Origin of the sequence: Maricaulis maris, from assembly GCF_049116555.1 — a bacterium.
In the GTDB taxonomy this organism is placed as follows: Bacteria; Pseudomonadota; Alphaproteobacteria; order Caulobacterales; family Maricaulaceae; genus Maricaulis; species Maricaulis maris_C.
The window spans coordinates 166738-282080 of the sequence record NZ_JAGDYT010000004.1 but is presented as its reverse complement, the minus strand read 5'-3'; the positions used below and the strand labels follow the sequence as shown (position 1 = coordinate 282080).

Annotated in this window: 105 protein-coding genes and 3 tRNA genes (2 of these 108 only partly in view); 81 read left to right on the top strand and 27 right to left on the bottom strand. The window is 62.2% G+C overall.

Annotation, left to right across the window (positions count from 1 at the left end):
- Both glnA and JXQ94_RS07225 read right to left on the bottom strand, forming a co-directional pair.
- A protein-coding gene (gene glnA / locus JXQ94_RS07230; protein WP_421923096.1) for a type I glutamate--ammonia ligase crosses the window boundary here: on the bottom strand, positions 1-1109 show its 5' portion. 295 nt of this gene lie to the left of the window's left edge; 1109 of the gene's 1404 nt are visible here — the first part of the coding sequence; the start codon lies at positions 1107-1109; its stop codon lies off the left edge, out of view.
- 32 nt (positions 1110-1141) lie between these two features.
- On the bottom strand, positions 1142-1480 hold the full coding sequence (locus JXQ94_RS07225; RefSeq protein WP_295692425.1) for a P-II family nitrogen regulator: 339 nt from the start codon (positions 1478-1480) through the stop codon (positions 1142-1144).
- A gap of 130 nt (positions 1481-1610) precedes the next feature.
- Between JXQ94_RS07225 and JXQ94_RS07220 the strand changes: the two genes are divergently transcribed.
- From JXQ94_RS07220 to JXQ94_RS07210, 3 genes are all read left to right on the top strand, one after another.
- Positions 1611-3125 carry an NAD(P)H-hydrate dehydratase gene (locus tag JXQ94_RS07220; protein WP_421923095.1) on the top strand — a complete coding sequence of 505 codons (1515 nt, stop codon included), beginning with the start codon at positions 1611-1613 and terminating at the stop codon, positions 3123-3125.
- Positions 3126-3196: 71 nt separating this feature from the next.
- Positions 3197-5473, top strand: coding sequence for an NADP-dependent malic enzyme (locus JXQ94_RS07215; protein WP_421923094.1), 2277 nt, complete (start codon positions 3197-3199; stop codon positions 5471-5473).
- A gap of 121 nt (positions 5474-5594) precedes the next feature.
- Positions 5595-7028: an MATE family efflux transporter gene (locus JXQ94_RS07210; RefSeq protein ID WP_421923093.1), complete on the top strand. Its 1434-nt coding sequence runs from the start codon at positions 5595-5597 to the stop codon at positions 7026-7028.
- Here the strand turns inward: JXQ94_RS07210 and JXQ94_RS07205 are convergent.
- Both JXQ94_RS07205 and JXQ94_RS07200 read right to left on the bottom strand, forming a co-directional pair.
- On the bottom strand, positions 7025-7651 hold the full coding sequence (locus JXQ94_RS07205; protein ID WP_421923092.1) for a methyltransferase domain-containing protein: 627 nt from the start codon (positions 7649-7651) through the stop codon (positions 7025-7027). The two genes, JXQ94_RS07210 and JXQ94_RS07205, sit on opposite strands and share 4 nt — an antisense overlap.
- Positions 7652-7683: 32 nt before the next feature.
- Positions 7684-8922 (bottom strand): hypothetical protein, encoded by a 1239-nt coding sequence (locus tag JXQ94_RS07200; RefSeq protein WP_421923091.1) that lies wholly within the window; start codon positions 8920-8922, stop codon positions 7684-7686.
- A 152-nt stretch (positions 8923-9074) separates the two neighbouring features.
- Here JXQ94_RS07200 and JXQ94_RS07195 point away from each other — a divergent pair.
- The 6 genes from JXQ94_RS07195 to pheA all read left to right on the top strand — a co-directional run bounded on the left by JXQ94_RS07195 (position 9075) and on the right by pheA (position 17214).
- A tRNA-Leu gene (locus tag JXQ94_RS07195) sits at positions 9075-9159 on the top strand.
- A 229-nt stretch (positions 9160-9388) separates the two neighbouring features.
- A complete protein-coding gene (gene tig, locus JXQ94_RS07190) occupies positions 9389-10969 on the top strand; it encodes a trigger factor (protein WP_421923090.1) in 1581 nt (526 codons plus the stop codon).
- A gap of 188 nt (positions 10970-11157) precedes the next feature.
- Positions 11158-11793, top strand: coding sequence for an ATP-dependent Clp protease proteolytic subunit (locus JXQ94_RS07185; protein ID WP_421923089.1), 636 nt, complete (start codon positions 11158-11160; stop codon positions 11791-11793).
- A 162-nt stretch (positions 11794-11955) separates the two neighbouring features.
- Positions 11956-13227: an ATP-dependent Clp protease ATP-binding subunit ClpX gene (clpX, locus tag JXQ94_RS07180; protein ID WP_297737685.1), complete on the top strand. Its 1272-nt coding sequence runs from the start codon at positions 11956-11958 to the stop codon at positions 13225-13227.
- Positions 13228-13374: 147 nt separating this feature from the next.
- On the top strand, positions 13375-15780 hold the full coding sequence (gene lon / locus JXQ94_RS07175) for an endopeptidase La (RefSeq protein WP_421923088.1): 2406 nt from the start codon (positions 13375-13377) through the stop codon (positions 15778-15780).
- A gap of 279 nt (positions 15781-16059) precedes the next feature.
- Positions 16060-17214 carry a prephenate dehydratase gene (gene pheA / locus JXQ94_RS07170; protein WP_295696067.1) on the top strand — a complete coding sequence of 385 codons (1155 nt, stop codon included), beginning with the start codon at positions 16060-16062 and terminating at the stop codon, positions 17212-17214.
- Positions 17215-17265: 51 nt separating this feature from the next.
- Here pheA and JXQ94_RS07165 read toward each other — a convergent pair whose 3' ends face one another.
- Together JXQ94_RS07165 and JXQ94_RS07160 are read right to left on the bottom strand one after the other, a co-directional pair.
- The gene (locus JXQ94_RS07165; RefSeq protein ID WP_295696069.1) at positions 17266-17529 is read right to left on the bottom strand and encodes a YiaA/YiaB family inner membrane protein; all 264 of its coding nucleotides are present in this window, start codon (positions 17527-17529) and stop codon (positions 17266-17268) included.
- An 11-nt stretch (positions 17530-17540) separates the two neighbouring features.
- Positions 17541-18248 carry a PspA/IM30 family protein gene (locus JXQ94_RS07160; RefSeq protein ID WP_421923087.1) on the bottom strand — a complete coding sequence of 236 codons (708 nt, stop codon included), beginning with the start codon at positions 18246-18248 and terminating at the stop codon, positions 17541-17543.
- A gap of 114 nt (positions 18249-18362) precedes the next feature.
- Here JXQ94_RS07160 and JXQ94_RS07155 point away from each other — a divergent pair, with 114 nt between their 5' ends.
- The gene (locus JXQ94_RS07155; protein ID WP_421923086.1) at positions 18363-19004 is read left to right on the top strand and encodes a TetR/AcrR family transcriptional regulator; all 642 of its coding nucleotides are present in this window, start codon (positions 18363-18365) and stop codon (positions 19002-19004) included.
- Positions 19005-19074: 70 nt separating this feature from the next.
- Positions 19075-19150, top strand: a tRNA-Val gene (locus JXQ94_RS07150).
- 21 nt (positions 19151-19171) lie between these two features.
- Here JXQ94_RS07150 and bioD read toward each other — a convergent pair.
- Together bioD and bioF are read right to left on the bottom strand one after the other, a co-directional pair.
- Positions 19172-19837: a dethiobiotin synthase gene (bioD, locus tag JXQ94_RS07145; protein WP_421923085.1), complete on the bottom strand. Its 666-nt coding sequence runs from the start codon at positions 19835-19837 to the stop codon at positions 19172-19174.
- Positions 19837-21015, bottom strand: a complete 1179-nt coding sequence (gene bioF, locus JXQ94_RS07140; RefSeq protein ID WP_421923084.1) for an 8-amino-7-oxononanoate synthase — start codon at positions 21013-21015, stop codon at positions 19837-19839. Before bioF ends, bioD begins: the two co-directional genes overlap by 1 nt.
- A gap of 43 nt (positions 21016-21058) precedes the next feature.
- On the opposite strand from bioF, the gene JXQ94_RS07135 reads away from it, so the two are divergent.
- Positions 21059-22354: an adenosylmethionine--8-amino-7-oxononanoate transaminase gene (locus tag JXQ94_RS07135; protein WP_421923083.1), complete on the top strand. Its 1296-nt coding sequence runs from the start codon at positions 21059-21061 to the stop codon at positions 22352-22354.
- Positions 22355-22464: 110 nt separating this feature from the next.
- A tRNA-Asp gene (locus JXQ94_RS07130) sits at positions 22465-22541 on the top strand.
- Positions 22542-22620: 79 nt separating this feature from the next.
- Here the strand turns inward: JXQ94_RS07130 and JXQ94_RS07125 are convergent.
- Positions 22621-23472, bottom strand: a complete 852-nt coding sequence (locus tag JXQ94_RS07125; RefSeq protein ID WP_421923082.1) for a metal-dependent hydrolase — start codon at positions 23470-23472, stop codon at positions 22621-22623.
- A 341-nt stretch (positions 23473-23813) separates the two neighbouring features.
- On the opposite strand from JXQ94_RS07125, the gene JXQ94_RS07120 reads away from it, so the two are divergent.
- Positions 23814-25136, top strand: a complete 1323-nt coding sequence (locus JXQ94_RS07120) for a DEAD/DEAH box helicase (RefSeq protein WP_421923081.1) — start codon at positions 23814-23816, stop codon at positions 25134-25136.
- A 15-nt stretch (positions 25137-25151) separates the two neighbouring features.
- Here the strand turns inward: JXQ94_RS07120 and JXQ94_RS07115 are convergent, their stop codons facing one another.
- Positions 25152-26711, bottom strand: coding sequence for an AbgT family transporter (locus JXQ94_RS07115; protein WP_421923080.1), 1560 nt, complete (start codon positions 26709-26711; stop codon positions 25152-25154).
- A gap of 98 nt (positions 26712-26809) precedes the next feature.
- A complete protein-coding gene (locus JXQ94_RS07110; RefSeq protein WP_421923079.1) occupies positions 26810-27544 on the bottom strand; it encodes a DUF599 domain-containing protein in 735 nt (244 codons plus the stop codon).
- 209 nt (positions 27545-27753) lie between these two features.
- Between JXQ94_RS07110 and JXQ94_RS07105 the strand changes: the two genes are divergently transcribed.
- From JXQ94_RS07105 to lpxB, 40 genes are all read left to right on the top strand, one after another.
- Complete coding sequence (locus tag JXQ94_RS07105; protein ID WP_421923078.1) at positions 27754-28203, top strand: hypothetical protein; 450 nt, start codon at positions 27754-27756, stop codon at positions 28201-28203.
- A 260-nt stretch (positions 28204-28463) separates the two neighbouring features.
- Positions 28464-28832, top strand: coding sequence for an NADH-quinone oxidoreductase subunit A (locus tag JXQ94_RS07100; RefSeq protein WP_421923077.1), 369 nt, complete (start codon positions 28464-28466; stop codon positions 28830-28832).
- A gap of 6 nt (positions 28833-28838) precedes the next feature.
- Positions 28839-29405 carry a NuoB/complex I 20 kDa subunit family protein gene (locus tag JXQ94_RS07095; RefSeq protein ID WP_295696091.1) on the top strand — a complete coding sequence of 189 codons (567 nt, stop codon included), beginning with the start codon at positions 28839-28841 and terminating at the stop codon, positions 29403-29405.
- 13 nt (positions 29406-29418) lie between these two features.
- The gene (locus tag JXQ94_RS07090) at positions 29419-30021 is read left to right on the top strand and encodes an NADH-quinone oxidoreductase subunit C (protein WP_421923076.1); all 603 of its coding nucleotides are present in this window, start codon (positions 29419-29421) and stop codon (positions 30019-30021) included.
- A 2-nt stretch (positions 30022-30023) separates the two neighbouring features.
- Positions 30024-31232: an NADH-quinone oxidoreductase subunit D gene (locus tag JXQ94_RS07085; protein WP_421923074.1), complete on the top strand. Its 1209-nt coding sequence runs from the start codon at positions 30024-30026 to the stop codon at positions 31230-31232.
- A complete protein-coding gene (gene nuoE, locus JXQ94_RS07080) occupies positions 31229-31909 on the top strand; it encodes an NADH-quinone oxidoreductase subunit NuoE (protein ID WP_421923072.1) in 681 nt (226 codons plus the stop codon). Before JXQ94_RS07085 ends, nuoE begins: the two co-directional genes overlap by 4 nt.
- A 3-nt stretch (positions 31910-31912) precedes the next feature.
- Entirely contained in the window at positions 31913-33226 is a 1314-nt protein-coding gene (gene nuoF / locus JXQ94_RS07075) for an NADH-quinone oxidoreductase subunit NuoF (protein WP_421923071.1), read from the top strand.
- Positions 33227-33238: 12 nt separating this feature from the next.
- Entirely contained in the window at positions 33239-35326 is a 2088-nt protein-coding gene (gene nuoG / locus JXQ94_RS07070; RefSeq protein ID WP_421923070.1) for an NADH-quinone oxidoreductase subunit NuoG, read from the top strand.
- 3 nt (positions 35327-35329) lie between these two features.
- Positions 35330-36400 (top strand): NADH-quinone oxidoreductase subunit NuoH, encoded by a 1071-nt coding sequence (nuoH, locus tag JXQ94_RS07065; RefSeq protein ID WP_421923069.1) that lies wholly within the window; start codon positions 35330-35332, stop codon positions 36398-36400.
- Between the two features lie 3 nt (positions 36401-36403).
- The gene (gene nuoI, locus JXQ94_RS07060) at positions 36404-36892 is read left to right on the top strand and encodes an NADH-quinone oxidoreductase subunit NuoI (RefSeq protein ID WP_421923068.1); all 489 of its coding nucleotides are present in this window, start codon (positions 36404-36406) and stop codon (positions 36890-36892) included.
- 44 nt (positions 36893-36936) lie between these two features.
- On the top strand, positions 36937-37548 hold the full coding sequence (locus JXQ94_RS07055) for an NADH-quinone oxidoreductase subunit J (protein WP_295693310.1): 612 nt from the start codon (positions 36937-36939) through the stop codon (positions 37546-37548).
- The gene (nuoK, locus tag JXQ94_RS07050; protein WP_301063207.1) at positions 37548-37856 is read left to right on the top strand and encodes an NADH-quinone oxidoreductase subunit NuoK; all 309 of its coding nucleotides are present in this window, start codon (positions 37548-37550) and stop codon (positions 37854-37856) included. Before JXQ94_RS07055 ends, nuoK begins: the two co-directional genes overlap by 1 nt.
- A 6-nt stretch (positions 37857-37862) precedes the next feature.
- Complete coding sequence (gene nuoL, locus JXQ94_RS07045) at positions 37863-40004, top strand: NADH-quinone oxidoreductase subunit L (RefSeq protein ID WP_421923067.1); 2142 nt, start codon at positions 37863-37865, stop codon at positions 40002-40004.
- On the top strand, positions 40005-41519 hold the full coding sequence (locus JXQ94_RS07040) for an NADH-quinone oxidoreductase subunit M (RefSeq protein ID WP_301063060.1): 1515 nt from the start codon (positions 40005-40007) through the stop codon (positions 41517-41519). It abuts the gene before it with no gap.
- Between the two features lie 12 nt (positions 41520-41531).
- Positions 41532-42974, top strand: a complete 1443-nt coding sequence (gene nuoN, locus JXQ94_RS07035; protein WP_295693301.1) for an NADH-quinone oxidoreductase subunit NuoN — start codon at positions 41532-41534, stop codon at positions 42972-42974.
- A 10-nt stretch (positions 42975-42984) separates the two neighbouring features.
- Entirely contained in the window at positions 42985-43728 is a 744-nt protein-coding gene (locus JXQ94_RS07030) for a biotin--[acetyl-CoA-carboxylase] ligase (RefSeq protein WP_421923066.1), read from the top strand.
- A gap of 10 nt (positions 43729-43738) precedes the next feature.
- On the top strand, positions 43739-44518 hold the full coding sequence (locus JXQ94_RS07025) for a type III pantothenate kinase (RefSeq protein WP_421923065.1): 780 nt from the start codon (positions 43739-43741) through the stop codon (positions 44516-44518).
- A 47-nt stretch (positions 44519-44565) separates the two neighbouring features.
- Entirely contained in the window at positions 44566-46185 is a 1620-nt protein-coding gene (locus tag JXQ94_RS07020) for a ribonuclease J (RefSeq protein ID WP_421923174.1), read from the top strand.
- Between the two features lie 16 nt (positions 46186-46201).
- The gene (mce, locus tag JXQ94_RS07015) at positions 46202-46621 is read left to right on the top strand and encodes a methylmalonyl-CoA epimerase (RefSeq protein WP_421923064.1); all 420 of its coding nucleotides are present in this window, start codon (positions 46202-46204) and stop codon (positions 46619-46621) included.
- Entirely contained in the window at positions 46618-46956 is a 339-nt protein-coding gene (locus JXQ94_RS07010) for a DUF1467 family protein (protein WP_421923063.1), read from the top strand. Before mce ends, JXQ94_RS07010 begins: the two co-directional genes overlap by 4 nt.
- Positions 46957-47022: 66 nt before the next feature.
- Positions 47023-48618: an AbgT family transporter gene (locus JXQ94_RS07005; protein WP_421923062.1), complete on the top strand. Its 1596-nt coding sequence runs from the start codon at positions 47023-47025 to the stop codon at positions 48616-48618.
- 240 nt (positions 48619-48858) lie between these two features.
- Entirely contained in the window at positions 48859-50193 is a 1335-nt protein-coding gene (gene proS / locus JXQ94_RS07000; protein WP_421923061.1) for a proline--tRNA ligase, read from the top strand.
- On the top strand, positions 50186-51517 hold the full coding sequence (locus JXQ94_RS06995; protein WP_421923060.1) for a lipoprotein-releasing ABC transporter permease subunit: 1332 nt from the start codon (positions 50186-50188) through the stop codon (positions 51515-51517). Before proS ends, JXQ94_RS06995 begins: the two co-directional genes overlap by 8 nt.
- On the top strand, positions 51510-52199 hold the full coding sequence (locus JXQ94_RS06990) for an ABC transporter ATP-binding protein (protein ID WP_421923059.1): 690 nt from the start codon (positions 51510-51512) through the stop codon (positions 52197-52199). The genes JXQ94_RS06995 and JXQ94_RS06990 overlap by 8 nt, the downstream gene beginning before the upstream one ends.
- 298 nt (positions 52200-52497) lie before the next feature.
- Complete coding sequence (dnaE, locus tag JXQ94_RS06985) at positions 52498-55938, top strand: DNA polymerase III subunit alpha (RefSeq protein WP_421923058.1); 3441 nt, start codon at positions 52498-52500, stop codon at positions 55936-55938.
- Positions 55939-56129: 191 nt separating this feature from the next.
- A complete protein-coding gene (gene rpsB / locus JXQ94_RS06980) occupies positions 56130-57029 on the top strand; it encodes a 30S ribosomal protein S2 (RefSeq protein ID WP_421923057.1) in 900 nt (299 codons plus the stop codon).
- Positions 57030-57063: 34 nt separating this feature from the next.
- Entirely contained in the window at positions 57064-57999 is a 936-nt protein-coding gene (tsf, locus tag JXQ94_RS06975; protein WP_421923056.1) for a translation elongation factor Ts, read from the top strand.
- 48 nt (positions 58000-58047) lie between these two features.
- Positions 58048-58839 carry a UMP kinase gene (gene pyrH, locus JXQ94_RS06970; RefSeq protein WP_421923055.1) on the top strand — a complete coding sequence of 264 codons (792 nt, stop codon included), beginning with the start codon at positions 58048-58050 and terminating at the stop codon, positions 58837-58839.
- 23 nt (positions 58840-58862) lie between these two features.
- Positions 58863-59423 carry a ribosome recycling factor gene (frr, locus tag JXQ94_RS06965; protein WP_295692785.1) on the top strand — a complete coding sequence of 187 codons (561 nt, stop codon included), beginning with the start codon at positions 58863-58865 and terminating at the stop codon, positions 59421-59423.
- Between the two features lie 25 nt (positions 59424-59448).
- Entirely contained in the window at positions 59449-60186 is a 738-nt protein-coding gene (locus JXQ94_RS06960) for an isoprenyl transferase (RefSeq protein ID WP_421923054.1), read from the top strand.
- Positions 60170-60976 carry a phosphatidate cytidylyltransferase gene (locus tag JXQ94_RS06955; protein ID WP_421923053.1) on the top strand — a complete coding sequence of 269 codons (807 nt, stop codon included), beginning with the start codon at positions 60170-60172 and terminating at the stop codon, positions 60974-60976. The genes JXQ94_RS06960 and JXQ94_RS06955 overlap by 17 nt, the downstream gene beginning before the upstream one ends.
- A complete protein-coding gene (locus JXQ94_RS06950) occupies positions 60973-62160 on the top strand; it encodes a 1-deoxy-D-xylulose-5-phosphate reductoisomerase (protein WP_421923052.1) in 1188 nt (395 codons plus the stop codon). Before JXQ94_RS06955 ends, JXQ94_RS06950 begins: the two co-directional genes overlap by 4 nt.
- 16 nt (positions 62161-62176) lie before the next feature.
- Positions 62177-63619 carry an RIP metalloprotease RseP gene (gene rseP, locus JXQ94_RS06945; RefSeq protein WP_421923051.1) on the top strand — a complete coding sequence of 481 codons (1443 nt, stop codon included), beginning with the start codon at positions 62177-62179 and terminating at the stop codon, positions 63617-63619.
- Between the two features lie 48 nt (positions 63620-63667).
- The gene (bamA, locus tag JXQ94_RS06940) at positions 63668-66055 is read left to right on the top strand and encodes an outer membrane protein assembly factor BamA (protein WP_421923050.1); all 2388 of its coding nucleotides are present in this window, start codon (positions 63668-63670) and stop codon (positions 66053-66055) included.
- A 4-nt stretch (positions 66056-66059) separates the two neighbouring features.
- Positions 66060-66647 (top strand): OmpH family outer membrane protein, encoded by a 588-nt coding sequence (locus JXQ94_RS06935; protein WP_295692771.1) that lies wholly within the window; start codon positions 66060-66062, stop codon positions 66645-66647.
- Between the two features lie 24 nt (positions 66648-66671).
- The gene (gene lpxD / locus JXQ94_RS06930; RefSeq protein WP_421923049.1) at positions 66672-67688 is read left to right on the top strand and encodes a UDP-3-O-(3-hydroxymyristoyl)glucosamine N-acyltransferase; all 1017 of its coding nucleotides are present in this window, start codon (positions 66672-66674) and stop codon (positions 67686-67688) included.
- Positions 67689-67699: 11 nt separating this feature from the next.
- Complete coding sequence (gene fabZ, locus JXQ94_RS06925) at positions 67700-68146, top strand: 3-hydroxyacyl-ACP dehydratase FabZ (RefSeq protein ID WP_421923048.1); 447 nt, start codon at positions 67700-67702, stop codon at positions 68144-68146.
- A complete protein-coding gene (gene lpxA / locus JXQ94_RS06920) occupies positions 68143-68940 on the top strand; it encodes an acyl-ACP--UDP-N-acetylglucosamine O-acyltransferase (protein ID WP_421923047.1) in 798 nt (265 codons plus the stop codon). Before fabZ ends, lpxA begins: the two co-directional genes overlap by 4 nt.
- Complete coding sequence (locus JXQ94_RS06915) at positions 68933-69775, top strand: LpxI family protein (RefSeq protein ID WP_421923046.1); 843 nt, start codon at positions 68933-68935, stop codon at positions 69773-69775. The genes lpxA and JXQ94_RS06915 overlap by 8 nt, the downstream gene beginning before the upstream one ends.
- Positions 69772-70929: a lipid-A-disaccharide synthase gene (gene lpxB / locus JXQ94_RS06910; RefSeq protein WP_421923045.1), complete on the top strand. Its 1158-nt coding sequence runs from the start codon at positions 69772-69774 to the stop codon at positions 70927-70929. Before JXQ94_RS06915 ends, lpxB begins: the two co-directional genes overlap by 4 nt.
- A 99-nt stretch (positions 70930-71028) precedes the next feature.
- Here the strand turns inward: lpxB and gltA are convergent, their stop codons facing one another.
- Together gltA and gltX are read right to left on the bottom strand one after the other, a co-directional pair.
- Complete coding sequence (gene gltA, locus JXQ94_RS06905; protein ID WP_421923044.1) at positions 71029-72333, bottom strand: citrate synthase; 1305 nt, start codon at positions 72331-72333, stop codon at positions 71029-71031.
- Between the two features lie 23 nt (positions 72334-72356).
- Positions 72357-73796 carry a glutamate--tRNA ligase gene (gene gltX / locus JXQ94_RS06900; RefSeq protein WP_421923043.1) on the bottom strand — a complete coding sequence of 480 codons (1440 nt, stop codon included), beginning with the start codon at positions 73794-73796 and terminating at the stop codon, positions 72357-72359.
- 70 nt (positions 73797-73866) lie between these two features.
- On the opposite strand from gltX, the gene JXQ94_RS06895 reads away from it, so the two are divergent.
- Positions 73867-75978 carry a ComEC/Rec2 family competence protein gene (locus tag JXQ94_RS06895; protein WP_421923042.1) on the top strand — a complete coding sequence of 704 codons (2112 nt, stop codon included), beginning with the start codon at positions 73867-73869 and terminating at the stop codon, positions 75976-75978.
- A gap of 253 nt (positions 75979-76231) precedes the next feature.
- On the opposite strand, the gene lexA is transcribed toward JXQ94_RS06895, so the two are convergent.
- From lexA to JXQ94_RS06875, 4 genes are all read right to left on the bottom strand, one after another.
- On the bottom strand, positions 76232-76930 hold the full coding sequence (gene lexA / locus JXQ94_RS06890; protein ID WP_421923041.1) for a transcriptional repressor LexA: 699 nt from the start codon (positions 76928-76930) through the stop codon (positions 76232-76234).
- A gap of 96 nt (positions 76931-77026) precedes the next feature.
- Complete coding sequence (gene trpC / locus JXQ94_RS06885) at positions 77027-77824, bottom strand: indole-3-glycerol phosphate synthase TrpC (protein WP_421923173.1); 798 nt, start codon at positions 77822-77824, stop codon at positions 77027-77029.
- A 12-nt stretch (positions 77825-77836) separates the two neighbouring features.
- Positions 77837-78856, bottom strand: a complete 1020-nt coding sequence (trpD, locus tag JXQ94_RS06880) for an anthranilate phosphoribosyltransferase (RefSeq protein WP_421923040.1) — start codon at positions 78854-78856, stop codon at positions 77837-77839.
- 298 nt (positions 78857-79154) lie between these two features.
- Positions 79155-79745, bottom strand: coding sequence for an anthranilate synthase component II (locus JXQ94_RS06875; protein ID WP_421923039.1), 591 nt, complete (start codon positions 79743-79745; stop codon positions 79155-79157).
- Positions 79746-79843: 98 nt separating this feature from the next.
- Between JXQ94_RS06875 and JXQ94_RS06870 the strand changes: the two genes are divergently transcribed.
- Positions 79844-80875 (top strand): divergent polysaccharide deacetylase family protein, encoded by a 1032-nt coding sequence (locus tag JXQ94_RS06870; RefSeq protein ID WP_421923038.1) that lies wholly within the window; start codon positions 79844-79846, stop codon positions 80873-80875.
- On the opposite strand, the gene trpE is transcribed toward JXQ94_RS06870, so the two are convergent.
- Together trpE and JXQ94_RS06860 are read right to left on the bottom strand one after the other, a co-directional pair.
- Positions 80861-82357: an anthranilate synthase component I gene (trpE, locus tag JXQ94_RS06865; RefSeq protein WP_421923037.1), complete on the bottom strand. Its 1497-nt coding sequence runs from the start codon at positions 82355-82357 to the stop codon at positions 80861-80863. The two genes, JXQ94_RS06870 and trpE, sit on opposite strands and share 15 nt — an antisense overlap.
- Positions 82354-84291, bottom strand: a complete 1938-nt coding sequence (locus JXQ94_RS06860; RefSeq protein WP_421923036.1) for a SurA N-terminal domain-containing protein — start codon at positions 84289-84291, stop codon at positions 82354-82356. Before JXQ94_RS06860 ends, trpE begins: the two co-directional genes overlap by 4 nt.
- Positions 84292-84466: 175 nt before the next feature.
- Between JXQ94_RS06860 and tpiA the strand changes: the two genes are divergently transcribed.
- The 4 genes from tpiA to JXQ94_RS06840 all read left to right on the top strand — a co-directional run bounded on the left by tpiA (position 84467) and on the right by JXQ94_RS06840 (position 88465).
- Entirely contained in the window at positions 84467-85216 is a 750-nt protein-coding gene (gene tpiA, locus JXQ94_RS06855) for a triose-phosphate isomerase (protein WP_421923035.1), read from the top strand.
- Between the two features lie 77 nt (positions 85217-85293).
- Positions 85294-86343, top strand: a complete 1050-nt coding sequence (locus JXQ94_RS06850) for a response regulator receiver protein (protein WP_421923034.1) — start codon at positions 85294-85296, stop codon at positions 86341-86343.
- A gap of 90 nt (positions 86344-86433) precedes the next feature.
- Positions 86434-86760 carry a preprotein translocase subunit SecG gene (gene secG, locus JXQ94_RS06845; protein ID WP_421923033.1) on the top strand — a complete coding sequence of 109 codons (327 nt, stop codon included), beginning with the start codon at positions 86434-86436 and terminating at the stop codon, positions 86758-86760.
- 76 nt (positions 86761-86836) lie between these two features.
- Positions 86837-88465, top strand: a complete 1629-nt coding sequence (locus JXQ94_RS06840; protein ID WP_421923032.1) for a CTP synthase — start codon at positions 86837-86839, stop codon at positions 88463-88465.
- A gap of 79 nt (positions 88466-88544) precedes the next feature.
- Here JXQ94_RS06840 and JXQ94_RS06835 read toward each other — a convergent pair whose 3' ends face one another.
- A complete protein-coding gene (locus tag JXQ94_RS06835) occupies positions 88545-89936 on the bottom strand; it encodes a pyridoxal phosphate-dependent decarboxylase family protein (protein WP_421923172.1) in 1392 nt (463 codons plus the stop codon).
- Between the two features lie 126 nt (positions 89937-90062).
- On the opposite strand from JXQ94_RS06835, the gene JXQ94_RS06830 reads away from it, so the two are divergent.
- The 14 genes from JXQ94_RS06830 (at position 90063) to JXQ94_RS06765 (ending at position 103249) form a co-directional block, all read left to right on the top strand.
- Entirely contained in the window at positions 90063-90716 is a 654-nt protein-coding gene (locus JXQ94_RS06830; RefSeq protein ID WP_421923031.1) for a head GIN domain-containing protein, read from the top strand.
- Between the two features lie 133 nt (positions 90717-90849).
- A complete protein-coding gene (gene rpmF / locus JXQ94_RS06825) occupies positions 90850-91032 on the top strand; it encodes a 50S ribosomal protein L32 (protein WP_295694585.1) in 183 nt (60 codons plus the stop codon).
- Positions 91033-91217: 185 nt separating this feature from the next.
- Positions 91218-92888 carry a formate--tetrahydrofolate ligase gene (locus JXQ94_RS06820; RefSeq protein WP_421923030.1) on the top strand — a complete coding sequence of 557 codons (1671 nt, stop codon included), beginning with the start codon at positions 91218-91220 and terminating at the stop codon, positions 92886-92888.
- A gap of 135 nt (positions 92889-93023) precedes the next feature.
- Positions 93024-94298, top strand: coding sequence for a phosphopyruvate hydratase (gene eno, locus JXQ94_RS06815; protein ID WP_421923029.1), 1275 nt, complete (start codon positions 93024-93026; stop codon positions 94296-94298).
- A gap of 202 nt (positions 94299-94500) precedes the next feature.
- On the top strand, positions 94501-94806 hold the full coding sequence (locus tag JXQ94_RS06810; RefSeq protein ID WP_421923028.1) for an FtsB family cell division protein: 306 nt from the start codon (positions 94501-94503) through the stop codon (positions 94804-94806).
- A gap of 137 nt (positions 94807-94943) precedes the next feature.
- The gene (gene pdhA / locus JXQ94_RS06805; protein WP_421923027.1) at positions 94944-95960 is read left to right on the top strand and encodes a pyruvate dehydrogenase (acetyl-transferring) E1 component subunit alpha; all 1017 of its coding nucleotides are present in this window, start codon (positions 94944-94946) and stop codon (positions 95958-95960) included.
- A 2-nt stretch (positions 95961-95962) separates the two neighbouring features.
- Positions 95963-96352, top strand: coding sequence for a VOC family protein (locus JXQ94_RS06800; RefSeq protein WP_421923026.1), 390 nt, complete (start codon positions 95963-95965; stop codon positions 96350-96352).
- On the top strand, positions 96349-96759 hold the full coding sequence (locus tag JXQ94_RS06795; protein ID WP_421923025.1) for a nuclear transport factor 2 family protein: 411 nt from the start codon (positions 96349-96351) through the stop codon (positions 96757-96759). Before JXQ94_RS06800 ends, JXQ94_RS06795 begins: the two co-directional genes overlap by 4 nt.
- Positions 96760-96812: 53 nt before the next feature.
- Entirely contained in the window at positions 96813-98192 is a 1380-nt protein-coding gene (locus JXQ94_RS06790) for a pyruvate dehydrogenase complex E1 component subunit beta (protein WP_421923024.1), read from the top strand.
- A gap of 4 nt (positions 98193-98196) precedes the next feature.
- Entirely contained in the window at positions 98197-98616 is a 420-nt protein-coding gene (locus JXQ94_RS06785) for a GFA family protein (RefSeq protein ID WP_421923022.1), read from the top strand.
- Positions 98617-98632: 16 nt separating this feature from the next.
- Positions 98633-99925: a pyruvate dehydrogenase complex dihydrolipoamide acetyltransferase gene (locus JXQ94_RS06780; RefSeq protein WP_421923021.1), complete on the top strand. Its 1293-nt coding sequence runs from the start codon at positions 98633-98635 to the stop codon at positions 99923-99925.
- A 134-nt stretch (positions 99926-100059) separates the two neighbouring features.
- Complete coding sequence (locus tag JXQ94_RS06775) at positions 100060-101139, top strand: serine hydrolase domain-containing protein (protein WP_421923020.1); 1080 nt, start codon at positions 100060-100062, stop codon at positions 101137-101139.
- A 199-nt stretch (positions 101140-101338) separates the two neighbouring features.
- Complete coding sequence (locus JXQ94_RS06770) at positions 101339-102379, top strand: hypothetical protein (RefSeq protein ID WP_421923019.1); 1041 nt, start codon at positions 101339-101341, stop codon at positions 102377-102379.
- An 87-nt stretch (positions 102380-102466) separates the two neighbouring features.
- Complete coding sequence (locus JXQ94_RS06765; protein WP_421923018.1) at positions 102467-103249, top strand: acyl-CoA thioesterase; 783 nt, start codon at positions 102467-102469, stop codon at positions 103247-103249.
- Here the strand turns inward: JXQ94_RS06765 and JXQ94_RS06760 are convergent.
- Both JXQ94_RS06760 and JXQ94_RS06755 read right to left on the bottom strand, forming a co-directional pair.
- Positions 103246-103920: a 2OG-Fe(II) oxygenase gene (locus tag JXQ94_RS06760; protein WP_421923017.1), complete on the bottom strand. Its 675-nt coding sequence runs from the start codon at positions 103918-103920 to the stop codon at positions 103246-103248. The genes JXQ94_RS06765 and JXQ94_RS06760 overlap by 4 nt on opposite strands.
- A gap of 55 nt (positions 103921-103975) precedes the next feature.
- The gene (locus JXQ94_RS06755; protein ID WP_421923016.1) at positions 103976-104392 is read right to left on the bottom strand and encodes an ACT domain-containing protein; all 417 of its coding nucleotides are present in this window, start codon (positions 104390-104392) and stop codon (positions 103976-103978) included.
- A gap of 79 nt (positions 104393-104471) precedes the next feature.
- On the opposite strand from JXQ94_RS06755, the gene JXQ94_RS06750 reads away from it, so the two are divergent.
- Both JXQ94_RS06750 and JXQ94_RS06745 read left to right on the top strand, forming a co-directional pair.
- Positions 104472-104843, top strand: a complete 372-nt coding sequence (locus JXQ94_RS06750) for a cupin domain-containing protein (RefSeq protein WP_421923015.1) — start codon at positions 104472-104474, stop codon at positions 104841-104843.
- 60 nt (positions 104844-104903) lie between these two features.
- On the top strand, positions 104904-105512 hold the full coding sequence (locus tag JXQ94_RS06745) for an HD domain-containing protein (RefSeq protein ID WP_421923014.1): 609 nt from the start codon (positions 104904-104906) through the stop codon (positions 105510-105512).
- A 63-nt stretch (positions 105513-105575) separates the two neighbouring features.
- Here the strand turns inward: JXQ94_RS06745 and JXQ94_RS06740 are convergent, their stop codons facing one another.
- Genes JXQ94_RS06740 through JXQ94_RS06730 form a run of 3 tightly spaced genes read right to left on the bottom strand, consistent with a single transcriptional unit; the run spans position 105576 to position 107312 of the window.
- Entirely contained in the window at positions 105576-106169 is a 594-nt protein-coding gene (locus JXQ94_RS06740; RefSeq protein WP_421923013.1) for a phage tail protein, read from the bottom strand.
- Positions 106170-106180: 11 nt separating this feature from the next.
- Positions 106181-106774: a phage tail protein gene (locus tag JXQ94_RS06735; protein ID WP_421923012.1), complete on the bottom strand. Its 594-nt coding sequence runs from the start codon at positions 106772-106774 to the stop codon at positions 106181-106183.
- Between the two features lie 25 nt (positions 106775-106799).
- On the bottom strand, positions 106800-107312 hold the full coding sequence (locus JXQ94_RS06730) for a phage tail protein (protein WP_421923011.1): 513 nt from the start codon (positions 107310-107312) through the stop codon (positions 106800-106802).
- A gap of 295 nt (positions 107313-107607) precedes the next feature.
- Here JXQ94_RS06730 and lpdA point away from each other — a divergent pair, with 295 nt between their 5' ends.
- Positions 107608-109008, top strand: coding sequence for a dihydrolipoyl dehydrogenase (gene lpdA, locus JXQ94_RS06725; RefSeq protein WP_421923009.1), 1401 nt, complete (start codon positions 107608-107610; stop codon positions 109006-109008).
- A gap of 108 nt (positions 109009-109116) precedes the next feature.
- Positions 109117-109779 (top strand): hypothetical protein, encoded by a 663-nt coding sequence (locus JXQ94_RS06720; RefSeq protein ID WP_421923008.1) that lies wholly within the window; start codon positions 109117-109119, stop codon positions 109777-109779.
- 153 nt (positions 109780-109932) lie between these two features.
- Here JXQ94_RS06720 and JXQ94_RS06715 read toward each other — a convergent pair whose 3' ends face one another.
- Both JXQ94_RS06715 and JXQ94_RS06710 read right to left on the bottom strand, forming a co-directional pair.
- A complete protein-coding gene (locus JXQ94_RS06715) occupies positions 109933-111132 on the bottom strand; it encodes an AMP-binding protein (RefSeq protein WP_421923171.1) in 1200 nt (399 codons plus the stop codon).
- Positions 111133-111199: 67 nt separating this feature from the next.
- Positions 111200-111607, bottom strand: a 408-nt coding sequence (locus tag JXQ94_RS06710) for an AMP-binding protein (RefSeq protein ID WP_421923007.1), incomplete at its 3' end; no start/stop codon positions are given.
- A 253-nt stretch (positions 111608-111860) separates the two neighbouring features.
- Here JXQ94_RS06710 and JXQ94_RS06705 point away from each other — a divergent pair.
- The 3 genes from JXQ94_RS06705 to JXQ94_RS06695 all read left to right on the top strand — a co-directional run.
- Positions 111861-112634: a hypothetical protein gene (locus JXQ94_RS06705; RefSeq protein ID WP_421923006.1), complete on the top strand. Its 774-nt coding sequence runs from the start codon at positions 111861-111863 to the stop codon at positions 112632-112634.
- A gap of 60 nt (positions 112635-112694) precedes the next feature.
- Positions 112695-113990, top strand: coding sequence for a hypothetical protein (locus JXQ94_RS06700; protein ID WP_421923005.1), 1296 nt, complete (start codon positions 112695-112697; stop codon positions 113988-113990).
- A gap of 110 nt (positions 113991-114100) precedes the next feature.
- Positions 114101-115343: the 5' portion of a M1 family metallopeptidase gene (locus tag JXQ94_RS06695; RefSeq protein ID WP_421923004.1), read on the top strand. It continues 1193 nt past the right edge of the window; the window shows 1243 of its 2436 coding nt (coding positions 1-1243); its start codon is at positions 114101-114103; its stop codon lies off the right edge, out of view.

Below are 115343 nucleotides of genomic sequence, written 5' to 3'. Positions count from 1 at the left end.
AAGGTCAGATAGGGATTGCCGGCCGGATCCGGGAAGCGCGTTTCCAGGCGTTTGGCGTTCGGCGAGTTGACCCATGGGATGCGGATTGACGCGGACCGGTTGCGGGCCGAATAGGCCAGCAGGACCGGCGCCTCAAAGCCCGGCACAAGGCGCTTGTAGGAATTGGTCGAGGCGTTGGCGAAGGCGTTGATCGAGCGCGCGTGCTTGATGATGCCGCCGATATAGTGGAGGCAGGTTTCCGACAGGTCGGCATAACGATCGCCTGCGAACATCGGCTTGCCGTCTTTCCAGATCGACTGGTGGACGTGCATGCCGGTGCCATTGTCGTTCCAGACCGGTTTCGGCATGAAGGTTGCCGTCTTGCCATAGGCATGGGCGACCATATGCACCGTGTACTTATACAGCTGCATGCGGTCGGCCATCGTCGTCAGGGACGAGAATTTCATGCCGAGTTCGTGCTGGGCCGGCGCGACTTCATGGTGATGCTTTTCCGGATTGAGGCCGAGTTCATCGAGCACGGTCAGCATCTCGGTCCGCATGTCCTGGCCGCTATCGACCGGATTGACCGGAAAATAGCCGCCCTTGGGACCCGGGCGATGACCCATATTGCCGCCCTCGAACTTCGAGCCGGTATTGTGGGGCATCTCTTCGCTGTCGAGCTTGTAGCTCGTGTCCTGCTGGCTGGTCGAATAGCGGACATCGTCAAAAACGAAGAATTCTGCTTCCGGACCGAAATAGGCCGTGTCGCCGACACCGGAGGCCTTCAGGAAGGCCTCGGCCTTCTTTGCCGTGGTGCGCGGGTCGCGGTTATAGGCTTCGCCCGTCCCCGGCTCGAGAATGTCGGCCAGAATGACTGCGGTCGGCTGTTGGTAGAAGGGATCGACCTCGCAATACGAGGCGTCCGGCTTCAATACCATGTCGGACTCGTTGATCGCCTTCCAGCCGGCTATCGAGGAGCCGTCAAACATGATGCCGTCCTCGAAGAAGTCCTCATTGACTTCCGAACGGTCGAAGGTGACGTGCTGCAGCTTGCCGCGCGGGTCGGTGAAGCGCAGATCGACAAAATTGATGTCTTCGTCTTTGAGCTTTTTGAGAATTGCGTCTGACATGGGCCAGGCTCCGGATTACTGGTCAGGTTGGATTAGAGAGCATCGCGGCCGGTCTCGCCGGTCCGGATGCGGATCACACTTTCGATCGGGCTGACGAAAATCTTGCCATCGCCGATGCGGCCGGTCTGGGCAGCGGTCTGGATGGCTTCGACAGCGGCGTCCACGCGATCTGCGGGAAGCACCAGTTCGATCTTGATCTTGGGCAGGAAGTCGACGACGTATTCGGCGCCGCGGTAGAGTTCGGTATGCCCCTTTTGCCGACCAAACCCCTTGGCCTCGATGACCGTAAGGCCTTGCACACCGATCTCCTGCAGGGCCTCCTTCACGTCATCAAGCTTGAAGGGTTTTATGATGGCTTCGATTTTTTTCATCACGGACTCCATGATCTCTCGTTGAGGCTAGACGTGGCGTAGGCAGTGACAAGACCGAAACAGGTCTGCACGGCAGCGGGTTGATCATATGCCTCACAATCAGGCACAGCTGCCACAGAATGGAGCGAGCATGGCCACGGAAATTCTGACCACCGCCGACAGCGCGCGCTGTGACCGGTTCGCCGTCGAAAACGGCGTCAGCTCGCAGGCGCTTATGAAGCGGGCCGGGGAGGCGGTGAGCAAGGCGATTCGCGCCCGCTGGTCGATGCGCCCGGTGCTGGTTCTGGCAGGGCCCGGTAATAATGGCGGTGACGGATTCATCGCCGCCGCCGCGCTGCGTGATGCGGGGTGGCCGGTCCGGGTCACGCTGCTCGGTGATGAGGCCCGGCTGGACGGCGACGCGCTCTGGGCGCGGTCGGTCTGGAAGACGGGCTTGGTCACGGAATCACCCGATACGCGCCTGAATGGCGATCTGGTTGTTGACGCGCTGTTCGGGGCCGGGTTGTCCCGCCCGCTCGACGGTGAAGCCGCCGCGTGGTGCAAGGCGCTTGATGATGCATCCGTGCCGGTGGTTTCTGTGGACCTGCCCAGTGGCATGAATGGCGACGCCGTCCCGGTCGACGGGCCGTGCGTCGCGCCGGACCTGACCGTCACGTTTCATCGCAGAAAGCTGGCGCATCTTATTGACCCTTATGCGGAAAAATGCGGTGAAGTCTTGCTTTGCGACATCGGCATCCCCGATGGCTGGGCGGGCTCTGTGCCCCCGGTTGCGCGCCAGACCACTGCCCCGGCATGGCCGTCTGCCGGAGCGCAATCCGATCCGGTGGCTCACAAGCACAGGCGAGGGCGGGTCGCTGTCTTCAGTGGTGGCGCGAGTGCCAGCGGCGCGGCGCGCCTGGCGGCGAGGGCTGCGTTGCGCGCCGGAGCGGGCCTGGTGACGGTGTGTTCGCCGCCATCAGCCAGCCTCGTCAATGCGTCCCGTCTTGATGCCATCATGCTGACGCGTTGGTCCGGCGGCGAAGATACCGCCCGCGTCCTCACCGATTTGCGGGCCCAAGCCGCCGTCCTCGGCCCGGCCATGGGGATGGGAGGGGCGACTCGCGACAGTGTTCTCGCGGCGCTTGCCACGGGCCTGCCCCTGGTTCTGGACGCTGATGCGCTCACCAGTTTTGAAGGCGCGCCGGAGGCCTTGTTCCAAGCACTCCATGCGCACTGCGTGCTGACGCCCCATGCCGGCGAATTCGCGCGGCTCTTCGGGCGTGATGACCCGTCGCAGAACCGGCTGGACCAGGTTGGCGCCGCCGCGGACCGGGCCGGTTGCACGGTTTTGCTCAAGGGACCGGCGACGCTCATTGCAACACCCGGGCAATTGCCCTGGATCAACCGGCATGCGTCGCCCTGGCTGGCGACTGCTGGCAGCGGGGATGTTCTGGCCGGGATGGTTGCGGCGGGGCTTGCCGCCGGTCTTTCGCCTCATGATTCTGCAGCTGGTGCGGCGTGGCTGCACGGCGATGCCGGGCGACGACTTGGTCCGGGCCTGATTGCCGAAGACTTGCCCGAGATTTTGCCCCAGGTGCTGCAGGCCGTGATCGCGCGTCACAGGCGCGAGTCCGCCCTGACCCATCTGCTGGCGCATGGAAGCTAAGCGTTTGCGGGGCTTGGCACTTGTCGCGGAGCGGTGCAGGGTCGCTGGACGTCCTTCCCCCGGGGTGAAACATGGCTGAATCGACCTACCGCGCAGACAATCAACTCGACGCTGACGCGCTTATCTTCCACATGAAACCGACGCCCGGAAAGCTGTCCGTGGCGGCGACCAAGCCGATGGCAACACAGCGCGACCTAGCGCTCGCCTACAGCCCCGGCGTGGCAGCGCCAGTGCGCGCAATCGCGGAGAATCCCGAGACCGTCTACGACTATACGTCCAAGGGAAATATGGTGGCGGTTGTATCGAACGGGACGGCAATCCTGGGCCTCGGCAATCTGGGTCCTGCGGCGTCCAAGCCGGTGATGGAAGGCAAGGCGGTGCTGTTCAAGCGCTTTGCCGATATCGACGCGGTCGACATCGAGGTGGATTATACGGATCCGGACAAATTCATCGAATGCGTCCGCGGGTTCGGCGACACCTTTGGCGGCATCAATCTGGAAGACATCAAGTCACCGGAATGTTTCGAGATCGAAACGCGCTTGCGCGAAGACCTCAACATCCCGGTTTTCCATGATGATCAGCATGGCACGGCGATCATCGCAGCCGCCGGCCTGATCAATGCCTGTGACCTTACAGGCCGCAAGATGGAAGACTTGAAAGTCGTCCTGTGCGGGGCCGGCGCTGCCGGGCTCACCGTGCTCGAGCTGATCGAGTCGATGGGAGTGAAGTCTGAGAATACCATCGTCGTGGACATTGATGGCGTTGTCTATGAGGGCCGCCCCGGCGGACATGACCGGCTGAACCGGCATGCCATCAAGACGGACAAGCGAACCCTTGCCGATGCGGCACAGGGTGCGGATGTCCTGCTCGGCCTGTCGGCAGCAGGGGTCTTTACCAAGGACATTGTCGCTTCCCTGGCGCCCAATCCGATCATTTTCGCCATGGCCAACCCGACCCCGGAGATCACACCGGAGGAGGTCAAATCGGTTCGTGATGACGTGATCATGGCGACCGGTCGGTCGGATTATCCCAACCAGGTCAATAATGTTCTCGGCTTTCCTTATATCTTCCGGGGCGCGCTGGATGTGCGGGCGCGAACCATCAATGAAGAGATGAAGATCGCCGCGGCGCGGGCGCTCGCCGCTTTGGCGCGCGAGGATGTGCCGGACGAGGTGGCCCAGGCCTACAAGGTCGATCGCCTGCAATATGGTCCCGACTACATTATCCCGACGCCGTTTGATCCGCGCCTGATTTCCTGGGTGCCTCCCTTCGTGGCCCAGGCTGCGATCGATAGCGGCGTGGCACGCCGCCCGCTCGAAGACAATGACACCTACAAACAGGTTCTGGCCCGCCGTCTGGACCCGACCGCCGCCGTCCAGCAGCGCATTTCCGCGTCCATTCGGGCCGAGCAGAAAACCATCGTGTTTGCCGAAGGCGAAGAGCCCGCAGTGATCCGCGCCGCCCATGCTTTCCAGGTCCAGGGGCTGGGCAAGGCGGTGCTGGTCGCGCGTGAGGAGGTGGTGGCTGCCAATATGAAGGAATTGGGAATTCCGGCCGGTTCGCTCGAGGTCTGCAATGCCCGGCTTTCGGAGTATAATGCGGACTATTCCGACTATCTCTATGAGCGCTTGCAGCGGCAGGGATATCTGCGCCGGGACGTCCAGCGGCGTGTGAATAATGACCGTAATGTCTTCTCCGCCTGCATGCTGAAAATGGGTCATGCCGACGGGATGGTGACCGGGGTGACGCGACACTCCAACGTGGTCATGAATGAGGTCGAGCTGGTCCTGGACCCGATTGAGGGCAGCCGGCCGGTCGGCGTGACGATCGCGGTGACGCGTGGGCGCAGCCTGGTCATTGGCGATACGTCGGTCACGGAATTCCCGGACGCCCGGGCGCTGGCCGAGATCGCGGTCGTGACCGCGAATGCCGCGCGCCGGTTCGGAATTACGCCGCATCTCGCCTTCCTGTCCTATTCCAGCTTCGGCAATCCGCCGGGTGAGCGGACAGCCAAGGTCCAGCAGGCGGTCGAAATCCTCGATGCCGAGGGGGCAGACTTCGAATATGAGGGCGAGCTGGCGGCCGACGTCGCGCTCGACCCGGATCATCACAAGCTCTACCCGTTCTCCCGCCTGACCCAGCCGGCCAATGTCCTGATCATGCCGGCCATTCACTCCGCCTCCATCGCGGTGCGGCTGCTCAAGGCAGCGGGCGGCGCGACCGTGATCGGCCCGATGCTGGTTGGCCTGGAAAAACCGGTTCAGATCGCGCGCCTTGGCGCGAATGTGACGGATATCGTCAATCTGGCGGGCATCGCGGCCTATGACCTGAACAAAGTCCCGGGCTGACCATCACGGGGGCTCTCCGGCCGAACCGGTCACCGGCAATCACAGCGAATTGACAGTCACGTGCTGCAGACACGACGTGTCATACCTATCTATGTTCGTCTGCGAGTGAAGAGGGGACAGCATGGCCGGACGGGCAGCACGCGACATGACGGAAGGCCCGGTCTTCGGGCACATTCTGCGCATGATCATGCCGATGAGTTTCGGCATTCTGGCCATGATGCTGGTCGGTATTGTCGACACCTATTGGGTCGGCACGCTCGGTACGGCGCAGCAGGCGGCCGTGCAGATGAGCTTCCCCGTCACCATGCTGGTCATGAGTGTCTCCATCGGCCTCGGTGCGGGGGCGGTTTCGGCTGTCTCGCGGGCCGCCGGTCGCAATGACGGGACCTCGACCCTAGCCCGCATTTCCACCGATGCGATGGCTTTGGCCCTGATATCCGTCGGCACTGTCTCCTTGCTCGGTGTTGTTTTCGTGGAGCCGATCTTTACGGCTCTGGGGGCGAGCGAGACGATGCTCCCACACGTCGTCGATTACATGACGGTCTGGTTTTCCGGCATTGTGCTGATTGTTGGCCCGATGGTCGCCAGCAATATCCTGCGCGCCCTCGGAAATGCAGTCGTGCCGAGCCTGATGATGATCGCGGCCGCCTTCGTGAATCTCATCCTCGATCCGATTTTTATCCTCGACGATGTCTTTGGACTGTTTCCCGGCCTGGGTTGGGGCGTGTCCGGCGCAGCGCTGGCAACTGTTGCCGCCAATGCGGTGACGTTCGTGATGGTCGCCTGGTATCTCGGCGTGAAGGAAAAATTGATTGATTTCAAGCCGGAAGACCTCGGCGAGGTTTGGCATCATTGGGTGGATATCGCGCGCGTCGGAGCGCCGGCCTGCCTGTCCAATGTTTTCAATCCGCTGGCGATGACGGTGGCCATGTCTGGTCTTGCCATGGCGCGCTTTGGCGATTCCGCGGTCGGCGGGCTCGGTGTTGCTGGCCGGATCGAGGCCTTTGCCATCGTTCCGCTGTTCGCGCTCTCGGCCTGTATCGGCGCTGTGACGGGTCAGAATGGCGGCGCTGACCGTCTCGACCGGGTCCGTGAAGCCTTCCGCTCGAGCTTCCTTTTCTGCATGGGCTGGAGCCTGACCATTGCCGCCATCTTGTGGGTGACGGCGCCCTGGCTGGCGACGGCGTTTCTGCCAAGTGAAGCGGGCCAGTCGACGGCCATCGCTTACTGGCGGATCGTGCCGCTGACCATTGTCGGTTATGGCATTACCATTGCCGCTTCGGCCGGCTTTAACGGGCTTGGCCGACCGGCGCACGGCATGGTGATAACCGCGTCCCGGGCGCTGGGCTTGATGATCCCCGCCGTCATCATCGGCGCTCACCTCATGGGCGCGCCGAATGGTGTTATCTGGGGTGTGGCCTTTGCCAATATTCTCGCGGGGGGCGCCACCGCGCTCTTCGTCCTGACGCGGGCGCCGATGACGGCGAAACATGGCAAGCAACGCAAGCGCCGGGCGCCGCTTGCCGACCCGGTCGCGGCCGAGGACGCACCCTAGCGGCGCGTCAGCACGGCGGCGAGTTCCGGCTTCCCATTCAAACTGGGATGCGGCCAGGCCTGGATGTCATCCGGGTCCGGCCAGATCCACGCTGTCTCGCTGAACAGTTCGCGCATGGCATCAAGTGGGCAGCCGAAGGGCGGGCCGCCGGGCTCGTCCTTCTGCATGAAAAGGGCGAGGAATTGCCCGCCCGGTTTCAGCCAGAGATTCGCCAGGGCGAAAGCGTAATCCTCGCGAAGGCGCGGATGGATAGCGCACAGGAAAGTCTGGTCATAGACAAGATCGACTGGCTCATCGGGGCGCCAGAGCTGGTCACCCGGGCGGAGGATGTCGGCGGCGATGCAATGGCCCGTCAGCTTCGCCGCGCGCAATGCAGTTTTTTGCCAGGCAATCGCGGTATCAGACAAATCGGCTGCGGTGACCGACAGGCCGGCCCGCGCAAAGGCGGTGACTTCCGGACAGCGACCGCAACCCGGCACGATGACCGAGCGACCGGGCGCCAGGACGCCGGTTTGCAGCCAGACTTCAGCGGCCGGGTGCAGGCCCGGGCGTTCCCAGGGCGTGTCATCATTCCTGAAGCGGGCTTCCCAATCGATCCCGGTACGGTCTTCGGTCTGGCTCATCACGCCACTATCGGCAGACCCGGCCTGTGCGTCTAGGCAGCCTTGTGCATCCGGTAGAGGTCGACCATGGAGAGCGCCTGACCGGGAGCGGGTGAGGTTCTGTCCGGAACCACGCTCTGACCGGAGAAGAAGCGGACGCCGCTGGCCATGGCGGCCTTGAGAACCAGCAGATCGCGGACATCATGCAGATAGGTCGCGGCCTTGTGGGCTGCTGCCGCCTTGACCATCTGGTTCAGCGCTCTCGCATCATGGTCCATCATGCCTTCGGAATTGGCATTGGTCGGTGCGGGCGAGGCGCAGGAAAAGAGGCTGATCGGGCAGGCCGCGAAGGCCTCGAGTTCGGTTTCGCCGAACGGGATTTCCGCCATCAGCCCGACCCCCAGCTCTCCCAGTCCGGCCAGCGCCTCGGCCTGGCTTTGTGGTTGATCGGAGAGCCCGTCGATTCGGACGAGCAGCGACTTCCGGGCCGGCGCCGGCAATGTCTCGATGCGCGCGCTCAGCCTGGCTCTGTGATCGCGGTCCGACCAGCAGCTCGCATGAAGGGCAATGCGCAAGCGGATACGCTTTTGCTTGCGGGCGAAGGCTGTGATCATGCCGATCGCAGCATCCAGGGCGCACATGTCCAGATCTATCTGGCTGATCTTGGACATGCCGGTTGAGATGGCGCGGCGCCCTTCGAGCGCCCGACCACCCACCACGACCTTGGCAAGCGCGGCATTGATGGCAATGGACTGTTTCTGGGCGTCCCAGAGCGGCCGATAGTGCGCGAGCACGTCCTCGTCTTCGCATTCCGACACCGGTCGACTGCGTGGAAAGGGCGGCGTTTGGGCGGGGGTCGGTTTTGCTGGGGCTGCCGGCGCGGCTTTCGGTGCCTGCGGCGGGGAGGCGGTTATCGTTGCCAGTTGGGTGATCTCGTCCGCTGCAACGCGGCTGGCCTCGCTCTCAATTCCGAGTTCCGAGGTTTCCGGAGAGCCGAGGAAGAAAGCCATCAAGGCGTCCCCCAGCTCGGCCAGAAAGGCAGCCGGGTCCTCAGGCGCTTCGGCGAAAAGGACCAGGAAGCCTTCTTCGCAGGGAATCACGGCGTCATCATCGGACAGGCGCCGGGCGAGAAACTGGGTGCCGGCAGTGAAAACTTTCTTCTTTGCAGTCGGCCAGTTCTCGCCAGCCTTTTCCCGAACTGCAGTCAGATTGACGAGACGGAATTGCCCGACATCAATGCGCTCGCCACGCGACATGGCCCGCTTGATGAATGTTTTTAGGTCAGCCGTCATCGATGTCCGTGCCCGGAATGCTTGCAGGCAGTATGCCCCTGAATGCTTAAGACCGGATTGACTGTAACGTGTTTGGAACGGGCCGGAATGCAGCGCGTTGAATGCCGGTCTTGCCTGTCCTGCCAAGCCGCGCCATAACGCGCGCCCGGCCTGCGGATGTGGCGGAACTGGTAGACGCGCCAGATTTAGGTTCTGGTGCCGAGAGGCGTGGGGGTTCGAGTCCCTCCATCCGCACCACCCTTTGCCCGTCGGGCTCCGGGTGGCGAGCTGTCGGCGGTCGCGCCGTCTCGTGCACGGGGTGTGGCTCAAGCCCCGTTGACCCCCGGCTTTGACCACTGACTCTGCTGCGCTGTGCGGCCGAACCGCTCCGCAGCGTTGCCTACGCCGAATCCGCGTGACATAACGCGCGCTCGATTTTGCACGCGGTTTTTTGCCGCCCGTCTGTTTGAACATCTAAGGCTAACCCATGAACGTCATCGAGAAAGCCTCCGAAGGCTTGAGCCGCACCTATGAGATCGTCATCCCGGCTGATGATCTGCAAGCTCGCCTGTCTGCGAAGATCGAAGAGATCCGCCCGGAAGTCCGCCTGAAGGGTTTCCGCCCGGGCAAGGTGCCGACCAGCCACATCCGCAAGATGTTCGGCGAAAGCATCATGGGCGACCTGCTCAACGAGCTGGTTCCAGAGACCACCCAGAAGACGCTTGACGAGAAAAAACTCCGCCCGGCATCGCAGCCGGATATTTCGGTGACCAGCGAAGCCAAGGACGTGCTCGGCGGCAAAGCTGATTTCGTGTTCGAGATCGCCCTTGAAATCATGCCTGATTTCGAGCCGGCTGATCCGGCCAAACTGTCAGTCACCCGCCCGGTCGCGGTTGTCGAGGACGCTGAAGTCAACGAGGCGCTCGAGCGTCTGGCCAATGAAAGTCGTGAATTTGCGGCCAAGAAGGGCGGCAAGAATGCCAAGGCGGAAGACGGCGATGTCGTCGTCGTCGACTTCGTCGGCAAGCTGGACGGTGAAGTGTTCGAAGGCGGGTCCGCCGAGGACGCGCGCGTCGCAATCGGCGATGGCGCCTTCATCCCGGGCTTCGAAGAGCAACTCCTCGGCGCCAAGGTCGGCGAAGAGCGCGAGCTCAATGTCACCTTCCCGGAGACCTACCAGGCTGAACAGCTGGCCGGTAAGGCGGCTGTGTTCGAGGTTACCGTGAAGGGTCTCGAATCCCCGCAGGACGCCAAGGTTGATGACGAGCTGGCCAAGCGCCTGGGTCTCGAAAACCTCGACAGTCTGAAAGAGGCGCTGAGCAAGCGTTTCGAGGGCGAGCATGCCCAGCAGTCGCGCATGAAGGTCAAGCGTGACCTGCTCGACAAGCTGGATGCCGAACACAAATTCGACCTGCCGCCGAAAATGGTTGAGGCCGAGTTCGAGAATATCTGGCGCGAAGTGGCGAGTGCCATCGAGCAGGATCAACTCGAGGACGAAGACAAGTCCAAGTCGGAAGACGAGCTCAAGAGTGAGTATCGCGATATTGCCGAGCGTCGTGTGCGCCTGGGCCTCGTGCTGGCCGAGATCGGTCGCCGCAACAATATCGACGTGACCCAGGAAGAACTGTCCCGCGCCATCAATCAGGAAGCGGTGAAGTATCCGGGCCAGGAGCGTCAGGTCGTCGAGTTCTATCAGAAGAACCCGAATGCCGTCGCCCAGATGCGTGCGCCGATCTACGAAGAAAAAGTCGTGGACTACATCCTTGAACTGGCCGATGTGAGCGAGACCAAGGTTTCCAAGGACGCGCTCTACGCGGACGAGGACGAAGCGTCCGCCAAGCCGGCCAAGAAGGCTGCAGCGAAGAAGAAGGCACCGGCCAAGAAAGCCGCCGCCAAGACGGACGAGGCTGCTGCCGAGAAGAAGCCGGCCGCCAAGAAGAAGGCGCCGGCGAAGAAAGCTGCTGCCAAGAAAGACGATGCCGCTGCCGAGAAGAAGCCGGCTGCGAAAAAGAAGGCGCCTGCCAAGAAGGCTCCGGCCAAGAAGGCGGCTGCCAAGAAAGACGCGTAGTTCGACACGCGTTCCGCAATGATACAGCGCCGGCGCTTTTTTGCGCCGGCGCTTTTCGTTTCGGGACGAATTGACAGATGCGGCTGCAGCGCGCGCCTTGCCTACAACTTCGACGCCCGCAATAGTTCAGTTATCCCGTCTGATGAGAATCGGCCCGATCCCGGCGCCGTCACCCCAAGGAGCGCGATATGCATGATCCCCAGGATGTAATGATGAATCTGGTCCCGATCGTCGTCGAGCAGACAAGCCGCGGCGAGCGCTCTTTCGACATCTATTCGCGCTTGCTCAAGGAGCGCATCATTTTCATCACCGGTCCGATCGAGGACCATATGGCGAGCCTGATAATCGCCCAGCTTCTCTTCCTCGAGTCCGAGAACCCGAAGAAAGAGATCTCGATGTATATCAACTCGCCGGGCGGCGTGGTTTCGGCTGGTCTGGGTATCTACGACACGATGCAGTATATCCGCTCACCTGTGTCGACCATGTGTCTCGGCATGGCTGCGTCGATGGGCTCGCTGCTGTTGACGGCCGGCGAGAAGGACATGCGGTTTGCCGCGCCGAATGCCCGCATCATGGTACACCAGCCGTCCGGCGGTTTCCGTGGCCAGGCGTCCGACATTGAACGCCATGCGGCGGACATCCAGAAGATCAAGCGTCGCCTCAACGAGATCTATGTGCACCACACCGGTCGCAAGTATGACGAGATTGAATCCGCGCTTGACCGGGACAACTTCATGTCCGCGGAAGAGGGCCTGGAATTCGGCCTGATCGACAAGGTTATCGAGCGTCGTAAGGACGACGAGAAGGAAGGTTCTGACAGCTAGCGGCTCATCGGGATGCAGGCTTGATGCTTGATCGGGACTGCATCCATGTGATCGAATGCGCAGCAGTAGAAACCTTTCGCTAAAGTTCGGCCTTGATTTTGCACAAGGTCGTAAGCGAAAGCCGGTATTGTATCGATACCAGCGGGTTGAAATGGAGCGGTCATGAGTAAGACGACGGGCGGAGACAGCGAGTCGAAGAACACCCTCTACTGCTCTTTTTGCGGAAAGAGCCAGCACGAGGTTCGCAAACTGATCGCCGGCCCGACGGTGTTCATCTGTGATGAATGCGTCGAGCTCTGCATGGACATTATTCGGGAGGAGAACAAATCCTCGCTGGTGAAGTCCAAGGAAGGTGTGCCTTCACCGCAGGAAATTTTCAACGTTCTCAACGACTACGTCATTGGGCAGTCGCACGCCAAACGCGTGCTCGCCGTGGCTGTGCACAATCATTACAAACGCCTCAACCACGCCTCCCAGAATGCGGATGTGGAGCTGGCCAAGTCCAATATCCTGCTGATCGGGCCGACCGGTTGCGGCAAGACTCTGCTTGCGCAGACGCTCGCGCGTATTCTCGATGTGCCCTTCACGATGGCGGATGCGACCACGCTGACCGAGGCCGGCTATGTCGGTGAGGATGTCGAGAATATCGTTCTCAAACTGCTGCAATCGGCCGACTACAATGTCGAGCGGGCCCAGCGCGGCATCGTCTATATCGACGAGATCGACAAGATTTCCCGCAAATCCGACAATCCGTCGATCACGCGTGACGTGTCGGGCGAGGGTGTGCAACAGGCGCTTTTGAAGATCATGGAGGGGACGGTCGCCTCTGTCCCGCCACAGGGTGGGCGCAAGCATCCCCAGCAGGAATTCCTGCAAGTTGACACCACCAATATCCTCTTCGTCGTCGGCGGCGCTTTTGCCGGCCTGGACAAGGTGATCTCCCAGCGCGGCCAGGGCTCGGCCATCGGCTTTGGTGCCGATGTGCGCGAACCCGATGCTCGCCGGACCGGTGAAATCCTGCGTGAAGTCGAGCCGGACGATCTCCTGCGCTTCGGCCTCATCCCTGAATTTGTCGGTCGTCTGCCGGTAATCGCGACCCTTGAAGATCTGGATGTTGGCGCCCTGGTGCAGATCCTGACCGAGCCGAAGAATGCGCTCGTCAAGCAGTATCAGCGTCTGTTCGAGATGGAAGGCGTTGGCCTGACCTTCACCGAGGATGCCCTCAAAGGTATCGCCAACCGGGCGATTGCCCGCAAGACCGGTGCTCGCGGCCTGCGGTCGATCATGGAAGGCATCCTGCTGGAAACCATGTTCGATCTGCCGAGCCTGGAAGGCGTCGAGGAAATCGTCGTCAATGGCGAAGTGGTCGAGGGCAATGCCAAACCGCTGTCCATCTATGCCGAGCGCAAGGATGACAAGCGGGAGGGTGCTTGACCTTTCGGGGTTGCGTCGCCACCTCTTGAGGTAAGCGGGATGACCGGGCTGCATGTTATTCATGCGGGCCCGGAGTCATCCGATTAGAGTCACGATCTGTATCAAGGTCTGCACGCGCCCCCACCGGTGAGCGCGAATGGAGCAAGCATGTCCACCACGAAGACACTCCCCCTTCTGCCTCTGCGCGACATCGTCGTGTTTCCGCACATGATCGTCCCGCTCTTCGTCGGGCGCGAGAAATCGGTCAAGGCGCTGGAAGAGGTGATGAAAGCCGACAAGCAGATCCTGTTGGCAACCCAGCGGACCGCGTCGGACGATGAGCCGACCGCCGATGCGATCCACACAACGGGTGTGATCGCCTCGGTCCTGCAATTGCTGAAACTGCCGGACGGGACAGTCAAGGTTCTGGTCGAAGGCGGTGTTCGCGTCGACATCAGTGGCTATTCCGACCGCGAAGATTATTACGAAGCTGTCTGTACGGTGATCGATGAGGATCCGGGCGAGGCGGCTGAGCTGGAAGCGCTGATGCGGACCGTGTCGGCAAAGTTCGACGATTACGTCAAGCTCAACAAGAAGGTCCCACCGGAAGCCCTCGCTTCGCTGTCGCAAATCCGCGAGCCGGGCAAGCTGGCCGATTCCATCTCTGCGCATCTCGCCGTTAAAATTGAAGAGAAGCAGTCGCTTCTCGAGGAGCCTGACGTCAATCGGCGCCTGGAGCGCATTCTCGGCCTGATGGAAGGTGAGATTGGCGTGCTGCAGGTCGAGAAGAAAATCCGCTCGCGCGTGAAGCGCCAGATGGAGAAGACCCAGCGCGAATACTATCTCAACGAGCAGATGAAGGCGATCCAGCGCGAGCTGGGTGAGGGCGATGACAGCCGCGAGGAACTCGCCGAGCTGGAAGAGAAGCTGGCCGAAGCCAAGCTCTCCAAGGAAGCCCGCACCAAGGCCGATGGCGAGTTCAAGAAACTCCGCAATATGAGCCCGATGTCCGCTGAGGCCACCGTCGTGCGCAATTATCTCGACTGGATTCTCTCGGTCCCCTGGGGCAAGCGCAAGCGTCTCAAGAATGATCTCGATCGTGCGGAAAACGTGCTCGAATCCGATCATTACGGACTGGAGAAGGTCAAGGAGCGCATCCTCGAGCATCTCGCTGTCCAAGCGCGGACCCGCAAGCTCAAGGGCCCGATCCTGTGCCTGGTTGGACCGCCCGGTGTCGGCAAGACCTCCCTGGGACGCTCGATCGCCAAGGCGACCGGCCGCGACTTTGTGCGCATGTCGCTGGGCGGGGTGCGCGATGAGGCGGAAATCCGCGGTCACCGCCGGACCTATATCGGGTCAATGCCGGGGCGCATTATTCAGTCGATGAAGAAGGTCAATTCGTCCAATCCGCTTTTCCTGCTGGACGAGATCGACAAGCTGGGTGCGGATTATCGCGGCGACCCGGCCTCGGCCCTTCTGGAAGTCCTGGATCCGGAACAGAACGCCAATTTCAACGACCATTATCTCGAGGTTGATTACGACCTGTCCGACATCATGTTCGTGACCACGGCCAACACACTCAACCTGCCGCAGCCGCTTCTCGACCGGATGGAAATCATCCGGATCGCCGGTTACACCGAGGATGAGAAGGTCGAGATCGCCAAGCGTCACCTTCTGCCCAAGCAGATGAAGAACCACGCCCTCTCGGAGACCGAATGGTCACTGACCGAAGAGGGCTTGCGTGACTTGATCCGCTACTACACACGCGAAGCCGGTGTTCGCAGTCTTGAACGCGAAATCGCCAATCTGGCGCGCAAGTCCGTGGTTCGCCTCGAGACCGGCAAGGCCAGTTCGGTGACGATCACGCAGGAAAACCTGGGTGAGTTTGCGGGTGTGCGGAAGCATCGGTTCGGCGAGACCGAGGATCATGATCAGGTTGGTATCGTGACTGGTCTGGCCTGGACCGAAGTTGGCGGCGATCTCCTGACCATCGAAGCGGTTCGCATGCCGGGCCGAGGCAAGATGATGGTGACGGGTAATCTGCGCGACGTGATGAAGGAGTCGATTTCAGCGGCCAATTCCTTCGTTCAATCGCGTGCTCCGTCGCTTGGCATCAAGCCGACGATTTTCCGGGCGGCCGATATTCATGTCCACATGCCGGAAGGCGCGACGCCGAAGGATGGCCCGTCGGCCGGTGTCGGCATGATGACCGCGATCGTTTCTGTTTTGACCGGAATTCCGGTCCGCAAGGATATCGCCATGACCGGTGAGATCACCCTGCGTGGCCGTGTCCTGCCGATTGGCGGGTTGAAGGAAAAGCTGCTCGCGGCCCTGCGCGGCGGTGTGAAGACCGTGCTGATCCCCAAGGACAATGAAAAGGACCTCGCGGAGATTCCGGACAACGTCAAAGACGGAATGGAAATCATCCCGGTTGAGACCGCAGATGAAGTCCTCACCCGGGCCCTGGTCGAGCCGGTCGAGCCGGTCGAGTGGACTGAGGCTGATGAGGCTGCGTTGGCCGCCGTCGCCGCGCAGCAGGGCCCCGATGCCAGTGGGCAGCCGATTGCGCACTAGGCGCTGACTTTCGTTTCGCTTGAAACAATCTTGGCCGGAGGCGACGTCTCCGGCCATTTTTGTGCAGAATTACTGCGCGGCGCCGCACAAAGAGCATTGACCGTGCGCCAGCCTGCGGCCACTCTCGCCGTCATGAAAAGCGCGACGTATTTCTTTGCGGCCTATTTTACCAACGCAACCTCTGTGGGGGCGGTGGCCGGCTAGCATGTGTGAAAGCGCAGCGGAACCAGGGCCTCCCCCACGGGGAGGCCTTTTTTATTGTGTGAAGGGATGATGGCCATGACGACGGAAATGACGCGGGAGGATATCCGCAACGCGATCAGCGAGATTGATCTGAAATTGATCGATGCCATCGCGCAGCGTTCCGATCTGGTGGAAGAGATTCTCAAGGCCAAGGCCCGTTCAGGCAGTCCGGTCCGTGATCGTGAGCGTGAGCGCGAGGTATTGCGAGCCGCGGTTGAACGTGGGGCTGAAAAAGGCGTCTCGGTCGACCTGGTGGAAACCCTTTTCCACGCGCTGTTCGAAGCCTCTATCCGTCGCCAGCGCGAGAATTTCGATTCCATGCGCAATGACGAGCTCAACGAGGCCAGCGTCGCCTATCTTGGCGGGCCGGGCAGTTACTCCCACATCGCTGCCCAGAAAGTCTTCCAGCGCCGAAATGCGACCGTCATCCCGTCGCCCAAGCGTGACTTTGTCTCAATCTTCCGCGCGGTCGAGAATGCCGAAGTCGATTACGGCGTTATTCCGATCGAGAACACCACGACAGGCTCGATCAATGAGGTCTACGACATCCTGATCAACTCCCACACCCAGATCATCGGGGAATTCCTGTTGCGGGTCGACCATTGCCTGGTCGGGCGGGCCAGCGGGCAGGGCCGCGTACGCCGTGTCTTCGGTCACCCCCAGGCGCTGGCCCAGTGCCGCCGCTATATCGGGTCGCACCCGGAGCTGGAAACCCATATGGCGGCGTCGACCACGCGGGCACTGGAACGCTTGCTGGAGGATGATGACACCGCGGTCGCTGTTGCGGGCGAGGATGCGGCACGCCTCTTCGGCATGGATATTCTGGAACGCAATGTCGGTGACCACGAGCAGAACATCACGCGCTTCATCGTCATTGGCCGCAAGTCGAAACTCCCGACCCGCGAGGTTGAGTGCAAGACCTCGATGATGTTCACCACGCGCGATACGCCTGGCTCGCTGGTCGATGCCCTGCTGGGCTTCCGGGATAATGAGATCAATCTGGTGAAGCTGGAATCTCGCCCCATCGCCGGCAATCCCTGGGAGGAAATGTTCATCATGGATGTCGAGGGGCATCTTGAGGATCGCAAGATCAAGGACTCCATGTCCGTCCTGGAAGCGCATACCCGCGAGATCAAGCTGCTGGGCTGTTACGCCATGGACGCGATCGACAAGGTCTCTGTCGCCGAATAGGCGTTGCCGGATTGAGGGAGGGCACCGGTCGATTGACCGGCGCCCTCCATGTCAGGCCTTGGCGACATAGTCCTCCAGCAGTTTCTCGTGCTTGGCGCGTTCGAGCTTGGACGAGAACTGGTCATTGATGCGCTGTTCCTGCAGCGTCTTGACGAGGGTGATGAGTGAACCGGTGAGGAAGAGTATGCCCATCCCCACATAGCCCTTGGTCGACAGGTCGACCGGCATCAGCATCAAGGACAGGCCGAGCATGGCATAGGCGACGCCGACACAGACATAATTGAAGCTGATCCAGAGCTTGGATTGTCCCAGCATGTGTAATCTCCCTAAGCCGGTTGAGGGGTGGCGTCACCACCGGACAGATTGTCCCGGAGGCGATCGAGAATTTGACTCCCGCGGGAGCGAACCGCCGCGCCGAAGCCTTCTTCAGCCATGCGGTCGGCAAGGTCATCGCCGGACAATTCCGCGTTGATCCCGTCCAGGACATCGGCGAATCCATGGGAGTCTGGACTGTCGAGCGCCCGTTTGAGCACGGCTTCGCCCTCCATGATCGCGCCCAGGCCGCCCAGACTGCCTTCCAGTGCGTCACCGCCACGCCGTTCATCCTCGATCGAACGCGCCGTGATCAAGCCCTGGCGCAGGTCGGTGAGGCGACGCTCGGTCTTCTCCAGGAGGAGCCTCAGGCGCCTTGCGCTGGTGCGCGTGCGCTGAAGCGCGTCCTGGCGGGCGGCGTGTTCGTTTTCAAGATCGGCGAGGGCGTTGGCGCCTTCACTGGCGAGAGCCTCCATGCCGGCCTGGAGCGCGTCGCGGGTTCTCGCCTCCATGTCGGCCATGCGACCGGTCAGGCCCTGCAGGGCTTTGCCTTCATGGCGTTCACGCAGGATCAGTGCGGCGAGGGCGCGCTTGGCGTTTTCATGTCCCTTTTCCGCTTCACGAACCTTCTGTTCGATGAGCAGGGCGGCATGGGTTGTCTCCAGGCTTTCCCGGGTGCGTTCGGAGCGGGCCCGGAACAGGGTAACGAGTGTCGAGAACATGATGAGCTCCTTTAAATGAACAATGTTCACTTAATTAGGCTAGGCGAGAATATCGTTCACGCAAGCCGGAAAATGAACATTGTTCGGACGCGCGGCTGGGGGTATCAGGAAGGCATGACAGACACTCAGGACTCGACACGGCCACGTGGTCGCCCGGCGCTGGCGCCTGAAGCCCGCGCCCAGGCGCTTGCTGCCGCCGGTGAATTACTCGCCGAGGCCGGCCTCAACGGCATGAAGGCCCGCGCCATAGCAGAGCGGGCCGGTGTCAGCGTGGGATCAATCTACAAGCTGTTCGGCGATATCGACGATCTGGTTCGTGAGCTGAACATGCTCACGTATCGAGACTTCGCGGCCCATCATCGCGAGGCGCTGGCCAATTCCGGCCTCGATGAGAGCGATGTTCATGGTCGACTGATGGTGCTGGCCAGGGCCTATGTCGACTTTGTCACCCGCGAGGATGCCCGCTGGCGGGCGCTTTTGACCTTCAACCGACGCCAGTCCGGCACCGCGCCAAGCTATTACACCCAGTTCGAGGATGACCTGTTCAACCTCGTCATTGATGTGCTCGCACCCGCGCCCGGCCTTGACGACCTGGCGCAGCGTGAGGCGGCGGCCCGGGCTCTGTGGGCGGCGGTGCACGGGATTGTGGTGATCGTTTTGCCCAATACGACCTATGACTCGCCTGTGGACGCGGCAATGAGCCAGATCGAAATGATTGTCGGCGCCTTTATCCGGGATGCTGCAGCGCGGCGGTGAGTCAGGCTTGCGCTGGCGGCCCTGGAGGCATTACAAGCGCCTCCTCGCCCGGTAACGGGCACCATGGTCCGGGCGGTTAGCTCAGCTGGGAGAGCATCTCGTTTACACCGAGAGGGTCGGGGGTTCGAGCCCCTCACCGCCCACCATTCCCTGATCACGCGTCGGCGCTAGTCGAGCAGCGTGTTGGTCGCGCTTTCAAACAGATCCAGCAATGCGTCCGGCTTGTCCGGATCAAACACGCGGACATCGGCTCTTGGGGCAAAGCGGCTGATCGTGCGCGCCGTCTCGGCAATCGGTGTTTCGCTCTGCGGATGATCATTCAGAATCACCGTGCAGCGTCCATCGAGAACACGAAGGGCGGTTAGCGTGTGCGAGATCGTGCCGAGATAACTGCCTGCGACGAGGACGGGGCGCGCGTCCAGCTCGCGGATCAGGTCGAGATTGAGCCCGTCTGAGGCGATCGGCGACATGACGCCCCCGGCCCCTTCGATGACTGTCGGGATTTCCCGGTCGATGTGATCGAGGCACCAGCTGACAATCCGCTCGAGGGCCAGCTCCCGTCGCTCCTTGCGGGCGGCAAGGTCCGGAGAGAGCGGAGCTTTGAAACGCCAGGGCGAGACTGCTTGGACGCCTTCTCCGGTGAGAGCATCCCCATTGGCGCGCATGAGTCGGATCGTGTCGGTCTCGTTAAGAGCCGACTGGTCAAAGCCTGAAATGACCGGCTTGAGTACACGCATGCGCCTGCCGCCGGATCGCCAGGCGCGGATCAGTTCGCACAGCACGTGCGTTTTGCCGATATCGGTTCCGGTTCCAGTGATGAAGAGCGGACGCATTACTCGGCAGCCTCGGCGGTTTGCAGGATTGTTTTCAACGCTTCGGCGAGACGGTCGATATCAGCCTCTTCCTGCGCGGCATTGAAGGTGATGCGCAGTCGGGAAGTGCCGCGCGGCACGGTGGGCGGCCGGATTGCGGTCACCAGAAAGCCGGCCATTTCGAGTTCGGCCGACGCGTCCAGGGCTGCCGTTTCCGACCCGATCAGGATGGGCACGATCGGGGATTTCGGCTCTGCGAGATTCAGCGACCGGCAAAAGCGCCGCGCCAGCTGCATCGGACGCTCACGCAGAACGGGATCGGTCTCGATCAGGTCCAGCGCGGCGAGGGCCGCTGCAATCGATGCCGGCGGGAGGGCCGTCGTGAAAACCAGCGGCCGGGCGCGGGTTCGCAATAATTCGCAGACCGACCGCGATGCGCACAGATAGCCGCCATAACTCCCCAGAGCCTTGGACAGAGTGCCCATTTGCAGGGCAGGAAGGGCAGGCGGCGAGAAGGCGTGTGCGGTGCCACGACCTTCGCCGATCACGCCCACCCCGTGTGCGTCATCGACCAGCGCCCAGGCATCATGCCGGTCGGCAAGCGTCAGAAGATCGGGAAGGGGCGCCAGATCGCCATCCATCGAGAACACCCCGTCGGTCAGGATGAGTGTGCGGCGATGGGCATGGCGTAGCGCGTCCAGCTTGCCGCCCAGATCGGCCAAGTCGTTATGGTTGAAGGTTTCGAACCGGGCGCCTGACAGGCGGGCGCCGGCATGAAGACAGGCATGGGCGAGCGTGTCGACGAGGACCAGATCGCCCTTGCCGGCGAGTGCGGGCGTGATGGCAAGATTGGCCAGATAGCCCGAGCCGAAGATCACGCAGTCCTCGGTCCCCTTGAAGGCGGCGAGGCGCTGTTCGAGCTCGAACAGGAGTGGATGGCCTCCGGTGACGAGGCGTGAAGCGCCGGAGCCGGCACCATAGGCACGGCTGGCCGCACAGGCGGCCTCGATCACGTCGGGATGCTGTGTCAGGCCGAGATAATCATTTGAGCAGGCATTGACGAGGCGTCGCCCCTTGCGCTCGACAACCGCGCCGCCAAGCGGCCGGGTTTCCTGCAAATGGCGTCGCAGATTGCGCCGGTCGAGCCCGGCGAGCTTGCCGGCCGCGAAACGATCAAGGGAAGCATGCGCGGATGTCATACAAAGCCTGTCGCACAGATTTGTTGCCTGCTAAAGCCTCCACATGAACCGGGATGCAGACAAGTTGGGCTTCGAGCCCTCCGCTCACGCGCTATGGCGACCCTATGCGCAGATGAAAACCACACCGCCGGGCTTGCCGGTGGCCAGTGCCGAGGGTGTCCGGATTCGGCTGGAAGACGGACAGGAGCTGATCGATGGCGTCTCGTCCTGGTGGACGGTCTGTCATGGCTATCGACATCCGCACATCATCAATGCGGTGAAGGCCCAGCTGGATGCGGTGCCACATGTCATGTTGGGTGGCCTGACACATCAGCCAGCCGAAAAGCTGGCCCGGCGCCTGGCCGACCTCGCGCCAGGCGACCTCAATCATGTCTTCTTCTGCGAATCCGGCTCTGTTTCGGTCGAGATTGCGATGAAGATCGCGGTCCAGTCCTTCATCAATCGCGGTGAACGCGGGCGGACCCGCTTCCTGGCATTTCGCGGCGGCTATCATGGTGACACGCTGGCCACCATGTCTGTCTGTGATCCGGAAGAGGGGATGCACACCCTGTTTGCCGGCGCGATCGCCCGACAGGTAATCGCGGATCTTCCAGTTGATGCGCCGAGTCAGGACAGTCTCGCCGCGTTGATGGTCGAGCAGGCACCGACACTGGCCGGTGTGATCGTCGAGCCGCTGGTGCAGGGCGCCGGCGGGATGCGCTTCCATGATGCCGAGACCCTGCGGGCCTTGCGAGCCCTGTGCGATCAGCACGGCCTGCCCCTGATCTTCGATGAGATCATGACCGGTTTCGGTCGGCTGGGAACGATGTTTGCCGCCGAGAAGGCCGGCGTTACGCCGGACATCATGACGGTCTCCAAGGCGCTGACAGGCGGTACGCTGCCGCTGGCCGCGGCAATAGCCTCGACCCGATTGTTTGCGTCCTTCTGGGATGAAGACGCCGGCAAGGCGCTGATGCATGGCCCGACATATATGGGCAATCCTGCCGCCTGTGCCGCCGCCAATGCCTCGCTTGACCTGTTCGAGCGAGAGCCGCGCCTGGCCCAGGTTCATGCGATCGAATCGATGTTTGCCGCGCTCTTGCCCGCGGCGCGGGACATCCCCGGCGTCGTCGATGTGCGCTGGCAGGGCGCGATCGGCGTCATCGAAATGGAGAGCCTGCCCGAATTGAATATCCTGAAGGCCGAATTCGTGGATGCCGGCGTCTGGGTCCGGCCATTCGGCAACATCATCTATCTGATGCCGCCCTATGTGATCAGTGCCGAGGATTTGCAGACGCTGATCGCAACCACGCTTCGCGTGACAGAGGGCTGGGCGCGGCGCCATTTTTCGGCCGGGTAGGGACGGACTGCATTCGATCTGCATTCAGCCTGCAAAGCGTGTTGAAACCCGCTTGACCGCACCGCGCTCTGCTCATAAACAACGCACCTCGCTTCGGCGAGACGCCTTACGCGGGTGTAGCTCAGTTGGTTAGAGCGCCGGCCTGTCACGCCGGAGGTCGCGGGTTCGAGTCCCGTCACTCGCGCCATTTCCTTCCAGGAAATTGCGCAAGACAAAATGGCCGCCCCAAGGGGCGGCCATTTGCGTTTCAGCTCCGGGAAATGTGATTATTCGGCAGCAACCGGCTCGGCGAGGTCGAGCCGGGCCTCGGTCTCGGCAATCAGGTGACGATCATCGATTTGCCAGGGGTGGAAGCCAGGTTGGAAATAGGCGAGCCAGGCAGGCAGGACGCGGCGCAGCACGCCGGGGCGGCCCCACAGATACCAGGCCAGACGCGCCCGGGCCGATACACCCGCAATCCCGTCCTGGGCGAGAAGGGCGAGGCTTTCGCGCCAGCGCTTGAAGACGAAATCACGCGAAACGCGCGCAAACACCGCACAGCGAATACCCCAGCGTTTAAGCGGTTTCACATCGCGCATGATGTGGGCATAGGTGTCGAAGGCGACGCTCTTGTGCTCGACCTCCTCGATTGCGTGCCACAGCCACATGCGCTGCGATTCGCGGTCGGTATCGGCGTAGAGCGCGACATCCTTGAGCGCGAGATGGGCGAAGATCGCGGTGAAATGCTCCAGCGAGACCGTGATGCTCAGCTGGGCGACGGGATGCCCTTCACGCGCCTGTGCCAGACTCGCCTCGACTGTTGCGAGGGCTTCGCTGACTTCATAGCCATCATCCATGACCCGTTGGTTGAACGCGTTGTGCTCACGCGTGTGGAAGGCTTCCTGCCGTGCGAAGTCCTTGATCTGAGATGCGAGTTCTGGCGGGACGCTTTTCTGAAAGCGGCGAACGCTCTCGATGAAAAAGGTCTCGCCGGCCGGAAAGGTGATGGACAGCGCATTGTGCCAGGCTGTGGCAATGGCATCGCCACCCATCCACCAGCGGGACCGGCCTGGCGTGTTCTTGAAGCGGCGATTGCGCGGCGTGATGACGAGGTCGGTCGGGGTTGCAGTGCGGGCCATGTCAGGTCTCTATCGGCGAGGTGAACGCTGTTCACTCTTGCGCGGGGGCCTGGGCCTGTCAATCAGGCCTCTTGCTGCGATTGCGAAATGATTTGCCATGCATGGCGAAACATGGGACACCGCGCTCACGACCTGCCGCGTGTAGGCAGCCATGTGGCTGCAACGGCAGGCGTTGGCGAGACAGTCCGTCGGTGATCCGACGCGTATTGATCATTGCCACCGCGGCGCCAGGTCCGGCGCCAGTCAATTGGCAGCTGATCTACGCAAGCTTCCGCAACGCAAAACCCCAAGAATCTGGCCGGCGCGAGTGCGCCACCTGATTCCCAAGAAAGATATTGTTTTTGACCCAGTTTACTGATCTCGGCCTGGCCGAGCCCATTCTTCGCGCCTTGACCGATGAAGGTTATGAAACGCCGACCCCGATCCAGCGCGAAGTTATCCCGGCGATGATTGAAGGCCGTGACATTGTTGGCATTGCGCAAACAGGCACCGGCAAGACAGCATCCTTCGTGCTGCCCATCCTCAATCGTCTGATTGAAGAAAACCAACGCACCCACCCGAAAACTTGCCGGGCGCTGATTCTGTCGCCGACCCGCGAGCTGTCCGCCCAGATCCTCGAGAATGTTCGCGGTTATAGCCGTCATATGCGCGTCTCCTCGACGCTGGTGGTGGGCGGCGTGAAGCCCGGGCCTCAAATCCGTGCCCTGGCGAAGGGCGTCGACGTGCTGGTCGCCACACCGGGGCGTCTGCTTGATCTGATGCAATCGGGCGCCATCAAGCTCAGCGAGACGAAGGTCCTGATCCTGGACGAAGCCGATCAGATGCTGGACCTCGGCTTCTTTCCGGCCATCCGCAAGATTGTCAGCTTCCTGCCGAACAAGCGCCAGACTGCCCTGCTGTCGGCGACCATGCCCAAGCCGATCCGCGCCCTGGCGCAGGAAATGCTGGAAGATCCCAAGGAAGTGTCGGTCGCGCCGGCCTCCCGTCCGATCGAGCGCATCGAGCAGTCAGTTGTTCTCTTGCCCAAGGAGTCCAAGAAGGACCTCCTGCTGGAATTGATGTCAGACCAGTCCGTTGAGCGCGCGATCGTGTTTTCCCGCACCAAGCATGGTGCCGACAAGATCAATCGCCATCTGGTCGATTACGGCCTCAAGTCCGCCGCGATCCACGGCAACAAGTCCCAGGCGCAGCGAATCAAGGCGCTGGCCGGCTTCAAGACCGGTGCGGTGAAAATCCTGGTCGCAACCGACATCGCCGCGCGCGGCATCGACGTCGATGACGTCTCACATGTGGTCAATCACGACCTGCCGAATTTGCCGGAATCCTACGTCCACCGGATCGGTCGGACAGCACGGGCCGGCAAGTCCGGGGTCGCGGTTTCGATGTGTGAGCCGGGTGAGTACGAGTATCTGCGCGACATCGAACGCCTGACGGGCCTCGACATTGACCGGGTCTTCATCGGCGACGAGGACAAGTTTCTCGCCGAAGCGAAGAAGGCGACACCGGCCGCGTCGCAGAAGAAACAGCAGCGGCCGTCGCGCAAGAAGCCTTTCACCGCCGGCCGTGCTCGTCCGCAAGGGCAGGGCAATGGCGGTGGCCAGGGCGGCGGGTCCAAGCGTCCCCGCCGCCGTAACAACCGGTCTGGTGCCCGTACGTCGGTCTGAGCAATGGCCTGAGTGCTATCGTCGCCCCTCCGCCCCGGCTTCGGCCGGGGCGCTCGCGGCAGCCGGGACCTCATACTCGAAGCTTGCGCCGTCCGGCCCCAGGGGCAGGTCGAAGGCGAACCAGACGAAGATCATGGCCAGCGACGAGACCAGGATTGCCATCGAGTAGGGCAGCATCACCGCGATCAGGCTGCCAAGGCCGAACTCCGGCACATAGCGCTGACAGAAAATCAGGATCAGCGGCAGATAGGGCATGAGCGGCGTGATGATATTCGTCGCCTGATCACCCATCCTGTAGGCCAGTGTCGAGCCTTCCGGCGAGATGCCGAGCAGCATGAGCATGGGCACGAAAACGGGCGCCAGGAGCGCCCATTTGGCCGAGGCCGAACCCATGAAGAGGTTCAGCACGGCAACCAGCAGGACCATGCCGATAATCAGCAGCGGGGCGGGCAGGTTCAGGGATTGCAGGCCCCCGGCACCCGAAATGGCAATCACCGTATCCATTTCCGACGCGCCGAACAGGAAGATGAAGTGCGCCATGGCAAAGGCGAGGATTATGTAGCCGCCCATATCGGCCATGGATCGCGTGCCCAGGGCGACAACATCCTTGTCGGATTTCACATTGCCAACGGCGATACCGTAGAGCGTGCCGGAAACGAGGAAGGCGATCATCAAGATGGCGACGATGGACTGGAAGAAGGGTCCCAGACCGCCATTGGCGTCGCGCAGGATCCCGTTTGACGGGATAGTCAGCGCCAGAACAATCGCGCCAATAACCAGCAGTGAAATGCCTGCCCAGGCCAATCCCTTGCTCTCATTGGCGCTCAGCGTGCCATCGCCTTCGGGCGCCGCGAAATCATCCGGGCGCTGCCACTCACCGAGGCGGGGTTCGACAATGTAGTTGTTCACGAGCGTTCCCACGACAACGAGGATCGGGGTCAGTGCGAGGGTGAAGTAGTAATTGTCGAGATTGTTCAGGGTCCAGCCTGGCTCGATCGACTGGGCTGCTGTCTGGGTGATGCCGAACAGGAGCGGCTCAAGCGAGGTGACCAGCAGATTGGCCGAGAAGCCGGCGGATACACCGGCAAAGACCGCGGCAATGCCCGCGATCGGGTGGCGTCCGGCTGCGGCGAAGACGACAGCCCCAAGCGGCACCATGACGATATATCCAGAATCAACGGCCAGATTGCCCATGACACCGGCAAAGACGAGAACCGGGGTCAGCAGGGCGCGCGGCGCACCGGAAACCAGCACCCGCATCCCGGCGGACAGCAGGCCGGTCTTTTCCGCGATACCGGCACCGATCATGACGACCAGCACCATGCCGAGTGGAGCAAACCCGGTCAGCACGCCAGGCATGCCGACGAGCAGCGTTTGCAATTGGCTGCCGGTCAATAGATTGATGACCGAAATGCTTTCGCCTGTGACAGGGTGGTCGACCGCCGTGCCCAGCCCTGACAAGGCCAGCGAGGCGAGCATGACCACGCCAATCAGGACCAGGAATATGGTCACCGGGTCGGGCAGTTTATTGCCGGCCTTCTCGACCGAATTGAGAATGGCTGATCCGATGCTCATCGCGTCTCTCCCCCGCGTCAAAAGTTGCGGGGAGTGTGGACGCATTTGGTGGCCGACCGCAATGCCTTGTCGTAGCGGAAGAATTCACGCCGCCGTGTTCAGACCTCGTCGCCGCGATCCTCAGTGGCAGGCATGGCCACGCCTCCCATCGCGTCATCGCCAGCCGACAGGGCTGCCAGCGCAGGCGAAAAGAATTGCCGCGACAACAAAAGGCTCGCGACAATGAGTGTCACCCCGATCTGGGCAAAGGGGCCAGCGATCCAGGCGAGATATCCGATGGACAGGAAGAGGGCGCGCAGGCCGCGATTGAACTGACGTCCCGCGACGACATTCATGGCTCCCGCGCGATAGGCCCCGCGCAAGGCCTCGGGCGTGGCGTCATTGTCCCGCGCGATGTCCGGGGTCGCGCCAAGCAACATGGCGGAATAATTGACCAGGCGGTAGGCCCAGCCGAATTTGAAGAAGGCATAGGCGTAGATCACCAGAAGACCCAGTGACATGACTTCCCACTGAATGCGCGAGGTCGTGTCGAGGAAGGGCACGTCGGCCACTGCCGTCATGACCGGGTCGAGGGCGGTGATGAGCGTGAAAGCCGCGCCGATGCCCAGCAAGGCCGTCGAGGCAAAAAAGGCGATCCCGTTCTGCAGGCCGGCAATGATCTGACTGTCCATGATCCGCACCGAACGGCCGGCCATGTGTTGCATCCATTGCTTGCGATGCTCATCCATCCGCCGCGACAGCGTACGCTGGGATAGCGGGCTGTGATCAACCAGCCAGGAAAAGCCGGCGGCAATCACCATGAAGCCGATCACGCCAAAATAGTCTGCCAACATTGAAACGGCCCCGCCTGCTCGATCCCATGCAGCCATGAGCGGCGGCGGCATGCAAGGCTTGTTGGAGCCGTTCATGTCAAAGACAATGATGTCAGCCGGCTTTCAATCCGGCCGAGCCAGCCGGCGCCGGAGCAGTGAAAATGAGGGGGCGGGATCACGCACAAGCCCGTCCCGCTAGGCACGTCGCGCGACGTGCGCGACAGAAGGCGATGAATCGCTTTTCCCGGGCCCTGGTCGATCGTCTCTGGTTCTTGCGCGCCACGTGGCCGCCGCTGTTTCTCGCTGTCTGTTGCCTGACCTTGTCGCGTCTCCAGATGCCGGCGTGGTGGGGCGCGTTGTGCGTGATCGGCGCCTTGTTGCTTTGCACCGACAGCCTGGCGCGGCATCGCGAGTTCCGGGTCCTGCGGCATTCCGTCCGGATGGCTCGCGGTCTGAGTGGAGAGGCACTTGCCCGCTTTCGGGCGGCGCGAACGACCTGGTGCTCCCGCCGTGCCGCCATTGCTGCCGCCCATGCCGAAGGGTTCGGCACCGATGCCCGTGCACTGGTGGATGACTGGGGGTACAAGCCATGGCACGTCTTCCCGGACCGTGCCTTCAGTTTGCGCTCGCCATTCCTGCGCCTGTCATTCTGGCGGTCTGTCCTCGGAATACGCCGATGAGCCCGACCCGAAATGACCGGCCCGGATCGGTCCAGTTGCAAGTGGCTTGCAACTGGACATCCCAATCTCCCGACCGCGACACAAGGAACTGATGTCAGGCGGTCTTTAGCCCTTGCTCCGAGCGTCTCTGCGCTCTAGCTTCCGCGCCAAATCGGGCAGGGGGCTTGTTTGGCGTTCGCGATTCGCTTTGACGCGTATCCAGCCAGCCAAATCGAGGCCTCCCGCACCTTACCGGACGCTCTTCAAGGCGAGGCTTGGCGATGGACGCATTGCTCCTGGAATACCTGCCCATTCTGATTTTTTTCGCGATTGCCGCGGTGATCGGGATCGGCTTCATGGTGGCGGCTTTCGTGATCGCACCGTCCCGGCCGGATCCGGAAAAGGTGTCGACCTATGAGTGCGGTTTCAACGCCTTTGACGATGCGCGGATGAAGTTCGATGTGCGATTCTACCTGGTCGCCATCCTCTTCATCATCTTCGACCTCGAAGTCGCCTTCCTGTTTCCCTGGGCGGTGACCCTTGGCTCGCATCTCGGCCCGTTTGAATTCTGGTCGATGATGGTTTTCCTCGGAATTCTCACCATCGGCTTCATTTACGAGCTCAAAAAAGGCGCGCTGGATTGGGAGTAGTCCACAATGGCAACTGATCTGACCCCTCATGCCGGCATGGCCGGGCGCTCGACCGTCCCCGGCTATGACCCGAAAAAACACGATCCCTTCTTTGATGGTGTCAGCGACGCGCTGGCCGACAAGGGCTTCGTGGTTGCGGCCGCTGATGATCTCGTCACTTGGGCCCGCACCGGCTCGTTGATGTGGATGACATTCGGCCTGGCTTGCTGCGCCGTCGAAATGATGCAGGCCTCCATGCCGCGTTATGACGTCGAGCGCTTCGGTTTTGCGCCGCGCGCTTCCCCGCGCCAGTCCGACGTGATGATCGTCGCCGGCACCTTGACCAACAAGATGGCTCCGGCCCTGCGCAAGGTCTACGACCAGATGCCCGAGCCGCGCTACGTCATCTCGATGGGGTCGTGCGCCAATGGCGGCGGTTATTACCACTACTCATACTCGGTCGTGCGTGGCTGCGACCGCATCGTTCCGGTGGACGTCTATGTCCCGGGCTGCCCGCCGACCGCGGAAGCTCTGGTCTACGGCATTCTGCAATTGCAGAAGAAGATCCGCCGCGAAGGCTCGATCGAGCGCTAGGAGAGAACGGCAAATGAGCGAAGCCCTCAAGGTTCTCGGCGAGCATATTGCCAACGCCCAGGATGCGGCCATCACCGGCTGGTCGATCGATAATGGCGAGCTGACCGTGCAGATTCACCGCGACCGAATCGAAGCGGTGCTGACCTGGTTGCGCGATGATCCGGCTTGCCGTTTCACGACGCTGATCGACATTTGCGGTGTCGACTACCCGCAGCGTGCCGAGCGTTTCGAGGTGGTCTATCACCTCCTCTCCATGCATCAGAACCACCGTATCCGGGTGAAGCTGTCGACGGATGAGGAAGCGCCGGTGCCGACCGTGATCCCGGTTTACCCGGTCGCTGACTGGTTCGAGCGTGAAGCCTTCGACATGTACGGCATCATTTTCGCCGACCATCCTGATTTGCGTCGCCTGCTGACCGATTACGGCTTCGAGGGGTATCCGCTGCGCAAGGACTTCCCGCTCACCGGCTATGTCGAGGTGCGCTGGGATGAGGAGCAGAAACGGGTTGTCTACGAGCCGGTCGAGCTGGTTCAGGAGTATCGCGACTTTGATTTCATGAGCCCGTGGGAAGGTGCCAAATACATCCTCCCGGGTGATGAAAAGGCGGAGGGCTGAGCATGGCTGATGACATGATCGAAACCGGCAAGTCCGAGCGCAATTTCACGATCAATTTCGGACCCCAGCACCCGGCCGCGCACGGTGTGCTGCGCCTGGTTCTGGAGCTGGATGGTGAGGTCGTCGAGCGCGTGGATCCGCATATCGGCCTTCTGCACCGCGGCACCGAGAAACTGCTCGAGCACAAGACCTATCTCCAGGGCATCGGCTATTTCGACCGCTTGGACTATGTCGCGCCGATGAATCAGGAGCATGCCTTCTGCATGGCCGCTGAAAAGCTGGCCGGCATCACCGTGCCCCGGCGCGGTGAATATGTGCGCGTGCTGTATTGTGAAATCGGCCGGGTGCTCAATCACCTCTTGAACGTCACAACGCAGGCCATGGATGTCGGTGCGCTGACGCCGCCGCTCTGGGGCTTTGAAGAGCGTGAAAAACTCATGGTTTTCTATGAGCGCGCTTCTGGCTCGCGCATGCATGCGCACTATTTCCGGCCGGGCGGGGTCCATCAGGACCTGCCGATGAAGCTGGTCGAGGACATCCGTGCCTGGTGTGACCAATTCCCGGCCAAGCTGGACGATATCGACAGCCTTCTGACCGAAAACCGCATCTTCAAGCAGCGCAATGTCGATATCGGCGTTGTGACCAAGGAAGACGTGCTGGCCTGGGGTTTCTCCGGCGTCATGGTGCGCGGGTCCGGTCTTGCCTGGGACCTGCGTCGTTCGCAGCCCTATTCGGTCTATGACGAGCTGAAATTCGACATTCCGGTCGGCAAGAATGGCGATTGCTATGATCGCTATCTGTGCCGCATGGAAGAAATGCGCGAGAGCGTGAAGATCATGATCCAGTGCTGCGACTGGCTCATGAAGGACGAGAATGCGGGCGAAGTGCTGGCCACCGATAGCAAGTTCTCGCCGCCGCGCCGGGCCGAAATGAAGCGTTCGATGGAAGCGCTGATCCAGCACTTCAAGCTCTACACCGAAGGTGTGCGGGTCGAAGAGGGCGAGGTCTATGTCGCCGTTGAGGCGCCCAAGGGCGAATTCGGCGTCTATCTGGTCTCCGATGGCTCGAACAAGCCCTACCGCCTGAAGATCCGCGCACCGGGCTTCGCCCATCTCGCGGCCATGGATTACATGAGCAAGGGCCACATGCTGGCCGACGTGTCCGCGATCATCGGCTCGCTGGATGTCGTGTTCGGGGAGATCGACCGATGAGCGTTCGCCGTCTCGCGAAAGAACAGCCGGACAGCTTTGCCTTCAACAAGAAGAGCGAAGCCGAGATCAAGTTCTGGCTGGCCAAATACCCAGAGGTCAAAAAGGCCTCGGCGGTCATCCCCATGCTGTGGATCGCGCAAAAGCAGGAAGGCTGGGTCAGTGAGCCGGCCATTCGCGACATCGCGAGCCGACTGGAAATGCCCTATATCCGCGTCTACGAAGTCGCGACCTTCTACACCATGTTCAATCTCGAGCCGGTCGGCGAGCACCTGATCCAGGTCTGCGGCACCACGCCGTGCATGCTGCGCGGCTCGGACGAGCTCATCGAAGTGTGCAAGAAGCGCATCGGCAAGCAGCACGAAATCTCCGCGGACGGCAAGTTCACCTGGGTCGAGGTCGAGTGCATGGGCGCCTGCGCCAACGCCCCGATGTTCCAGCTCGCGAACGCCGATGGCGACCATTACGTCGAGGATCTGGACGGGGCCAAACTGGAAGCCCTGATGGACGATCTGGCGGCCGGCAAGAAGATCAAATACGGCCCGCAATCGGATCGCAACGCCTCCGAACCGCATGGCACCAAGGTGCTGACCGATCCGTCGCTCTATGACGGATCGCGCGCCAAGAAGATCAAGCTGCCGAATACGGCAAAGGCTGAAACCAGCAAGGCGGAGGGCTAACCCATGGCGACGCAACTCCTCCAGGACAAAGACCGTATCTTCACCAACCTGTTCGGGCATCACAGCCCCGATCTGGACGGCGCCAGGCAGCGTGGCTGCTGGAATGGCACAACCGAGATCCTGCAGCAGGGTCGCGACTGGATCATCGACCAGATGAAAGCCTCCGGCCTGCGCGGCCGTGGCGGCGCCGGTTTCCCGACCGGTCTGAAATGGTCCTTCATGCCGAAGGAAGTGGGCGCCCGCCCGCATTATCTCGTCGTCAATGCCGACGAATCCGAGCCGGGCACCTGCAAGGACCGCGAGATCATGCGGCATGATCCGCACCTTCTCATCGAAGGCTGCCTGATCGCCTCATTCTCGATGCAGGCGCACGCCTGTTACATCTATTTGCGCGGTGAATATGTCACCGAGCGCCTGGCGATGGAAAAAGCCGTCAAGGAGGCCTATGAGGCCAAGCTGATCGGCGATGACAACATCCATGGCTGGCCCTTCCACGTCTATATCCATCACGGTGCCGGCGCCTATATCTGTGGCGAAGAGACGGCCCTGCTGGAAAGCCTGGAAGGCAAGAAGGGGCAACCGCGCCTCAAGCCGCCATTCCCGGCCAATGCCGGCCTCTATGGCTGCCCGACCACGGTCAACAACGTGGAATCGATTGCCGTCGCCGGCACCATCCTGCGCCGCGGCGCCGAATGGTTCGCCAGCTTCGGCCGTGAGCGCAATGTCGGCACCAAGATTTTCTCGATCTCCGGCCATGTGAACAATCCGTGCAATGTCGAAGAAGCCATGTCGATCCCGATGAAGACCCTCATCGAGACGCATGCCGGCGGTGTGCGCGGCGGTTGGGACAATCTGAAGGCCGTCATCCCGGGCGGCTCCTCGGTCTCGCTCCTGCCGAAAGACATTTGCGACGATGTGCTGATGGATTTCGACGCCCTCTCGGCGCACAAGTCCGGTCTGGGCACCGCCGCTGTCATCGTCATGGACAAGTCCACCGACGTGGTGAAGGCGATTGCCCGCATCTCCTACTTCTACCGCCATGAAAGCTGCGGCCAGTGCACGCCGTGCCGCGAAGGCACCGGCTGGATGTGGCGCGTGCTGGAGCGCATGTCGCGCGGCGAGTCGACGATTGAAGAGATCGACATGCTGCTCGACGTCGCCGGTCAGGTCGAAGGTCACACGATCTGCGCCCTCGGAGACGCGGCCGCCTGGCCCGTCCAGGGCCTGATCCGCCATTTCCGGTCCGAGATCGAGGACCGCATCAACAATTACCGCGCTGGCAAGCCTGTGTTTGTCAGCCAGGTCGCGGCTGAGTAGGGGCATCATCCGATGAGCGAAGATCTCCGGAAAATCATTGTCGACGGCGAGGAAATCGAGGTTCCGAATTCCTATACGCTGTTGCAGGCCGCCGAAGCAGCAGGCCGGGAAATCCCGCGCTTTTGCTATCACGAGCGTCTGTCAGTCGCCGGCAATTGCCGGATGTGCCTCGTCGAGCTCGTGGGTGCACCTAAACCGGCGGCCTCCTGTGCGATGAATGTGCGTGACATGCGCGGTGGTCCCAATGGTGAGCCGCCGGCGATGAATACGCTGTCGCCGCTGGTCAAGAAGGCGCGCGAAGGGGTGATGGAGTTCCTGCTCATCAACCACCCGCTTGATTGCCCGATCTGCGACCAGGGCGGCGAGTGCGACCTGCAGGATCAGTCCCTCGTCTATGGCCGTACCGGTTCCCGTTTCCCGGAGAACAAGCGCGCCGTTGAAGACAAGGAAATGGGTCCGATCATCGCCACGGAGATGACGCGCTGTATCCAGTGCACGCGCTGTGTCCGCTTCGTGACCGAAGTCGCCGGCTCGCCGGAAATCGGCATGATCGGTCGCGGCGAGGATGCCGAGATCACCACCTATCTGGAAAGCGCCGTGACGTCGGAACTGTCCGGCAATGTGATCGATCTCTGCCCGGTCGGTGCGCTGACCTCCAAGCCTTATGCCTTCAACGCCCGTCCGTGGGAGTTGAAAAAGACCGAGACCATCGACGTGATGGACGCGCTCGGTTCCAACATTCGCGTCGACGCGCGCGGGTCCGCCGTGCTGCGCATCCTGCCGCGCGTCCATGAGGGCGTGAACGAGGAGTGGATCTCCGACAAGACGCGCTACGCCTGGGAAGGCCTGGGCCGTCAGCGTCTCGACAAGGCCTATCTCCGGGAAAACGGCAAGCTTCGTCCGACCGATTGGCCCGAAGCCCTGACGATCGCGGCAGAAAAACTCGGCGGCGACGCCTCGAAAATCGGCATGATTGCCGGTGATCTGTGCTCGGCCGAGGATATGAAAGCCGCCAAGGATCTCGCCGATGCGCTCGGCGTAACCTCAATCGATTGCCGCCAGGATGGCGCGAAAATCGGCGGCGGCGCGCGTGAGGATTATCTCTTCAACGCGACCATCGCCGGGATCGAGGAGGCGGATGCCATCCTTATCGTCGGGTCCAATCCGCGCAAGGAAGCGGCCATTCTCAACGCCCGCATCCGCAAGACCTGGCTGCACAATGACACCCAGGTCGGGCTGATCGGCGAAGCGGTTGATCTGTCCTACCCCTATGAGCATGTCGGCACGTCTGCGGATGTCCTGGCTGGCCTCAAGAAAAAGCGCTCCGGCTTCATCAAGACCCTGAAAGACGCCAAGCGTCCGTTGATCCTGGTCGGTTCCGGCGCCCTGACGCGCGCTGATGGCGCCCAGGTCCTGCGTGCTGCCGGTGAACTGGCTGATGCGGTCGGCGCGGTCAGTGCCGAGTGGAATGGTCTTTCCATCCTGCACACGGCGGCCAGCCGGGTTGCCGGTCTCGATCTCGGTTTCGTGCCGGGTGAAGGCGGTCATGATGTCGCTGGCATGCAGTCCACCGCGATGGACACGGTCGTGCTGATGGGCGCGGACGAGCTGGACATGAGCCAGTTCGGCGATGCGTTCGTGATCTATGTCGGCAGCCATGGTGATGCCGGTGCCCACCGCGCCGATCTCATCCTGCCCAGCACGGCCTGGACCGAGCAGGACGGGCTGTTCGCCAATACCGAAGGCCGCGTCCAGCTGGCCTATCGTGCGACCTTCCCGAAGGGCGATGCGAAAGAGGCCTGGGCGATCTTCCGGGCGCTGTCCGAGCGTCTGGGCAAGACCTTGCCCTACAACAATCTCACTGAATTGCGCCACAAGCTGTTCGCCGACATTCCCGTTCTGGCGGGAATCGATCACGCACCGGGCGCGGGTGAGGGCTATGACGCCAAGACCGCCGGCGCGGCGGGCGATGTCGAGGCGACCGATTTCGTCCCGGCGGTCAGCAATTTCTACTTCACCAACCCGATCGTTCGGGCCTCCAAGACGCTGGCGGAATGCTCCGCCCTCGCGTCCGGTCCGGCCCAGATGGCTGCGGAGTAAGCGATGACGGATTTCATCGAACAATTCGGTGTCTGGGGCGGACTGGGCATGTCCCTGCTGCAGATCCTGGCCTTTGCCGTAGTCCTTCTGATTTCACTGGCTTTCCTGCTGCTGATGGACCGCAAGGTTTGGGCCGCCGTGCAGATGCGCAAAGGCCCGAATGTGGTCGGCGCTTTCGGCCTGCTGCAGTCTTTCGCCGACTTCTTCAAATTCGTTTTCAAGGAAGTCGTGATCCCGGCCGGAGCGGATCGCTCGCTCTACCTGCTGGCACCGCTGATCACCCTGATCCTGGCCTTCGTGACCTGGGCTGTTGTACCGGCCGCGCCTGGCTGGGTGATTGCCGACCTCAATGTCGGGGTCCTCTACCTGTTCGCCATGTCCAGCCTGGGTGTCTATGGCATCATCATTGGCGGCTGGGCCTCGAACTCGAAATATCCTTTTCTCGGCGCGCTGCGCTCCGCTGCCCAGATGGTCTCCTACGAAGTCTCGATCGGCTTCATCATCGTCACCGTGCTCTTGTTCGCCGGCTCGATGAATCTGTCCGACATCACCGAGATGCAGGCGGGCGGCTTCTGGAATTGGAATGTCCTGTCCTTCCACGCCTGGCCGATGCCGATGTTCCTGGTGATGATCCCGATGGCGGTGATCTTCTTCATCTCGGCCCTCGCCGAGACCAACCGTCCGCCTTTCGATCTGCCCGAAGCGGAATCGGAACTCGTCGCCGGTTACCAGGTCGAATATTCCTCGACGCCCTACCTGCTGTTCATGGTCGGTGAGTATCTCAACATCGTGTTGATGTGCGCGATGACGTCGATTCTGTTTTTCGGCGGCTGGAACGACCCGTTTGGCCTTGACGTGTCCGACTGGCCCTACATGGCCTCGCACGCCTGGTACTTCTTCTGGTTCGCCGCCAAGATCGTCTTCTTCTTCTTCATGTTCGCGATGGTGAAGGCCCTGGTGCCGCGCTACCGCTACGACCAGTTGATGCGGCTGGGCTGGAAAATCTTCCTGCCGATCTCGCTGGCAGCGGTCGCCTTGGTCGGCGCCGCCGTCGTTTACGGACCTCAGGGGTAAGTCATGGGACGCATTCAACAAGCATTTCGCGGCGCGCTCCTGATGGACTTCTGGTCCGCTTTCGGGCTCGGCATGCGATATTTTTTCGCCAAGAAGGCGACGCTGAACTACCCGTTTGAAAAGGGTCCGCTCAGCCCACGCTTCAGGGGCCAGCACGCCTTGCGCCGTTATCCCAACGGTGAAGAGCGCTGCATTGCCTGCAAGCTGTGCGAGGCCATCTGTCCAGCCCAGGCGATCACCATCGAGGCCGAGCCGCGCAGTGACGGTTCGCGCCGCACCACGCGCTACGACATCGACATGACCAAGTGCATCTATTGCGGTTACTGCCAGGAGGCATGCCCAGTGGATGCAATCGTGGAAGGCCCGAATTTCGAATTCGCCGCCGAAACCCGCGAAGAACTTTTCTACGACAAGGCAAAACTGCTCGAGAACGGCGATCGCTGGGAACGGGAAATTGCCAAGAACCTGGAACTTGATGCGCCGTACCGCTGACGCGGGCAGTGCATCTGGGACGCTTTTGAGAGGACGAGGGCACCATGCTCGCTAACCTGGCTTTCTGGGCCTTTTCCGGAGTGGCGATTTTGTCGGCCTTGATGGTCGTTATCGCGCGCAATCCGGTGCGGTCAGTCTTGTTCCTGATCCTGGCCTTTTTCTCGGCGGCCGGGCTCTTCGTGCTGCTCGGCGCCGAATTCCTGGCGATGCTGCTGATCGTTGTCTATGTCGGCGCGGTTGCGGTGCTCTTCCTCTTTGTGGTGATGATGCTGGACGTCGACTTCACCGAGCTGAAGCAGGGCTTCTTGAGCTATCTGCCGCTGGGTGGCCTGGTCGCGCTCATCCTCGCCGTCGAGCTCGGCATGATCGGCATGACCTGGCAGGCCTCCGATCAGGCCATGGCACTGCGCGACGCGGCGATCCCCGAAGGCATGACCAATGTCGAGGCGCTCGGTCTCGTGATCTACGATCAGTATGTCTATTTCTTCCAGGCTGCAGGCCTCGTGCTGCTGGTCGCCATGATCGGCGCCATCGTGCTGACCCTGCGCCACAAGCCGGGTGTGCGCCGCCAGAGTGTCAGTGCGCAGGTCGGCCGGGATCGCAAGGATGCGATCTCGATGCATGACATCAAGCCGGGACAGGGGATTGGGGAATGATGGACGTCGGACTGGGACATTATCTCGCCGTCGCCGGTGTGCTCTTCACCATCGGTGTCTTCGGCATTTTCGTGAACCGCAAGAATGTCATCATCCTGTTGATGTCGGTCGAGCTCATCCTGCTCTCCGTCAACATCAATCTGGTGGCTTTCTCGGCCCATCTCGGCGATCTCGCCGGGCAGGTCTTTGCGCTGTTCGTGCTGACCGTGGCAGCCGCGGAAGCGGCGGTCGGTCTGGCCATTCTCGTCGTCTACTTCCGCAACCGGGGTGATATCTCGGTTGAGGGCGTCAACCTGATGAAGGGCTAGGGGATCATGGCACCCATTATCGTCTTCGGGCCGCTCCTCGCATCGGCCTTTGCCGGACTTCTCGGCAATCATGTCGGCCATCGCACGGCGCAGATCGTCACCACGGCGACGGTTCTCTTGTCCTTCGTGCTGTCGGTGCTTGTCTTCTTTGATGTCACCTATGGCGGCAATGCCCAGACCATCCATCTGGCGACCTGGATGAGCGTCGGTGCCTTCGACGTGTCCTGGGCGATCAAGCTGGACAGTCTGTCAGCGGTGATGCTGGTGGTGGTGACCTCGGTCTCCTCACTCGTGCACATCTACTCCTGGGGCTATATGGAGCACGACCCGCACCGGGCGCGCTTCTTCTCCTATCTCTCGCTGTTCACCTTCGCGATGCTGTCACTGGTGACCGCCGACAACTTCCTCCAACTCTTCTTCGGCTGGGAAGGTGTGGGGCTCGCCTCCTATCTGCTGATCGGCTTCTGGTACAAGAAGAAGTCGGCCAATGACGCCGCCATCAAGGCCTTCGTAACCAACCGGGTCGGCGATTTCGGCTTTGCGCTGGGCATCATGGCGCTTTTCCTGGTCTTCGGATCGGTGACGTTTGACGATGTTTTCGCGGCAGTTCCCGAGCATACGGATGCGGTGCTGGCCTTTGCCGGCATGGAGTTCAATGCGATCGAGCTGATTGCCTTCCTTCTCTTCATCGGAGCCATGGGCAAGTCGGCGCAATTCTTCCTGCATGTCTGGCTGCCTGACGCCATGGAAGGCCCGACGCCGGTCTCTGCGCTGATCCACGCCGCGACCATGGTCACCGCCGGTGTCTTCCTGGTCTGCCGGGCTTTCCCGATCTTCGAGAATGCGGAAGCGGCCTCGGCCTTCGTCACCGTCATTGGCGCCACGACGGCGCTTTTCGCCGCGACGGTTGGCATGGCACAGAACGATATCAAGCGGGTGGTTGCCTATTCGACCTGTTCGCAACTCGGCTACATGTTCTTTGCTGCCGGTCTCGGCCTCTATGGCGCGGCCATGTTCCACCTGTTCACACACGCCTTTTTCAAGGCGCTCCTATTCCTCGGTTCCGGCGCGGTGATACACGGCGTCCATGACGAGCAGGACATGCGCAAGATGGGCGGGCTCTACAAGATGATGCCCATGACCTGGCTGATGATGCTCATCGGCACGGTGGCCCTGACCGGTGTCGGCTTCTCATTCGGCGTGTTGGGCCTGTTGCCCTGGGATCTCGGTTTCGCCGGCTTCTTCTCCAAGGATGCCATTATCGAAGGCGCCTTCATGGCGGGACGCGAAGGTGTCTTCTTCGGTATTCCGGCCTTCTGGTTCGGTGTCGTCGCAGCCTTGCTGACCAGCTTCTATTCCTGGCGCCTGATCTTCATGACCTTCCACGGCAAGTTCCGTGGTCCCAAGGAGGTGTATGAACACGCCCATGACCCGAAATTCGCCATGGCGATGCCGCTGGTCGTGCTGGCCATCGGTGCCATCTTTGCCGGGGGTATCTTCAAGAAGGACTTCATCGGCGAGAATGCCGGGCATTTCTGGCATGACGCGGTTCCGGCTGCGTCGCATGGACCGGCCGTGGCCGGTGATCATGGCGAGGATCCGGCCTATGGCGACGACCATGCCGAAGCGGATACCCATGCGGCTGACGACTCCCATGCTCCGGCGAGTGATGATCACGGGTCGGAGGCGGCTCATGCGTCAGCAGACGAACACGCCGAGGCCGGTGAGGGCGATCATGGCGGCGGCCATCATCCGCCGACCTGGGTGTTGCTCTCGCCCTTCTTCGCGACCTTGTTCGGGTTCGGACTGGCGATCTGGTTCTACCTGATCAATGAGGGTATGGGCGCCCGGATCGCCGCGCGCGGTGGTCCGCTCCACTCCTTCCTCTACAACAAATGGTATGTCGACGAGATCTATCATTTCGTCTTCGTGCGCGGAGCCAAGGGCCTGGGCGATCTGTTCTGGAAGATCGGCGATGTGAAGCTGATCGACGGGCTCGGTCCCAATGGCGTGGCCGGCACGACGCTCGCCGCGGCCCGCCGCCTGGCCAAGGGCCAGTCCGGTTTCCTCTATCACTACGCATTCGTCATGCTGATTGGTGTCCTCGGCTTCTCGGTCTGGATCCTCGTCAGCCAAGGGGGTCTTTAAATGTTCGGCGAATTTGAAGCCTTCCTGTCGATCCTGACCTTTGTTCCGGCGCTCGGCGCGCTGGTGATTGCGATTTTCCGCTTCACCGCCCGCAATGAAGACCAGGGACTGATCGACCGCAATTCGCGCTGGGTGGCCTGGCTGGCCACCATGGTGACGTTCGGGATGTCGATTTTGCTTCTGGCGAATTTCGACACCGAGGCCACCGGATTCCAGTTTGTCCATGAAGTGACCTGGCTCGAGCAGATCGGTCTGGGTTACCGTATGGGCGTGGACGGGTTGTCGGTCCTCTTTGTGGTCCTGACCGCCTTCCTCATGCCGATCTGCATCATGGCCTCGGGCGCGATCAAGACGCGCGTTGCCGATTACATGATCGCCTTCCTGCTGCTGGAGACCATGGTCATCGGCGTCTTCTGTGCGCTCGACCTCGTCGTCTTCTACATCTTCTTCGAAGGTGGCCTGATCCCGATGTTCATCATCATCGGTGTCTGGGGTGGTCAGAACCGCGTCTATGCCGCGTTCAAATTCTTCCTCTACACCCTGCTCGGCTCGGTGCTGATGCTGGTCGCGATGATCGCCATGTTCCTGCAGGCCGGTACGACCGACGTTACCGTGCTGCTTGAGACCGAATTCGCGCGTGATGCCCAGATGTGGATGTGGCTGGCCTTCTTTGCCTCCTTCGCGGTGAAAATGCCGATGTGGCCGGTCCATACCTGGCTCCCGGACGCACACGTACAGGCGCCGACCGCCGGTTCGGTCATCCTGGCCGGTGTGCTCTTGAAACTGGGCGGTTACGGTTTCCTGCGCTTCTCGCTGCCCATGTTCCCGGAGGCGAGTGATTATTTCGCGCCGATGGTTTTCGTGCTGTCGATCATCGCCATCATCTACACCTCGCTGGTGGCTTTCCGTCAGACCGATATCAAGAAATTGATCGCCTATTCCTCGGTCGCCCATATGGGCTTCGTGACGATGGGCCTGTTCGCGATGAATGAGACGGGTGTCCAGGGCGCCCTCTACCAGATGATTTCGCATGGCTTCATCTCTGGCGCGCTCTTCCTATGTGTGGGTGTGATCTATGATCGCATGCACACCCGCGAGATTGCCTTCTATGGGGGTCTGGTTCACCGCATGCCGGTTTTCGCGGCCATCTTCGGGCTGTTCGCGATGGCCAATGTCGGCCTGCCCGGCACATCCGGCTTTGTCGGCGAGATCATGACCATGGTCGGCGCCTTCCAGGTCAGCTGGTGGATCGCCACCGGTGCCGCGGTCGGCGTGATCCTGTCAGCCATGTACATGCTGACCGTCTATCGCGATGTCGTGTTCGGAGAGATCACCAATCCGAAGCTGGAAAACATCACGGACCTGAACCGCATGGAGTGGCTCATCTTTGTACCGCTCGTCATTGGTACGCTTGTCCTCGGCGTGTTTTCCACCCTGATCACGGATGTCACCGCGACCGCGGTCAATCATCTGATTTCCAATTACGATGCGGCGCTCGCTGCATCGGCCCAGTAGGAGAAGCCAGCCATGACGGCCGACATGCTTTCCCAGGATCTGTCGCTTCTCATTCCCGAGCTCGTCCTCGCCGGCGGTGCCCTGGCCCTGCTGATGCTTGGCGTCTTCCTGAGGGAGGACAAGGCGTCCGGTCTGATCCAGTGGCTGACCATCGGCCTTCTGGTGGCGGCCGGCCTTGCAGCGCTGTTCCTGGTCAGCGGCGAGGGCACGGCCTTCAATGACAGCTTCGTTTTCGACAGCCTCGCCCGCTTCTCCAAGACCGCCATCGCGCTGGTTGCGGCGATCGCGATGCTGTTGGCCATGCCGTATCTGAAAACGGAAAACCTCGGCAAGATTGAATACCCGGTCCTGGTCGCGCTCGCCGTGACGGGCATGGTGATGATGGTCTCGGCCAATGACCTGATCGCCATGTATATGGGTATCGAGCTGCAATCACTGGCGCTCTATGTGCTGGCCGCGTTCAATCGTGACAGCCTGCGCGCCTCCGAGGCCGGCCTGAAGTATTTCGTGCTCGGCGCGTTGTCCTCCGGCCTGCTGCTATATGGAGCGTCGCTGGTCTACGGTTTCGCGGGTTCGACAGGATTTTACGATATCGCCCTGGCGGTGGAGAGCGGCAGCAATGTCGGCCTCACGGTCGGCCTCGTCTTCGTGATCTGCGGTCTTGCCTTCAAGGTCTCTGCCGCGCCCTTCCACATGTGGACGCCAGACGTTTATGAGGGCGCACCGACCCCGGTGACGGCCTTCTTTGCCACGGCCCCGAAATTCGCGGCGATCGTGCTCCTGGCGCGCGTTTTGATGGAGCCTTTCGGCGCGGTCGTCGATCAATGGCGCGACGTGATCTGGATGATCGCCGTCCTGTCCATGGGTGTGGGGGCGTTCGGCGCGCTGACCCAACAGAATATCAAGCGCCTGATGGCCTATTCCTCGATCGGCAATATGGGCTATGCGCTCGTCGCCGTGGCGGCAGCCAGCCAGACGGGCCTGTGGGCTCTGCTGGTCTTCATGTCGCTCTACATGGTGGGTGTGATCGGCTCCTTTGCCGGCATCCTGTCCATGCGGACCCGCGAAGGCATGGTGGAACAGGTTTCCGACCTCGCCGGTCTGGCCCAGCGCAATCCCGGTCTCGGCTGGTCGATGACGGCGCTGATGTTCTCCATCGGCGGGCTGCCCTTCATGGTCGGCTTCTTCGGCAAGTTCTTCGTCGTCTATGCCGCGGTACAGGCCGACATGATGATCCTCGCCGTGCTCGCCGTTCTCTTCTCGGTTGTTGGCGCGGCCTATTATCTGCGCATCGTGAAGGTGATCTGGTTCGACAGTTCGGACATTGAATTCGTGCCGTCAGCGGTCTCCACCTATTGGGTGGCACGGATCGCGGGCCTGGCGACGATCCTCCTTCTGCCGGTCCTCGGCTGGCTGGTCTTCCGGGCCTATTCAGTCGGCTTGTCGCTGCTCTAGCGGGCGCGACTTGTCTGACCCCCAGCCCCGGATTGAGTGGGTCGAGGAAACCGCCTCGACCAATGCCGATATCAAGGCTCGCGCGATCGAGGGCGAGCGCGGTCCGCTCTGGCTGGCTGCGCGGCGCCAGACGGCCGGGCGAGGGCGCCGGGGTCGGGCTTGGAGCGGTCTGAGCGGCAATCTCTTCACCACCGGACTCTACACCTTCCAGTGCGATCCGGGGCGCGCCGCAGAATTGTCCTTCGCCGCGGCCAATGCAGTCGGTGCTGTCTGTGACGCGGCGCTTGGTGATCCGGCGCTGACCCGCCTGAAATGGCCCAATGACGCGCTGGTATCGGGTCGCAAGGCGGCCGGCATCCTGCTTGAGAGCGGCCCGGCGCCCGGAGGCGGGCTCTGGCTCGCGGTCGGGATCGGAATCAATCTCGCGGAGGCTCCGGAGGATGTTGAACGACCGGCGACAGCCCTTGCCGCCCATGGCCGGACCCTGGCTCCGGAAGCCGCTCTCGACATCTTGATCACGGCTTTTGAGCGGGAGCGCCGCGACTGGCTTCTGGGCGGTTTCGGTCCGATCCGCGACCGTTGGCTCACGCGGGCGCACGGGCTGGGCCAGAGCTGCGAGGCGCGGCTTGAAAACGAGACCGTCAGAGGCGTGTTCTCGGATCTCGGGCCTGACGGCGCACTGCGACTGGACTTGGTTGGCGGCGGTCGCCGGTATATCTCCGCAGGAGACGTGTTTTTCCCCGACGCGGGATGAAAGGACAGCCATGCTGCTCGCCATCGATTGCGGCAATACCAATACGCTCTTCGCCATCCATGACGGAACGGACTGGGTCGCGCAGTGGCGGTCGGGAACCGACTCGACCCGCACCGCGGATGAACATGCCGTCTGGCTGTCCCAGCTCATGGCGTTGCAGGGGCGCTCATTCGACGACATCAGCGCCTGTGTGATCTCCACGGTCGTGCCCCAGGCGCTGTTCAATCTGCGCAATCTCTCGCGTCGCTATTTCAAGGCCGAGCCGGTCATTGTCGGCGAGCCGGGCGTGCGGATGGATATCGAAGTGCGGTTGGAGCGCCCCCAGGACGCCGGCGCCGACCGTTTGGTGAATGCCCTGGGCGCGCGGGCGGTCTATGACGGTGCGCTGATCATCATCGACAGCGGCACGGCAACCACGTTCGACGTCATTGCCGCAGATGGTGCTTTCGAAGGCGGAATTATCGCGCCGGGGATCAATCTCTCCATGCAGGCCCTGCATGCCGCAGCAGCCAAGCTGCCGCGGGTCGCGATCGCCAAGCCACTGCGTGTGATGGGCAAGGACACGGTGTCGGCGATGCAGTCGGGGGTCTTCTGGGGCTATATCGATCTGATTGACGGACTGGTGCAGCGGCTCAAGAGCGAGTACGCCCAGCCCATGACCGTGATCGCGACCGGCGGTGTCGTCTCCCTTTTCGACGGCGCGTCCAAGGCGATTGATCACTACGACGCGGACCTCACCATCCGCGGTCTCCTCGAAGTCTGGAAACTCAATGGCGGTACCAATTCTTGACCGATAGCCTCTACTTCCTGCCGCTCGGCGGATCCGATGAAATCGGCATGAATCTCAATCTCTACGGCTATGGGCCGGAGGGCGAGCAGAAATGGATCATCGTCGATTGCGGGGTCACATTCGGTGACCTGACGACGCCGGGCGTCGATCTGATCATGCCCGATCCGCGATTCATTGAGGAACGTCGGGACGATCTGATCGGCATGGTCCTCACCCATGCACATGAAGACCATATGGGCGCGGTTGCGCACCTCTGGCGTCGCTTGCGCTGCCCGATCTGGGCCACGCCCTTTACGGCCTGGCTGGTTCGCGACCGTTTGCGGGAATTTGGCTTGCTGAACGAAGTCGAGCTGCACGAGATGGCGCTGGACAGCCGTTTCAACCTCGGCCCGTTCGACCTGCAAATGGTCACGCTGACCCATTCCATCCCCGAACCCAACGGGATCGCCATTCGCACGCCGGCCGGCATGGTCCTGCACACCGGTGACTGGAAGATCGATCCCAATCCGCTGATCGGCGAGGTTACGGACAGCGCCGCCATCTCCGCCATCGGCGATGAGGGCGTGCTGGCCATGATCTGCGACAGTACCAACGTCTTCACGCCGGGCGAGGCCGGTTCGGAGGGCGATGTACGGGACGAATTGATCAAGCTGGTCGGCGAGTGCGGGACCGGCAAGGTGGCGATCGCGTCCTTCGCCTCCAATGTCGCGCGGCTGCAGTCCGCCATTCAGGCCGCCGAGGCCAATGGTCGCCGGGTCTGTCTGGTTGGCCGCTCCATGCACCGCATGACGGCGGCGGCCAAGTCCGTCGGAATGTTGTCGGATGTGAAGGACTTCATCAGCGAGGAAGAGGCGGCGCGCTTCCCCAATGACAAGATCCTCTATCTTTGCACCGGTTCCCAGGGCGAGCCGCGGGCCGCCCTGTCGCGCATTGCCGAGGGCAATCACCGCAATGTCTCGCTGAGCAGCGGCGATACGGTGATTTTCTCGAGTCGGGTCATCCCGGGCAATGATGTCGGGATTTTCCAGCTTCAGAACCGCCTGGCCGAGCGCGGCGTGAATATCTTCACCGAGAAGGACCGGCCCATTCACGTGTCGGGCCATCCCTGCCGGGACGAATTGGCGCAGATGTATGCCTGGGCCAAGCCGAAAGTGGCGATCCCGGTCCATGGCGAGCGCCGCCACCTGCTCGAGCATGCCGCCTTCGCGCGCGAACTCCAGGTTCCGCAATCGGTCTCGGTGCGCAATGGTGACATGGTCCAGATCCGCAGTGACGGGACGGCGTCCATTGTCGACGAGGCGCCGGCCAGCCGGCTCCATATCGATGGCAATTTCATCGTCGACGCCAATGCCGACTCGATGCGCGAGCGTCGCAAGCTGGCGCATGCCGGCCAGATCGCCATCGCCATGGCCGTGACGGATGCCGGCGAACTGGTCTCGGGCCCGGAAGTCCGCATGCAGGGGGTGCCGGAAGATGCCAATCTATCGCTGGATGGATTTGCTGACGCCCTGGCGGACGAGGCCGAGCGCGCCTTCGACCGCCTGTCCAAACGCGACCGCCGCGATGTCGAGCGGGCCGAGGAAGAGGTTCGCCGCGCCGTGCGTCGGGAAGCCAATCGCATCTGGGGCAAGAAGCCCTGGGTCGAGATACTGATGCTGGAAGTCTGACGAGGAGACCATCGCCATGAAGATCGGACGTTTGAACCATGTTGGCGTCGCCGTTCCCGATATCGAGGCGGCCAAGACAACCTATGCCGAGCTCTATGGCGCGGTTGACGCGACCGAGACCAAGGACTTCCCGCACCTGGGTGTCCGCGTGTCCTTTGTCCATCTCGACAATTCCGAGATCGAGCTGATCGAGCCGTGCGGTGATGACAGCCCGATCCACAAATTCCTCGCGCGCAATCCCAAGGGCGGCCAGCACCATCTCTGCTTTGAAGTCGCCGATATCATTGCCGCGCGCGATGCCATGCAGGCCAGGGGAGCAACCGTGCTGGGCACGGGCGAGCCCTATATCGGGGCCCATGGTGTGCCGGTGATTTTCATCCATCCCAAGAACAGCCATGGCCAGCTCATCGAGCTGATGCAGGAGCCGGCGCGATGATGACCTGGCTCAAGCGTGCGCCCGTGGCCCTTGCGGGCCTGCTCTGGCTCTCCGGCTTTTTCATCCGCGATGGTGGGGTCGGCGTGGTCAATGGCGTCGTGGTCTTCCTGATCGTCTGGTGGCTCTTCTTTTTCACCATGCTGCCGATTGGTGTGCAGTCCCAGGAAGAGAGTGGGGATGTGGTCGAGGGCTCCGAGCGCGGCGCACCGCAGGCGCCGAACCTGCCGAGAAAAATGTGGTGGTCGACCGTCGCGGCCTCGACCGTCTGGATCATTTACTTCATCGTCAATGAAAGCGGCGTTCTGGCGCCGTTCATGCCGTCTGGCGCTTACTAACAGAAACGACCTGACGTGCAGTCCCGAAAGGGGTGGGGCTGCGCTTGTCTGAAATGGGGAAACAAGATGACCGAACCAGTATCGACGCCGGAAACCAAGCGCCGCGGCGCCTTCACGCGCTTTCTTGACGGCGTCGAATGGCTCGGCAATCTCCTGCCGCACCCGGTGACCCTCTTTGCCATCCTGGCGGTCGGTATCGTGCTCCTCTCCGGATTGTTCGGTTGGCTCGGGCTTGCTGTTGAGGATCCGCGGCCGGCCGGGGGTCGCGGCGTGGCTGAAGACGGGATGATCCGGGCGATCAGCCTGATGGACGGGGACGGGATCCGCCGCATCTGGACCAGCCTGGTGACCAATTTCACCGGTTTTGCGCCGCTGGGCGTGGTGCTGGTGGCGATGCTGGGTGTGGGCGTCGCCGAGAAATCCGGTCTTCTGTCCGCCGCGGTGCGCGCCATGGTTCTGTCGGCGCCGCGCCATGTCGTGACGGTCGCTATCGTCTTCGCCGGTATCGTCTCCAATACAGCGTCCGAAGTTGGCTATGTGGTGCTCATCCCGCTGGCGGGAGCGATCTTCTACGCGCTGGGTCGGCATCCGCTGGCTGGTATGGCAGCGGCCTTTGCCGGTGTGTCCGGTGGCTATAGCGCCAATATCCTCATTGGAACCATTGATCCGCTGCTGGCGGGGATCACCCAGGAAGCTGCGCGGCTGATCGACCCGGATTATGTCGTGGTTGCGACCGCGAACTGGTATTTCATGGTCGCTTCGACCTTCCTGATCACGGCCATCGGTTCCTTGGTGACGATTTTCATCGTCGAGCCCAAGCTGGGGCAATACAATCCCGCGCACGCTGACGAGACCGTCCTCGACAAGAATATGATGCAGCCTCTGGAAGCCAAGGAACGCAAGGGCCTGGGCTGGGCGGGCTTTGCCATTCTCGGCGTTTTCGCGTTGATGGCCCTGACCCTCGTGCCGGAATGGGGTGTCCTTCGTAACCCCGAGACCGGCGACCGGATCAATTCACCCTTCTTCCGCGGTTTTGTGGTCTGGATCCTGATATTCTTCATCGCTGCCGGTTATGCTTATGGCCGGGCGACGGGCACAATGAAGTCCGACCGTGATGTCATCAATGCGATGGCCAGCGCGCTGAGTGCGCTGGGCCTCTATATCGTTCTGGTTTTCTTTGCGGCTCAGTTCGTGGCCTTCTTCGGCTGGACCAATCTGGGCGCGATCACCGCCGTGACCGGTGCCCAATTCCTGCAGGATAGCGGGTTGACCGGGCCGTTGGTCTTCTTCCTCTTCATTCTGATGTGTGCGGTGATCAACCTCTCGCTCGGCTCGGCCTCGGCCCAGTGGGCGGTGACGGCGCCGATCTTCGTGCCCATGCTGATGCTGATCGGTTATGCCCCGGAAGTGATCCAGGCGGCTTACCGGATCGGGGATTCAACGACCAATATCATCACGCCCATGATGAGCTATTTCGGCCTCATCCTCGCCTGGGCAACGCGCTATGACCGCAATCTCGGGGTCGGCACGCTGATCGCGATGATGCTGCCCTATACAATCTTCTTCATCCTCTTCTGGTCGAGCTTCTTCTTCCTGTGGACTTTCGGCCTCGACCTGCCGGTCGGACCGGGCTCGCCGACCTATTACCCGGCCGAGGGGTAGGGGCACGGGCTCATTCGAGCGGGCAGGGCTGATTGAGGCGAGGCGTTGAGCGCCGCGGGCGGCATGCCGGTCTTGGCCTCAGATTTATGGGCGGGCTTGCGTGTGGCGCCGTTGCTGGAGGCCGCGGCCGCCGTCACGTCCACGGCATTCCCCTCTCTGCATCCCAACCCCCTTCCATCCTTGTATTACGCCGCTCACGCGGTCTAATGGACGTCAAACACGAACCCACCGGAATCGACCATGCGCCTGTCCCGCTACTTCCTGCCTGTCCTCAAGGAAACGCCCTCCGACGCCGAGATTGTCTCGCACCAGCTGATGCTGCGCGCCGGCATGATCAAGCAGCAGGCGGCGGGGATTTATTCCTGGTTGCCTCTGGGCCATCGCGTGCTCAAGAAGATCGAGCAGATCGTGCGCGAAGAGCAGGACCGGGCCGGTGCCATCGAGCTTTTGATGCCGACGGTTCAGTCCGCTGATCTGTGGCGTGAAAGCGGCCGCTATGACGATTATGGCGACGAGATGCTGCGCATCACCGACCGGCACGACCGCGAGCTGCTCTTCGGACCCACGAATGAAGAGATGATCACCGACATCTTTCGCTCTTACTGCAAGTCCTACAAGGACTTGCCGAAGATGCTCTACCATATCCAGTGGAAGTTCCGCGACGAGCGCCGCCCCCGTTTCGGGGTCATGCGCGGCCGCGAATTCCTGATGAAGGACACGTATTCCTTCGATGTGGACGAAGCGGCAGCCCGCCGCTCCTATAACCGTATGTTCGTGGCCTATCTGAACACTTTCTCACGGCTGGGCCTCAAGGCCGTGCCGATGAAGGCTGACACCGGGCCGATCGGCGGCGATCTGAGCCATGAATTCATCGTCCTTGCCGAAACCGGTGAGAGCGAGGTCTTCTGCCATGCCGATCTCGTCGAGATGGGCGCGCCCGGTCTCGATGTCGACTTCGACGGGGATTTGCAGCCGCTCGTGGACCAGCGCACGGCGCTCTATGCCGCGACCGAGGAGATGCACCAGCCCGACGCTTTCGCCGCTGTACCGGCCGACCGCCAGCTCTCGGCTCGCGGGATCGAAGTCGGACATATCTTCAATTTCGGCACCAAATATTCCGAACCGATGAAGGCAATGGTCCAGCACCAGGATGGCCAGCCGCGCCCGGTCCATATGGGCTCTTATGGCGTTGGTGTGTCGCGCTTGCTCGGGGCGATCATTGAAGCGCATCATGACGAGAAGGGCTGTATCTGGCCGGAGAGTGTCGCGCCTTTCGGTGTTGGCATCATCAATATGCGTGTCGGCGACGCGGCGTGCGACGCAGCCTGTGACACGGCTTACAAGGCGCTGGTCGAGGCTGGGCTCGACCCACTCTATGACGACACCGACAATCGCGCCGGCGCCAAGTTCGCGACGGCCGATCTGATCGGTCTGCCTTACCAGATCGTGATCGGGCCTCGCGGTCTGAAAGAGGGCAAGGTCGAGCTCAAGGTGCGGCGCACCGGCGAGACCCATGAAATGTCGCCGGATGACGCCGTCAGCCGGCTGGCCGAGAGAGCTTTTGCCGATGACTGATACGGTGCGCGAGACAGGCCATGCATCGGCTGGTGGGGCGCGCCCCTTCAGCCCTTATGAATTCCTGCTCGCCTTCCGTTACCTGCGGGCCCGCCGCAAGCATGGTGGCGTCGCGCTGATCGCCTGGATTTCCTTTGGCGGGATTGCCCTGGCTGTGACCGGGCTGATCGCGGTCATGTCGATCATGAATGGGTTTCGCGCCGAACTCTTCAACCAACTTCTCGGCTTTCAGCCGCATGTCTATGTTGATACGCGGGAAATTTACCCGGGAAGCATTGACCGCCTGATCCAGGAGATCGAGGCCATGGCCGGCGTGAAAAGCGCCGATCCGGTCGTCACAGGTCAGGTGCTCGCCTCGTCAGAGCGCTATGAATCCGTGCTCCAGGTCCTGGCGGTTCGCCCGGCTGACCTCGCCAGCATGGATGTGATCCAGTCCGGTGATGACCCGCGCAGCCTGACCGGTATCCAGTTCGGCGATCTCGAGACATTTGGTGAGGGCCATAATGGCGGCGATGGGATCGTCGTTGGCACTGGGGTCGCCCAGCGCCTCGGCGTGACGATCGGCGACCGGGTCACTTTTACCGCCGCCCGGGCCGCGCCGACCGCCTTTGGCATCCGCCCGCAACAAAAAGCCTATTATGTCGAGGCGATTGTCGCGGCTGGTGTCTCCACCATCGACAATAATCTTGCCTATATGCCGCTCGACCAGGGCCAGCTCTACTTCACCCGTGGCGATGTGGTGGACACCATCCAGATCCGTCTCGACATACCCGAAATGGCTCCGCAATTTGTTGCGCCTGTCCGCGAGATCGCCGGTCCCAATGCCATGGTCTACGACTATACCCGGCTTGACCCCGCCTTCTTCAACGCGCTGCAATTCGAGCGCACGGCCATGCGTCTCATCCTGTCCATCGTGGTCGCGATAGCAGCCATGAACATCATTTCCGGCCTGGTCATGCTGGTGAAGAACAAGTCGCGCGATATCGCCATCCTGCGCACGATGGGCGCGACCCAGTCCTCGGTCATGCGGGTTTTCCTGATCGTCGGCGCCAGTATCGGCATGGCGGGAACGCTGGCCGGGTTGTTATTGGGCATCCTCTTCGTGACCTTCATCGGGCCGATCCAGGATTTCATCACCTGGACAACTGGCGCTCAGGTCTGGGATCCAAACGTCTATTATCTCTACCGCATTCCGGCCAAGATGGACTGGGGCGAAGTCGCGTTTATCTCTGCCTTCGGCCTCGCTATCTCCCTGCTCGTGACCCTGCCGCCGGCCTGGCGGGCCGCGCGGCTCGATCCGGTGGAGGCGCTGCGCTATGAGTGAATTCGTTCTCGAACTCGACTCGATCGACCGCACCTATGTGACCGAGGCCGGCGAGCTGCCGGTCTTGCGCGGCGCCAGCCTGACCCTTTCTCCGGGTGAGATCGTCGGCCTCGTAGGGCCGTCCGGTTCGGGCAAATCCTCGCTGCTCCATGCGGCAGGACTGCTGGAACGCCCGGACGCCGGTGAAGTGCGGGTGAGGGGCAAGGCCACAGTCGGCCTGTCAGACCGTGAGCGAACATCCATTCGGCGCCGCGAGATCGGCTTCGTCTATCAATTCCACCACCTCCTGCCCGAGTTTGATGCGCTGGAAAATATCGTCCTGCCGCAATTGATCGGCGGCGTGCCATCCGCAAAGGCGCGCGAGCGGGCGGAGATGCTGTTGACCCAGCTTGGCCTGGCTGACCGGCTCTTGCACCAGCCGTCGCAATTGTCCGGGGGTGAGCAACAGCGTGTCGCGATTGCCCGGGCCCTGGCCAATTCGCCCCATGTCCTGCTGGCCGATGAACCGACAGGCAATCTCGATCCGGGAACGTCGGAAACGGTCTTCGCGGCTTTCCGCGAAACCGTGAAGGCGGAAGGGGCGGCGGCCCTTGTCGCGACCCATAACCATGAACTGGCTGGCCGGATGGACCGGATCCTGACCTTCGCGGACGGCCGGCTCACGCCCTATATCCCCGACTGACCAGGCCGAGCGAATCGCACAGGAACAAAACTGGAACATTTTTCTTGACGCCTGTCATGTCCCGAAATAGAACAAATGCAGAACTCGCAATTGGGGAGAGAGTTATGCGCCGTGTTGTTCAAGATGTTTCTGCTGCCACCGCCGTTCTCGGCTTTGCCTGGATGATTGCCATGTGGGGATCGGTTCTCGGCGCGGCCTGAAGCGGCTAGACTGATCGCCTGACTCGCGGCCGCCCTTCGGGGGGTCTGGTCGAGGGCAGGGCTGGATCAGATTCGGGGCCGGATTTCAGGAGCGACGCATGGGCGTGCAACATCCCTTTGTGCATTTGCGTGTGCGGTCTCCGTATTCTGTCCTTGAGGGCGCGATCCGCATGCCCAAAATGGTCGAGGCTTGCCAGACCTATGGCATGCCCGCGATCGCGCTGACCGACACCAATAACCTGTTCGGGGCGCTGGAATTCTCGGAAGTCCTTTCCGGTGCCGGTGTGCAACCCATTGTTGGCTGTACGCTTAAGGTAAGGCTTGGCGATCCGCATCCCGGTGAGCGCGCCGAGCCGGATGGCACGCTCGTCCTTCTGGCCCAGGACGAGGGTGGTTATGGCAATCTGATGGCGCTCTCCAGCGCCGCCTTTTGCGATGTCGACGGGTCGGAAGAGCCCCATATTCCCCTGGCGCTGGTGCTGGAACATGCCCATGGCGTGATTGCGCTGACCGGCGGGCCTGATGGCCTCCTCAATCGCCTGATCATTGGCGGGCGGCAGCCTGAGGCGGCAAGCTATCTTGCCCGGCTCCAGTCGGCCTTTGGCGACCGGCTCTATGTCGAGCTGCAGCGTCACGGACAGGCAGAGGAATTGCAGGCCGAGGACTGGCTGGTGCGCGAAGCCTATGCGCGCGAACTCCCCTTGGTCGCGACCAATGAAGCCTATTTCCCGGACCCGTCGATGCACAAGGCGCATGATGCGCTCCTGTGTATCTCGGAAAGCTCCTTCGTGTCTGTCGCCGACCGGCGGCGCGTCACCGCAGATCACGACCTGGCCTCGCCGGAGACGATGCATGCGCGATTTGCCGACCTGCCGGAGGCGCTCGAGAACACGCTCGAGATCGCCCGGCGCTGTGCCTTCCGGGTCCGCACCCACGCGCCGATCCTGCCCAGCTTTCCCACCGAAGGCGGCCGGACCGAGGTCGAGGAGCTGATCGCGCGGGCCCATGACGGTCTGACCGACCGGCTCGCCAGCATCAATGCGGCAGCGCCTGAATCGGAATACCGTGCCCGGCTCGATTTCGAGCTCGACATCATCAAGCAGATGGGGTTCCCGGGCTATTTCCTGATCGTCTCGGACTTCATCCAGTGGGCCAAGAATAACGACATACCGGTCGGACCGGGCCGGGGTTCGGGCGCCGGCTCACTGGTCGCCTACGCCCTGACCATCACCGATCTTGATCCGCTTCGCTTCGGGCTGCTGTTCGAACGTTTCCTCAATCCCGAGCGGGTTTCCATGCCCGACTTCGACGTCGACTTCTGCCAGGAGCGTCGCGGCGAGGTGATCCGTTATGTGCAGGAGCAATACGGGCATGACCGGGTCGCCCAGATCATCACATTCGGTACGCTTCAGGCCCGCGCCGTGGTGCGCGATACCGGCCGCGTGCTCCAATTGCCGCTCGGCCTCGTTGACCGGCTCGCCAAGATGGTCCCGGCCAATCCGGCCAATCCGGTAACGCTTGCCCAGGCGCTCGATCTGGAGCCGCGATTGCGCGAGATGCGCCGGGATGACGACAGCGTCGACACCCTTCTGACCGTCGCGCTCAAGCTGGAGGGCCTTTATCGCAACGCCTCGACCCACGCCGCCGGTGTGGTGATCGGCGATCGCAAACTCTCCGAGCTGGTCCCCCTCTATCGGGATCCGCGATCGGATATCCCGGCGACGCAGTTCAACATGAAATGGGTCGAGCCGGCCGGCCTGGTGAAGTTCGATTTCCTGGGCCTGAAAACCCTGACCGTGATCGCGCGGGCGCTCGGCTATATCGCCTCGGCCGGCAAGGACGTGCCGGATATCGAGGGCATTGATTTCGACGACCAGGCGACGTTCGACCTCTTGCAGTCCGGCCATGCGATCGGCGTGTTCCAGCTCGAAAGCTCGGGCATGCGCGACACGCTCAAGAAGATGAAGCCGGATGCAATCGAGGATCTGATCGCCCTGATCTCGCTCTATCGACCAGGGCCGATGAAGAATATCGACGTGTATGTCGACCGGAAATTCGGCCGGGCCGAGGTGGATAATCTCCATCCCGACCTGGAAGGCGTGCTGTCGGAAACCTATGGCGTCATCATCTATCAGGAACAGGTGATGCAGATCGCGCAGATCCTGTCCGGCTATTCGCTTGGCGAGGCCGACCTTCTGCGCCGCGCCATGGGCAAGAAGAAGAAAGAGGAGATGGACAAGCAGAAAGTCCGTTTCCTTGAAGGGGCCGAGGCCAAGGGCGTCAGCCGCGAGAAGGCCTCCTACATTTTCGAACTCGTGGCCGAGTTTGCCGGTTATGGCTTCAACAAGTCCCACGCTGCCGCCTATGCCGCGATCGCCTATCGAACCGGCTTTTTGAAAGCCAATTACCCGGTCGAGTTCATGGCCGCGCTGATGTCGCTCGACGCGGCCAATACCGACAAGCTGTCCGCCTTCTTCCAGGAAGTCCGGCGGATGAAGCTTGAGGTGCGCCCACCGGACGTGAATGCGTCCCAGGCTGATTTCTCGGTCGAGGAGGGCACGATACGGTTTGCGCTCGGGGCCATCCGCAATGTCGGCTTCGTGGCCATGGAGCATATCGTCGAGGAGCGCGAGGCCAATGGGCCGTTCCGCGACCTCTATGATTTCGCCGAACGCGTCGATCCGCGCCAGGTCAACAAGCGGACCTTCGAAAACCTCGCCAAGGCGGGTGCTTTTGACAGCATGGATCCGGACCGGGCTCGGGTCATGGCCTCGGCGGAAACCCTGATCTCGATGGCGCAACATGCTGCCGAGCAGCGCGAAAGCGCCCAGGCCAGCCTGTTTGGCGGCGGGGAGGAGGCTCAGCTCGAGCGCCCGCGCCTGCCGCAGCCGGATCCCTGGACCGCCACCCAGCGGCTCGATGCTGAATTGTCGGCGATCGGTTTTTATCTCTCCGGCCATCCGCTGGACGATCTGGCCGATCACCTGGCCGGTCGCGGCGTGGTCTTCTTTGCCGAAGCCCCAGCCCGCGTCGCCGACGGCGCGACCGCGCTGCGTCTGGCCGGCATGGTGCGACGGCGCCAGGAGCGTGTCTCCAACAAGAATGGCGAGCGTTTCGCCTGGACCACCCTGTCCGACCCGACCGGGGAATTCGAGGTCTTCGTCAATTCGGACTTGCTGATCAGCTCCCGGGACATTCTCGACAGCGGCCAGGCAGTGATGGTCAATTGCCGGGTCGATGAGCGCGACGAGCAAATCTCCTTCTTCGCCGACAAGATCGAGCCGCTGGATACCAAGGTGTCAGCGGAACGCCTGCGTATCCGGCTTGATGCGAGCGAGGCCCTGGCCGGTGTTCACGCCCGACTCGAGCGGGCGAACGGGCGCAAGGATGCCAGTCATGACGCCGTGATCGACCTTCTGCTGCCGCTGCGGGATGGCGGCGAAATCGAGATGCGTCTGCCGGGGCGCCACAGCGCCGATGCCGCGCTGCAGGCCGCCCTGAAAGGGGTGAAGGGCGTCGCCTCGGTCGAGAGCGCCTGACCGTCGTCCGGTATCGCATGCCTGGACTGCATATCTGGCGGGTTTGCCCGCTTGCCAAGGCGCCCCCGCAAGCCTATAAGCCGCGCCATTACGCACACGGGGCTACGTCCGGTCTTTGACCGAACGCTCCGGTGTCGCCTGCATGTGCAGGTGGCTCCGCTCCGTGGAGGCCAACCGGAAAAGGAAAATCGATGGCTCTCCCTGATTTCAGCATGCGTCAGCTGCTTGAAGCTGGTTGTCACTTTGGACACCAGACCCACCGCTGGAACCCGAAGATGAAGGATTTCATCTTTGGTGAGCGGTCCAACATTCACATTATCGACCTCTCCCAGACCGTTCCGCTGCTGCACCAGGCCCTGGTGAAAGTGCGCGAGACGGCTGCCAAGGGCGGTCGCGTGCTGTTCGTCGGCACCAAGCGCCAGGCCCAGGACCCGCTGTCCCAGGCTGCCGGTCGCTGTGCCCAGTACTACATGAACCAGCGCTGGCTCGGCGGTACGCTGACCAATTGGCGCACCATCTCGAACTCCATCGCCCGCCTGCGCGAGCTGGAAGGCATGTTCGAGAATGAGGGCGGCATGGCCGGCCTGACCAAGAAAGAACAGCTGATGCTGACCCGCGAGCGCGAAAAGCTCGACCGTTCGCTGGGCGGTATCAAGGACATGGGCGGCACGCCGGACCTGATGTTCGTGATCGACACGAACAAGGAAGGCATCGCCATCCAGGAAGCCAAGAAGCTTGGCATTCCGGTCATCGCCGTGGTCGACACCAATTGCGATCCGGACCTGATCGACTTCCCGATCCCGGGCAATGATGACGCCTCGCGCGCCATTTCGCTCTATTGTGACCTGATCGCCGACGCCGTCCTCGACGGCATGAGCGACAGCCAGATGGCAATGGGCATGGATCTGGGCGAAGCGGAAGCACCGATCGAGACCCTGGTCGAAGCCGCTCCGGTCGAGGAAGCTGCCGCTGAAGAGGCTCCGGCTGCCGAGGCTGCGGTTGAAGCGGCTGCGGTTGAAGCGGCTCCGGCTGCTGAAGGCGACGCCGCTGCCACGGATACGTCATCTGAATCTGACAAGACCGAAGCGTAAGGCTTCGATCCAAATCGAAATCCAGGAGAAACCGATGGCTGCCATTACCGCTGCTCTCGTGAAGGAACTGCGCGAAAAAACCGGCGTAGGCATGATGGACTGCAAGAAGGCGCTCGGCGAGAATGACGGCGACTTCGAAGCCGCTGTCGACTGGCTGCGCAAGAAGGGCCTGTCCAAGGCTGCCAAGAAGGCGGATCGCGTCGCCTCTGAAGGCCTCGTCGCCGTGTCCACCGATGGTGGCAAGGGCGCTGTGGTTGAAGTGAATTCGGAAACCGATTTCGTGGCCCGGAACGACAAGTTCCAGTCTGCCGTCAAGGAAATCGCGGCCCTGACCATCAGTGCCGGTTCCGATGTCGACGCCATCAAGGCGGCCAAGCTGGCCTCCGGTGACAGCGTTGAGGATCACCTCACCAGCCTGATCGCCACGATCGGCGAGAACATGTCCCTGCGGCGTGCCGCCGTTGTGACGGCCGAGCCGGGCGTGGTTGCGTCCTATGTCCACAATCCAGCTGTTGCTGACATGGGCGCGATCGGCGTTCTCGTCGGTTTGAAGTCGGACGGTGACAAGGCCAAGCTCGCCGAGTTGGGTCGCAAGATCGCCATGCACGTTGCTGCCGGTTCGCCGGCCGTGGCCGTGTCCGTGGACGTCGACGGTGTCGACAGCGCGATCGCTGACAAGGAACGCGAAGTCTTTGCTGACCAGGCTCGCCAGTCCGGCAAGCCGGAAAACATCGTCGAGAAGATGGTGGAAGGTCGCATGCGCAAATTCTTCGAGGAAGTCGTGCTTCTGAAGCAGGCTTTCGTGATGGATCCGGATTCGACCATCGAGCAGGTGCTCGAAGCGGCTGCCAAGGACCTTGGTGCCCCGGTCGAGATCTCCGGTTTCGTCCGTATGGCGCTGGGTGAAGGCGTCGAGAAGAAAGAAGAAGATTTCGCGGCGGAAGTTGCAGCTGCAACTGGCCAGTCCTGATCCTTCTGACAACAAGCGGCGGCGCTTCCCAGCGCCGCCGCTTCCTATATGCTGCACGCCGTGACTGATTCATCTGTATCCGGGCCGGCTGAGGGCCATGCTGGAGCGCCGAAATTTCGGCGTGTCCTGCTGAAAGTTTCTGGTGAAGCCCTGATGGGCTCCCAGAATTATGGCATCGACATCGATACCGCTGACCGGATTGCGCGCGAAGTCGCCGCAGCCGTGGCCGCGGGAACCGAGATGTGCCTCGTCATAGGCGGGGGCAATATCTTCCGCGGCCTCTCGGGCGCCGCGAAGGGGATGGACCGGGCCGCTGCCGACTATATGGGCATGCTGGCCACCGTCATGAACGCGCTGGCCATGCAGACGTCGCTGGAACGGATCGGGGTCCAGACCCGGGTCCAGTCGGCTATTCCCATGACGACGGTCTGCGAGCCCTATATCCGGCGCCGCGCCACGCGGCACATGGAAAAGGGCCGGGTGGTGATCTTTGCCGCCGGCACCGGCAATCCCTTCTTCACGACAGATACCGCTGCTGCGCTGCGCGCCGCTGAGATGGGGTGCGATGCACTCCTCAAGGGGACGCAGGTGGACGGTGTGTACGCCGCCGATCCGCGGACCAATCCCGATGCCGAACGCTATGACCAGCTGGACTATCTCGATGTGCTGACCCGTGACCTCAAGGTCATGGACGCCTCGGCGGTGACGCTGATGCGTGAAAATGCGATACCGATTGTCGTGTTCGACATCCACAAGACCAATGGTCTTGCGCGGGTGTTGGCCGGGGAGGGCCTGTGCACCATGATCGGCAAGATGAAGACCGATACGTCAGCCGGCTGACAACAGGAAAGAGCAAGAACGCCATGAGCGACGAGTATGACGAAAATGATCTGAAGCGGCGCATGGACGGGGCCATCGAGGCTCTGCGCAAGGAGTTTGGCGGCCTGCGGACCGGTCGGGCCAGCGCGGGTCTTCTCGACCCGATCAAGGTGGAAGCCTATGGCACGCCGACCCCGATCAGCCAGGTCGGGACCGTCTCCGTACCGGAGCCGCGCATGATTACGCTGAATGTCTGGGACAAGGGCCTCGTGGCCGTTGTCGACAAGGCGATCCGCAATTCGGGCATCGGCCTGAACCCGGTCGTCGAAGGCCAGCTCCTTCGCATTCCGATCCCGCCGCTCAATGAAGAGCGCCGCGCAGAGATCGCCAAACTGGCCGGCAGCTATGCCGAGCATGCCCGTGTCGCGGTTCGCAATGTGCGCCGCGACGGCATGGACGCGCTCAAGAAGATGGAGAAGGATGGCGACTTGTCCGAAGACGAGTTGAAAGCCTTTTCAGAGGATGTCCAGAAGTTCACCGACGAGGCCATCAAGCGGATTGATGAGAGCCTGAAGGGCAAGCAAGAAGAGATCATGCAGGTCTGATCATCCCGTTGGGCGGAGCGAAAGAATGAGTGACGACGCTTCCGCTGACCAGCCGGGTCCGAGGCACACGGCCATCATCATGGACGGCAATGGCCGCTGGGCGAAATCCCGCGGCCGCCCGCGCTCCTTCGGGCATAAGCGCGGTGTGGAGACTGTCCGCCGTACCGTTGAGGACGCCGGTGATCTGGGCGTGCGCTATCTCACCCTGTTTTCCTTTTCGACGGAGAATTGGAGCCGCCCGGCCGATGAGGTGGGCGCCCTGTTCGAACTCCTCAAGCATTATGTCGAGGCGGACCTGGAAGGGCTGGCCAGGCGCGGAGTGCGGATCCGGATCATTGGCCGTCGCGATAATCTGGGGCCGGACCTGATTGCGATCATTGATCGCGCTGAAGCCCGTACGCGCGAGAATTCCGATTTTCACCTGACCATCGCCTTCAATTATGGCGGACGCGATGAATTGCTGCGCGCCAGCCAGTCGGTCGCGCGCGCCGCTGCAGACGGCACCCTCGATCCCGATACGCTGGATGAGGCAGTTCTGGCAGGCCATCTCGATACGGCTGAACTGCCGGATGTCGACCTGATGATCCGGACCAGCGGCGAGCAACGCATTTCCAATTTTCTGCTCTGGCAGGCGGCCTATGCCGAACTGGTCTTCCTCGACGTGCTGTGGCCGGACTTTGACCGTCAGGACCTGGCCCGGGCGATCGAGACCTACCGGCAACGCAGTCGCCGCTATGGAGGCGTGGATGCCGGCGCCGCGTGATCCGGTTTTCCGGCGTCGTCTGATTTCAGCCCTCATCCTCGGCCCGTTGGCGGTGGGGCTGCTCTGGGTTGGCGACCTGGCCTTCACCGCCTGGGTGGCGGCTTTCGCGGCCGCAATGGCGTGGGAATGGATTCACATGTCCGACCGGGATGCGCCGCCGGTCGCCTATGCGATCGCCTGTGCAACCGCGTCCGGGACGGTCCTGCTCGCCGGGCAGACCAATGTCATGGATGCGCTGGCCTGGGGGGCGGCGGGGACACTGGCGAGCGGCATCGAGCGCTGGCGACGCGGCTGGTCGAGCGAAGTGCTCGGAATTCTCTATGTCTCGCTGAGCGCTGCCTTGCTGGCTTCCATGCGCGCCGAGCCGGATCATGGCCTCAAGGCGGTCATCCTCCTTTTTTCCATTGTCTGGGCAGCAGACAGCCTGGCCTATCTCGTCGGCACCTGGATTGGCGGACCCAAACTCCTGCCGCAAGCCAGTCCCAAGAAAACCTGGTCGGGTTTTCTTGCGGGCGTGGTCGCCGGTTGCGCTGCTGGCTGGGCGACGGGCAGTCTTTTCGGTCTCGATCTGGCCCAAGTGATCCCGTTTGCGCTCATCGTCGCGCTCGCTTCGGTGGGCGGCGACCTCGCCATGTCGGTGTTCAAGCGTAGTTTCGGGGTCAAGGATTCCGGAACGCTGATACCGGGCCATGGCGGGGTGCTCGACCGCGTCGATGCCCTGATGCTGGCGGTGATTGGTGCGGTATTGGCGATGCGTATCTGGCCGCTGGGCTGGGGGGCGGGAGGATGACGCGCCGTATTTCCATCCTTGGCGCCACCGGTTCGGTTGGCCTCGCCACGTTGGATCTGATCGGCCGCGCCGAGCCGGGCCAGTACAAGATCGTCGCGCTCACCGCGAAGACGAATGCGGCCGAACTGGCCAAACAAGCCATCCGCTTTGAGGCCGAGTGCGTTGCCATTGCCGATCCGGCTGCGGCCAAGGCGCTCCATGGCGCGCTCAAGGATTACCCGGCGATCGAGATCGGCGTCGGGGAGGCGGCTGTCTGCGAGATGGCGGCCCGAGATGCCGATTGGGTCATGGCCGCGATTGTCGGAGCCGCCGGGCTCAAGCCGACGCTCGCCGCCCTGCGGCAGGGCCGTTCCCTCGCATTTGCCAACAAGGAATGCCTGGTCTGCGCGGGAGCGCTCTTCATGGACGAAGCGGCGCGGTGCGGGACCACGCTCCTGCCGGTCGACAGTGAGCACAATGCCGTTTTCCAGGTCTTCGATCCGGCGCAACGCGAGACCATCCGTTCGATTACGCTGACCGCGTCCGGTGGTCCTTTCCGGGAAGCCAGTCGCGAGGTGATGGCGAAAGCCTCGAGAGCTGACGCCCTGGCCCACCCGACCTGGGAGATGGGGGCCAAGATCACGATCGACAGCGCCACCATGATGAATAAGGGTCTGGAAGTGATCGAGGCCTGCTGGCTGTTCGACCTCCCGCCGGATCAGGTCGATGTGGTGGTGCATCCGCAATCCATCATTCACGGCCTTGTAGAATACGCTGACGGCTCGCTTCTGGCCCAACTTGGGTCACCGGACATGCGCACGCCCATCGCCAGCGCGCTGGCCTGGCCGAACCGCATGACGGCGCCGGTCGAGCGATTGCGGCTGACGGATATCGGTCGACTCGATTTCCAGCCACCGGACCTGACGCGATTTCCCGCCATCCGCCTGGCCAGGGAGGCCATTGACGCCGGCGGCATAGCGCCGGCCGTGCTCAATGCAGCCAATGAGATCGCGGTTGAGGCCTTCCTCGCGGATCGCATCCGATTCCTTGACATCGCGGCAGGTGTTGAAGACGTTCTCGAGCGCAGTATTTCCGATGCGGACATGCCGCAGGCGCTAACGGCTTTTGAAGATGTTTTTGCCATTGATGCCCGGGCGCGCCAGATGGCACGGGACTTGATGGTCGAGCGCCAGACAAACCCATAATCACAGGCAGTTATTCATGGACCTGATCGGCAGCGGTTTCCTGACCATTTTCTCCTTTGTCTTCCTGATCTCGATTGTCGTCGTGATTCATGAGCTTGGGCATTATTGGGCTGGACGCGTCTGCGGTGTTCATGCGGAAGCCTTCTCGATGGGTTTCGGGCCGACCCTGGTCTCATGGCGGGACAAGCACGGCACGGTGTGGCGCATCGCGTCCCTGCCGCTGGGCGGGTATGTGAAATTTCTCGGTGATGCCGGTGCGGCCAGTGAGCCGGATGCCGACAAGCTGGCCCAGCTTCGCGCCCAGATGGGGGAGGCGGCAGATCGCTGCTATCACTTCAAACCGATCTGGCAGCGCGCCTTCATCACCGCCGCCGGACCGATCGCGAACTTTATCCTGGCGATCGTCATTTTCGCCTCACTCGTGCTGACCCTCGGCAATCGTGAGCTGCAGCCGGTTGTTGGGGCTGTCGTTCCTGATTCTGCGGCTGCCGAGGCCGGAATCGAAGTCGGCGACCGTTTTGTGTCGATCGACGGGCGCGATGTGAACACGTTCAACGACATCATGCGGATGGTGATTTCGGGCGGGTCCAGTGAGCTGGATGTCGTGATCGAGCGCGACGGTAGCCAGCTGCCACTGCAAATCATCGCCCAGCGCAATACCGTGGAAGATGAGTTCGGCGGATCGCGGCGCCTTCCGCAACTGGGTGTCCAGGCCTATTCGGACCCGATTATCGGCGGCGTTGTGCAGGACAGTCCTGCCGACCGCGCCGGATTTGAATCTGGCGACCGGATTGTCGCGGTAGACGGCGTTCCTGTTCGCAGCTTCCAGCAATTCTCCAATCGCATTGATGGTCCCGCCGAGCGAGTTGAGGTGGAGGTCCTTCGCGACGGCGATACCCGGATCATCCGCACGGATGTCGGCCCGCCGGGTGAGGAGGCTGGGACCACTTCGCCTGCCTTTACACGGCTGGGTCTCGTCTCCACGGGTCTGATGGTGGACTATCGCCGCTTCAACCCGATCGAGGCTGTCGGCTATGGCGTCCAGCAAACCGGAGCGGTCGTCTCCACGACCGTTGATTATGTTGGAAACATAGTCACCGGGCGAGCCTCGCCGGAGCTCCTCAATGGTCCGCTGGGCATCGCCACTGCCGCAGGGCAGGTGGCCCAGCGGTCGATTGACGGGCATGACAACGCCTTCAATGCCGCACGATCCTTGCTGATAAACCTGATAAATCTGGCCGGTGTTCTCTCCGTCGGACTGGGATTGGTCAATCTTCTACCGATACCCATCCTCGACGGCGGGCATTTGGTGTATTACGCCTATGAAGCGGTGGCGCGACGTCCACTGAGCATGAAGGCGCAAGCACTCGGTTTCCGCGTGGGGCTTGTTTTCGTACTCGGTATGATGCTTGTAGCGACCTGGAATGACCTGAATTATTTGCTCGGCCAGATTTTCTGACGATTTTCTGATGATTTTCTGACCGGGCCCAGCAAGCGGCGATCTTCCATGGCGAGTGTTCTGCGTGTGCTCTTCGCAGCCCTGATGACTGTGAGCGTGTCGGCTATAGCTTCGGCACAGCAAACGGGTGCGGAAGTTCCCGCAACGACCCAGCAAGAGGTGCAGCAACCCGCGCCCGCGCCGGTGATCCGACAAATCCTGGTCGAGGGCAATCAGCGGGTCGAAGCCGACACCGTCCTGTCCTATTTGCTGATCCAGCCCGGACAGCCTTTTGACGAGCGTCTGGTGAACCTGTCGATCCAGACCCTGTTTGCGACCGGGCTTTTCTCCGATGCCCAGTTCGAGGATCGCGGCGAGATCGTGATCGTCCGGGTCCAGGAAAACCCGATCATCAACCGCGTGATTCTCGAGGGAAATAGCGCCATTGATGATGACAAGATCACCGATGAGATCCAGGCCCAACCCCGCGCGATCTTCACGCGCTCGCGGGTTCAGTCCGATGTTCAGCGTATTATCGAGGTTTATCGTCGTTCCGGCCGCTTCGCCGCGACCGTGACGCCCAAGATTGTCGAGCAGGCCCAGAACCGCGTTGATCTCATCTTCGAGATTTCCGAAGGGCCGGTGACCGGCGTGCGCCGGATCAATTTCATCGGCAATGAAAGCTATTCCGACCGCCGCCTGCGTCGCGAATTGGTGACGCGCGAATCGCGTTGGTGGCGTTTCTTCTCATCGAATGACAATTACGACCCGGACCGTCTGGAATATGACCGTGAATTGCTGCGTCAATTCTATTCCAACCAGGGTTACGCAAACTTCCGCGTGCTGTCGGCGGTCGCCGAGCTGACGCCGGATCAACGTGACTTCTACATCACCATCACCATTGATGAGGGTGAGGTCTATAATTTCGGCGAGGTCAATGTGACCACCGAGATTCCTGACCTCAATCCCGATTTCCTGCGGGCGATCCTGCCTGTTCAGGAAGGCGATCTCTTCCAGGGTCAGCTGATCGAGGACAGTATTGATGCGCTGACCTTCTCGGCCGGTGCGGCAGGCTATGCCTTCGTCAATATCCGCCCGTTGACCTCGCGCAATCGCGAAGACCGCACCGTTGACGTCGAATTCGTCATCGATGAAGGCCCGCGTGTCTATATCGAACGCATCGACATTGCCGGGAATACCCGGACGCTGGACCGCGTCATTCGCCGCGAGCTGGACATTGTCGAGGGCGACGCCTTCAATCAGGTCCTGATTGATCGCTCGCGGAATAATGTGCGCCGCCTGGGCTTCTTCGAGGAAGTCGAAGTGGAGGAAACGCCGGGTTCTGCGCCTGACCGGGCGCGGGTCAATGTCTCGGTCTCCGAGCAACCAACCGGCGAACTGGCCTTTGGTGCCGGTTTCTCCTCCACCGATTCCTTCCTGGTCGACCTGTCGATCTCGGAGCGCAATCTGCGGGGCCGTGGTCAATTCCTGCGCTTCCGGATCTCTGCCTCGTCGAACCGGGAATCCCTGGATATCCGCTTTACCGAGCCGCGCTTCCTGGATCGTAATCTCGCCGCCGGTTTCGACCTGTTTCGGGTCAATTCGGACTTCCTGTCGGAAGCGTCCTTCCAGACCGAATCGACCGGTGCCAGCCTGCGACTTGGTTTCCCGGTGACGGCGTCGACCAATCTCCAGCTCGGCTATACCTACCGGACGGATAATGTCCTGGTCTTCTCCTCGGCCTCCTCGGCCTTGCTGAACCAGGCCGGCAGCCGCAATACATCGGTGCTGACCTATACGCTCAACTGGTCGCGCCTGAATGACCCGATCGAGCCGAGCAATGGCTACCGTCTTCAATTGACACAGGGCTTTGCCGGTATTGGCGGCGATGTCCGCTATGTGCGGTCGGAATTCAATGGCGCCATATATCGGCCCTTCTTCCCGGGTCTACTCGGCAATGACGTCGTGGCCAGTTTCACGATGAATGGTGGATTTGTCCTGCCCTGGGGCGGTGATTCGGTCCGCATTAATGACCGCTTCTTCAAGGGCGGGAATTCTTTCCGGGGCTTTGAAGTGGCCGGTATCGGTCCGCGCGCCGTCTCGCGCGACCCGGACACGGGTGAATTGATCCGGGGCGATGCCCTGGGTGGCAGGCTTTATGCAGTGGGCGCACTGGAAGTCTCATTCCCGCTCGGTTTGCCCGAGCAGTACGGGGTGAGAGGGAGCTTGTTCACGGAGTTCGGCACGCTTGGCATGCTCGACTCCGCGGATCAGGTAGACGAGGGAACAAACGCGGTGTTCACGGTTGATGATCTGGCGCTTCGCGCGTCGGCCGGCCTGAGCATCTTCTGGGATTCACCATTTGGACCGGTCCGGTTCGACTTTGCGCAGGCTTTCATTCGGGAAGACTATGACAGGGCCGAATTCTTCCGGTTCAGCACGCGAACAGGGTTCTAAAACCATGAAACTGCTTAAAACGCTTCTGCTTCTCCCGGTCCTTGTGGCTGGCATCGCCGCCCCGGCGATGGCACAGGCGAACATTGCCGTCCTGAACGAAGAGCGCGTCCTGCGCGAGAGTGCCGCCGGCATCCATATCGCCGCGCGCATGCAGGAAATCGCCCAGGAGATCGACAGCGAACTCCAGGCCATGAGCCAGCCGATCCAGCAGGAAACCGAGCGCCTTAACGCCGAGACCGCGTCCATGACGCAGCAGGCGATCCAGGAACGTCCGGACCTGATGAGCCGCATCCAGACATTGAACCAGTCGGCTCAGCAGTTCGAAGTCGTGCGTCGTGCCCGTCAGCAGGAAATCGTCCAGACCGAACGTCAGGCCATGCGCCCGGTGTATGAAGCGCTGGGCCCTATCCTGGAAGAAGTGGTCGCGGCCCAGGGCATCGACATGCTCATTGACCGTTCCAACCTGGTCTTCGCTTCGCCGGATCTCGACATTTCCGACGATGTGATTGCTCTGCTGAATACGCGCCTGCCGACCGTTCCGGTCACCCGTGTGCGTCTGCCGCAGAACGGTGCCGGCCAGCAGCAGCAATAATCAGCTGATACTCAGGGGGTAAAAGTGGCGGATCCGCGTTTCTTTGACCGGCTTGGCCCGCTTTCCCTGCAGGAGATCGCCGCGCTTTCGGGTGCGGCGATTTCTGATTCCGGGCAAGCTGGCCATCAGGTTTCGTCGGCTGTGCCGATCCGTGAGGGCACGCCCGGGGCCTTGTCCTATGCCGACAATGCCCTCGCGCTGGGTGACACGTCTCTGGAAGGCGTTGCCGTCATCGTGAGCGAGGCGCTGGCTGATACGGCCACTGGCCTCGGGGCCATCATTCTCACCCATTCCGCGCCCCGCACCGCCTTCGCACTGGCGCTCGCAGCCCTTGCTGCCCCGCGCAGCCCTGCGTCGACGCAGCGTATTGATGAGAGTGCCGAGATCGCACCGGATGCGGTCATCGCCGCGACCGCGAGCATTGGGCCGGATGCACGGATTGGGGACCGCGTCCGCATTGGCCCGGGCAGCGTGATCGGACCCGGCTGCCGCATTGGGGCCGGAACGATCATCGGCGCCAATGTCACCGTGCTGTGCAGCGATATAGGCGCCGATTGCAACATTCTCTCGGGAGCCGTGATTGGTGAGGCGGGCTTCGGTATCGCAGTATCCGATACCGGCACGATCGACATTCCCCATGTGGGGCAGGTGGAGATCGCCGACAAAGTCACTATCGGGGCGAATAGCTGCGTGGATCGCGGTCTCTTCGGTCCGACCCGGATCGGTGAGGGCACCAAGATCGATAACCTCTGTCATATCGGACACAATTGCACTTTGGGTCGCAATGTCGTGATGGCGGCCTATGGCGGTATTTCCGGCAGTTGCGTGATCGAGGATGGTGTCATGATGGGCGGACGGGTCGGCACCCATGATCATATCACGCTCCACGCCGGCGCTCGTATCGGCGGTAATTCCGCGGTCGGTCGCAATGTCCCGGCAGGTGAAACCTGGCTTGGCTCTCCGGCTCAGCCTATCGAAAGTGAAATGCGTCAGATCGCGGCATTGCGGCGATTGATGCGGGCTACTCGTAAAAAGAAATAGGAAACGACTTCGTGTCCGACCGGATTGAACACCAGGAAATTCTCACGCTTCTTCCGCATCGCTATCCGTTCTTGCTGATCGATGCGGCGGAAGACTATCGGCGCGGCGAGTCGATCGTCGGGATCAAGGCCGTTACGGCGAACGAGCCATTTTTTCCGGGACATTTCCCTGGTAATCCGGTGATGCCGGGCGTGTTGATGATCGAAGCGATGGCCCAGGCCGGCGCGGTCTTGATGTACAGGACGCTCGACGTTCGCCCCGACAGCGCAACGGTCTTCTTCATGGGCGCCGACAAGGTCCGCTTTCGTGCACCTGTGCGTCCGGGCATGATGTTGCGCATGCCGGTGACGGTGACCGCAGCCCGCCATGGCGTTTTCAAGTTCAAGGGTGAGGTCTGGGCCGACGGCAAGCGTGCGGTGCAGGCTGAGTTCTCCGCCAAGGCGATCGAGAATCCATGACGCGCTCAACCCAGATCCATCCCACTGCGATTATCGACCCGGCCGCGCAAATCGGTGAAGGCGTCGAGATTGGCCCCTTCAGCATTGTCGGTCCGCAAGTCGTGCTGAAGGACCGCGTGCGTGTGATCTCTCACGTCACCATTGCCGGCAATACGACGCTGGGCGAGGATTGCGTCCTTTATCCGGGCGCCCAGATCGGTCATCCGCCCCAGGACTTCAAATACCAGGGTGAGGACACCGAACTCATCATCGGGCAGCGCAATATCCTGCGCGAGAATGTGACCATGCATCCCGGCACCACATTTGCCCGGGGTCGCACGGTGGTCGGGAATGACGGCTACTTCATGGTTGGCTCCCATGTCGCCCATGATTGCATTGTCGGGGACCGCGTCGTGTTCGCGAATTGTGCGGCGATTGGCGGCGAGACCGTGATCGCGGACCACGCCATCCTTGGTGGGTATGCGGGCATCCATCAAAAGAGCCGTGTCGGGCGCCATGCCTTCATCGGTGCGATGGCGATGGTGACCGCGGACGTGATTCCCTACGGGTCGGTTATCGGCAATCACGCGCATCTGGCTGGACTGAATGTGGTCGGGCTGAAACGCCGTGGCATGCCGCGTGAGACCTTGCGCGAATTGCGCGCCGCCTATCGTCTCCTGTTTGCCCAGGAAGGCACGTTCGAGGAGCGTGTGGTCGACGTCGCACAACTCTATTCGGACAATGCGCCGATCGCGGAAATCATCGATTTCATCCGGGCGGACGCCAAACGCTCTATCTGCATGCCGAATGACTGAAACCGCCTGGACAAAGTTGGGCCTGCTGGCCGGAGGCGGTGACCTGCCGCTCGAGATACTCAAGGCAGGCGGTGATCGTCCGGTTCATGTTGTGGTTTTGCGCGGTTTTGCAGACCGTGATTATGCGCCCTTCGAAACCTCATCGCGCTCGGTGGGCGAGATTGGCGGCATCATCAAGGATTTGCGTGCGGCGGGCTGTGATGCCGTCTGTTTCGCCGGCTATGTCACGCGGCCCGATCTCTCGACGCTCAAAATGGACGCGCGAGGCCTGATCATGGCGCCTCGTGCCCTGGCCGCTGGTCGCAAGGGGGATGATGCGATCATTCGCGTGGTCGTCGACGAGTTCGAACAGGCCGGGTTTGCGGTCGTCGGCGCTGACAGCCTGTTGGCCGAGGACGGACTGCCGGCCGGATTGATCGGGACGGTCGAGCCTGATGCGGCGAACCGCGCCGACGCCGTCAAGGCGATGGAGGTCGCCGCGGAAATCGGCCGGCTTGATATCGGCCAGGGTGCCGTCGTCGCGGACGGCGTCGTACTCGCTGTGGAGGCCCAGGAAGGCACCAACGCGATGCTGGAGCGCGTGGCGGGCCTGCCAGCCACTTTGCGCGGCAGCGAGATGGCGCGGTGTGGCGTGCTCGCCAAACGTCCCAAACCGATCCAGGAGCGGCGTGTGGACCTGCCCACGATCGGTGTCGATACGGTGGAGCGCTGCGCCGCGGCGGGTTTGGCGGGGATTGTTCTGGAGGCTGACGGGGCGCTGATCGTGGATCGCGATGGGGTCCTGGCCGCCCTGAACCGTCATCGGCTGTTTGTGCTCGTCGAGCCGGCGCGATGAGCGCGCCGCACGTCTTCCTCGTCGCAGCCGAACGCTCCGGTGATTTGCTGGGGGCCGGGTTGGCCCGTGAACTGCGCAGCCTGACGGCGGACAAGGTTCGCTTGTCGGGTATTGGCGGTACGGCGATGGCGGAGCAGGGCATTGAAAGTGCGATCAGCATCGACGGACTCAGCATTCTTGGCTGGATTGATGGCCTGAAAGCGTATTCGCGGGTCAAGCAAGCGGTCTCCGAGGCCGTCGACGCAATTCTGACGGCAAAGCCGGATGTGGTTGTCCTGATCGATTCCTGGGGTTTCACCCTGCGTGTCGCGCAAGGCGTGCGCGCCGCGGACCCGGCCATCCGTCTCGTCAAATATGTTGGTCCCCAGGTCTTTGCCACGCGGCCCGGTCGCGCCGCGACCCTGGCGGCGAGCGTCGATGAACTCCTGACCATTTTGAGCTTTGATGCTCCTTATTACGAGGCGCACGGTCTCCCTGTAACCTTTGTCGGCAACCCGACGCTGGAGCGTTTGCCGCGCGGTAATGGCGCAGCATTCCGCACCCGTCACGGGATCACAGCCGATGAGGCGGTTCTCGTAGTCCTGCCGGGCAGCCGACCGTCGGAAATCCGGCGCATGATGCCGCCCGTGGTCGAGGCTCTCAAACGCCTGACGCGGGATCATGCCGATCTGCGGCTCGTGCTGCCGGTCGCCGATCCGGTCGCCGGTCAGGTCGACGCCGCCATCGCGGTCCATCCGGTTCTGCAATCGGCCATCCGTGTGGGCGAGACGGAGAAGGCGGATGCCTTCGCCTCGGCCGATCTGGCGCTGGCCTGTTCAGGTACAGTGGTCACCGAGTTGGCGACCGCGGGTGTGCCAACGATCACCGGTTACAAGCTGGGCTGGATTACCTGGGGACTGGTTCGGGCCTTCAACCTGCTCAAAACCCCCCATATCTCGCTCGTGAACATTGCCGCGGACGCCCGGTTGGTGCCGGAGATCATCCAGCTCAAATGCACAGGCAAAGTGCTCGCCGATGAGGTCGAGCGCCTGTTGGATGATCCTGTTCGACGCGCTGAGCTGTCGGTGCGATTGCAGGCGGTCACGTCTGAAATGCGCGGGTCGGGTCAGGCCAGTCGACGCGCAGCGGAAGCGGTTCTCGCCGGGCTTGATTGACCGGGGTTGGCGCTCGGCGCGTACGGAGGCCGCTGCAGCCTTCAGAAAAAAAGGCCGCTCCAGGTGGAGCGGCCTTTCTTTTGGACAGCGCGGGGTCGATCAGCGATTTGCCAGGTCGACATAATCGCGCGGCGTCGCGCCGGTGAAGAGCTGGCGGGGACGGCCGATCTTCTGGCTCGGGTCTTCCAGCATTTCCGACCATTGCGCGATCCAGCCGACAGTCCGGGCGAGCGCGAAGAGGACGGTGAACATCTCGGTCGGGAAGCCCATCGCCTTGAGGGTAATGCCCGAATAGAAATCGATGTTCGGATAGAGTTTTTTCTCGACGAAATAGGGGTCTTCCAGCGCGATGCGCTCGAGCTCCATGGCGACCTGCAGGGTCGGATCATTGCGAACGCCCAGCACATCGAGGACTTCGTGGCAGGTGTCACGCATGACTTTCGCGCGCGGATCGTAATTCTTGTAGACGCGGTGACCGAAGCCCATGAGGCGGAACGGATCAGACTTGTCCTTCGCCTTGGCGACATATTCGGGAATCTTGTCGACCGAGCCGATCTCGTTGAGCATGTTCAGCGCGGCTTCATTGGCACCACCATGCGCCGGGCCCCAGAGCGAGGCGATACCGGCCGCAATACAGGCGAACGGGTTGGCACCCGAAGAGCCGGCGAGGCGCACGGTCGAGGTCGAGGCGTTCTGCTCGTGATCAGCGTGCAGGATGAAGATCTTGTCCATGGCCTTGGCGAGAACCTTGTTGCTCTCATAATCCTCGGCCGGCACGGCAAAACACATGCGCAGGAAATTGGCTGCATAATCCATGTCATTGCGCGGGCTGATGAACGGCTGGCCAATGGCATATTTGAAGGCGCGTGCCGCGATCGTCGGCATCTTGGCAATCATGCGGTGGCTGGCGATCGTGCGCGCCTCCGGATCATTGATATCCGTTGAGTCGTGGTAGAAGGCGGACAGCGCTCCAACCGTGCCGACCATGATGGCCATCGGGTGGGCATCGCGACGGAAACCGCGGAAGAACTGGTCAAACTGGTCGTGCAGCATCGAGTGACGGCGGATCGTCCAGTCGAAGGTTTCCAGCTCACCGGATGACGGCAGCTGGCCATTCATCAGGAGATAGCAGACCTCGATAAAGGATGAGCTGTCGGCCAGTTGATCGATCGGATAGCCGCGATAGAGCAAGGTGCCCTTGTCGCCATCGATATAGGTGATCTGGCTTTCGCAACTCGCGGTCGAGGTGAAGCCGGGATCATAGGTGAACATGCCGGTTTGGGCGTAGAGCTTGCGAATGTCGATGACATCCGGTCCGATCTCGCCAGAGAAAACCGGCAATTCCAGAGATTGGCCGTTGTAGTTCAGCGTGGCCGATCCGTTCGGTTTGGCTTTGTTTTCCATCTCGTCATCCCCATGGTTCGCGGCTAAGCGGGCGTAGCCGGTGTCATCTGATCCTTGATACGAGCCAGCGCCTCATCCCGACCAATCAAGGTCATGACGAGAGCCAGGTCGGGAGCGGGTGCTCCGCCGGTCAGCGCCGCGCGCAGCGGCTGACCGATTTTGCCAAAGCCGACCTCTTCGGCCTCGGCGAATTCCTTGAGCGCGTTGGACAACGCGTCTTCCGTCCAGGCCTTCACATGGCCGAGTTCGGTGAACAGGCGGTAAAGCCGGGCGCGAGCCTCGTCATCCTTGAGCGGCTTTGCGGCCTTGCCCTCGATCCGGAACGGGCGCGGTTTGAGCAGAAAATAGCTCTGCCCCGCCAGTTCTTCCAGTGTTGCTGCGCGGGATTTGAGCGCCGGCATCGCGGCCAGCAACCGCTCTTGCGTGATATCGACTTGCGGGATGCGATCTTCAAGCCCGTCGAGGAAGGGCATCACCAGTTCTACCAGGCGCGCATCATCGGCCCGTGCCAGATGATGGCCATTGATATGGTTCAGCTTGTCGATGTCCATCCGGGCCGGCGCCTTGTTGAGCCCGGCGAGATCGAAGGCGGCGATGGCCTCGGCATCGCTGAATAATTCCTGGTCGCCATGGGACCAGCCCAGGCGAAGCAGGTAATTGCGCAGCCCCTCGGGAAGATACCCCATATCGCGATAGGCTTCGGCCCCAAGCGCGCCATGACGCTTGGACAATTTCTTGCCGTCCTGGCCATGGATGAGCGGAACATGGGCAAAGACCGGTCGATCCCACCCCATCGCGTCATAGATCTGGCTCTGCCGACCGGCATTCACCAGATGATCATCGCCGCGCACGATATGGGTGATTTCCATGTCGTGGTCATCGACAACAACGGCCAGATTATAGGTCGGGTTGCCATCCGAGCGGAGCAGAATGAGGTCGTCGAACTCCTTGGCGGCCCAGCGAACCTGACCCTGGACCGCGTCCTCGAGCAGGACATCCGTGTCGGGTGCCTTGAACCGGACGGTAAAGGCTGTGTCGGCCGGCGCATCGGCCGGGTCACGATCGCGCCAGGGTGAGCGCAGGGCGCGGCCGGCGGCGAAGGCCTCGTCGCGCAAGGCCTGGACCTCGTCCGGGGAGCAATAGCATTTGAAGGCGTGGCCGCCCTCGAGCAGGGCATAGGCCACCTCCGCATGACGCGTGGCGCGCGCGAACTGCGAGATGGCATCGCCGGTCCAGTCCAGACCCATCCAGCTCAGACCGTCGAGAATCGCGTCAATCGCGTCCTGGGTCGAGCGGGCCCGGTCCGTGTCCTCGATGCGAAGGAGGAATTCGCCGCCATGGCGCTTGGCCAGCAGCCAATTGAACAAAGCCGTGCGCGCTCCCCCGATATGCAGGAAACCGGTGGGCGAGGGCGCGAAGCGCGTGCGGATCATCTTGGCGTTGTTTTGCAATTGCGAATTCATGTTGCACTGCGAGAAGGGAAAAGCGTGTTAGCATGAATATCAGCTTTTGCGATAGACCGAAGGCTGCTTCGTGCTTCAACCTGACGCAATCCTGCCGCACTCGGCGGTACACAAGACGAAGAAATCAGCCAAGCCGGTTGATCCCTTTGTGGAATTCAAACCAAGCATCCTTGCAGCCCTGGCCGCAATAATCGGCTGCGGGCTCTATTTCTCTGTCCCCGAAGAGCCGTCCCGGGCCTTGTTTCTCGCCCTGATCGCGCTCGCTGCGGCCCTGGCACTGGCGGCCCGTTTTTCCCCTGAGAGCAGAAAACCTGTTTCGCGCCTCCTGGGGATAACGGCCCTGGTCCTGGGGGTCGGGACGGCTTTCGCCTGGCGTGCGCAGGGACATAGCATGGTGCATCACGCCGATTCTGGTGCCGGGGTTCACCTTGACGGCGGGCGAGAGGCGGTCACGATCGAGGGCTGGCTGGAAGCGATCGAGCGCAGCGGGTCCGTGCGCATGCGGCTTCTGATCCGGACGGTGAGCGCGGATCCAGCGGCGCCGCGCCGGCAGCGGGTTCGGGTGTTGGGGGAGGCGGGTAGTATTCAACCCGGTGACCCGATCCGTATCCGAGCCGTGCTGGCCGCTCCGCGACCGGCGGCCGTGCCCGGCGGATATGATTTCGCCTTCCACGCAGCCTTTGCCGACATTAGGGCGACCGGATTTGCCGTTGAGGCCGCCGCACCGGGGCCAGCGACGGGGCAGGACCCGGTGGCCCGACGCCTGGTGAGACTGCGTGCCTCGCTCTCCAGCCATATTCGCGCGCGCATGGCGCCGCGACCCGGCGGGTTGGCGGCCGCACTGTTGACGGGGGATCGCGCGCACATCGCGCCACGCGACGTAGATGCGCTCCGTCAGTCCGGGCTCGGCCATGTCCTGGCGATCTCGGGCATGCATATGGCGCTGCTGGCCGGGGGCGTCTTTTTTGCCGTTCGCCTCCTTCTGTCCGGCCTGAGCCCGTGGGCGAGGCGGCATGATGCCGCCATACCCGCTGCCTGTGTGGCACTGGTATTCGCGGCGGGCTACCTCCTGCTGTCCGGGGCGGGCATCCCGACACAGCGGGCCTTCATCATGATTGTCTCGGTCTTGGGGGCCGTCCTTCTGCGGCGGCGCGCCCTGTCGCTGCACACGCTGTCGATCGCCGTCCTGGCGGTGTTGCTGCTGCAGCCGCAGGCGGTCATTACGCCGGGTTTTCAGATGTCCTTTTCCGCCGCCTCGGCCCTGATTGTGGCTGCACGGGTCTGGCAGGCGCGGCGGCAGGCGGGATCCGGGCGTGGTGTGTTCGCCCAGATACGGCTCTTCGTCTCCGGCCTCGGCACGACCAGCCTTGTCGCCGGAAGTGCGACGGCGGGCTTCGCGGCCTTCCACTTTCACCGTATCGCCAGCTGGGGCCTCGCGGGAAATTTGCTGGTCATGCCGATTTTCTCGCTGATCGTGATGCCGGCCGGCGTGATCGGCCTCGTGCTCATCCCGCTGGGCCTGGACGCCTTGCCCTTTGCCGTCATGGAAGGCGGCCTTGTCGTCATGCTCGACCTGGCCGCCCGCGTCGCCGATTGGCCAGGCGCGCTTCGCCCCGTCATTGCCGCGCCAGGCCCGATCCTGGGCTTGTTTGCGTCGGGCTTTGTCCTCGCCTTGCTGCTTCGTGGCCGGGCGCGCCTGGCGGGGGGCGCCATCATGCTGGCGGCGGGATTGTGCTGGGGGCTTGTGCCGCCACCCAATCTCTTGATCTCGGAATCAGGCGTTGTGCTGGCGCAGATCGAGAGCGGTCAATGGGTCGTCAGCGACCGTCGCCGGTCGCGCTTCGCGGCCCGTGTCTTTCTTGAGGCACGGGGCGAACCGGGCGTGCAGCCCGAACGCTGGGATGCGCAGTGTGACGGCTTGGGATGCGGCCATGAAATTGAAGGCATTCGCCTCACCGTGCTCGAGCGCCTTGATGACTGGCCGACGGACTGCGCCCGCGCCGATCTCATCATTACCCGGTTGTCGGTGCCACAAAGGATCGCCGAGCGCTGCACGGCCGAACTGATTGATGCCAGTCTTCTGACCCGTCATGGCAGTCAGGTCCTGCACCTTGATGATGGCCTGATCCGCAGCCGTCACAGGGCCCGCCCCCTCCATCAGACCCGGCCCTGGTCAGGATAGGGAGCGCGATATCGCGCGATCGAGCGCATCGCTTCGTCTGGCGTGCCGTATTGCGGGTATCGACCCGCATCAGGACGCGCGGGCGGGGTTCGCCAACACCCGTCCCGGGCATGGCGCAACCACGCCATCGCGCCAAGTCATGGGAGTGTGACCACACGGCTTTTGACAGGGTGGCCGAACGGCGCAACCACGCCAAGATACTGGCAGGATGGTCAAACGGCCTGGACGCCGCTTGCTGTCAGGATGCGATGGTCTAGTGGTAGCGGCGGATAAGTCCGACGAGTCGACCTTGAACCTTGACCCGGTCCGGCCCGAAAATCCGCGTCTCGTATTCCGGATTGGCGGCTTCCAGGGCGATGGATCCACCTTTTTTGCGCAGACGTTTCAACGTCGCTTCCTCATCATCGACGAGGGCTACGACGATCTCGCCAGTCTCAGCGGACTGGCAGCGACGGATCAGGACGGTATCGCCATCCATGATCCCGGCCTCGATCATGGAATCACCCTTGACCTCGAGCGCGAAATGTTCGCCACCCGTCACCATGTCGGCCGGCACAGGCATACGATCGGTCTCATGCTGGATCGCGGAGATTGGCACGCCGGCGGCGATGCGGCCCAGGATGGGAATATCGACCGTCGACTCGCGTTCATCAGAATCGGGCTTGGCAAAATTCCCGCGTACGACATTGGGGCCGAGATCACCCTTGGGCACATTCGGATTATCCATGGCGGCGGCCGACTCAGGGAGTTTGAGGACTTCCAGGGCCCGGGCACGATGGGCGAGCCGGCGGATGAAGCCGCGTTCTTCCAGTGCCGTGATCAGACGGTGCACGCCTGACTTCGAGGCCAGCTGGAGCGCCCCCTTCATCTCGTCGAAAGACGGCGAAACGCCTGTTTCCTTGATGCGTTGATGGATGAAGAGCAAAAGCTCGTTCTGTTTCCGCGTCAGCAAGGTAACCCCCTTGTTCGCATTCCCTGAATCGGACTCATGGCCGAGGGAACAAATCAGGAATAGGAGATTTTGTTCTACAAGTGTTCTGATAGGCCGTCAAGCGCGCGTGGTCGGGTCCATGAGGTCGCGCGTCGCCGCTTCGACATCGGCCTGCCGCATCAGGCTTTCGCCGACCAGCAGGGCGCGGGCGCCGGCAGCCTGCACGCGTTTGGCATCCTGCGGTGTGAAGATCCCGCTCTCGGCGACCAGCAATCTGTCCGCGCCAACCATGGGGGCGAGGGCGTCGAACGTGTCGAGTGTGGTCTCGAAGGTCCGCAGGTTTCGGTTATTGATGCCGAGGAGCGGGGCGTCGAGGGCGAGGGCGCGTTCCATCTCCGCGGCATCATGGACTTCGACGAGGACATCCATCGACCAGAGCGCCGCTTCCTCTATCAGGGCGAGGGCGGTGTCATCATCGACCGCGGCCATGATGACCAGGATCGCATCGGCATCAAGCATGCGGGCTTCCGCGACCTGATAGCGGTCATACATGAAGTCCTTGCGCAAGGCGGGCAGGGCGACCGCATCCCGCGCCGCGACAAGAAAGCTGTCAGCGCCCTGAAAGCTCGGACCGTCGGTGAGCACGGACAGGCAAGTCGCGCCGCCTGCCTCATAGGCCTGTGCCAGTGCCGGCGGATCAAAGTCCGCGCGGATAAGACCCTTCGACGGGCTTGCTTTCTTGACTTCGGCGATCAGGCCCAGACCGCCCGGGGCGGTCGTGAGTGCTTTGGTGAAGCCGCGCACGGGCGACGCGTCCCGCGCGGCGGCCGCGATCTCGGTATAGGGCCGGGCGGTCTTGCAGGCGGCGATATGATCGCGCTTGTAGGCGCCGATCCGGGCCAGCGTGTCAGGCAGTGCAGTCATCGATCAGGCCTCGCCGCATGAAATGGCAACCATGCGGTCGAGTGCCGCCTTCGCGCGACCATCATCAATGGCGGCTTCTGCCAGGCGCGTCCCTGTCGGGATGGTGTCCGCCAGACCGGCCAGCATCAGCGCCGCGCCGGCATTGAGCACTGCGATGTCCCGGAAAGGACCAGGCTCGCCGTCGAGCAGAGCCCGGATCGCCTCGGCATTACGCTGTGGCGTTCCCCCTTGAAGGTCCGACTCCGCGACCAGAGCGAGCCCCGCTTCTTCGGGGTGGAAGCTGTAGGTTTGGATGTTGCCATCCTTGAGTTCGGCGATATCCGAACCGGTCGTGGTGGTGAGCTCGTCCATCCCGTCCTGGCCGCAAATGACCAGTGCATGCTCGCACCCCAGATCGCGCAAGGCCTCGGCAATGGGGACCAGCCAGCGCTTGTCATAGACACCGAGCAATTGCCGCTTGACGCCTGCGGGATTGGACAGGGGGCCAAGCAGGTTGAATACCGTGCGCACTTTCAGCGCCTGGCGAGCCGGGCCGACATGGCGCACAGCTGCATGGTGGGCGGGGGCATAAAGAAAGCCGACGCGTGCCTCCGCGAGGGAGCGTTCCACCGCGGCAGGCGGGCAGTCGAGCTTGACGCCGAGCTGGGCCAGCACGTCGGAGGAACCGGACTTGGACGAGGCGGCGCGATTGCCGTGTTTGGCAACGATTGCCCCGGCGCCGGCCGCGATAATCGCGGCCGTGGTCGAGATGTTCCAGGCGCCCTTGCCGTCACCGCCAGTCCCGCAAGTGTCGATGGCGCCATCAGGCGCGGAGATGCGGGTCATGCGGCTACGCAGGGCGCGGGCACCTGAAGCGATGTCCGAAGGACGTTCGCCAAGCGCGGCCAGGCCGATCAGGAAGCCCCCGATCGCCGCGTCCGGTACATCGCCCGACATCAGTTCGTCAAAGGCGTGGGCAATGGCCGTGTCGGCGGGGAAGTCGCCGCGGGCAAAGGCGGTCAGGCATTCGGAAATGTTTTGCATGGTCAGTCGTTTCGCTGGGCAGGTTCATGAACGGCCATCTGGCCGCTTACCGGTCATTCAGGACGCAGGACGGCGCCATCGATGATCCGTACGCCATCGGGCGGCCGGTTGAGTGTATCGAACGCGCGTCTCGTCGCACACAGCCGCGCGGCCGGTGCTGGGCACCGGCGAATTCGGATGTGGAGCGGGCAAAGACGGCATACCTGTCACCGGGTTGAACAAAGCGAACCTTACCGAGTTAGCGCGGGCGCCGAGGCAATTCAACGATGACGGGCTGCAGTGGTTGGCCCGGACCGGCTCAGGCCGCAGCGACGCGGGGCAGGCCGGTCAGATCGAGGAAGTTGCGCAACAGGGCGTGACCCTGTTCCGAGGCAATGGATTCCGGGTGAAACTGCACGCCATGAATGGGCCGGTCGCGATGCATCAGGCCCATGATTTCGCCATCGGCGGTATGGGCGTTGGCGATGAGGCTGTCGGACACGCTTTCCGGGCGCACCGCCAGTGAATGATAGCGGGTTGCGGTGAACGGGCTGGGCAGGCCGGTGAAAAGGCCGCTGCCGTCATGGCTCACTTCGCTGGTCTTGCCATGCATGATGACCTTGGCGGAGATCACCTCACCGCCGAAAACCTGGCCGATGGATTGGTGGCCGAGGCAGACACCGAGAATCGGCAAGTCGTCCGGCGCCTGCGCAATCACGTCGAGACAGATCCCGGCCCGGTCCGGGTCGCACGGGCCCGGGGAAAGCACGATCCCGCTTGCCCCGAGGGCCAGCGCCTCGCTTGCCGTCATGGCATCATTGCGAATGACCGTCGTGTCCGCGCCCAATTCCTGGAAATAATGGACGAGGTTGAAGGTGAAGCTGTCGTAATTGTCGATGATGAGCAGCATGGTGATCTCCCTGGCGCCAACCTAGTCAGGCCGCCCGGTTTCGCCAATCCCGGCAGCGCATTAACGCCTGGTTAACCATGCGGGAGCGAGCTGGGGGCATGCCCTCACTGCGTCGCACATCCCTGAAAGCTCGGCACTCCGCCATCCCCGCATTCGCTGGCGCGCTCGCAGCGGCTGCCTATCTGCTTGGCGCCATTGTGTTTTCTGCGGCGAGCAATGGTGCGCTTCCGGTCCCGGCAACGGCCTCAGCCGAGCTGCCGCCGCGCCATCAGGGCGTGCGGGTCACCCGTGCGCGCAATTTCGATTCGCTCGAATCCGCCAATTCAGGCGTTGAGACGCTGGCGCTGGCTGCACCTGTCGAGGTCGCCGCATCAAATATGAGTCCGGTGATCATCCCGCCTGAAAATGAGACCCGGTCCAACGACGGGCCAGCGCGGTTGGTGCTGGTGATCGATGATGTCGGTCTCGACGTGGATGCCGCGCAGCGGGTTCTGGCCCTGCCGGTTCCATTGACCGTGGCGATTCTGCCCTATGCCGAAGCGGCGACCCCGTTGTCCGCCCTGGCGCGCCAATCCGGGCATGACGTGCTCTTGCACATGCCGATGGAGCCGGTCGGCCTGGCCGACCCCGGTCCGAATGCGCTGCGGATCGGCCTCAGTGATATCGATCTTCAGGCCCGCATGCGCTGGGCCATGGCGCAAGTGCCTGGCGCGGTGGGGCTCAATAATCACATGGGAAGTCGGTTCACGGCGGATCCTCGAGCCTTGCGCGTGGCGCTCTCCGCCATCTCGCATGATGATCCGGTCTTCCTGGACAGCCTGACGACCGCCCACAGCCGCGGCGGGGCTGTGGCGTCCGGCCTTGGATTGCGCACGCTGCAGCGCGATATCTTCCTCGATCATGATCTTGATGCCGCTGCCATTCGCGCGCGCCTTGACGAGGCGGCCGAGCGCGCACGCGACACTGGTTATGCGGTCATGATCGGGCATCCGCATGATCTGACACTGGCGGTGCTGGAGGGCTGGCTGTCGAGCGATGCCGTTGCCGACCTCGAATTCGTCACCACAAGCGCGCTCGCCGATTCCCTCTTCGCGACCGAGCCCGGTCTTCAGGCCTCACTGACCGAGTGAGTCCTCGGCGGCGCGGAACAGGGCGGCTGCCTTGTTGACCGTTTCCACCCGTTCGGATTCCGGATCACTATCAAGAACCACACCGGCACCTGCCTGGACATACATCCGGCCATCCTTGAACACGGCGGTTCGCAGCGCGATGGCCGTATCCATGCCGCCATCGGCGCTGAAATAGCCGACGGCACCGGCATAGACACCGCGGCGATGCGGTTCCAGTTCGTCAATGATTTCCATCGCCCGGACCTTCGGCGCGCCGGACACGGTTCCGGCCGGGAATCCGGCGAACAGGGCGGAGACCACGTCTTCCTGGTCGGCGAGATCACCCTCGACATTGGACACGATGTGCATGACGTGGCTGTAGCGCTCAACAATCTCACGTGCGGTGATGCGGACGGTCCCCGGCTTGGCGATGCGTCCGACATCATTGCGGCCCAGATCGAGCAGCATGAGATGTTCCGAACGTTCCTTCGGATCGGCCAGAAGGTCGGCCTCGAAGGCATCATCCTCGGCCGGTGTCTGACCGCGCGGTCGCGTGCCGGCGATAGGGCGGATCGTCACCACATCATCACGCAGCCGGACCAGAATTTCAGGGCTGGACCCGACAACTTCAAAGCCGTCAAACCGGAAAAAGAAGAGGAAGGGCGAGGGGTTGAGCCGCCGCAGGGAGCGATAGGCCCAGAACGGGTCGGCCGGGTAATCGGCGGAGAATCGCTGGCTGGGCACGACCTGAAAGGCATCGCCGGCGCGGATATAGTCCCGCGCGGTGTCCACCGCCGCGCGGTAATCATCCGGTGTTCGGTTGGATTGGCGTTCACCCAGTTCGCCGTCGGGTCTGGCGAGCTCCGGTGTGGCTCCTGCCAGACGTTGCAGCGTGGTCTGCAGGCGTTCGACGGCCGCGTCATAGGCTTCACGGGCCGAATACTCACCGGGGCGCACGGGGCAATAGACCTGGATTTCCTGTTTCAGGGCGTCGAAGACAACCATGGTCTGGGGCCGAAGCAGCACGGATTCAGGCAGGCCCAGCGGATCCGGCGCCGCACCTTCCGGCAAGCGCTCCAGATAGCGCACCATGTCATAACCGACATAGCCGAACAGGCCGGAGGCGAGCGGCGGAGCGTCGTCGGGCAGGGGGCAATGAGCCGCTTCGATAACCGCTCGCAGGGCCGTCATCGGTTCGGTATCGAGCGGTGTGAATTTGCGCGCGGCGACATCCATCCCGCTTGCCTCGGAAACGACGCCGTTTCGGCATTGCCAGATCAGGTCCGGGTCAAGGCCGATGGCGGAATACCGTCCCCGCCAGGCCCCGCCCTCAACCGACTCCAGAAGGAAGCTGTTGGGCTGGTTCGCCGCCAAACGCAGATAGGCGGCGACCGGCGTCAGGAGGTCGTCCACACGGCGTGCCTGCAGGACGCAGGTTTCACCCCGCTCCAGACGCTCGGCGACCGTCCGGAAATCGGGCGTGATCGGCGCGTGGGGCGTCATCGCGGTGCGTTGGGGTCGGTCTCGCCAATCGCCAGCGAGAACAGGCGGGCATCGACGGATTCATCCGTGATGCCGTATTCGCGCACCAGGTAGTCACGGGTGGCCTGAAGCACGTCATCGCCCAGCTGGGAATCGATGTTCGAGCTGATCCCGTCCATCTCCAGATCGGACGCAGTCGCGATGTCGGCCGGAATGATCTCGTTGAGCGTCATGAGCAGATAGGTGCCTTCACCGACCTGCAGCATGTCAATATCGCCGACGCTCATATTGAACGCTGTCGACATGGCCAGCTGGGAGAAAGCCCCCGCGGTCTGGCCGCGTTGCAGGGTCGAGGTTTCCGTGCGCCCACCGGTCGTCAGGGAGACGAGCTCCATGTCATCGCCCGCTTCCAGTTGTGCCAGCGCGTCTTCGGCGCGGGTGCGGAGCTGGGTGTCGACCTGGATGGAGCGCCAGCGGGCCTCCGCCTGATCGCGGATTTCATCGAGCTCGAACGGACGGCTCGGGACGATGCTATCAACACGCAGGGTGAAGAAGTCGGTCTCGTTGAACGTGCGCAAATCGATCGCGAAACCTTCGACCGAATCGAAGGCGACAGGCAGGAGTTCGGGAGCCAGAGACTGATACCGGGCAGCGTCAAACCCCAGATCCTCGTCGATCGAGTTCAGGGCCAGGGGCTGATAAATTTCCAACGGAACCCCGGCGCTCTCGGCCGCGACTTCCAGGCTTGCACCATCCGCACGCGCCGTTTCGAAGCGCTCGACAGCGTCGTAGAGATCATCGGTCGCCTGGGCCTGTGCAGCACTGGCCTGCAAACGATCACGCTCTTCTTCAAAGGTTGGAATGAACGCGTCCTCGGCGGCGGTAACCAGGACGGCGCTCCAGGCAAACCGACCTTCGATCGCAGCGGATTCCTCAGCGGCCATACCGAAGACGGCTTCAGCAAGCTGGCTGTCGGGAATATCGCCGACCTGGACGTCTTCCTGAATGAGCGGTGCGCCGAGTCCGAGTGCAGCGGCAATGTCTGCCGGCGTTTCGCCGGCGGTCAGGCGTTCGGCGGCGGCCTGCGCGGTCGCTTCATCCTGGGTGGTCAATTGGGCAAAGCTGCGAGTCGCCGGGGTGCCAAGGCGACCGGTGGAGCGCTCGTAGTCATAGGTGTCGCGCAGGAAGGTCTCGTCAATCGCGACATCGCGGATGAAGTCCTGCAATTGCAGGCGGACGAGCGTGAAGGCCCGAAATTCCGGTCGTGTGAAGAGCGGTTGGCCGTTCTGCCCCGGAGTTTCCTCGATGAAAGTCTGCAATTCCTCATCGGTGGGGTCGGCAATTTCATCGGCCGTCGAGGCGTCGATCACCAGCCCGGTCACCCGGCGGCGTTCCTCCGCCACGAGATAGCGGGTCTGGGCCATCTGATCGGGTGAACCGGATAGGCCGGCCAGGGTCGCAATGAGCTGGGTCCGCAGCAGGTCGCCTTCGATATTGTCGGCAAACTGGTCTTCGCTCATCCCCACGCGCCGGAGGGCAGCGGTCATCGCATCGCGATCAAAGTCTCCGGTGACCGGGTTGAGGAAGGCTGGAATGTCGGCGACTTCGCGCACAATGGCCTGATTGGACACTTCCAGCCCCAGTTCACGGGCGCGGGCCGCAAAGGCGGCCAGGGTGATCTGCTGTTGAAGGACCTGTTCGCCAAGTCCCTCGGCTCGCGCCTGCTCGGCGGTGATCGAGGAATCCTGGTCCTGCAGGCGCCGGACCTCGCCATTGAAAGCGCTGGACAGCTCGCGCTGACTGATCCGCTCCGGCCCCACCGTGACCACGGCATCACCGCTGCCGGTGAAGATGCCGCCACTGCCGGGCAGGGCGATGGCGAAGGCCAGGACGAGAAGAACGATGATGACCAGTGCGAGAGGCGACTGGGCGAAAGACCGGAAATTGGACAGCATGGAACCGAAATGCCTTTGAAAAACGTCGCGCGGAAGGTAGCGGCGCGGTCAGATGGTCGCAAGCACGAGGGGCGGTTGTTCTGCGATTGTCGGTGCGCCCCGTTGCGAAGCCCGGTTTTGATGATTACTCCTGCCGCGCATCAAGGGGACGGGATCAGCCGGTCGGGGAAGCAAAATGGCGCGTCGCACACTCATCGCGGGCAATTGGAAAATGAACGGGTCCGTCGCGGCCCTCGGTTTCTTTGACGCCGTGGCTCCGATCGCGAAGGACGCGGACGCGGAGATCCTGATCTGCCCTCCGGCCACCTTGCTAGCCCAGGCTGCAAGCGCTTGTTCAGGCAGTGAAATACGCGTCGGTGGTCAGGATTGCCATGCGGCGATGTCCGGCGCCCATACCGGTGATGTCTCGGCGACCATGTTGCGCGAGGCCGGGGCCAGTCATGTGATCCTCGGGCATTCTGAACGCCGCGCTGATCATGGTGAAAGCGACGCGCTTGTCCGGGCCAAGGCCGAGGCCGCGCTTCAGGCCGGCTTGGTGCCGGTGATTTGTGTCGGTGAAACCCGCGATGAGCGGGAGGCCGGGCGCGCGGTCGAAGTGGTCGCGGGTCAACTCGCGGGCTCCTTGCCGGAAAATCCGGCCCGGATGACACTGGTAATAGCTTATGAGCCGGTCTGGGCGATCGGGACTGGATTGACGGCTTCGATCGGCGATGTGGCGGCCATGCACGGGGCCATTCGCGAGCGCCTTCCCGACCCGCTAACTACTTGTATTTTATATGGTGGTTCGGTGAAGCCGGGGAATGCGAAAGACCTGCTCGATCTGGAGGATGTCGATGGCGCGCTCGTCGGGGGTGCAAGCCTGAAATCCACTGATTTTTCAGCCATTATTGAGGCGGCAGGTCGCAAATCCGAACTAGTCCGGTAAGTGGATCGAAACCTATTTGCGGCAATGTTGAAACCTGACGTTTCCTGTTTCGCCGCTTTTGTGGAGCCGAACCGAGTATGGCCGAAATCGACTACACCCGGGCTTCCGTCCTGTTGTTCGACCCCATTCACGTCAACCAGCGGACGAGTCGGTACGCGCTCTTCGAGATTGGCTTCCGACAGATTGAATGCGTCGCCTCCATCGCCGATTTCAAGAATGGAATCACCGAGGGTGCACCGAGCCTGATCGTCGCCGAAGCCAGCGCGAACGATAAGGATATTTTCAATCTGGTGCGCTCCGTCCGTCGCGGTGATGTGGGGTCCAACCCATTTGTCGTCTTCCTGCTGACGACCTGGAGCCGTGATACCGGTCATATCCGCAAGGCGATCGAGTGCGGCGCCGATGATGTCATCGTGCGGCCCTTCTCGACCATGTTTGCCGAGGAACGGGTCAAGACACTGATCCGGGGCCGCAAGGATTTTGTGGTGACGTCCGATTATATCGGACCGGACCGCCGCAAGGACAGCGAGCGTTCCACCGATGCGCCGCCGATTACGGTTCCGAATTTTCTCAAGGCAACAGTCGAGAATGACGAGCAGGCCCTGAATAACGCCCAGCAATGGGTCCGCGAGGCGCGGGAGGCCGTGACGACGGAACGCGTGCGCCGTGTGGCGATGCGGATCGTCATCTCGGTTGAGCTGGAAGCCTCCAAGAAGACAGAACAGGGCAAGGTTCCCGTTGCCCTGGACATCAAGGACCTCGATCGCGCCGCACGCGAGCTGAGAGCCCATGTCCTGCGGGCAGGGCGCCGAGAGGCCGCCGAAGTCGCCGAGGCCCTGCTCGACCAGATTGGCGCGTTGGGCGACGGGCGCAATGCGGATGCCGGCGTTCTCAAACTCGTCAAGGAATTGGCCATGGGCACCTATGCAGCCTTCGCCAATGGCGACACGATCGAGCGGTCCAAGGACGAGATCGGTCGGACCGTGTCCAATCTGCGCAAGCGCCTGCAGGCGCGTGCCGAGGCTGCCCGGCGCAAGGCGGTCCTGATCGCCGAGGAAGCCGCAGCGGAAACCGCAGACGATGCTGGCCAAGAAGGTTCGCCTGATATAAAACGCGCCGCCATGTGACCGGGCGGTGCTGACACCGCACCGGAAACTCCCTATATCCACGGCCGAGCCGCCCGACCGGGCGGCGCGGCCTGACACATGGCGGTATTCATGACCACAGTTCTTTTGATCATCCAGCTTCTGGTCGCCCTTGGACTCATCGGCGTCATTCTGCTGCAGCGGTCGGAAGGCGGGGCCCTGGGTATCGGCGGCGGCGGCGGTGGCGGCGGCATGATGTCCGGCCGTGGCGCGGCGAACATCCTGACCCGGACGACCATGATCCTGGCCGCGGTCTTTATCGGCAATTCGATCCTGCTCGCCATCGTGACCGGCGTCACGGCGGACGGGAATAGCGTGTTCGATACCGAGATCGACAATCCGGCGACCGGCATTGTTGAGCAAGAGGAATCAGGCGCTCCGGTGCCGACGGACGGCTAGTCCTTCCTCTTTTAATCATCACATATTTCAACTCGCGTCTTCCGACGCGTCCGAATCTGGGATAATCAGACGGCCCATGCCGCGATATATCTTTATTACGGGCGGCGTGGTCTCCTCCTTGGGAAAAGGCCTCGCTTCAGCCGCTATCGGAGCCCTGCTTCAGGCGCGTGGATATAAAGTCCGCCTGCGCAAGCTGGACCCCTATCTCAACGTTGATCCGGGCACGATGTCGCCCTATCAGCATGGCGAATGCTATGTGACCGATGACGGGGCGGAAGCCGACCTCGATCTCGGCCATTATGAACGCTTCACGGGCGTTGCCGCGAGCCAGGCCGACAATATCACCACAGGCCGGATCTATTCACGCATCATCGAGCGTGAGCGCCGTGGCGATTACCTTGGTGCGACCGTGCAGGTCATTCCGCACGTCACCGATCAGATCAAGCAATTCGTCCTGTCGGATGCCGGGGATGTCGACTTCGTGCTGTGCGAGATCGGCGGCACGGTCGGCGACATTGAGGGGCTTCCCTTCTTCGAGGCGATTCGTCAGCTCGGTCAGGAGCTGGGCGACGACAATGCGGTCTTCCTGCACGTCACCTTGCTGCCTTTCATCAAGGTCGCCGGCGAGATGAAGACCAAGCCGACCCAGCACTCGGTGAAAGAATTGCGCTCGATTGGTATCCAGCCGGATATCCTGCTGTGTCGCTGCGAGATTCCGATCCCGCCGGGTGACAAGCGCAAGATCGGGCGCTTCTGCAACGTGAAGGAAAGCGCTGTCATCGAGGGGCGCGACGCGGCTTCGCTGTATGATGTGCCGCTGGAATATCACTCCCAGGGCCTCGACACCGAAATCCTGCGCTGCTTCGGGATTGATGATGCACCGGCACCGGACCTGTCGCGCTGGCAGGCCATCTCCGAGACGATCGCCAATCCGGACGGCGAGGTCACGATCGGTGTGGTTGGCAAATATGTCGGCCTGCTGGACGCCTATAAATCCCTGATCGAAGCGCTCGCCCATGGCGGGATCGCCAATGGTGTGAAGGTCAAACTCAAATGGCTCGATAGCGAGCAGTTTGAAAGAGACGACCCGTTCGAACCGCTGGAAGACGTCCATGGCGTGCTTGTCCCGGGCGGGTTCGGCGAGCGGGGTGTCGAGGGCAAGATCGCCGCGGCCCGCTTTGCCCGCGAGCGCAAGGTCCCCTTCTTCGGGATTTGCTACGGCATGCAGATGGCTGTGCTCGAGGCGGCGCGCAATCTCGCCGGTGTCGAGCATGCTGTCTCGACGGAATTCTCCGACAGCGGCGAATCGGTGATCGGTCTTCTCACGGAGTGGACCCGCGGCAATGAAGTCGAGACCCGGTCTGCCGGTGACGATATGGGCGGCACAATGCGTCTCGGCGCCTATCCAGCCGTCCTCAAGGAAGGCTCCAAGGTCCGCGAGATCTATGGCGAAGCCCATATCGAGGAGCGCCACCGTCACCGCTATGAGGTGAATGTCGGCTACAAGGACAAGCTGGAAGCTTGCGGTTTGACCTTCTCTGGCCTGTCGCCCGATGGCGTGCTGCCGGAAATCGTCGAGATTTCGGATCATCCCTGGTTCGTCGGCGTGCAATTCCACCCGGAGTTGAAGTCCCGCCCGTTCGAACCGCATCCGCTGTTTGCGAGCTTTATCGCTGCGGCATTGCATCAGAGCCGGATGGTTTAGAGACGAGAGCCTTTCGCGCTTGATTGTCATCCCGGATGGATGCCCGGCGAAGGTCGGGCGTCTGACGGGGATGACAAGGTCAGCCTTCGGCCTCCAACTCCCCAATCACTTCCACCGCCTCCATCACATCCTCGCGCGTGCAATCAAACTGCCCGACCTGGAAGCGGATCACATGGCGGCCGTCATGGCGGGTCTGGGTGAGATAGGTTCGGCCGTCGGTGTTGATCCGGTCCAACAAGGCTGCCGTCGCCTCATCGCCCGCCTTGCAGGCAAAGCTGAACAGGCTCAGGCGCGGCTCTGTGACAATCACCAGACCAGGCAGGGCGCGGATCGCCTCGCAGGCCTCGTTTGACCAGGCGATGTGATTGCGGATGCGTGTGCGCAGCCCTTCCAGCCCATAGGCGCGGATCAGGAACCAGAGCTTGAGGGCCCGGAAGCGGCGGCCGAGCGGGATGGTCCATTCGGAATAGTTGACCGCGTCCTCCATGCCCGGTGTTTCCAGATAGTCCGGGCGCAGGGTCAGGGATTTGAGCTGGTCGGTCGGGTCCTTGAGGAACTGGACGGAGCAGTCGAACTGGGCGCCGAGCCATTTGTGTGGATTGAAGACGATCGAGTCGGCTTGGTCGCAGCCCTCCCAGATGGAGCGGAATTCCGGACAGATCATCGCAGAACCGGCCCAGGCAGCATCGATGTGGGTGTAGAGACCCTCGGCCTGCGCCACCTCGACGATGGCCGCCACCGGGTCGCTGGCGCCGATGGATGTGCCTCCGACACAGATCACGATACCGGCCGGCAGATGGCCGGCGGCCCGGTCTGCCCGGATCGCGGCGCGCAAGGCGCCCGGATCCATGCCGTAATCATCGCTGGTGGCGATCCTGACCAGATTGTCCTGCCCGATACCGGCGACCCAGCACGCCTTGTCGATCGAGGAATGGGCCTGGGCCGAGGCATAGATGCGCGGCGCGCTCTCGCCGCTGAGTCCGGAGCGGATGCCGCGCCAGTCGAGCGCCCGTTCGCGCATGGTCATGATCGCGGAGAGGGTGGCCGAGGACGCACTGTCCTGGATCACGCCGCGCCAGCCATCCGGCAGGTCGAGCGCCTGGCGCAGCCAGTCGACCATGCGGGTTTCCATTTCGGTGGCGGCGGGTGAGGTCTGCCACAGCATGCATTGTGCGGCCATCGTTGTGACGAGCTGCTCGGCCAGGATCGAGGCCGGCGCCGCATTGGCCGGGAAATAGGCGAAAAACCGCGGATGCTGCCAATGGGTCATGGCGTCCGGGACAAGGCGTTCGAAGTCGGCGAAGATGTCGGCCATGTCGGTGGCGGTTTCCGGCGGCGCAACGGGCAGGGCATTCAACACATCGCCGGCCTTGGTCCGGGCGCGCACAGGACGGTCCCGCAAGGTCTCCAGATATCGGACCGACCAGTCGGCTATGCGCCGTGACCACAGGCCAAACTCCTCGATTTTCATCATCATCCCCCGTGCCGGATGCGGTTTTTTACATCGGGCGTGCATCTAAACCCATTGTCACACGCATCCGGGAGGTATCGCCGCTATGATGCGGCCATGAATTGATACGGGTTCAAGGAGACTGCCATGCGTTTCAACCGCTTCACCATGCTCGCCAGCACCGCCATCGCCGCACTGAGCCTCACCGCGCCCGGTCTGGCCCAGGACAGCGAGATCCGTGACTTCGCAGGCTTCACCGCGATTGACGCCAATGGCGGCTTCGAAATCCAGGTCGTGCAGGGCGACAGCTTCTCGGTCGAGTTGATCGGGGATGGCGATGATTTTGCCGACATTGAAACCGAGATCGATCGCGGCACGCTCGAGATCGATCAGGACAGTGGCTGGTTCACCCGTCGCGACAGCCTGGACGTTGTGGTCCACGTGACGATGCCGGCGATCGAGGAATTGGAGTTCGGCCGCGGCATTAGCGCCGAGGTCTCGGGCATTGATTCGGGCCGGCTTGAAGTGGACGCATCCACCGGCACATCGGTTCGCTTGTCAGGCACGTGCGGCTCCCTGGAAATCGATGCCTCGACCGGCACATCGCTCAATGCCCGCAATCTGGTCTGCGCCCGGGTGGAAGTTGATGCCTCGACCGGCGCCTCGGTCTCTGCGCACGCCACGGAGGCCTCGGATGCCTCGGCCAGCATGGGCGCATCGGTCCGAATTCACGGCAATCCACCGTCCCGCCATGCGAGCAGTTCGATGGGGGGATCCGTCAGCCATTCGGCCGGCGGTTGACGGCATCCGCAGCGCGGCCTGCAACAGGTCGCGCACCATGCTTGCAACAGGCTGGCTAAGCCTGTATACCGCGCGGCTCGTACGGTTGGTGAAAGCTGGCCCGACCACTGATTCATAGCGCTGGAGAGGCTCAATGGCCGTCCCTAAAAGAAAAACGACGCCGAGCAAACGCGGCATGCGCCGGGCCCACGACAAGCTGGCTGCCCCGGCCTACATCGAAGACAAGGACAGCGGCGAGCTGCGTCGTCCGCATCATGTCGACCTGAAGTCGGGCATGTATCGCGGTCGCCAGATCCTTGAGCCGAAAGACGACTGAGTCGTTGCCGGCTGACCGGTTACCCGGTCGATCACGCTGACAAGAAAACGCGCCAGGTCATCACCTGGCGCGTTTTTCTTTGTCTGGTTGCGGGCGCAACCGGTTGAATCGGACGATTCCTTCGACGGCTTGCAAGCTTGTTCAACATCCCCACACTGCCTGAAGAGCTGACCACAGGGGACATCATGACCAGCGATATCGAAATCGCCCGCGCGGCGAGCCTGAAGCCCATGGCTGAAATTGCCGCGTCGCTTGGCATTCCCGAAGCGGCAATCATCCCGTTCGGTCGATCCAAGGCGAAGCTCGCGGGCGACTATATCGCGACCCTGCAGGAGCGCCCGCGCGGCAAGCTGGTGCTCGTGACCGCGATCAGTCCGACCCCGGCCGGTGAGGGCAAGACGACGACCACGGTCGGCCTGGGCGATGGACTGTCCCGGATCGGCAAGAAGGTCGCGATCTGTCTGCGCGAGCCCTCACTGGGGCCGTGCTTCGGCATGAAGGGCGGAGCAGCCGGAGGCGGCAAGGCCCAGGTCGTGCCGATGGAGGATATCAATCTCCACTTCACCGGCGATTTCCACGCCATCACTTCGGCTCACAATCTCCTCGCAGCGCTGGTCGACAATCATGTCCACTGGGGCAATGGGCAGGGTCTGGACAATCGCCGTATTGCGCTGAAACGCGTCATCGATATGAATGACCGCTCGCTGCGCCATCTGGTCACCGGGCTGGGCGGTCCCGCCCATGGCACGCCGCGTGAGGGCGGGTTTGACATCACGGTCGCCTCCGAAGTCATGGCCATTCTCTGCCTGGCCCGTGATCTGACGGACCTGGAAGAACGGCTGGGCAATATCGTCATCGGCGAACGGGCCGACCGGACCCGGGTGACGGCGAAGGATATTGGCGCCGCGGGGGCCATGACTGTCCTCTTGAAAGACGCCTTCCAGCCCAATCTTGTCCAGACGCTGGAGCATACGCCGACCTTCATCCATGGCGGCCCCTTCGCCAATATCGCCCATGGCTGCAACACGCTGGTCGCGACTGACACGGCCCTGCGACTGGCTGACTATGTGGTGACCGAGGCCGGATTCGGGGCGGATCTGGGTGCCGAGAAATTCTTCGACATCAAGTGCCGCAAGGGCGGGCTGGAACCGTCGGCGGCGGTGCTGGTGGCCACGATCCGGGCGCTGAAAATGAATGGTGGCGTCGCCAAGGATCAGCTCGGCGAGGAGAATATCGCCGCGGTCGAGGCCGGGTGCGCCAATCTGGGCCGGCATATTGAAAATCTCGGAAAGTTCGGCGTTCCGGTCGTGGTGGCCATCAACCATTTCACTGCCGATACCGACGCCGAGGTCGCCGTGGTCGAGGCCTTCTGCCAAGCGCGCGGCGTGAAGGCGGTCCTGGCGCGTCACTGGGCTGAAGGCGGGCAGGGCACCGAGGCGCTCGCCGAAGCCGTCAGCGAGCTCGTGGAGGGCGGCACGAGCCGGTTTTCGCCGCTCTATGGCGATGATCTCTCCCTGGTCGACAAGATCGAGACGATCGCCCGCACGATTTATCGCGCCGGTTCGGTGACGTTCGAGCGCTCGGCGCGCAATCAGCTGGAAGCCTGGCAAGCCGCGGGCTATGGCCACCTGCCTGTGTGCATGGCCAAGACCCAGTATTCCTTTTCCGCCGACCCGGCCCTGACCGGCGCGCCTGAAGGGCATGAGCTGCCGGTGCGCGAAGTCCGTCTGTCCGCCGGCGCCGGCTTTGTGGTCGCGGTCTGCGGCGCGATCATGACCATGCCGGGTTTGCCGCGTAAGCCGGCGGCGCTGGATATTCATCTCAATGCTGACGGAGAGGTCGAGGGCTTGTTCTAGGCCAATCCGGCCCGTTAACCGCACAAATTTCGCGTGTTCGCGGTAACACGGCGGATTGCCCGCATGCGCGGGCTTGCGTCCCCGCCAGCCTTGGTTATGAAGCGCCCAACGCGCCTTTATCCCGAAGAGAGTCTCATGACCGCCATCACCGACATCATCGCCCGCGAAATTCTCGACAGCCGGGGCAATCCGACTGTGGAAGTCGATGTTCTGCTGGAAGACGGGTCTTTTGGCCGGGCCGCGGTGCCGTCCGGCGCCTCCACAGGTGCTCACGAGGCGGTCGAGATGCGCGACGGTGACGAGCGCTATAATGGCAAGGGCGTCCAGAAGGCCTGCGACCTCGTCGAGGGCGAGATCTTCGAGGCCATCGCCGGCATGGATGCCGAAGATCAGCGACGCATTGACGAAGCGATGATCGAGCTCGACGGAACCGCCAACAAGGCTCGCCTCGGGGCCAATGCGATGCTGGGTGTGTCCCTGGCTACCGCGCATGCCGCTGCCGATGTTCAGGGCCTGCCGCTCTATCGCTATATTGGCGGCATGAATGCGCGTGTGCTGCCGACCCCGATGATGAATATCATCAATGGTGGCGCCCATGCCGACAATCCGATCGACTTTCAGGAATTCATGATCATGCCGGTCGGCCTGCCGAGCTTTTCGGAAGGCCTGCGCTGCGGCGCCGAAGTCTTCCACGCGCTCAAATCGCGTCTGAAGGCTGACGGTCTGAACACGAATGTCGGCGATGAGGGCGGTTTCGCCCCGCACCTGACGTCCGCCGAGCAGGCCCTCGACGTGATCATGGATGCGATCGAAAAGGCCGGTTACAAGCCGGGCGAGGATGTTGCCCTGGCGCTCGATGTCGCCTCGACCGAATTTTACAAGGATGGCCAATACGTGCTGGAAGGCGCAGGCGAGAGCCATGACGCCGCCGGTTTCGCGCAGTATCTTGAAAAGCTTGTCTCCAAATATCCGATCGTCTCGATCGAAGACGGCATGGCCGAGGATGACTGGGACGGCTGGCGCGCCCTGACCGAGCGTCTCGACGGTAGCTGCCAGTTGGTCGGTGATGATCTCTTCGTCACCAATCCCGAGCGCCTCGCCGAGGGCATCGAGACCGGAGCCGCCAATGCGATCCTTGTGAAGGTCAATCAGATCGGCACGTTGTCGGAAACCCTGGACGCGGTCGATATGGCGCTGCGCTCGGGCTATGGCGCCGTGATGAGCCACCGCTCCGGCGAAACCGAGGACGCCACCATTGCCGACCTCGCCGTCGCCACCAATTGCGGACAGATCAAGACCGGCTCGCTGGCCCGTTCCGACCGCACCGCCAAGTATAACCAGCTCCTGCGTATCGAGAGCATGCTCGGCGAGACCGGTCTCTATGCCGGCTCTTCCGGCCTCGCGAGCTAGGGGGCGGCGAGACTCAGCAGCAATTGTCATCCCCGCCGGACCTCTCGCGGGGAAGACAAATCGGGGCCATCCGGCCTCATTTGAGTCCAATCCCTTACCCAGACCTGAATCCCGGATTCACGACTCCTAAAGTGTGATCATGTTGAATCACCCACAGAAGAACACGGCGTATGAGCGCCGGTCTCAACGAGGGTGAACGGGTTTGGACGCGATCAAGCGATTCTCCACGACCGCATTACTGACCGTCGCGATCGCCTATTTCGGCTATCACGCACTGACGGGCGAGCAGGGTGTTCTGAACTGGATCGTCGTGAAGACCGAGATCAGCGAAGCCGAATCCGAGCTCGCCCTGGCACGCGCCGAGCGTGAAGCGCTGGAAGTCACCGCGGCCCGCCTGCGTTCCGACAGCCTGGATCTCGACTATGTCGAGGAACGGGCGCGCGCCATTCTCAATGTCGCCCATCCGCGCGAATTCATCGTCGAAATTGAACCGGATGCCCGTCGCTAGAGGCGCGTTCCGGCCGTCGCGCCAAATCTCCATCTGATTGAATTTCCGCTTCATCGCTTGCCCCGGCGGTGCGGCATCTGCTATGCGGCGATGGACGTCAGATGGGAGCGCGAAGGTTTTATTTCGCGTGCGAATTAATGACTAGCAAGCGCACTAGCAAGGCCACCGCCTCGAAATCCGCCGCCAAAGGCGCCGGAAAAGACGAGCTGCTTCAATACTATCGCGAGATGTTGATGATGCGCCGTTTCGAGGAAAAGGCGGGTCAGCTCTACGGCATGGGTCTGATTGCAGGCTTTTGTCATCTCTATATCGGCCAGGAAGCGGTCGTCACCGGCATCCAGGCTGCCCTCGAGGAGGGTGACCAGGTCATCACCGGTTATCGCGATCACGCCCACATGCTGGCCTGCGGGATGGACCCCAATGGTGTCATGGCCGAGCTGACCGGCCGCGAGGGCGGCTATTCGCGCGGCAAGGGCGGCTCCATGCACATGTTCTCCCGTGACAAGCAGTTCTACGGTGGTCATGGCATTGTCGGTGCCCAGGTGGCCCTTGGCACGGGCCTCGCCTTCGCCGATCGCTACAAGGACAACAAGAAGGTCGCCGTGGCCTATTTCGGCGATGGCGCCGCCAATCAGGGCCAGGTCTATGAGAGCTTCAACATGGCCAAGCTCTGGGATCTCCCGGTCATCTATGTGATCGAGAACAACCAGTATGCCATGGGCACCTCGGTCAAGCGGGCCTCCTCGGAAACAGCACTGCACAAGCGTGGCATCTCCTTCGGTATTCCCGGTGAGGAAGTTGACGGCATGGATGTCGAAGCGGTCAAGCGCGCTGCCGAGAAGGCGGTCAAGCATGCCCGTGAAGGCAATGGCCCCTACATCCTCGAGATGAAGACCTATCGCTATCGCGGTCATTCCATGTCCGACCCGGCGAAATACCGGACGCGCGAAGAAGTCGACGACATCCGCTCGCACCACGACCCGATCGACCTGATCAAGAAGCGCCTGATCGAGGGCAAGCACGCGACCGAGGATGAGCTCAAGGCGCTCGACAAGGACGTGAAGGCCATCGTCAACGCCGCCGCCCAATTCGCCAAGGACAGCCCGGAACCGGATGCGTCAGAGCTCTATACCGACGTTCTGGTTGAGGTCTGACCATGAGCGCACGTCTGGCCGGTATCGAAATCCATGCCTCCGACCCGGATGCCTTGGTCGCTTTCTACACGAAGGCACTGGGCTGGTCGTTCGAGCCCAAGGCGTTCGGCGACGTGCCGTATTGGCAGATTGTCACCGCGGATGGCTTGCCGACCGGGCGATTGATCAAACGATATGGCGACGGCCCGCAAGCCGGCGCTGCCGTGATGGGTGCCGTGATGTCAGCTCTCGTTGACGATATCGACGCAGCCTGCACCGCCGCCTCGGAGGCGGGTGCTGTGCCGGCGATGGAAAAATTTCCAATTCCGGGTGAAGGCTGGCAGGCCTATTTCCAGGATCCGGACCACAACGTGTTCGGCCTTTTCCAGGCCGACCCGGGAGCCGGCTCATGACCCCGCAAGTGAAACACTTCCTCGACAACTGGCACCAGGCCGTGCGTGAGCGCGATGCCAATCGCCTGTCCTCGATCATTGCCGAGGGCTGCGAGCTGCACTCCCCGGTCGTCTGGAAACCGTCCGCCGACAAGCATTACCTGCTGCACATCCTGATGGGTGTGATCACGGTGGTGGAAGGCTTCGACTATCGCCAGGAATGGGTCGATGGCAATGATCTGATGCTCGAATTCACCGGCTCGGTGGAGGGCAAGGGCCTCGTTGGCATCGACAAGATCACGCTGAATGAAGACGGCCAGATGGCCCGCATCGAAGTGCTGATCCGCCCGATGAACACGCTGATGGAATTCGCCGGAAAAATGCGCGAGCACGCGCTGCGTTACAAACCCGAAGCCGCCAACGGCTGATGCCGTGCCGGTCTCCGGCGCACTGCAAGATTTGACACAGGACAGGTAGAGCCATGTCGATTGAAATCCTTATGCCGGCCCTTTCTCCCACGATGGAAGAGGGCACGCTCGCCAAGTGGAATATCAAGGAAGGCGACACCGTCGAGAGCGGTGACGTGATTGCCGAGATCGAGACCGACAAGGCGACGATGGAAGTCGAAGCCGTCGAGGAGGGCGTGGTCGCCAAACTCCTGGTCGCCGAAGGCAGCGAGAATGTGAAGGTCAATGCACCGATCGCGATCCTGGCCGAGGATGGCGAGGATGCCAGCGCTCTCGAGGCGCCCAAGGCTGCCACCTCCGAGGTCGCTCCGGCTGTCACCGCAGAACCGGAACCGGCTGCAGAGGCTCCTGAGGCGTCCGCCCCGGTTTTCGCGACGCCGGCTGACCCCGACATTCCCGCCGGCACCAAAATGGTCTCCACCACGGTCCGTGACGCCCTGCGCGATGCGATGGCCGAGGAAATGCGCCGCGACGACACCGTCTTCGTGATGGGTGAGGAAGTCGCCGAATACCAGGGCGCCTACAAGGTCACGCGCGGCCTTCTCGATGAATTCGGGCCGCGCCGTGTCGTCGACACGCCGATCACCGAGCACGGCTTTGCCGGCCTGGGTGTCGGCGCGGCCTTCAACGGCCTCAAGCCCGTCGTCGAGTTCATGACGTTCAACTTCGCCATGCAGGCGATCGACCACATCATCAATTCCGCCGCCAAGACGCTCTACATGTCCGGCGGTCAGATGGGCTGCCCGATCGTTTTCCGCGGTCCCAATGGCGCGGCCAGCCGGGTCGGCGCCCAGCACTCCCATGATTACTCCTCCTGGTATGCCAATGTGCCGGGCCTCAAGGTCGTCGCGCCCTATGACGCGGCTGACGCCAAGGGCCTGATGAAGGCCGCCATCCGCGATCCCAACCCGGTCGTCTTCCTCGAGCACGAGCTGATCTATGGCGAGAGCTTTGATGTGCCAGATGTCGAGGACTGGGTCCTGCCGATCGGCAAGGCCAAGGTCCGCCGCGAGGGCAGCGACGTCACCATCACCGCGCATTCCCGCATGGTCGGCTACGCCCTTGAGGCGGCTGAAATCCTGGCCGGTGAGGGCATCTCGGCCGAGGTGATCGACCTTCGCACCCTGCGCCCGCTCGACACCGACACGGTTGTGGAATCGGTGAAGAAGACCAACCGCATCGTCTGCGCCGAGGAAGGCTGGGGCCGCATGGGTGTCGGCGCCGAGATCGCCGCCGTCGTCACCGCCGAGGCCTTCGACTATCTCGACGCCCCGCCCGCCCGCGTCCACCAGAAAGACGTCCCGCTGCCCTATGCCGGCAATCTGGAGAAGCTCTCTTTGCCGGGCGTTGACGATATCGTGAAGGCGGTGAAGGCCGTCTGCTACGCGGAGTAGGGTGATGGCGTCCCCCACCAAATCCTGGCGCCACGGTGAGTGCCATTGCGGTGAGGTCGGCTTTGCCGTCAACCTGCCGGACAGTGTCGTCGCCCTGTCGTGCAATTGCTCGATCTGCGCCAAGACCGGCTTCATCCACCTCATCGTGGAAAAGCCGGACTTCAAGATTGAACGCGGCGCCGAGAGCCTGACCACCTATACGTTCGGCACGCATGAGGCCAAGCACCTGTTCTGTTCGAAATGCGGCGTGAAGGCTTTCTATGTTCCGCGCTCGCACCCGGACGGCTGGTCCGTCAATCTGCGCGCGCTCGATGCCGACGCCGATCTCCAGCTGCGCTTCGAGGAGTTCGACGGCGCGAACTGGGAAAAGAACGTCTCCAAGATCAACCCCGAACTGGCCCAACCGGGCGCCAATGACGCCTGAGGCGAGGACTTAAGCCATGTCGATTGAAATCCTGATGCCCGCCCTGTCACCCACCATGGAAGAGGGCACGCTGGCCAAATGGCACGTCAAGGAAGGCGATACCGTCGAGAGCGGTGACGTCATTGCCGAGATCGAGACCGACAAGGCGACGATGGAAGTCGAGGCCGTTGACGAAGGTACGGTCGGCAAGATCCTGGTCGAGGAGGGCACTGAAGGCGTGATGGTCAATGCAGTGATCGCGATCCTCCTGGAAGAGGGTGAGACCGAAGTGTCTGTTTCGGCACCGGCAGCGCCTGAGAAGGCTTCGGAGGCCGCGCCTGCCGTCAAGGACGAGCCCGCCAGTCCAAAACCCGCCCCTGCGAGCAGCCCCACCACTGGTGGCGCTGGCCAGGCCGCCAGCGACCGCATCAAGGCCAGCCCGCTGGCCAAACGCATTGCTGCCGACAAGGGACTGGATCTCAAGACCATCGACGGGTCAGGTCCCTATGGCCGGATCGTCAAGCGCGATGTGGAGAACGCACAACCGTCTGTCGCGACCTCGTCCGCTACATCCTCCGGCGCCACGGCAGCGCCGGTCGACATGGACAACCCGCTCGCCAGCTATGGCATTGCCCGCGACCGCTACGACGTCGAGAAGGCCGACGGGATCACCAAGATTTCGGCGAAGCGTCTGGCTGACAGTTTCCGCGATATCCCGCATTTCCCGCTGACTGTGGATTGCCGCATCGATGCGCTGATGGATTTCCGCAAGCGCGTGAATGCCGCCGCCGAGAAGGATGGCGACAAGGTTTCGGTCAATGACATCCTGATCAAGGCGTGCGGCCTGGCCCTGAAGAAGGTCCCTGCCGCCAATTCCTCCTGGATCGAAGGCGGCATGATTGCGCGCCACAAGCATGCGGATGTCTCCATGGCCGTGGCCATCGAGGGCGGTCTGATCACGCCGATCGTCACCGATGCGGATCAGAAGGGCCTGGTCCAGATCTCCCGCGAGTCGAAAGACCTCGCCAAGCGCGCCCGTGATCGCAAGCTGAAGCCCGAAGAATTCCAGGGCGGGACCTTCTCATTGTCCAATCTTGGCATGTTCGGCATCGACAGCTTCGCCTCCATCATCAATCCGCCGCAAGGCATGATCATGTCGGTCGGGGCAGGCGAGCAGCGTCCGGTGGTCAAGGACGGCGCCCTGGCCATCGCCATGGTGATGACGGTCACACTGACCTGCGACCACCGTGTCGTCGATGGTGCCACCGGCGCGAAATGGCTGCAGGCCTTCAAGACCTATGTCGAAGACCCGATGACCATGCTGATGTAGCTCGGCACGACTGCAGGCCCGACCTAACCGAACATCAATCTCCCGGCCAACTTCTCGTTGGCCGGGCTGAGTATTCTGCCCCCCTATGGCCTGTCCGCGGCTCGGACAGGTCGGTACACATTGTGGGGGACTGGATGTCATTCAGAAAAATCACGACCGGCTCGGTTGCCGGCTTGGGACTGCTTGCGCTCGGCCTTGCAGCACCGGCCTACGCGCAGGATGATCGCTGCGAAACCTATCCACTGCCAATGGCGACCGCACCGGCCGCGCTTGGCTGGTCCGCTGATGAATTGTCAGGGCTCGAGACGCTTGCCCGTGATCTCAACGCCACCGCCCTGATGGTCGTGCAAAGCGGACAGGTCGTGTTCGAGCATGGCGAGACCGATCGGCTGATCATGGTGCACTCCCTGCGCAAATCGTTGATGAGCGCGATGATCGGCGTGCTGGTCGACGCCGGGGCCCTGTCGCTTGATGCCAGCCTGAATGATCTCGGGATTGATGACCTGGCCGGACTGACCGATCAGGAGCGTTCAGCCACGGTTCGCGATGTGATCATGGCGCGCTCGGGTGTGTATATCCCATCGGCCGCCGAGACCCCGCAAATGCGCGCGGCGCGGCCCGAACGCGGCGAGTTCGCGCCCGGGGAGCACTGGTATTACAATAATTGGGACTTCAACGTCGCCGGCCACATCTTCGAGCGCGCATCCGGTCGAAATTACGATTCGGCCTTCCTGCGGGTCTTCGCCGAGCCCCTCTGCATGCCCGATTTCGACGTCTTCGAAACCCATCGCCAGCATGCGCCGGGGACGATGTTCTCCGCCTATCACATGCGCCTGTCGGCCCGGGATACAGCCTTGTTTGGTCAACTCTTCCTGCAGGAAGGTGAGTGGGAGGGCGAGCAGATCCTCTCCGCTGACTGGGTGCGCGAAAGTACGGCGGATTATTCCGATACCGGCTGGCCCGGGGCCTGGATGGGCGGTTATGGCTATATGTGGTGGCGACCGGCCGATGCGGAGATCGCTGACGAGCATGGCCTCGCTGCCGACATGTATACCGGGGCCGGTTATGGTGGCCAGTATGTCACCGTCATTCCGAGCCTCGACCTGGTCATCGTCAACCGGATGAATACCGACATTCCGGACGGGCCCCGCATGGGTGGCCGCGACTATACGAGCATTCTTCGGAGCGTCATCGCGGCAGCCCGCACGCCCTGATGTCGACCGGTGTTGAGGGCGGGCGAAATCGCCCAGGCGCCGGACGGGCGGCGGCCCAGTCATCCGGCGTCGAAGATTGAGTGCCCGACCGGGTCGGGACGCGATTTTCGCCTTCATTTCCTTGCCTTGACCGGCACCAGACTGGTCTTTCGCCGGAAAACCGCTATCAGGTTCGGGTCAGTCTTTTGCGGGAGTGCGCATGCGCTGGACCATACATCTGGGTTTGCCGAAGGCCGCCTCAACCAGCTTTCAGGCCAGTTGCTCGGACGCCGCGGACGCCTATTTTGTCGGTAAGTTGCCGCGCCTGGGTGGCAGTGGCAGCCTTCCGCGTTACCAGAGCGACGAGGACCGTACGGTTCTGCGCACCATCCTGCCGGTCTGTGGGCCGGGCCATGCACCCTGGCAGCGTTTGCGGGCCTGGGTGGAGGATGTCGAGCGCCGGGCGAGGGCGGCCGAACATGATCACGTCCTGGTTTCGGACGAGATCCTGTCAGGGGTCGGTTTTGCCGGGATGGAATTCGGGACAACGCTGGAAGGGGTTTTGGCGGTCCTGCACAGGCTGCTGGGTGACCGGGCGACTTTTATCCTGATTGCACGTGAGCCGGCCGGCTGGCTCCGCTCCTATTATTCCACCCGCCTGAAACAGGGCTATAGCGCGTCATTTGCCAGTTTCGTCACTTGGGCCACAAGCTTTCCCTATGGTTCCGCGCTTCGGGGCGTGGATTACCGTTCTATCGTGCGGCTCGCCGAGCGACCCGAGCTGGATCTGCGGATATGGGTATTTGAGCGCTTTATCAGTGATGCCGCCTATCGTGAGACCTGTCTGGCCGAGCTTGGCCTCGATGTCTCCGGGCAGGGTCTGGAGCATCGCAATCGCCGGCCCGACCTGCGACGGCTTGAGCGCCTGCGGGCCTGGAATGCGGTCCATGCACGTGACTGGGAGGCGGCAACAGGTGCCATGCGCCATCCCGTCATCCAGCTCCTGATGTTGCACGATGATTGGCGGGCCTCGCTGAATGACGGCGACAATCCTGACGAGCCCCTTGCCGCGCCGGCGCTGGCAGCCATCAATGCCCGAAATGCCTATCTCGCCGACCAGAGTGGCCAGTCGGGTCCGGAGCTGTCCTATGAGGTCCCGGATGACATCAGACGGGAGCTCGACAGGATTCTGGTGCCCGGCAATCGGCTGCTGGCCGCTCATCTTGGCACGGATCTCGCGCCCTATGGCTATGTGGTGTAAGCCGGTGCTGACGGCGCGAGCGAAGCGGTGGAGCTTTGCTGCCATTGGCGATATCCAGCTCGTAGCCCCTAAGAGAAGTCTCGCTCGATGACCCAGCCTCGCCATCTCGCCGAAATCCGTCACGCCGACCTGATTTTCCCGCATCAGACCAATCATCAGGGCAGCTATTTCGGTGGCGCGGCCATGGCGGAGATGGACAAGATCGCCTTTCTGGTCGCGGCCCGGCATGCCCGGCGACCCTTTGTGACGGCCTCCTGTGACAAGCTGGATTTTGTGGCACCGGCCCATCTCGGCGACCTCGTCGAACTGACCGGCCAGGTCCGTATGGTCGGACGGACCTCCTTGATCGTCGATGTCGAGCTGGCAGCGGAAAACCTGCTGACCGGGGTCCGGCATATCTGTACGCGCGGCGCTTTCACCATGGTGGCTGCCGACCGCAAGACGAATCCGGATCGTCTGCCGCAGTCGCCCGACGCCAAGCCGGACTTTGCCGCCAGCCCGCCTGGCTATGCCCGCACGCTGCAATTGGTCTTCCCGGGAGACACCAATCATCTCGGCCAGCTCTTCGGCGGCAATGCGATGTCGATCATGGGCAAGGCCGCCTATATTGCCGCCTCGCGTCATACGCGCTGTGATGTCGGCATGGCAGCCTCGGACAAGATCGACTTCATTGCCCCGACCCAGGAGGGCGAGATGCTGGATGTCGTCGCCACGATTGCCTCGGTCGGCCACACATCGATGACGATCGGGGTTCTGGCCGAAGCCGAAAACCTGTTGACCGGAGAGCGCCGCAAGGTCGGCGAGGCAGACTATGTCATGGTCGCGCTGGATGAGGATGGCCAGCCGACGCGCGCGCAACCGCTGGGCTAGGGCGCGATCGGCAGGGCCCGGACCTGGAGCGCTGGCGCAAGGCCAAGATCATTGCACCGATGCCAACCGGCGATTGAGAAGCGCTCGCGGTGCGAGATGGTCACCTCGTGCGGTATTTCCTCGGACAGGAAAACAGCCAGGGTCGCAAACTCCGGGCGGAGTTCGCTCAGCACGCAGTCACCCTCGTCGTAAATCCGCAAATGCCCGCCATCGCCTTCGCGCCAGTCCGGATTGAGATAAAGCACCGTGGAGAGCACCCGGTTGCGGGCGCCGCGAAAACTGTCGACATGGCGTTTGTAGAAGCCGCCGGATTCATACACCGCAAAATGCGCCTCGAAGGCAAACAGGCCGAGCATGAGGCGAGCATTGACGTCGCGACGGAGGGCTTCGGCAAAGGCCAGATAGGCGATCTGGCCCGGGGTTGAGCCGTCCAGCCACTTCGTTTTGTCGCGGCGGACACGCGCGATCAGCTCGTGATCCTCAGCCCGGCCGATGCCAGCCGGCGTGAGTGCATTGTCCTGCCACAGCGCTCTGGCTTCCTGGCGCAGGGCGGCCAGCATTTCGGTATCGGTCAGACGCACCGCGATATATCCGGGCCCGGCGAGGGCATCGCAGACAGTGCCGATATCGAAGGCAGGCAGGCCGGTCAGGCCCGAGGGGAGAAGGCTCACGCGCGGTGGTCCGATCAATCAGGGTCCGCGCTGGTACGACCGTGATGGAGCCGGGTCAATCGAATTCGCGGCCGCCGGCCCGGGCGAGGGCCTTGAGCGCAGCCAGGGCATCACCCAACCGGTCTTCGGGCACGAAGACATGGTCGTGGAAGTAACCGGCGACGGGATTGCAGCCGATGCCCTCAGCGGCCAGCGTGGCCGCGACCTGCGCCATGAAGCCGACCGCGTCGAGCGAGGAATGGATCGCCAGGGTGATCCGGCGACAGGCAAAAACCGGATCCAGTCCGGCGGCCTCGGCGACTGCGAAGGGCAGAATGAGCGTCGTGCCCTCGGCCTCAACGAAACGCATCAACGCAGAATCGGCATACGGCGCGAGCGCGGCATCCGGCCCGGTGACGAAGCCATAACGGACCGGGTCCGGTTCCGGGCGCAGTCCGGCGAGCAGGGTGCCGAGATCACTGATACCGGTCATTTGGCAGGCTCCATTCAGCGGTTAGGGTCATGGCCACACGCGACAGTGATACGTGAGTCGCGATTTCGGGGAGAAAGCGATGACTGTTGAAACCATCTCGCTGGGCGAGAAACACAGTCAGTTCGACGATGTATGGTCGCCCAAACGCATCGCCAGGCTGGACAATTACGAGCTCAAGCTCGCCAAGGGCGAGGGCGCGTTTGCCTGGCACAGTCATGTTGAGGAAGACGAGTTGTTTCTCGTCACCCAGGGCATTCTGCGCATCGAGATCGAGGGGCAGGACTCGATCATTCTGGGGCCTGGCGAGCTGTGCGTCATCCCCAAAGGGGTTCGCCATCGGCCGGTGACGCAGACCGAGACGGTCCATATCCTGTTGATCGAGAAGGCGGGCGTGACCAATACCGGTGACAACCCCGACAGCGATCTGACCCAGACGATCGAAGACCTGTAGCGGATCACGGCTTGTCCTGGCCGTTTTTCGACGTCAGGGTACGGAAAACGGGAGGTCGTGATGTCCACGCATGATGAAAACGCGCCGCGCGCGAAATTTGCCGCCATGGAAGAGGGGACTGCCGAGGATTGGGGCGTTATCGCCAGCCAGTTCGGTCCATTTGCCAAGAAGCTGCCGGAGCGTGTGCTGGATCATCTGCGCCTGCTCGATGGCGATTTTGGCGGTTTTCCGATCGACCGCCTGCAGCACTCCTTGCAGACCGCGACGCGCGCCCATCGTGATGGGCGGGATGAAGAATATGTCGTGATGGCATTGCTACACGATATCGGTGACACATTGGGCAGCTATAATCATCCCGATATCGCCGCGGCCATTCTCAAGCCCTTCATCAGTGAAGAGAACCACTGGATTGTTGCCAATCACGGCATCTTTCAGGGCTATTATTTCTTCCATCATATCGGCGCTGACCGGGACATGCGCGAGCAATTCCGCGATCACCCGTATTTTGGGGCCTGCGAGGAATTCTGCGCCAAATACGATCAGGCCGCCTTCTCGGCCGACTATGAGAGCGAGCCACTTTCCTTTTTCGAGCCCATGGTCCGGCGCGTCCTGTCGGCCCCCAGGCGATCGGTCTATGCCGATGCCGACAGGGCTGCCGAACAGGCATGACGAAACGGGCCCGGTGTGAACCGGACCCGTCTCAGTTCGGGCGCGGATTGATGCCGTCCCGGATCAGTTCCGCGGCGGAAACACGCCCTGGACGGCCACGCAATAGCGAAGCGTCAGGGATGGCGCTGAAATCTGCACCGACTGACCGTTCCCGGTGTTGCTGACCGTGGTGGACGCCATCTGTTCGTCCAGCGCACCGGTTGTGTAGACATTGCCGGCCGCGAAGCTGGCGAGCGTGTTGCCACCCGGCGTTTCTTCATTGGGCGGCGAATGCGTGCCGGCAGTGAGGTGGTTGTGCTGCGCCAATTGAGCGGAGGTCAGGACAAGCGTCTCGCTGCCAAATTTCTGGCCCTGGGCATAAGTCGGCAAGCCGGCGCCCTGGCCGTGGTTCACGGCCGTACGACCGCGCATGTCGGGCAAGGCAAAACTTGTCCGCCCGTCACCGCCATAAGTGGTCCCGAACAGTGAGTACAGAGCCTGATATTGGGCAATCGGGAGCAACTGGCCATGCGCGTCCATATAGGCTCGCGGACAGAAGTTGAAGCCGACCACAATAATGTCGCCCATGGTCGGATTGGCTTGCGCCTGTGCCGTCGCACCGAGGCCCGGAGCCACGAGAGCCGCGGCCAGGACGGCGGTTTTGATCATGTGTTTCATGGTTCTTCCCCCTAGTTGCGCGACGGATAGGTGCCGATCATCGCGACGCACCAGCGCACCGTGTTGAAGGGCTGTTGAATATTCGTCGGCTGGCTGCCGCCCGTGGTGTAGATGGCGTTGGTGTTCAATGTTTCGGTCATGTTGGTGCCCTGCGCATAGGCGGGCCTGGTCACCGGGAATGTCGCCAGTGTGGCATTGCCGATCGACGCCTGGTTCGGTGCGCTGCTCGAGACCCGAAAACTGTGGCTGTGCGCCGGTATCTGCGAACCGGTGAACGTCACGGAATCGGCCCCGAAGACGGATCCCTGCGTGCGCATGCTCAGCCCGGGTCCTTGCCCCTGGCCGACGGCCATCCGGCCTCGCAGGTCCGGAATGCCGAAGCTTGTCCGGCCATCACCGCCATACATCGTCCCAAATAGCGAAAACAGGGCATCGTGTTGCGAGATCGCGAGGATCGCGCCATTGGCTTCCTGCCATCCACGCGGGCAGAATGTGTTCGCAAAGGGCGTGATCTGGCCCACGAAGGGCTCGGATTGTGCCATGGCCGACGGTGCCGCGAGGACACTCGTTCCCAGCAATGCCGCGCCTACAATGTGTTTCAACATTTCATTCTCCTTGGATTTCGTTGTCCTACGAGCGCGACGGGTAGACGCCGACGACCGCAACGCACATGCGAAGCGCAAGTGTCGGCTGGGTGATTGAAAATGGCTGGCTGCCACCTGTGACACCGATTACCGCGGAATTGAGCGGCGCCGAGCCTGGTGACTGGTCGGAGTAAATCTCCGCGGTGGCATCGGCATAGGTCGGCATGGCGGCCCCGGACGGTGAATTGACCGAGGGTGGGTTGGTTGACGCCATCATGGAGTGACGGTGACTGGGCAGCTGGGCCACGGTCATGGTGCGCTGGGTCGCCCCCCCGATCGTCCCCTGGCGGTAGTAGGGCAATCCGGGGCCCTGACCTTCAGAAATCATGGCTCGCCCGCGCAGATCCGGCAGGGCGAAGGAGGTGCGGCAATCACCACCATATTCGCAGCCGAGCAGCGAAAAGAGAGCGCTGTAATTGGAAATCGGCAGAAGCTGGCCATTCGCCTCCATGAAGTTGCGTGGACAGTAAGTCTCCCCGACCGCCGTGATCTGGCCCATGAATGGTTCCTGCGCGGCAACGCCCGCTGACACCAGTAACGCGGCTATCGCGCCCAGCCATTTGGCCCTTGAACGTTTCAATCCCATAGAATCCTCCCTCAGGTTGAAGAGGCTGATCTTTCGCCTGAAGCGCGATAAATGCAACGACAAATTAAATAGATAAGAACGACGCGTTTAAGGGGAGGCGGGGGACGAGTCGGATTTACCGGTGGCGGATTGATCCTGAGCGGTCAGACTGGTATCCCGCAGATACAGGGACCGGTTTTGGTTCGCTAGCGAAATAAATGAGGATGCCATGAGCGCAGGCGCTTTCGACGTGATCGTAATCGGCGGTGGACCCGGTGGTTATGTGGCCGCGATCCGTGCGGCCCAGCTGGGTTTCAAGACCGCGGTGGTCGAGCGCGACAATCTCGGCGGCATATGCCTCAACTGGGGCTGTATCCCGACAAAAGCCCTGCTGCGCTCCGCCGAGGTCTATCACCTCATGCAGCATGCGTCCGATTTCGGCCTTTCCGCCGACAAGATCGGGTTCGACATCAAGGCAATCGTGCAACGTTCGCGGAAAGTCTCCTCACGCCTCACGGGCGGGATCGGCATGCTGATGAAGAAGCACAAGATCACGGTCATTGAAGGCAGCGCCGCTCTCGAAAAGGGCAAGGACGCCCCCACGGTTGTCGTCGGCAAGGACCGGTATGCGGCCAAACACGTCATTCTCGCGACCGGCGCACGGGCGCGGACCATTCCGCAAGCCGGGCTGGAACCGGATGGCGACAAGATCTGGACGTATCGCGAAGCCATGGTTCCGGACGCCATGCCGAAATCGCTTCTGGTCATCGGGTCGGGCGCGATCGGGATCGAGTTTGCCAGCTTCTACAAGACAATGGGCGCCGACGTGACCGTGGTCGAGATGATGGATCGTGTCCTGCCGGTCGAGGATGCCGAAATTTCGGCCTTCGCCGCCAAGAGTTTCAAGAAGCAGGGGCTCAACCTGATGGTTTCGGCCCAGGTCGAGAAGCTTGAGAAGACCGCCAGCACGGTGAAGGTCCATGTCAAGAATGCCAAGGGCAAGGTTGAAGTGATCGAGGTTGAAAAGGTCATCATGGCCGTCGGCATCGTCGCCAATATCGAGAATATGGGCCTGGACAAGCTTGGCGTGAAAATCGATCGGGGCCATGTCGTCAATGACGGTTTCGGCCGCACCAATGTCAAAGGCCTCTACGCCATCGGCGATGTCGCGGGCCCGCCCTGGCTCGCTCACAAGGCCAGCCATGAAGGCGTTGTCTGTATCGAGAAGATCGCTGGCGAGAATGTACATGCCTTCGAGACCGGGAATATTCCCGGATGCACCTATTGCCATCCGCAGGTCGCGTCGGTTGGCCTGACTGAAGCCAAGGCCAAGGAAGCCGGCCATGATGTCAAAGTCGGCCGCTTCCCCTTCGTCGGCAATGGCAAGGCGATTGCGCTCGGTGATGACCAGGGCCTGGTGAAGACTGTCTTCGACGCCAAGACCGGCGAGTTGCTGGGCGCCCACATGGTCGGACCGGAAGTCACCGAGATGATCCAGGGCTATGTGGTCGGGCGTCAGCTGGAGACCACCGAAGCCGAGCTCATGCACACCGTCTTCCCGCATCCGACCCTGTCGGAGATGATGCATGAGAGCGTCCTGGACGCCTATGGACGAGCGCTTCACATCTGACGGCTGAAATTATTTTCGCCTGATTGCATCCGATTGACGTCATCGCGGCATCCAAGGGTCAAACCCGAGCCTTGCCCAAGGTTCGAACCCGAGCCTTGCGAGGATGCCATGCTGACCCGAATTCTGCTTTCTGCCACTGCCGCCATCGCCCTGTCTGCCTGTACCTATTCGGTTTCGGGGCACGGCGAGGGGCAATCCGTTGAATCGGCCGGCCTTGTCGCCTCCCGGAATGTCGATGTCCCGGGCGATGCCGAGTTTGCCGGCATGCTGGTCGGGGCAGATGGTCATGTCGGCGGCGATCTCGACCTGGCTGGTGCCAGTGTCCGCTCCGACGCCCGGGTCGGCGGCAATCTGAGCGCAGCCGGCGGTCGGGTGCGCTTTACCGGGGAAGTTGACGGCGACGCCGAGATCGATGCCGGGACCGGCTATGTTGATGCGGTCATTCGCGGTGATGTCACCATCGCGGCTGGACGCATCACCCTGGACGGCACCATTGGCGGTGGTCTGGAAATGGATGCCGGACGGATGGATTTGCGGGCCGATATTTCCGGCCCGGTTCACGTGCGTGGCCATGGTCGCGGCGATCATGGCAATGGCCGTGTGGAAGTGTCCGGGCGCTTGCAGCAGGGCGGGACGATTTGCGCTGCTGAAGTGGAAATTCGCCGCAATGCGCAGATCGAGGGCGAGTTGCGGGTGATCTCCGATCGCCGGCCCGATGGCGATGGTTTCACCTATGAGGCCCTCGCAGGCCGCGATTGCGATCACCTCTAGGTACAGGATTTGCCAGTTGTGCCGGCGCTTTTCTGATCAACGCCGGCATGCCCCTCCGGGGTCTGTCACACACGCTTTCCGCAAGGAAGGTCCGCCGGGTCCAGCTCCCTCTTGTTCCGGCGGTGTGTGGCAGGCCCCGGTTTCCTGTCGGGCCTATTCGGCGGGTTCCGCGACTGGCTTGACGCTCTCCGACATCATTGCTTCCACGGTCTTTTGAACACTGCCGTAATCGGTCTTTCCGGTGCCCAGGACGGGTATGCTCTCGACCTGGATGATCTTGCGCGGAATGGCGAGATCGGAGATTCCGTGATTGCGGGCGAAGGCGACAAGGTCGGCGCGGTCCGCCTTGGCGTAATCGGTGAGCAGGACGACCTGCTCGCCCTTGCGCTTGTCCGGGATTGCCGCGGCAGCGTGCATATTGTCGGGCCACAATGAGGTCGCACAATTCTCGACGACGGCCAGAGACACCATCTCTCCGCCGAGCTTGGCAAAGCGTTTCACGCGACCGCGGATGGAGATATAGCCTTCCTCATCAATGGAGACGATGTCGCCGGTGTCGTGCCAGCCTCCGACTGGCGCATCGAGAACAAGCGGCGCATCCGGGCGAATATAGCCCCTCATGATGTTCGGCCCCTTGATGTGCAATTGGCCGCCATCGGTGATGCCATCGACTTTTACCAGCCTGGCCTGGCAGCCGGGCATGATCTGACCGACTGTGCCGGGGCGGTTATTGTCCGGCTGATTGACCGAGAAAACCGGCGCGGCCTCTGTCAGTCCATAGCCTTCGACAATCTCCAGATTGAACCGTCGGCGCAGCGAGGATCGGGTCTCGTCCTTGACCCGCTCGGCGCCGCAAACGGCCATGCGCAGGGATGAGAGATCATCGGCGTCCGCGGCCCGTGCGTACTGGTTCATGAAAGTGTCGGTCGCGAACAGGATGGTCGCCTTGGTTTCGGCGATCCGTTTGACAATCGTCTTGGCCTGCAGCGGCGTGGGATGGCAGATCGCCGGAACGCCGAGACCGAGCGGGACCAGCACCCCGCCTGTCAGTCCGAAGCAATGGAAGGTCGGCAGCGGGTTGAAAAGGATATCGGTGGGCAGGATCCGGATATGGTCGCGGACCTGTTCGACATTGGCCAGGAGATTGGCGTGGCTGAGAACAACGCCCTTGGGATCGCCTTCAGTGCCCGAGGTGAAGAGATAGACGGCCGGACTGTCAGGGTCGGGATGCGCCCGCACTAGAAAGGGCGCCACCATACCAACGGCCGCGGCGATCTTGTCCTTGATCGAGAGGTTCTCGCGCACGTCTTCCAGATAGATCAGCTCATGGTCTTCCTTGAGCGTGGCCTCCAGCTCCTCGAGCTCGCCGAGCTCAATGAAGCGGCGCGCGGTGACGATGCGTTTGGCCTTGCAGGCCCNNGGCCCGGCATGCGGCTTTCAGCGCCCGTTCGCCGGCGGTGAAGTTGAGCATGGCCGGAACACGGCCATAGGCGGACACGGCGTAGAAGGAGATGATGGCGCCGACGCCGGTCGGCAGCAGAACACCCACCGCTTCGCCCTTTTCGGTGCCTTCCTTGAGGGCATGACCCAGCGCGAAGACCGCTTTGGTCAGGTCGCCGAAGGACAGTTCGCGACCATCGGCATCGATCGCCGCGAGCTTCTTGCTGCCATACCGACGCTTGGAATCGAGCAGAGCGGCAAAGACCGATTTGCGAATCCTCTTGAGATTGAAATCCGGCCCGTTGAAAACCTCGCCGATATCCGCCGGATTGGTGTCAGCGGCAACGGTTCCGGCTGGCATGTCGCCAGCGGCTGCAGTGTCAGCCATGTAATCCTCCCATCAACGCCCATCTTGCGTGAGCGTTTGCTTGATCCGGGATATTACGCCTGGCTGACGTATAGGGAAGGGGGAGGAATGATTCACATCACCTTGATGCAGATTACATCGCGATATACGGAAATAATTTATCGAAAAACGAAAAAACCGGTTGATATCGAAATTCGATAATGTAAGCTCCGACTCAACGCTGGGGAGCGTCTGACCGGGGCTTCGAACGCCCTGACTTGTACGGGAGACTGACATGCAAAAGGTCCTGCTGGCCGCTTCGGCCATGACCACTGCGCTGATGACATCGGGCTGCGTGATCGTGGTCGATGGTGACGATGACAGCAAGATGCTGCGCGGCCATGGAATGCGGACTGTCGACGGTTATGTCGTTCTGGACCGCGATGGCGATTACAGCCGTCTGGCCGGTGACGTGAATCTGCGCGGCCGCATCGGCGGCGATCTCAGCCTGGTGGCGGGCGATGTGGATGCCGATGACCTCCAGGTTGGCGGCGATGTTTCGATTGCTGGCGGTGACATCAATTTTTCCGGCCGTGTCGGTCGTGAGGCGTCCATCGCAGGTGGTGAAATCACCTTTGCTGCCGATGTTGGCGACGAACTCAATCTCGCCGGCGGCGAGATCGACTTCTCCGGGCGTGTCGAAGGCGAAGCTGCACTGGCCGCTGGCGAAATGACGGTTGGCGGATGGTTCGGCGATCAGCTCCATGCCCAGGCTGACGAGATCCGCTTTACCGGTGAGGCCACCGGTCCGGTCAAGCTCGTGGCGGCTGAGGACCTCAACCGCAATCGTCGGAATAATCAGCGCGGTCTTGTCGAAATCAGCGGATCGCTGACCGGTGGTGGCCAGATCTGTGCGATCGATGTCGTGTTCACCGAAACGGCGCGCGTGCGCGATGGCGTCACGGTCTGGGCGGAAAATGCTCCGGTCACGCAATCCGGTGCCCAGGTGTCCGGTCTTGACTACCAGCCGCGCGATGGTCGCGATTGCGACGATCTGACCGAGGACTAATCCCAAGCCAATAGCGGTTCAATCCTGACCTGATCGCCGGGGGGCGCAGGGAGACTTAAGATGAACATCATGAAGATGCGGAAAGTGGTGATGGCCGGGGGGCTGGCCATTTCCCTTTTAACAGGTGCCGCGACCGCGCAGGTCATAGGCGGCGAAGTGGAAGTCGAAGGCAGCAGTAATGACGTCATCTTCCTTGGCGGGGAGATGGATGTTCGCGGCGTGGTCGATGGTGATATCAAGGGTATTGCCGGCGTGATCCAGGTCGATGCCGATGTCCGCGGCTCCGTACAGCTGGTCGGCGGCGAGATCGATGTGGCCGGCACGGTTGGCAATGATCTCGACATCGCCGGTGGCGACGTGCAATCCGATGCAGCAGTGACCGGGGACGCCAATTTCGCCGGCGGTGACAGCGAGGTTGGCGGCACGATTGGCGGCATGCTCAACGGAGCGGCCGGCTATCTGGAAATCAGTGCGCAGATTGGCCGAGATGCCAAGCTGGCCGGCGGCTATATAGAAACCACCCGCACGAGCAATATTGCGGGATCCGCCGAGATTGTCGGTGGCGAAGTTCACCTCGCTGGCCAGATTGACGGGCCTGTTGATATCGAAGGTGGCGAGATCCACCTGTCCGGTGTTTTCCTGGGCGATGTCGAGGTCACGGCCGAAGAAGTCTATGTGCTCGACGGCACGCGGGTTTCAGGCGAATTGCGGATCCGGTCACCCAATGATCCGGTGCTTGCCGATGGCGCGAGCTTTGGCAGTTATGATTACGAATATGAGCGTTTCAATTTCGGCGCCCGAGACTGGAAGCAGGTCGATTTCGGTCCGGAGTTCGATTTTCCGACTGGCGTCTTCAGCCTGTTCATTCCGGGCGCAGCCTTCCTGCTGGCAGCCCTTGCCTGCATGATTGCGCCGAGTGGATGCGCAACGGTGGCGACGAAATTCCGTGACCAACCTGTCGTCACCGGTTTCCTGGGCTTCATCAGTTTCGCCCTGTCACCGGTCTTCCTGATCATGATGACCATTCTGCTGGCCATTACGGTGGTGGGCATCCTGCTGATCCCGATCATGTGGCTCATTTTCTGGCCCTTCATGCTGCTCTGCATCGGTCTGGGCGCGATTTCCGTCGGCGACATGATCTTCAATCGTGAGCCGGATGAGAAGAGCCTCGGCCTGGGTATGCGCCTGCTCTCGACCTTTGCTGTCGTGGCCGTTTTCGCGGCGCTGGGCGCCTTGCCGGTTGCCGGTGTACTCGCCGGTTTCTTCCTGCTCTTCATCGGCCTGGGTGCCTGGGTGATGTCGCTCGGGAAGCGTCGACAGGCCGCCCCGGTCATGGGGGCAACCGCGACCGCATAGGCAGACTGGGTCACCCCGCATCATGACAATGCAGAAAGGCAGGGGTGACCTTGCCCGGTACGCGCGGTAAATCTCCCCCGGAACGTCCCACAGCAGGGGTAATGGGGAATATGCGTACTCTTCACATGATTGCACTGGCTGCAGCGACCGCGACGTTCAACGTCGCGGTCGCCCAGCCCGTCCAGCAGACCGTCAATGACTGGCGTGATGCTTTCCGACAGCTCGAAGACGAAGACTGGCCGTCGCCAAATCGCGAACGTCGCGCCACGGGTGCGCCGGGACCGGATTACTGGCAGCAGCAGGTCGATTACGACATTGATATCCGGCTCGACGAAGAGGCCAAGCACCTCTTTGGCACCGAGACGGTGACCTATACCAACAATGCTCCGGACACGCTGGACTTCCTGTGGTTCCTGCTCGACCAGAACCGCTTCCGTCCCGATTCCATCGCCGTGATGACCGAAACGGTCGGCGGTGGCGGGCGCGCCTCGGGGCGCGTGGGTGAGTCGATGCCCGAAGGGATTTCGGCCCGGTCCATGCGGCGTCGCCAGATGCTTGATGAGGACGGTTACGGCTTCAACATCACCGGGGTCACCGACGCCAATGGCGCGCCGATGGACTTCACCATCGTCGACACGCTTCTGCGTCTCGATCTGGATACGGACCTGGAGACGGGCGACAGCGTCACTTTCACCATCGAATGGGACTACCGCCTGGTGGAGACCCAGGTCATTGGTGGCCGGGCCGGCTGGGAGTGCTTCGAGGAAACCGAGGATACCGGGGCTGACTGCATCTATCAGATCGCCCAATGGTTCCCCCGTGCCGCGGTCTTCTCGGACTATGAAGGCTGGCATAACAAGGCCTTCCTCGGTCGCGGGGAATTCGGTCTCGAATTTGGCGATTACGACGTGTCGATCCGCGTGCCGCAGGACTTCATCGTCTCGGCCACGGGCGTGCTTCAAAATGCCGATGAGGTCCTGACCGAGCCGCAGCGTGAACGTCTGGAAGAGGCCCGCACGGCTGATGAGCCGGTCTTCATCGTCACCCCGGCGGAAGCCCGCGCCAATGAGCGTCGCGGCACCCGTTCGATGGCGACCTGGGAATTCCGGGCCGAGAATGTCCGCGATTTCGCCTGGGCCGGTTCGCGCAAATTCATCTGGGACGCGGTCGGTGTCGAGCAGGACGGGGAGGGCGATGCGCCGGACCTTGTCATGGCGATGTCCTTCTATCCCAATGAGAGCGAGCCGTTGTGGTCGACCTTCTCGACCCGGGCCGTCGAGCACACACTCGCGGTCTACAATGATTTCGCCTTCCCCTATCCCTACCCGGTCGCGCAATCGATCGCAGGCCCGC

Coding starts and splice junctions, on each gene's coding strand:
- JXQ94_RS07225 (WP_295692425.1), bottom strand. CDS start 1,480: ATGAAAAAAATCGAAGCCATCATAAAACCCTTCAAGCTTGATGACGTG.
- JXQ94_RS07220 (WP_421923095.1), top strand. CDS start 1,611: ATGGCCACGGAAATTCTGACCACCGCCGACAGCGCGCGCTGTGACCGG.
- JXQ94_RS07215 (WP_421923094.1), top strand. CDS start 3,197: ATGGCTGAATCGACCTACCGCGCAGACAATCAACTCGACGCTGACGCG.
- JXQ94_RS07210 (WP_421923093.1), top strand. CDS start 5,595: ATGGCCGGACGGGCAGCACGCGACATGACGGAAGGCCCGGTCTTCGGG.
- JXQ94_RS07205 (WP_421923092.1), bottom strand. CDS start 7,651: ATGAGCCAGACCGAAGACCGTACCGGGATCGATTGGGAAGCCCGCTTC.
- JXQ94_RS07200 (WP_421923091.1), bottom strand. CDS start 8,922: ATGACGGCTGACCTAAAAACATTCATCAAGCGGGCCATGTCGCGTGGC.
- tig (WP_421923090.1), top strand. CDS start 9,389: ATGAACGTCATCGAGAAAGCCTCCGAAGGCTTGAGCCGCACCTATGAG.
- JXQ94_RS07185 (WP_421923089.1), top strand. CDS start 11,158: ATGCATGATCCCCAGGATGTAATGATGAATCTGGTCCCGATCGTCGTC.
- clpX (WP_297737685.1), top strand. CDS start 11,956: ATGAGTAAGACGACGGGCGGAGACAGCGAGTCGAAGAACACCCTCTAC.
- lon (WP_421923088.1), top strand. CDS start 13,375: ATGTCCACCACGAAGACACTCCCCCTTCTGCCTCTGCGCGACATCGTC.
- pheA (WP_295696067.1), top strand. CDS start 16,060: ATGACGACGGAAATGACGCGGGAGGATATCCGCAACGCGATCAGCGAG.
- JXQ94_RS07165 (WP_295696069.1), bottom strand. CDS start 17,529: ATGCTGGGACAATCCAAGCTCTGGATCAGCTTCAATTATGTCTGTGTC.
- JXQ94_RS07160 (WP_421923087.1), bottom strand. CDS start 18,248: ATGTTCTCGACACTCGTTACCCTGTTCCGGGCCCGCTCCGAACGCACC.
- JXQ94_RS07155 (WP_421923086.1), top strand. CDS start 18,363: ATGACAGACACTCAGGACTCGACACGGCCACGTGGTCGCCCGGCGCTG.
- bioD (WP_421923085.1), bottom strand. CDS start 19,837: ATGCGTCCGCTCTTCATCACTGGAACCGGAACCGATATCGGCAAAACG.
- bioF (WP_421923084.1), bottom strand. CDS start 21,015: ATGACATCCGCGCATGCTTCCCTTGATCGTTTCGCGGCCGGCAAGCTC.
- JXQ94_RS07135 (WP_421923083.1), top strand. CDS start 21,059: ATGAACCGGGATGCAGACAAGTTGGGCTTCGAGCCCTCCGCTCACGCG.
- JXQ94_RS07125 (WP_421923082.1), bottom strand. CDS start 23,472: ATGGCCCGCACTGCAACCCCGACCGACCTCGTCATCACGCCGCGCAAT.
- JXQ94_RS07115 (WP_421923080.1), bottom strand. CDS start 26,711: ATGAGCATCGGATCAGCCATTCTCAATTCGGTCGAGAAGGCCGGCAAT.
- JXQ94_RS07110 (WP_421923079.1), bottom strand. CDS start 27,544: ATGTTGGCAGACTATTTTGGCGTGATCGGCTTCATGGTGATTGCCGCC.
- JXQ94_RS07105 (WP_421923078.1), top strand. CDS start 27,754: ATGAATCGCTTTTCCCGGGCCCTGGTCGATCGTCTCTGGTTCTTGCGC.
- JXQ94_RS07100 (WP_421923077.1), top strand. CDS start 28,464: ATGGACGCATTGCTCCTGGAATACCTGCCCATTCTGATTTTTTTCGCG.
- JXQ94_RS07095 (WP_295696091.1), top strand. CDS start 28,839: ATGGCAACTGATCTGACCCCTCATGCCGGCATGGCCGGGCGCTCGACC.
- JXQ94_RS07090 (WP_421923076.1), top strand. CDS start 29,419: ATGAGCGAAGCCCTCAAGGTTCTCGGCGAGCATATTGCCAACGCCCAG.
- JXQ94_RS07085 (WP_421923074.1), top strand. CDS start 30,024: ATGGCTGATGACATGATCGAAACCGGCAAGTCCGAGCGCAATTTCACG.
- nuoE (WP_421923072.1), top strand. CDS start 31,229: ATGAGCGTTCGCCGTCTCGCGAAAGAACAGCCGGACAGCTTTGCCTTC.
- nuoF (WP_421923071.1), top strand. CDS start 31,913: ATGGCGACGCAACTCCTCCAGGACAAAGACCGTATCTTCACCAACCTG.
- nuoG (WP_421923070.1), top strand. CDS start 33,239: ATGAGCGAAGATCTCCGGAAAATCATTGTCGACGGCGAGGAAATCGAG.
- nuoH (WP_421923069.1), top strand. CDS start 35,330: ATGACGGATTTCATCGAACAATTCGGTGTCTGGGGCGGACTGGGCATG.
- nuoI (WP_421923068.1), top strand. CDS start 36,404: ATGGGACGCATTCAACAAGCATTTCGCGGCGCGCTCCTGATGGACTTC.
- JXQ94_RS07055 (WP_295693310.1), top strand. CDS start 36,937: ATGCTCGCTAACCTGGCTTTCTGGGCCTTTTCCGGAGTGGCGATTTTG.
- nuoK (WP_301063207.1), top strand. CDS start 37,548: ATGGACGTCGGACTGGGACATTATCTCGCCGTCGCCGGTGTGCTCTTC.
- nuoL (WP_421923067.1), top strand. CDS start 37,863: ATGGCACCCATTATCGTCTTCGGGCCGCTCCTCGCATCGGCCTTTGCC.
- JXQ94_RS07040 (WP_301063060.1), top strand. CDS start 40,005: ATGTTCGGCGAATTTGAAGCCTTCCTGTCGATCCTGACCTTTGTTCCG.
- nuoN (WP_295693301.1), top strand. CDS start 41,532: ATGACGGCCGACATGCTTTCCCAGGATCTGTCGCTTCTCATTCCCGAG.
- JXQ94_RS07025 (WP_421923065.1), top strand. CDS start 43,739: ATGCTGCTCGCCATCGATTGCGGCAATACCAATACGCTCTTCGCCATC.
- JXQ94_RS07020 (WP_421923174.1), top strand. CDS start 44,566: ATGAATCTCAATCTCTACGGCTATGGGCCGGAGGGCGAGCAGAAATGG.
- mce (WP_421923064.1), top strand. CDS start 46,202: ATGAAGATCGGACGTTTGAACCATGTTGGCGTCGCCGTTCCCGATATC.
- JXQ94_RS07010 (WP_421923063.1), top strand. CDS start 46,618: ATGATGACCTGGCTCAAGCGTGCGCCCGTGGCCCTTGCGGGCCTGCTC.
- JXQ94_RS07005 (WP_421923062.1), top strand. CDS start 47,023: ATGACCGAACCAGTATCGACGCCGGAAACCAAGCGCCGCGGCGCCTTC.
- proS (WP_421923061.1), top strand. CDS start 48,859: ATGCGCCTGTCCCGCTACTTCCTGCCTGTCCTCAAGGAAACGCCCTCC.
- JXQ94_RS06995 (WP_421923060.1), top strand. CDS start 50,186: ATGACTGATACGGTGCGCGAGACAGGCCATGCATCGGCTGGTGGGGCG.
- JXQ94_RS06990 (WP_421923059.1), top strand. CDS start 51,510: ATGAGTGAATTCGTTCTCGAACTCGACTCGATCGACCGCACCTATGTG.
- dnaE (WP_421923058.1), top strand. CDS start 52,498: ATGGGCGTGCAACATCCCTTTGTGCATTTGCGTGTGCGGTCTCCGTAT.
- rpsB (WP_421923057.1), top strand. CDS start 56,130: ATGGCTCTCCCTGATTTCAGCATGCGTCAGCTGCTTGAAGCTGGTTGT.
- tsf (WP_421923056.1), top strand. CDS start 57,064: ATGGCTGCCATTACCGCTGCTCTCGTGAAGGAACTGCGCGAAAAAACC.
- pyrH (WP_421923055.1), top strand. CDS start 58,048: ATGCTGCACGCCGTGACTGATTCATCTGTATCCGGGCCGGCTGAGGGC.
- frr (WP_295692785.1), top strand. CDS start 58,863: ATGAGCGACGAGTATGACGAAAATGATCTGAAGCGGCGCATGGACGGG.
- JXQ94_RS06960 (WP_421923054.1), top strand. CDS start 59,449: ATGAGTGACGACGCTTCCGCTGACCAGCCGGGTCCGAGGCACACGGCC.
- JXQ94_RS06955 (WP_421923053.1), top strand. CDS start 60,170: ATGCCGGCGCCGCGTGATCCGGTTTTCCGGCGTCGTCTGATTTCAGCC.
- JXQ94_RS06950 (WP_421923052.1), top strand. CDS start 60,973: ATGACGCGCCGTATTTCCATCCTTGGCGCCACCGGTTCGGTTGGCCTC.
- rseP (WP_421923051.1), top strand. CDS start 62,177: ATGGACCTGATCGGCAGCGGTTTCCTGACCATTTTCTCCTTTGTCTTC.
- bamA (WP_421923050.1), top strand. CDS start 63,668: ATGGCGAGTGTTCTGCGTGTGCTCTTCGCAGCCCTGATGACTGTGAGC.
- JXQ94_RS06935 (WP_295692771.1), top strand. CDS start 66,060: ATGAAACTGCTTAAAACGCTTCTGCTTCTCCCGGTCCTTGTGGCTGGC.
- lpxA (WP_421923047.1), top strand. CDS start 68,143: ATGACGCGCTCAACCCAGATCCATCCCACTGCGATTATCGACCCGGCC.
- JXQ94_RS06915 (WP_421923046.1), top strand. CDS start 68,933: ATGACTGAAACCGCCTGGACAAAGTTGGGCCTGCTGGCCGGAGGCGGT.
- lpxB (WP_421923045.1), top strand. CDS start 69,772: ATGAGCGCGCCGCACGTCTTCCTCGTCGCAGCCGAACGCTCCGGTGAT.
- gltA (WP_421923044.1), bottom strand. CDS start 72,333: ATGGAAAACAAAGCCAAACCGAACGGATCGGCCACGCTGAACTACAAC.
- gltX (WP_421923043.1), bottom strand. CDS start 73,796: ATGAATTCGCAATTGCAAAACAACGCCAAGATGATCCGCACGCGCTTC.
- trpD (WP_421923040.1), bottom strand. CDS start 78,856: ATGCAAAACATTTCCGAATGCCTGACCGCCTTTGCCCGCGGCGACTTC.
- JXQ94_RS06875 (WP_421923039.1), bottom strand. CDS start 79,745: ATGCTGCTCATCATCGACAATTACGACAGCTTCACCTTCAACCTCGTC.
- JXQ94_RS06870 (WP_421923038.1), top strand. CDS start 79,844: ATGCCCTCACTGCGTCGCACATCCCTGAAAGCTCGGCACTCCGCCATC.
- trpE (WP_421923037.1), bottom strand. CDS start 82,357: ATGACGCCCCACGCGCCGATCACGCCCGATTTCCGGACGGTCGCCGAG.
- JXQ94_RS06860 (WP_421923036.1), bottom strand. CDS start 84,291: ATGCTGTCCAATTTCCGGTCTTTCGCCCAGTCGCCTCTCGCACTGGTC.
- tpiA (WP_421923035.1), top strand. CDS start 84,467: ATGGCGCGTCGCACACTCATCGCGGGCAATTGGAAAATGAACGGGTCC.
- JXQ94_RS06850 (WP_421923034.1), top strand. CDS start 85,294: ATGGCCGAAATCGACTACACCCGGGCTTCCGTCCTGTTGTTCGACCCC.
- secG (WP_421923033.1), top strand. CDS start 86,434: ATGACCACAGTTCTTTTGATCATCCAGCTTCTGGTCGCCCTTGGACTC.
- JXQ94_RS06840 (WP_421923032.1), top strand. CDS start 86,837: ATGCCGCGATATATCTTTATTACGGGCGGCGTGGTCTCCTCCTTGGGA.
- JXQ94_RS06835 (WP_421923172.1), bottom strand. CDS start 89,936: ATGAAAATCGAGGAGTTTGGCCTGTGGTCACGGCGCATAGCCGACTGG.
- JXQ94_RS06830 (WP_421923031.1), top strand. CDS start 90,063: ATGCGTTTCAACCGCTTCACCATGCTCGCCAGCACCGCCATCGCCGCA.
- rpmF (WP_295694585.1), top strand. CDS start 90,850: ATGGCCGTCCCTAAAAGAAAAACGACGCCGAGCAAACGCGGCATGCGC.
- JXQ94_RS06820 (WP_421923030.1), top strand. CDS start 91,218: ATGACCAGCGATATCGAAATCGCCCGCGCGGCGAGCCTGAAGCCCATG.
- eno (WP_421923029.1), top strand. CDS start 93,024: ATGACCGCCATCACCGACATCATCGCCCGCGAAATTCTCGACAGCCGG.
- pdhA (WP_421923027.1), top strand. CDS start 94,944: ATGACTAGCAAGCGCACTAGCAAGGCCACCGCCTCGAAATCCGCCGCC.
- JXQ94_RS06800 (WP_421923026.1), top strand. CDS start 95,963: ATGAGCGCACGTCTGGCCGGTATCGAAATCCATGCCTCCGACCCGGAT.
- JXQ94_RS06795 (WP_421923025.1), top strand. CDS start 96,349: ATGACCCCGCAAGTGAAACACTTCCTCGACAACTGGCACCAGGCCGTG.
- JXQ94_RS06790 (WP_421923024.1), top strand. CDS start 96,813: ATGTCGATTGAAATCCTTATGCCGGCCCTTTCTCCCACGATGGAAGAG.
- JXQ94_RS06785 (WP_421923022.1), top strand. CDS start 98,197: ATGGCGTCCCCCACCAAATCCTGGCGCCACGGTGAGTGCCATTGCGGT.
- JXQ94_RS06780 (WP_421923021.1), top strand. CDS start 98,633: ATGTCGATTGAAATCCTGATGCCCGCCCTGTCACCCACCATGGAAGAG.
- JXQ94_RS06775 (WP_421923020.1), top strand. CDS start 100,060: ATGTCATTCAGAAAAATCACGACCGGCTCGGTTGCCGGCTTGGGACTG.
- JXQ94_RS06770 (WP_421923019.1), top strand. CDS start 101,339: ATGCGCTGGACCATACATCTGGGTTTGCCGAAGGCCGCCTCAACCAGC.
- JXQ94_RS06765 (WP_421923018.1), top strand. CDS start 102,467: ATGACCCAGCCTCGCCATCTCGCCGAAATCCGTCACGCCGACCTGATT.
- JXQ94_RS06755 (WP_421923016.1), bottom strand. CDS start 104,392: ATGACCGGTATCAGTGATCTCGGCACCCTGCTCGCCGGACTGCGCCCG.
- JXQ94_RS06750 (WP_421923015.1), top strand. CDS start 104,472: ATGACTGTTGAAACCATCTCGCTGGGCGAGAAACACAGTCAGTTCGAC.
- JXQ94_RS06745 (WP_421923014.1), top strand. CDS start 104,904: ATGTCCACGCATGATGAAAACGCGCCGCGCGCGAAATTTGCCGCCATG.
- JXQ94_RS06740 (WP_421923013.1), bottom strand. CDS start 106,169: ATGAAACACATGATCAAAACCGCCGTCCTGGCCGCGGCTCTCGTGGCT.
- JXQ94_RS06735 (WP_421923012.1), bottom strand. CDS start 106,774: ATGTTGAAACACATTGTAGGCGCGGCATTGCTGGGAACGAGTGTCCTC.
- JXQ94_RS06730 (WP_421923011.1), bottom strand. CDS start 107,312: ATGGGCCAGATCACGGCGGTCGGGGAGACTTACTGTCCACGCAACTTC.
- lpdA (WP_421923009.1), top strand. CDS start 107,608: ATGAGCGCAGGCGCTTTCGACGTGATCGTAATCGGCGGTGGACCCGGT.
- JXQ94_RS06720 (WP_421923008.1), top strand. CDS start 109,117: ATGCTGACCCGAATTCTGCTTTCTGCCACTGCCGCCATCGCCCTGTCT.
- JXQ94_RS06705 (WP_421923006.1), top strand. CDS start 111,861: ATGCAAAAGGTCCTGCTGGCCGCTTCGGCCATGACCACTGCGCTGATG.
- JXQ94_RS06700 (WP_421923005.1), top strand. CDS start 112,695: ATGAACATCATGAAGATGCGGAAAGTGGTGATGGCCGGGGGGCTGGCC.